Source organism: Bradyrhizobium sp. BRP19 (genome assembly GCF_020194195.1).
Lineage (GTDB): Bacteria > Pseudomonadota > Alphaproteobacteria > Rhizobiales > Xanthobacteraceae > Bradyrhizobium > Bradyrhizobium yuanmingense.
In genome coordinates, this window is sequence record NZ_JADYVZ010000003.1 from 224,952 (window position 1) to 336,692 (window position 111,741).

Annotated in this window: 111 protein-coding genes and 1 tRNA gene (2 of these 112 running past the window's edge); 56 read left to right on the top strand and 56 right to left on the bottom strand. The window is 64.7% G+C overall.

The window, feature by feature from the left end:
• The 3 genes from I6F36_RS11315 to I6F36_RS11325 all read right to left on the bottom strand — a co-directional run.
• Nucleotides 1-108, bottom strand: the beginning of a protein-coding gene (locus I6F36_RS11315; RefSeq protein WP_225171633.1) for a CMD domain protein. Its footprint begins 492 nt before the window's first position; the window shows 108 of its 600 coding nt (coding positions 1-108); the start codon lies at nt 106-108; the stop codon falls past the left edge of the window.
• A gap of 38 nt (nt 109-146) precedes the next feature.
• A complete protein-coding gene (locus tag I6F36_RS11320) occupies nt 147-1,184 on the bottom strand; it encodes a putative FMN-dependent luciferase-like monooxygenase (protein ID WP_225171441.1) in 1,038 nt (345 codons plus the stop codon).
• 160 nt (nt 1,185-1,344) lie between these two features.
• Entirely contained in the window at nt 1,345-2,127 is a 783-nt protein-coding gene (locus tag I6F36_RS11325) for a MetQ/NlpA family ABC transporter substrate-binding protein (RefSeq protein ID WP_036027487.1), read from the bottom strand.
• 333 nt (nt 2,128-2,460) lie between these two features.
• On the opposite strand from I6F36_RS11325, the gene I6F36_RS11330 reads away from it, so the two are divergent.
• Nucleotides 2,461-4,248, top strand: coding sequence for a peptide ABC transporter substrate-binding protein (locus I6F36_RS11330; RefSeq protein ID WP_057026455.1), 1,788 nt, complete (start codon nt 2,461-2,463; stop codon nt 4,246-4,248).
• A 279-nt stretch (nt 4,249-4,527) separates the two neighbouring features.
• On the opposite strand, the gene I6F36_RS39845 is transcribed toward I6F36_RS11330, so the two are convergent.
• The 11 genes from I6F36_RS39845 to I6F36_RS11385 form a co-directional block, all read right to left on the bottom strand.
• Complete coding sequence (locus I6F36_RS39845) at nt 4,528-4,806, bottom strand: DUF2934 domain-containing protein (protein ID WP_036006918.1); 279 nt, start codon at nt 4,804-4,806, stop codon at nt 4,528-4,530.
• Between the two features lie 129 nt (nt 4,807-4,935).
• Nucleotides 4,936-5,121 carry a hypothetical protein gene (locus I6F36_RS11340; protein ID WP_074447556.1) on the bottom strand — a complete coding sequence of 62 codons (186 nt, stop codon included), beginning with the start codon at nt 5,119-5,121 and terminating at the stop codon, nt 4,936-4,938.
• Complete coding sequence (locus I6F36_RS11345) at nt 5,118-5,279, bottom strand: DUF2934 domain-containing protein (RefSeq protein ID WP_074447557.1); 162 nt, start codon at nt 5,277-5,279, stop codon at nt 5,118-5,120. Before I6F36_RS11345 ends, I6F36_RS11340 begins: the two co-directional genes overlap by 4 nt.
• Nucleotides 5,280-5,571: 292 nt before the next feature.
• A complete protein-coding gene (locus I6F36_RS11350; RefSeq protein ID WP_225171442.1) occupies nt 5,572-7,593 on the bottom strand; it encodes a S8 family serine peptidase in 2,022 nt (673 codons plus the stop codon).
• A 47-nt stretch (nt 7,594-7,640) separates the two neighbouring features.
• On the bottom strand, nt 7,641-7,871 hold the full coding sequence (locus I6F36_RS11355) for a hypothetical protein (protein ID WP_036006916.1): 231 nt from the start codon (nt 7,869-7,871) through the stop codon (nt 7,641-7,643).
• Nucleotides 7,872-7,932: 61 nt separating this feature from the next.
• Nucleotides 7,933-9,081, bottom strand: coding sequence for a hypothetical protein (locus tag I6F36_RS11360; RefSeq protein ID WP_225171443.1), 1,149 nt, complete (start codon nt 9,079-9,081; stop codon nt 7,933-7,935).
• 97 nt (nt 9,082-9,178) lie between these two features.
• Nucleotides 9,179-10,003, bottom strand: coding sequence for a BTAD domain-containing putative transcriptional regulator (locus I6F36_RS11365; RefSeq protein ID WP_109144836.1), 825 nt, complete (start codon nt 10,001-10,003; stop codon nt 9,179-9,181).
• A 449-nt stretch (nt 10,004-10,452) separates the two neighbouring features.
• On the bottom strand, nt 10,453-11,628 hold the full coding sequence (locus tag I6F36_RS11370; RefSeq protein ID WP_225171444.1) for a Gfo/Idh/MocA family protein: 1,176 nt from the start codon (nt 11,626-11,628) through the stop codon (nt 10,453-10,455).
• 15 nt (nt 11,629-11,643) lie between these two features.
• Nucleotides 11,644-12,699, bottom strand: coding sequence for a sugar phosphate isomerase/epimerase (locus I6F36_RS11375; RefSeq protein ID WP_225134428.1), 1,056 nt, complete (start codon nt 12,697-12,699; stop codon nt 11,644-11,646).
• A gap of 142 nt (nt 12,700-12,841) precedes the next feature.
• The gene (mdoH, locus tag I6F36_RS11380; protein ID WP_225171634.1) at nt 12,842-14,962 is read right to left on the bottom strand and encodes a glucans biosynthesis glucosyltransferase MdoH; all 2,121 of its coding nucleotides are present in this window, start codon (nt 14,960-14,962) and stop codon (nt 12,842-12,844) included.
• The gene (locus I6F36_RS11385; RefSeq protein ID WP_225171445.1) at nt 14,950-16,455 is read right to left on the bottom strand and encodes a glucan biosynthesis protein G; all 1,506 of its coding nucleotides are present in this window, start codon (nt 16,453-16,455) and stop codon (nt 14,950-14,952) included. The genes mdoH and I6F36_RS11385 overlap by 13 nt, the downstream gene beginning before the upstream one ends.
• Before the next feature lie 219 nt (nt 16,456-16,674).
• Between I6F36_RS11385 and I6F36_RS11390 the strand changes: the two genes are divergently transcribed.
• Nucleotides 16,675-17,499: an SDR family NAD(P)-dependent oxidoreductase gene (locus I6F36_RS11390; RefSeq protein WP_225171446.1), complete on the top strand. Its 825-nt coding sequence runs from the start codon at nt 16,675-16,677 to the stop codon at nt 17,497-17,499.
• A 244-nt stretch (nt 17,500-17,743) separates the two neighbouring features.
• Here I6F36_RS11390 and I6F36_RS11395 read toward each other — a convergent pair whose 3' ends face one another.
• Nucleotides 17,744-19,363, bottom strand: a complete 1,620-nt coding sequence (locus tag I6F36_RS11395; protein ID WP_225171447.1) for a tetratricopeptide repeat protein — start codon at nt 19,361-19,363, stop codon at nt 17,744-17,746.
• 1,047 nt (nt 19,364-20,410) lie between these two features.
• Here I6F36_RS11395 and I6F36_RS11400 point away from each other — a divergent pair.
• Both I6F36_RS11400 and I6F36_RS11405 read left to right on the top strand, forming a co-directional pair.
• Nucleotides 20,411-20,923 (top strand): DUF4365 domain-containing protein, encoded by a 513-nt coding sequence (locus I6F36_RS11400; protein WP_225171448.1) that lies wholly within the window; start codon nt 20,411-20,413, stop codon nt 20,921-20,923.
• Nucleotide 20,924: 1 nt separating this feature from the next.
• On the top strand, nt 20,925-22,058 hold the full coding sequence (locus I6F36_RS11405; protein ID WP_225171449.1) for a hypothetical protein: 1,134 nt from the start codon (nt 20,925-20,927) through the stop codon (nt 22,056-22,058).
• On the opposite strand, the gene I6F36_RS11410 is transcribed toward I6F36_RS11405, so the two are convergent.
• From I6F36_RS11410 to mnmA, 5 genes are all read right to left on the bottom strand, one after another.
• On the bottom strand, nt 22,033-22,833 hold the full coding sequence (locus I6F36_RS11410; RefSeq protein WP_225171450.1) for a hypothetical protein: 801 nt from the start codon (nt 22,831-22,833) through the stop codon (nt 22,033-22,035). The genes I6F36_RS11405 and I6F36_RS11410 overlap by 26 nt on opposite strands.
• Nucleotides 22,834-22,923: 90 nt before the next feature.
• Nucleotides 22,924-23,000, bottom strand: a tRNA-Met gene (locus tag I6F36_RS11415).
• A gap of 245 nt (nt 23,001-23,245) precedes the next feature.
• Entirely contained in the window at nt 23,246-23,599 is a 354-nt protein-coding gene (locus tag I6F36_RS11420; RefSeq protein ID WP_057027990.1) for a hypothetical protein, read from the bottom strand.
• A 46-nt stretch (nt 23,600-23,645) separates the two neighbouring features.
• A complete protein-coding gene (locus tag I6F36_RS11425) occupies nt 23,646-24,284 on the bottom strand; it encodes a class I SAM-dependent methyltransferase (RefSeq protein ID WP_225141269.1) in 639 nt (212 codons plus the stop codon).
• 80 nt (nt 24,285-24,364) lie between these two features.
• The gene (gene mnmA, locus I6F36_RS11430; RefSeq protein WP_225171451.1) at nt 24,365-25,546 is read right to left on the bottom strand and encodes a tRNA 2-thiouridine(34) synthase MnmA; all 1,182 of its coding nucleotides are present in this window, start codon (nt 25,544-25,546) and stop codon (nt 24,365-24,367) included.
• A gap of 372 nt (nt 25,547-25,918) precedes the next feature.
• Here mnmA and I6F36_RS11435 point away from each other — a divergent pair, with 372 nt between their 5' ends.
• From I6F36_RS11435 to I6F36_RS11475, 9 genes are all read left to right on the top strand, one after another.
• Entirely contained in the window at nt 25,919-27,493 is a 1,575-nt protein-coding gene (locus I6F36_RS11435; RefSeq protein ID WP_346656649.1) for a flagellar hook-length control protein FliK, read from the top strand.
• 13 nt (nt 27,494-27,506) lie between these two features.
• The gene (locus I6F36_RS11440; protein WP_225146498.1) at nt 27,507-28,211 is read left to right on the top strand and encodes a flagellar hook assembly protein FlgD; all 705 of its coding nucleotides are present in this window, start codon (nt 27,507-27,509) and stop codon (nt 28,209-28,211) included.
• A 385-nt stretch (nt 28,212-28,596) separates the two neighbouring features.
• Complete coding sequence (locus I6F36_RS11445) at nt 28,597-28,872, top strand: DUF1153 domain-containing protein (RefSeq protein ID WP_002714638.1); 276 nt, start codon at nt 28,597-28,599, stop codon at nt 28,870-28,872.
• Between the two features lie 178 nt (nt 28,873-29,050).
• Nucleotides 29,051-30,661 (top strand): flagellar basal-body MS-ring/collar protein FliF, encoded by a 1,611-nt coding sequence (gene fliF, locus I6F36_RS11450; RefSeq protein ID WP_225171453.1) that lies wholly within the window; start codon nt 29,051-29,053, stop codon nt 30,659-30,661.
• Between the two features lie 32 nt (nt 30,662-30,693).
• A complete protein-coding gene (gene fliG / locus I6F36_RS11455) occupies nt 30,694-31,791 on the top strand; it encodes a flagellar motor switch protein FliG (RefSeq protein ID WP_225139219.1) in 1,098 nt (365 codons plus the stop codon).
• The gene (locus I6F36_RS11460) at nt 31,791-32,414 is read left to right on the top strand and encodes a FliH/SctL family protein (RefSeq protein WP_109142568.1); all 624 of its coding nucleotides are present in this window, start codon (nt 31,791-31,793) and stop codon (nt 32,412-32,414) included. Before fliG ends, I6F36_RS11460 begins: the two co-directional genes overlap by 1 nt.
• 3 nt (nt 32,415-32,417) lie before the next feature.
• Nucleotides 32,418-32,768, top strand: a complete 351-nt coding sequence (fliN, locus tag I6F36_RS11465; protein WP_035704875.1) for a flagellar motor switch protein FliN — start codon at nt 32,418-32,420, stop codon at nt 32,766-32,768.
• Nucleotides 32,769-32,819: 51 nt separating this feature from the next.
• The gene (locus I6F36_RS11470) at nt 32,820-34,205 is read left to right on the top strand and encodes a sigma-54-dependent Fis family transcriptional regulator (RefSeq protein WP_035999037.1); all 1,386 of its coding nucleotides are present in this window, start codon (nt 32,820-32,822) and stop codon (nt 34,203-34,205) included.
• A 257-nt stretch (nt 34,206-34,462) separates the two neighbouring features.
• Nucleotides 34,463-35,611 (top strand): M20 family metallopeptidase, encoded by a 1,149-nt coding sequence (locus I6F36_RS11475; RefSeq protein WP_225114784.1) that lies wholly within the window; start codon nt 34,463-34,465, stop codon nt 35,609-35,611.
• Nucleotides 35,612-35,729: 118 nt separating this feature from the next.
• On the opposite strand, the gene I6F36_RS11480 is transcribed toward I6F36_RS11475, so the two are convergent.
• From I6F36_RS11480 to I6F36_RS11515, 8 genes are all read right to left on the bottom strand, one after another.
• Nucleotides 35,730-35,885, bottom strand: a complete 156-nt coding sequence (locus I6F36_RS11480) for a hypothetical protein (RefSeq protein WP_225141261.1) — start codon at nt 35,883-35,885, stop codon at nt 35,730-35,732.
• 94 nt (nt 35,886-35,979) lie between these two features.
• Complete coding sequence (locus I6F36_RS11485) at nt 35,980-36,561, bottom strand: flavin reductase family protein (RefSeq protein WP_225146494.1); 582 nt, start codon at nt 36,559-36,561, stop codon at nt 35,980-35,982.
• A 33-nt stretch (nt 36,562-36,594) separates the two neighbouring features.
• Nucleotides 36,595-37,443, bottom strand: coding sequence for an ATP-binding cassette domain-containing protein (locus tag I6F36_RS11490; RefSeq protein WP_036022154.1), 849 nt, complete (start codon nt 37,441-37,443; stop codon nt 36,595-36,597).
• A 20-nt stretch (nt 37,444-37,463) separates the two neighbouring features.
• A complete protein-coding gene (gene ssuC / locus I6F36_RS11495; protein WP_225171454.1) occupies nt 37,464-38,270 on the bottom strand; it encodes an aliphatic sulfonate ABC transporter permease SsuC in 807 nt (268 codons plus the stop codon).
• Nucleotides 38,267-39,433, bottom strand: a complete 1,167-nt coding sequence (gene ssuD, locus I6F36_RS11500) for an FMNH2-dependent alkanesulfonate monooxygenase (protein WP_225126221.1) — start codon at nt 39,431-39,433, stop codon at nt 38,267-38,269. The genes ssuC and ssuD overlap by 4 nt, the downstream gene beginning before the upstream one ends.
• Nucleotides 39,434-39,441: 8 nt before the next feature.
• On the bottom strand, nt 39,442-40,395 hold the full coding sequence (locus I6F36_RS11505; RefSeq protein ID WP_225171455.1) for a sulfonate ABC transporter substrate-binding protein: 954 nt from the start codon (nt 40,393-40,395) through the stop codon (nt 39,442-39,444).
• A gap of 38 nt (nt 40,396-40,433) precedes the next feature.
• Nucleotides 40,434-41,384 (bottom strand): sulfonate ABC transporter substrate-binding protein, encoded by a 951-nt coding sequence (locus I6F36_RS11510; protein WP_225171456.1) that lies wholly within the window; start codon nt 41,382-41,384, stop codon nt 40,434-40,436.
• Between the two features lie 524 nt (nt 41,385-41,908).
• Nucleotides 41,909-43,075, bottom strand: coding sequence for a cytochrome P450 (locus I6F36_RS11515; protein ID WP_225171457.1), 1,167 nt, complete (start codon nt 43,073-43,075; stop codon nt 41,909-41,911).
• A gap of 161 nt (nt 43,076-43,236) precedes the next feature.
• Between I6F36_RS11515 and I6F36_RS11520 the strand changes: the two genes are divergently transcribed.
• From I6F36_RS11520 to I6F36_RS11530, 3 genes are all read left to right on the top strand, one after another.
• Nucleotides 43,237-43,632 carry a hypothetical protein gene (locus I6F36_RS11520; RefSeq protein ID WP_225171458.1) on the top strand — a complete coding sequence of 132 codons (396 nt, stop codon included), beginning with the start codon at nt 43,237-43,239 and terminating at the stop codon, nt 43,630-43,632.
• A gap of 278 nt (nt 43,633-43,910) precedes the next feature.
• On the top strand, nt 43,911-45,023 hold the full coding sequence (locus I6F36_RS11525) for a helix-turn-helix transcriptional regulator (RefSeq protein WP_036022142.1): 1,113 nt from the start codon (nt 43,911-43,913) through the stop codon (nt 45,021-45,023).
• 127 nt (nt 45,024-45,150) lie between these two features.
• On the top strand, nt 45,151-45,354 hold the full coding sequence (locus I6F36_RS11530; RefSeq protein ID WP_050995847.1) for a hypothetical protein: 204 nt from the start codon (nt 45,151-45,153) through the stop codon (nt 45,352-45,354).
• 38 nt (nt 45,355-45,392) lie between these two features.
• Here I6F36_RS11530 and I6F36_RS11535 read toward each other — a convergent pair whose 3' ends face one another.
• Nucleotides 45,393-46,163, bottom strand: coding sequence for a helix-turn-helix transcriptional regulator (locus I6F36_RS11535; protein WP_225171459.1), 771 nt, complete (start codon nt 46,161-46,163; stop codon nt 45,393-45,395).
• Nucleotides 46,164-46,358: 195 nt separating this feature from the next.
• Complete coding sequence (locus I6F36_RS11540; RefSeq protein WP_225171460.1) at nt 46,359-46,625, bottom strand: hypothetical protein; 267 nt, start codon at nt 46,623-46,625, stop codon at nt 46,359-46,361.
• Between the two features lie 101 nt (nt 46,626-46,726).
• On the opposite strand from I6F36_RS11540, the gene I6F36_RS11545 reads away from it, so the two are divergent.
• The 3 genes from I6F36_RS11545 (at nt 46,727) to I6F36_RS11555 (ending at nt 49,543) form a co-directional block, all read left to right on the top strand.
• Nucleotides 46,727-47,632, top strand: coding sequence for a LysR family transcriptional regulator (locus I6F36_RS11545; RefSeq protein ID WP_225171461.1), 906 nt, complete (start codon nt 46,727-46,729; stop codon nt 47,630-47,632).
• A 157-nt stretch (nt 47,633-47,789) separates the two neighbouring features.
• Nucleotides 47,790-49,064: an SDR family oxidoreductase gene (locus tag I6F36_RS11550; protein WP_225171462.1), complete on the top strand. Its 1,275-nt coding sequence runs from the start codon at nt 47,790-47,792 to the stop codon at nt 49,062-49,064.
• A complete protein-coding gene (locus I6F36_RS11555) occupies nt 49,064-49,543 on the top strand; it encodes a DUF2269 domain-containing protein (protein WP_225126236.1) in 480 nt (159 codons plus the stop codon). The genes I6F36_RS11550 and I6F36_RS11555 overlap by 1 nt, the downstream gene beginning before the upstream one ends.
• 80 nt (nt 49,544-49,623) lie before the next feature.
• Here I6F36_RS11555 and I6F36_RS11560 read toward each other — a convergent pair whose 3' ends face one another.
• The 5 genes from I6F36_RS11560 to I6F36_RS11580 form a co-directional block, all read right to left on the bottom strand.
• Nucleotides 49,624-50,361, bottom strand: a complete 738-nt coding sequence (locus I6F36_RS11560) for a hypothetical protein (protein ID WP_225171463.1) — start codon at nt 50,359-50,361, stop codon at nt 49,624-49,626.
• The gene (locus I6F36_RS11565) at nt 50,358-50,774 is read right to left on the bottom strand and encodes a phage holin family protein (RefSeq protein ID WP_225171464.1); all 417 of its coding nucleotides are present in this window, start codon (nt 50,772-50,774) and stop codon (nt 50,358-50,360) included. Before I6F36_RS11565 ends, I6F36_RS11560 begins: the two co-directional genes overlap by 4 nt.
• Nucleotides 50,771-51,448 carry a hypothetical protein gene (locus I6F36_RS11570; protein WP_225171465.1) on the bottom strand — a complete coding sequence of 226 codons (678 nt, stop codon included), beginning with the start codon at nt 51,446-51,448 and terminating at the stop codon, nt 50,771-50,773. The genes I6F36_RS11565 and I6F36_RS11570 overlap by 4 nt, the downstream gene beginning before the upstream one ends.
• 11 nt (nt 51,449-51,459) lie before the next feature.
• Nucleotides 51,460-52,407 carry a DUF3618 domain-containing protein gene (locus tag I6F36_RS11575; RefSeq protein ID WP_346656650.1) on the bottom strand — a complete coding sequence of 316 codons (948 nt, stop codon included), beginning with the start codon at nt 52,405-52,407 and terminating at the stop codon, nt 51,460-51,462.
• A 267-nt stretch (nt 52,408-52,674) separates the two neighbouring features.
• Nucleotides 52,675-53,880 carry an LLM class flavin-dependent oxidoreductase gene (locus I6F36_RS11580; RefSeq protein WP_225171467.1) on the bottom strand — a complete coding sequence of 402 codons (1,206 nt, stop codon included), beginning with the start codon at nt 53,878-53,880 and terminating at the stop codon, nt 52,675-52,677.
• Between the two features lie 230 nt (nt 53,881-54,110).
• Here I6F36_RS11580 and napE point away from each other — a divergent pair, with 230 nt between their 5' ends.
• From napE to I6F36_RS11615, 7 genes are all read left to right on the top strand, one after another.
• Nucleotides 54,111-54,296 carry a periplasmic nitrate reductase, NapE protein gene (gene napE, locus I6F36_RS11585; protein WP_018318384.1) on the top strand — a complete coding sequence of 62 codons (186 nt, stop codon included), beginning with the start codon at nt 54,111-54,113 and terminating at the stop codon, nt 54,294-54,296.
• Nucleotides 54,297-54,322: 26 nt separating this feature from the next.
• A complete protein-coding gene (locus tag I6F36_RS11590) occupies nt 54,323-54,637 on the top strand; it encodes a chaperone NapD (RefSeq protein ID WP_035998976.1) in 315 nt (104 codons plus the stop codon).
• Between the two features lie 16 nt (nt 54,638-54,653).
• Nucleotides 54,654-57,167 (top strand): nitrate reductase catalytic subunit NapA, encoded by a 2,514-nt coding sequence (gene napA, locus I6F36_RS11595; protein WP_225171468.1) that lies wholly within the window; start codon nt 54,654-54,656, stop codon nt 57,165-57,167.
• A complete protein-coding gene (locus I6F36_RS11600) occupies nt 57,164-57,634 on the top strand; it encodes a nitrate reductase cytochrome c-type subunit (protein ID WP_035998936.1) in 471 nt (156 codons plus the stop codon). The genes napA and I6F36_RS11600 overlap by 4 nt, the downstream gene beginning before the upstream one ends.
• The gene (locus I6F36_RS11605; protein ID WP_035998932.1) at nt 57,631-58,284 is read left to right on the top strand and encodes a NapC/NirT family cytochrome c; all 654 of its coding nucleotides are present in this window, start codon (nt 57,631-57,633) and stop codon (nt 58,282-58,284) included. The genes I6F36_RS11600 and I6F36_RS11605 overlap by 4 nt, the downstream gene beginning before the upstream one ends.
• 266 nt (nt 58,285-58,550) lie before the next feature.
• Nucleotides 58,551-59,666: an ATP-dependent RecD-like DNA helicase gene (locus tag I6F36_RS11610; RefSeq protein WP_035998929.1), complete on the top strand. Its 1,116-nt coding sequence runs from the start codon at nt 58,551-58,553 to the stop codon at nt 59,664-59,666.
• A 146-nt stretch (nt 59,667-59,812) separates the two neighbouring features.
• Nucleotides 59,813-61,147, top strand: coding sequence for a S9 family peptidase (locus I6F36_RS11615; RefSeq protein WP_225126248.1), 1,335 nt, complete (start codon nt 59,813-59,815; stop codon nt 61,145-61,147).
• 50 nt (nt 61,148-61,197) lie between these two features.
• Here the strand turns inward: I6F36_RS11615 and I6F36_RS11620 are convergent, their stop codons facing one another.
• The gene (locus tag I6F36_RS11620) at nt 61,198-62,886 is read right to left on the bottom strand and encodes a caspase family protein (RefSeq protein WP_225171469.1); all 1,689 of its coding nucleotides are present in this window, start codon (nt 62,884-62,886) and stop codon (nt 61,198-61,200) included.
• A gap of 247 nt (nt 62,887-63,133) precedes the next feature.
• On the opposite strand from I6F36_RS11620, the gene msrA reads away from it, so the two are divergent.
• From msrA to I6F36_RS11640, 4 genes are all read left to right on the top strand, one after another.
• On the top strand, nt 63,134-63,838 hold the full coding sequence (gene msrA, locus I6F36_RS11625; RefSeq protein ID WP_225171470.1) for a peptide-methionine (S)-S-oxide reductase MsrA: 705 nt from the start codon (nt 63,134-63,136) through the stop codon (nt 63,836-63,838).
• 30 nt (nt 63,839-63,868) lie between these two features.
• The gene (gene msrB / locus I6F36_RS11630) at nt 63,869-64,288 is read left to right on the top strand and encodes a peptide-methionine (R)-S-oxide reductase MsrB (protein ID WP_035998918.1); all 420 of its coding nucleotides are present in this window, start codon (nt 63,869-63,871) and stop codon (nt 64,286-64,288) included.
• Between the two features lie 108 nt (nt 64,289-64,396).
• Nucleotides 64,397-64,561 (top strand): DUF3309 family protein, encoded by a 165-nt coding sequence (locus I6F36_RS11635; RefSeq protein ID WP_035998916.1) that lies wholly within the window; start codon nt 64,397-64,399, stop codon nt 64,559-64,561.
• A gap of 212 nt (nt 64,562-64,773) precedes the next feature.
• On the top strand, nt 64,774-65,067 hold the full coding sequence (locus I6F36_RS11640) for a hypothetical protein (protein ID WP_024337713.1): 294 nt from the start codon (nt 64,774-64,776) through the stop codon (nt 65,065-65,067).
• Nucleotides 65,068-65,306: 239 nt separating this feature from the next.
• Here I6F36_RS11640 and I6F36_RS11645 read toward each other — a convergent pair whose 3' ends face one another.
• Complete coding sequence (locus tag I6F36_RS11645) at nt 65,307-65,849, bottom strand: DUF4112 domain-containing protein (protein WP_085972009.1); 543 nt, start codon at nt 65,847-65,849, stop codon at nt 65,307-65,309.
• 58 nt (nt 65,850-65,907) lie between these two features.
• Nucleotides 65,908-66,333, bottom strand: a complete 426-nt coding sequence (locus I6F36_RS11650; RefSeq protein WP_035998913.1) for a DUF5413 family protein — start codon at nt 66,331-66,333, stop codon at nt 65,908-65,910.
• A 142-nt stretch (nt 66,334-66,475) separates the two neighbouring features.
• Here I6F36_RS11650 and I6F36_RS11655 point away from each other — a divergent pair, with 142 nt between their 5' ends.
• From I6F36_RS11655 to I6F36_RS11665, 3 genes are all read left to right on the top strand, one after another.
• Complete coding sequence (locus tag I6F36_RS11655) at nt 66,476-66,718, top strand: hypothetical protein (RefSeq protein ID WP_225115171.1); 243 nt, start codon at nt 66,476-66,478, stop codon at nt 66,716-66,718.
• Nucleotides 66,719-66,753: 35 nt separating this feature from the next.
• Nucleotides 66,754-66,972, top strand: a complete 219-nt coding sequence (locus I6F36_RS11660; RefSeq protein WP_035998908.1) for a hypothetical protein — start codon at nt 66,754-66,756, stop codon at nt 66,970-66,972.
• A 252-nt stretch (nt 66,973-67,224) separates the two neighbouring features.
• Complete coding sequence (locus I6F36_RS11665) at nt 67,225-67,497, top strand: hypothetical protein (protein WP_036022099.1); 273 nt, start codon at nt 67,225-67,227, stop codon at nt 67,495-67,497.
• A 120-nt stretch (nt 67,498-67,617) separates the two neighbouring features.
• On the opposite strand, the gene I6F36_RS11670 is transcribed toward I6F36_RS11665, so the two are convergent.
• Nucleotides 67,618-69,207: a hypothetical protein gene (locus I6F36_RS11670; protein WP_225171471.1), complete on the bottom strand. Its 1,590-nt coding sequence runs from the start codon at nt 69,205-69,207 to the stop codon at nt 67,618-67,620.
• A 37-nt stretch (nt 69,208-69,244) separates the two neighbouring features.
• Entirely contained in the window at nt 69,245-70,537 is a 1,293-nt protein-coding gene (locus I6F36_RS11675; protein ID WP_057028019.1) for an adenylosuccinate synthase, read from the bottom strand.
• A 422-nt stretch (nt 70,538-70,959) separates the two neighbouring features.
• On the opposite strand from I6F36_RS11675, the gene I6F36_RS11680 reads away from it, so the two are divergent.
• The gene (locus I6F36_RS11680; protein ID WP_225171472.1) at nt 70,960-71,892 is read left to right on the top strand and encodes a DMT family transporter; all 933 of its coding nucleotides are present in this window, start codon (nt 70,960-70,962) and stop codon (nt 71,890-71,892) included.
• Nucleotides 71,893-72,086: 194 nt separating this feature from the next.
• On the opposite strand, the gene I6F36_RS11685 is transcribed toward I6F36_RS11680, so the two are convergent.
• Complete coding sequence (locus I6F36_RS11685) at nt 72,087-72,476, bottom strand: DUF1330 domain-containing protein (protein ID WP_225171473.1); 390 nt, start codon at nt 72,474-72,476, stop codon at nt 72,087-72,089.
• Between the two features lie 104 nt (nt 72,477-72,580).
• Between I6F36_RS11685 and I6F36_RS11690 the strand changes: the two genes are divergently transcribed.
• Both I6F36_RS11690 and I6F36_RS11695 read left to right on the top strand, forming a co-directional pair.
• The gene (locus I6F36_RS11690) at nt 72,581-73,516 is read left to right on the top strand and encodes a DMT family transporter (protein WP_036022066.1); all 936 of its coding nucleotides are present in this window, start codon (nt 72,581-72,583) and stop codon (nt 73,514-73,516) included.
• A gap of 97 nt (nt 73,517-73,613) precedes the next feature.
• Complete coding sequence (locus I6F36_RS11695; RefSeq protein WP_225171474.1) at nt 73,614-74,591, top strand: tripartite tricarboxylate transporter substrate binding protein; 978 nt, start codon at nt 73,614-73,616, stop codon at nt 74,589-74,591.
• 120 nt (nt 74,592-74,711) lie between these two features.
• Here the strand turns inward: I6F36_RS11695 and I6F36_RS11700 are convergent, their stop codons facing one another.
• The gene (locus I6F36_RS11700; protein ID WP_035998883.1) at nt 74,712-76,397 is read right to left on the bottom strand and encodes a methyl-accepting chemotaxis protein; all 1,686 of its coding nucleotides are present in this window, start codon (nt 76,395-76,397) and stop codon (nt 74,712-74,714) included.
• Between the two features lie 253 nt (nt 76,398-76,650).
• Here I6F36_RS11700 and I6F36_RS11705 point away from each other — a divergent pair, with 253 nt between their 5' ends.
• The 5 genes from I6F36_RS11705 to I6F36_RS11725 all read left to right on the top strand — a co-directional run bounded on the left by I6F36_RS11705 (nt 76,651) and on the right by I6F36_RS11725 (nt 82,609).
• On the top strand, nt 76,651-77,694 hold the full coding sequence (locus I6F36_RS11705; protein ID WP_057028021.1) for a C-terminal binding protein: 1,044 nt from the start codon (nt 76,651-76,653) through the stop codon (nt 77,692-77,694).
• A gap of 85 nt (nt 77,695-77,779) precedes the next feature.
• Entirely contained in the window at nt 77,780-79,120 is a 1,341-nt protein-coding gene (locus I6F36_RS11710; protein ID WP_225112909.1) for an ABC transporter substrate-binding protein, read from the top strand.
• 143 nt (nt 79,121-79,263) lie between these two features.
• Complete coding sequence (locus I6F36_RS11715) at nt 79,264-80,220, top strand: carbohydrate ABC transporter permease (RefSeq protein ID WP_035998865.1); 957 nt, start codon at nt 79,264-79,266, stop codon at nt 80,218-80,220.
• A gap of 49 nt (nt 80,221-80,269) precedes the next feature.
• Entirely contained in the window at nt 80,270-81,112 is an 843-nt protein-coding gene (locus I6F36_RS11720) for a carbohydrate ABC transporter permease (protein WP_225112986.1), read from the top strand.
• 141 nt (nt 81,113-81,253) lie between these two features.
• Nucleotides 81,254-82,609 (top strand): esterase-like activity of phytase family protein, encoded by a 1,356-nt coding sequence (locus tag I6F36_RS11725; RefSeq protein ID WP_225171475.1) that lies wholly within the window; start codon nt 81,254-81,256, stop codon nt 82,607-82,609.
• A 60-nt stretch (nt 82,610-82,669) separates the two neighbouring features.
• On the opposite strand, the gene I6F36_RS11730 is transcribed toward I6F36_RS11725, so the two are convergent.
• The 6 genes from I6F36_RS11730 to I6F36_RS11755 form a co-directional block, all read right to left on the bottom strand.
• Nucleotides 82,670-83,497, bottom strand: a complete 828-nt coding sequence (locus tag I6F36_RS11730) for an energy transducer TonB (RefSeq protein WP_225171476.1) — start codon at nt 83,495-83,497, stop codon at nt 82,670-82,672.
• The gene (exbD, locus tag I6F36_RS11735; RefSeq protein WP_225146472.1) at nt 83,497-83,937 is read right to left on the bottom strand and encodes a TonB system transport protein ExbD; all 441 of its coding nucleotides are present in this window, start codon (nt 83,935-83,937) and stop codon (nt 83,497-83,499) included. The genes I6F36_RS11730 and exbD overlap by 1 nt, the downstream gene beginning before the upstream one ends.
• 2 nt (nt 83,938-83,939) lie before the next feature.
• Nucleotides 83,940-84,716, bottom strand: a complete 777-nt coding sequence (exbB, locus tag I6F36_RS11740) for a tonB-system energizer ExbB (RefSeq protein ID WP_225171477.1) — start codon at nt 84,714-84,716, stop codon at nt 83,940-83,942.
• 23 nt (nt 84,717-84,739) lie between these two features.
• Complete coding sequence (gene hutX / locus I6F36_RS11745) at nt 84,740-85,255, bottom strand: heme utilization cystosolic carrier protein HutX (protein WP_035998840.1); 516 nt, start codon at nt 85,253-85,255, stop codon at nt 84,740-84,742.
• A 24-nt stretch (nt 85,256-85,279) separates the two neighbouring features.
• The gene (locus tag I6F36_RS11750; protein ID WP_225171478.1) at nt 85,280-85,615 is read right to left on the bottom strand and encodes an antibiotic biosynthesis monooxygenase; all 336 of its coding nucleotides are present in this window, start codon (nt 85,613-85,615) and stop codon (nt 85,280-85,282) included.
• Nucleotides 85,616-85,741: 126 nt separating this feature from the next.
• Nucleotides 85,742-88,135, bottom strand: a complete 2,394-nt coding sequence (locus I6F36_RS11755) for a TonB-dependent hemoglobin/transferrin/lactoferrin family receptor (protein ID WP_225171479.1) — start codon at nt 88,133-88,135, stop codon at nt 85,742-85,744.
• 262 nt (nt 88,136-88,397) lie between these two features.
• Here I6F36_RS11755 and I6F36_RS11760 point away from each other — a divergent pair, with 262 nt between their 5' ends.
• From I6F36_RS11760 to I6F36_RS11775, 4 genes are read left to right on the top strand one after another with little or no spacing between them, the layout of a single operon-like run.
• Nucleotides 88,398-88,604, top strand: coding sequence for a hemin uptake protein HemP (locus tag I6F36_RS11760; RefSeq protein WP_225171480.1), 207 nt, complete (start codon nt 88,398-88,400; stop codon nt 88,602-88,604).
• Nucleotides 88,605-88,609: 5 nt separating this feature from the next.
• On the top strand, nt 88,610-89,560 hold the full coding sequence (locus I6F36_RS11765) for a hemin ABC transporter substrate-binding protein (RefSeq protein ID WP_225171481.1): 951 nt from the start codon (nt 88,610-88,612) through the stop codon (nt 89,558-89,560).
• Nucleotides 89,557-90,642, top strand: coding sequence for an iron ABC transporter permease (locus I6F36_RS11770; protein WP_225171482.1), 1,086 nt, complete (start codon nt 89,557-89,559; stop codon nt 90,640-90,642). The genes I6F36_RS11765 and I6F36_RS11770 overlap by 4 nt, the downstream gene beginning before the upstream one ends.
• Nucleotides 90,639-91,451 (top strand): heme ABC transporter ATP-binding protein, encoded by an 813-nt coding sequence (locus I6F36_RS11775; RefSeq protein WP_074447706.1) that lies wholly within the window; start codon nt 90,639-90,641, stop codon nt 91,449-91,451. Before I6F36_RS11770 ends, I6F36_RS11775 begins: the two co-directional genes overlap by 4 nt.
• A gap of 172 nt (nt 91,452-91,623) precedes the next feature.
• Here I6F36_RS11775 and I6F36_RS11780 read toward each other — a convergent pair whose 3' ends face one another.
• Nucleotides 91,624-93,303: a mucoidy inhibitor MuiA family protein gene (locus tag I6F36_RS11780; protein WP_225171483.1), complete on the bottom strand. Its 1,680-nt coding sequence runs from the start codon at nt 93,301-93,303 to the stop codon at nt 91,624-91,626.
• A gap of 179 nt (nt 93,304-93,482) precedes the next feature.
• On the bottom strand, nt 93,483-94,091 hold the full coding sequence (locus tag I6F36_RS11785; RefSeq protein WP_225149222.1) for a response regulator transcription factor: 609 nt from the start codon (nt 94,089-94,091) through the stop codon (nt 93,483-93,485).
• Between the two features lie 200 nt (nt 94,092-94,291).
• Here I6F36_RS11785 and I6F36_RS11790 point away from each other — a divergent pair, with 200 nt between their 5' ends.
• Nucleotides 94,292-95,320, top strand: a complete 1,029-nt coding sequence (locus tag I6F36_RS11790; protein ID WP_225149223.1) for an AraC family transcriptional regulator — start codon at nt 94,292-94,294, stop codon at nt 95,318-95,320.
• Between the two features lie 2 nt (nt 95,321-95,322).
• Here the strand turns inward: I6F36_RS11790 and I6F36_RS11795 are convergent, their stop codons facing one another.
• Nucleotides 95,323-96,534 (bottom strand): NnrS family protein, encoded by a 1,212-nt coding sequence (locus I6F36_RS11795; RefSeq protein ID WP_225149224.1) that lies wholly within the window; start codon nt 96,532-96,534, stop codon nt 95,323-95,325.
• Between the two features lie 129 nt (nt 96,535-96,663).
• On the opposite strand from I6F36_RS11795, the gene I6F36_RS11800 reads away from it, so the two are divergent.
• Nucleotides 96,664-97,374: a Crp/Fnr family transcriptional regulator gene (locus I6F36_RS11800; RefSeq protein ID WP_036021991.1), complete on the top strand. Its 711-nt coding sequence runs from the start codon at nt 96,664-96,666 to the stop codon at nt 97,372-97,374.
• A 105-nt stretch (nt 97,375-97,479) separates the two neighbouring features.
• Here the strand turns inward: I6F36_RS11800 and I6F36_RS11805 are convergent, their stop codons facing one another.
• Both I6F36_RS11805 and hemN read right to left on the bottom strand, forming a co-directional pair.
• Nucleotides 97,480-97,677, bottom strand: a complete 198-nt coding sequence (locus I6F36_RS11805; RefSeq protein ID WP_035998817.1) for a DUF1858 domain-containing protein — start codon at nt 97,675-97,677, stop codon at nt 97,480-97,482.
• Between the two features lie 179 nt (nt 97,678-97,856).
• Entirely contained in the window at nt 97,857-99,209 is a 1,353-nt protein-coding gene (gene hemN / locus I6F36_RS11810; protein WP_035998790.1) for an oxygen-independent coproporphyrinogen III oxidase, read from the bottom strand.
• 165 nt (nt 99,210-99,374) lie between these two features.
• Here hemN and I6F36_RS11815 point away from each other — a divergent pair, with 165 nt between their 5' ends.
• The 5 genes from I6F36_RS11815 to I6F36_RS11835 all read left to right on the top strand — a co-directional run bounded on the left by I6F36_RS11815 (nt 99,375) and on the right by I6F36_RS11835 (nt 104,804).
• Nucleotides 99,375-99,575 carry a hypothetical protein gene (locus I6F36_RS11815; RefSeq protein WP_225171484.1) on the top strand — a complete coding sequence of 67 codons (201 nt, stop codon included), beginning with the start codon at nt 99,375-99,377 and terminating at the stop codon, nt 99,573-99,575.
• 302 nt (nt 99,576-99,877) lie between these two features.
• Nucleotides 99,878-100,975 (top strand): copper-containing nitrite reductase, encoded by a 1,098-nt coding sequence (nirK, locus tag I6F36_RS11820; protein ID WP_036022006.1) that lies wholly within the window; start codon nt 99,878-99,880, stop codon nt 100,973-100,975.
• A 58-nt stretch (nt 100,976-101,033) separates the two neighbouring features.
• On the top strand, nt 101,034-101,912 hold the full coding sequence (locus tag I6F36_RS11825; RefSeq protein WP_036022002.1) for an SUMF1/EgtB/PvdO family nonheme iron enzyme: 879 nt from the start codon (nt 101,034-101,036) through the stop codon (nt 101,910-101,912).
• Nucleotides 101,913-102,076: 164 nt separating this feature from the next.
• Complete coding sequence (locus I6F36_RS11830; RefSeq protein WP_035998784.1) at nt 102,077-103,102, top strand: Fe(3+) ABC transporter substrate-binding protein; 1,026 nt, start codon at nt 102,077-102,079, stop codon at nt 103,100-103,102.
• A 67-nt stretch (nt 103,103-103,169) separates the two neighbouring features.
• Nucleotides 103,170-104,804, top strand: coding sequence for an iron ABC transporter permease (locus I6F36_RS11835; RefSeq protein WP_035998781.1), 1,635 nt, complete (start codon nt 103,170-103,172; stop codon nt 104,802-104,804).
• An 81-nt stretch (nt 104,805-104,885) separates the two neighbouring features.
• Here I6F36_RS11835 and I6F36_RS11840 read toward each other — a convergent pair whose 3' ends face one another.
• From I6F36_RS11840 to I6F36_RS11850, 3 genes are read right to left on the bottom strand one after another with little or no spacing between them, the layout of a single operon-like run.
• Nucleotides 104,886-105,521, bottom strand: a complete 636-nt coding sequence (locus I6F36_RS11840) for a GNAT family N-acetyltransferase (protein ID WP_225171485.1) — start codon at nt 105,519-105,521, stop codon at nt 104,886-104,888.
• A 21-nt stretch (nt 105,522-105,542) separates the two neighbouring features.
• Entirely contained in the window at nt 105,543-106,193 is a 651-nt protein-coding gene (locus tag I6F36_RS11845; protein ID WP_035998776.1) for a CoA transferase subunit B, read from the bottom strand.
• A gap of 18 nt (nt 106,194-106,211) precedes the next feature.
• Nucleotides 106,212-106,919, bottom strand: a complete 708-nt coding sequence (locus I6F36_RS11850) for a CoA transferase subunit A (RefSeq protein ID WP_035998773.1) — start codon at nt 106,917-106,919, stop codon at nt 106,212-106,214.
• Nucleotides 106,920-107,206: 287 nt separating this feature from the next.
• On the opposite strand from I6F36_RS11850, the gene I6F36_RS11855 reads away from it, so the two are divergent.
• The 4 genes from I6F36_RS11855 to I6F36_RS11870 all read left to right on the top strand — a co-directional run.
• Entirely contained in the window at nt 107,207-109,090 is a 1,884-nt protein-coding gene (locus tag I6F36_RS11855; RefSeq protein ID WP_225126653.1) for an AsmA family protein, read from the top strand.
• A gap of 188 nt (nt 109,091-109,278) precedes the next feature.
• On the top strand, nt 109,279-110,664 hold the full coding sequence (locus I6F36_RS11860) for an ABC transporter substrate-binding protein (protein WP_109142529.1): 1,386 nt from the start codon (nt 109,279-109,281) through the stop codon (nt 110,662-110,664).
• Between the two features lie 96 nt (nt 110,665-110,760).
• Complete coding sequence (locus I6F36_RS11865; RefSeq protein ID WP_035998764.1) at nt 110,761-111,633, top strand: carbohydrate ABC transporter permease; 873 nt, start codon at nt 110,761-110,763, stop codon at nt 111,631-111,633.
• Nucleotides 111,630-111,741, top strand: the start of a protein-coding gene (locus I6F36_RS11870) for a carbohydrate ABC transporter permease (RefSeq protein ID WP_035998760.1). 740 nt of this gene lie beyond the right edge of the window; 112 of the gene's 852 nt are visible here — the first part of the coding sequence; the start codon lies at nt 111,630-111,632; its stop codon lies beyond the right edge, outside the window. Before I6F36_RS11865 ends, I6F36_RS11870 begins: the two co-directional genes overlap by 4 nt.

The following is a 111,741-nucleotide window of genomic DNA, read 5'->3' on the forward strand; positions in this document are numbered from 1 at the left end:
GCTCTTCTGCGCATTCTCGCGCGCCTGCAGGCGGCGCGCGCGGATGGCGTCGAGTGTGGAGCCGGGCTCGATGCCGGCGAGCGTGTCGATGATGTCTTGCGTTCCCATCATTCAGCCTCGTGCAACGCGTTTTTCGTTCATTCCGGCTAACCTGCGAGGGCAATGTCTTTGGCGGCCGTCCGGGTCCAGCCCAGCACTGGGGCGACCTTGTCGGCGACGAGCTCGATGGAGCGCAGGACGTCAGCATGCGGCGCATCGACCGAATGCACCTGGAAGACGAGATCGGTCACCCGTTCCAGCGTGGCGTCGGCGCGGAGCGAGGCAATGACGTGGTCGGCATCGCCGACATGGGTGTCGAACGCAGTGATCATCTCCTCCAGCGTCTCGCCCGGAGGGGGATGTCCGCCCTTCATGAATTGCGGCAACGCGCGGCGCAGTCCGATATCGGCGAGGCGCAGCGCCTCGCGATGGTCGTCGGCAACGAAGATGCTGCGCGAGGCCATGATGCGCGGCTCGCAGCCCGGCGGCAGCGCGGCGAGATAGGCATCGATGATCGGGTTCTGGATCTCGGCGAGCGTCGCGTTCGGCGCGTCCTTGGCCCGTGGCTGCGTGCGCGAGAGCAGGAGGCCGTCGCCGGCCTTGCCGGCGCGGGCGCCGCCGGCAACGGAGAACGTCGCCTGCCAGATGCGCTTATCCAGTTGCGGCCGCTGCGGATAGAGCGTGTCGCCGCCATTGAGCGGCTCGCCGGTCAGGGCCTTGCGGACGATGTTCAAATTGCGGGCAAAGATCTCGTTGCGCTGGGCGCTGTCGAGGCCGAAAGCGGCGAAGGCCGACGGATTGCCGCCGGTGCCGACGCCGAGCTCGAAGCGGCCGTTGCAAAGGAGATCGAGCACCGCGGCGTCCTCCGCCACCCGCACTGCGTTCTCCAGCGGCAGCGTGACGATGCCGGTGCCGAGGCGGATGCGCGAGGTCTGCGCGGCCGCATAACCCAGGAACGTGAAGGGCGACGGCAGGCCGCCCTCGCGCTCATGGAAATGATGCTGAGCGATCCACGCGGAATCGAGCCCGGCCTTCTCGGCGCGCACGATCTGCTCGGCGGCGAAGCGATAGCGGTCCGCCGCCGGCGCCTCGTCGAGCAGCCGCGTGAAGAAGCCCAGACGTTTCAGGTTGGCAAAGCGTTTCATACAATCCCTGTCGGGCGAGGATGGGCCCCGATGATGTCGGTTGCCGCAGTTCCCGACAAGCGGGCATTACGCAGGGCACATACGCAAGATTCCTGCGCAAGGCTGATCGCAAGGCTGCCCGCCGGATCGCCTTCATGTGGACTCTGGGCGGGCAGATTGCCTACCAGCTCGGCAGCACCGCGCCCTTGAACTTGGTCAGGACGAACTCCTTGACCTCAGGCGTGTGGTAGCTGTCCACGAGGATCTTGACCCAAGGCTTGTCCTTGTCGGCGCTGCGCACCGCGATCAGGTTGACATAGGGCCCCTTCGGGTCCTCGCGCAGGATCGGATCCTTGACCGGATCGAGGCCCGCCTGGGTTGCATAGTTGGTGTTGATCGCGGCGGCATCGACGTCGTCGAGCGCGCGCGGGGCCTGCGCCGCGTCGACCTCGATGAACTTCAGCTTCTTGGGATTGTCGGTGATGTCGAGCACGGTCGGCTTGAAGCCGGTGCCGTCCTTCAGCTTGATCACGCCCTTGTCGCGCAGCAGCAGCAGCACGCGGCCGCCATTGGTCGGATCGTTCGGGATCGAGACCTTGCCGCCCGCGGGGATATCGCCGAAGGCCTTGTGCTTCTTCGAATAGACGCCGATCGGGAAGTTCACGGTCAGGCCGACGGATTCGATCTTGTAGCCGCGGTCGGCCTTCTGGTTGTCCAGGTAAGGCTGGTTCTGAAACGAATTGGCCTGGATCTCGCCGGCATCGAGCGCGGCGTTCGGCACCACGTAATCGGAGAACTCCAGGAGCTGGATGTCGAGGCCCTGCTTGGCGGCGATCGGCTTCACCGCTTCGAGGATCTGCGCATGCGGCCCCGGCGTCACGCCGATCTTGATGGTCTCGGCCGCGGCTGCGGCGGACCATGCGGCCAGCACGGCAGAGAGAATCAGGGGAAGGCGAAACGGCATCTTGGTCTCCTTGGGTCTTGCGGCAACGGACCCGTATTCCCTTTTCTGCGGTGCGAAATCAATGAAATGGAAATCCATATTGTCCGCGGCTCGGGGCCAGCCTTTCTCCATTCGGCCGCAAACGGAAAACGAATGCAGAGTGCGACAAAGTGCGCGCGCGTAACCCGGATGAAGCGCCGCGCAAGCAGGGCTGCTGCCGCTCGTGGCAAGAATCCCGGATTACACTTTCGTTCCATCCGCAGCCGGGCCGGCGTCCTTCTCTTTGACTCCACCACGCCCGACGTGCTGAGTTAGCGCGCACTGAGCCGGTGGCGACGAAGTGGGGATCATCCAATGAACGAGAACGAAATCCGCAATCTGGTCGCAGAGGTGAAGCAAGGCACGCTGTCGCGGCGCTCATTCATCAGGACAATGGCCGCGGTCGGAATCGCGGCGCCGATCGCGAGCCAGATCCTGGTCTGGCACGACGTCGCGATGGCTGACGCCACGCTGCCGTACAAGCCGGCCAAGGCCGGCGGCGGCGGCACGCTCAAGATGCTGCTCTGGCAGGCGCCCACCCTGCTCAATCCGCATTTCGCGCTCGGCACCAAGGACCAGATCGCCTCGCGCATCTTCTTCGAGCCGCTCGCCGGCTGGGACAAGGAGGGCAACCTCATTCCCTGCCTCGCCGCCGAGGCGCCGACCAAGGCGAACGGCGGCCTTGCGGCCGACGGCATGAGCGTGATCTGGAAGCTGAAGCGGGGCGTGACCTGGCATGACGGCAAGCCCTTCACCGCCGACGACGTCGTCTTCACCTGGCAATACGCCGCGGATCTCGCCACCGCGGCCTACACCACGGGCTCCTACAAGGACATCAAGGTCGAGAAGATCGACGACCACGCTGTCAAGGTGATCTTCCGGGCGCCGACGCCGTTCTGGGCGGATCCGTTCGTCGGCTCGGTCGGGATGATCCTGCCGAAGCATCATTTCGGCGAGTATGTCGGGGCCAAGTCGCGCGAAGCGCCGGGCAATCTGAAGCCGGTCGGCACCGGCCCGTACAAATTCGTCGAGTTCAAGCCCGGCGATATGATCCGCGCCGAGCGCAATCCCGACTATCACATCAAGAACCAGCCGCATTTCGACATGGTCGAAATCAAGGGTGGCGGCGACGCGGTGTCCGCGGCGCGCGCCGTGCTGCAGACCGGCGAGTACGACTTCGCCTGGAACATGCAGGTGGAGGAGGAGGTCCTCAAGCGCATGGAGGCCGGCGGCAAGGGCAAGCTCGAGATCACGCCTTCAGGCAATGTCGAGTTCATCATCCTCAACACGACGGATCCCTGGACCGAGGTCGACGGCGAGCGCTCGAGCGTCAAGACCAAGCATCCGACGCTGTCCGATCCCGCCGTTCGCCGCGCGATCAACTTCCTGATCGACCGCGATTCGATCCAGAAGTTCATCTACGGACGCGGCGCCATCGCCACCGCGAGCTTCGTCAACGCGCCCAAGCAGTTCAAGTCGCCCAAGCTGAAATACGAGTTCGACATCGACAAGGCCAACAAGATCCTCGACGAGGCCGGCTGGACCAAGGGCGCGGACGGCATCCGGGAGAAGGACGGCAAGAAGCTCAAATACGTATTCCAGACCTCGACCAACGCGCCGCGGCAGAAGACGCAGGCCATCATCAAGCAGGCGTGCCAGAAGGCCGGCATCGACATCGAGATCAAGGCGGTCACCGCCTCCGTGTTCTTCTCATCCGACGTCGGCAATCCCGACACCTACTCGAAATTCTATGCCGACATGGAGATGTACAACACCACGCAGCCGCAGCCCGATCCGGAGCGCCTCTTGAACCAGTGCGTGTCCTGGGAGATCGCCACCAAAGACAACAAATGGCTCGGCCGCAACAATTCGCGCTATTCCGACCCCGAAGCCGACAAAGCCTACAAGGCCGCGCAGAACGAGCTCGATCCGGTCAAGCGCGCCGCGCTGCTGATGAAGGTCGACGAGATCTTCTGCGAGGCAAACGTGTTCCTGCCCCTGCTCTCGCGCCACGTCGTCAACGCCGGCGCCAACAATTTGATGATCGACATCTCCGGCTGGGACACCATCACGTGGAACCTGGCGGCGTGGTACCGGACCTGAGGGGCTCGTGAGCGCGCTGATGGTTGCAGCGCAGCGCGGCCGTCAGAACGTGACAGCGAATCCTCTCCACTGTGTGCTCCAGATCACAGCGGAATCGCGCACCATCGCCTACAAGGATCGGGCATGGCCGCAAACAAGGTAACGGCGGTACGCACGAGGCTGGGAAGACGATCAACAGCTACGGACTTTGTGACGCCGCCAGGGTGAACAACCCGGCGGCTTTTTCCTTGCTCGCGCGACCTGCGGTCCGCGCGCAGAGGACGGAGATACCGCCCGGCGCTATGAAGCGCCCGAGCTCTTTCGCTCCTCGCGTTCATCTTCGATCTGACGTTCGGCTTCCAGCCAGAACTCCAGCTCGCGATTGCTCGGCCGTCCCGCCTGCTCCCAGAGCTCATAGGCGCGTGTGCGCACCTTGCCACGGCGCATTATGCGAAGCAGCTTTCGTTTCAGTTCCTCCGCGAAGCTCCTGAAGCGTTGTCCGGTGGTTTCATCCCTGACGAGCGAGGCCGCTCGCGTTGCGAGTTCGATCTGGTGCTCTAGCTTCTTCTGCTCGTCCACCACCGAAACTGCCGCGGAAAGAATTGTTGTCGGAGCCGTGCGGACACTAAATTCCTTTCCGGGATGGTCCGTTCCCTGAGGTGCAGCGTTTCGGAAGTGACCAGCCGAGCAGGCATCGGTTGGGCGCCGCTAGTGCCACGTCGTGTCGGCTTCGACGATCACCACCCTGATTTCAGGGTCCTCAGTCGTGTTGCAGGAGCAGGGCATGCCCTCGCCACAGCGGCAGCCGCCGAGCTTCTCGCTCCAGACCCGGAGCGGATGGTTTTCGCAGACCCATCCAAGACCCTGGCAGAATGGGCAGGTCTTGTCGGTCACAGCGTATCCGGCGTCCGCAGCGTGCTCGACCTGTCCTCGTTGCGCAGCTCCTGCTCCGCCGCGTGCCAAAATTCCTCCTCGCGCCCTTCGGGCTTGCCCGCCTGCTCCCACAATTGGTGCGCGCGTTCTCTGATCTCTTGCTCGGTCGGCTCGGACAATTGCACCTCCTGCTTGGAAGCACGGCCCCACCCAGGGGGGTATGGGGGGCTTGGAGGCGGGGCCGTGCAGGCCAGCGATCGGCGGCGATGCTGACCCGCGGAGTCAAGTTTCGATCGGGCGCGAGAGTTCCAAGCTGCGCCTGTGCGGCACGACGCCGCGAAGGAAAATCCAGGACGCGGCAAACAATCCACCATGTTCCCAAGGCGAGCGGCCGCAGCAATTGCCTCAAGGCAGTCGGCACTCGGGGCACAGCTGCTGCTGTGCCCCTTTCTGAGATGCCAAGGACGCGCGTTAGAGCAATCCCACCCTGTGCATGATTTCCCGGATCTGCGCCGGATTCGGATCCACCATCATGGGCGCGACTGCCGCGCCTGCGGTCTGTGCGGGACCGTGAGCGACGGAGCTCGATCCGTTCTTGATCGGATCGACGGACTGCAGATTCATTGCGGCCGCCGTTTGTGCCGGACCGCGCGCCACGTGGATCGCACTGCCGTGCACGGGATCGGCGGACGGCGGCGACCCCACGGGAACCATGCTCGGCGCTTCGACCGACTGCAATCCAAGCAGACGCCGCAACGTTGCCAGCGCAGGGTCGGTTGCGGTAGCGGCGGCGATCACCGGGGCGACGCCGGTTTCCAGGCCGAGTGCCCGCATCACGTTCGGCAATCCCGCGCCGGTCCGATTTGGGTCGCCAAACTGCAGCGGCGTCGCGGTTTCCTTCAGAATTTGGAACAGCCGCTCGACACGGCGTGCGTCGCGATTCTGAAAGTTGCCTTTGGTGAAGTCCGGATGATGCGCCAGCACCAGCGCGGCCAGGCCCGTGACATGGGGAGTCGCCATCGAGGTGCCGTCCCATGCTCCGAAGCCATCGGCGGGAAGCGACGAGACGATCGCCACACCAGGCGCGCAGACGTCGACCTCCGGACCGAAGCAGGAGAACTTTGCCGGAAAATATCCGTCGCGGCTCTGGAAGCCGTCGAGGGCCTGCTGCGAATGATAGCTGTCGTTGGGGAATTCGCCCCACTTGCCGATCGCGGCAACCGCCAGGCAATGCGGCGTCGACGCAGGAAACTGCACCGGCCCCGAGGAATTGCCCGCGGCGATGATGCAGGCCATACCCATTTGCTTGGCCCGGATGATGCGTTCCTCGATAATGCGCGAAGGCTCGCCGCCGCCCAGGCTCATATTGGCAACATCGATGCCATGCTCCATGCAGTAATCGAGCGCGGAGACGAGATCGCTGAACCGGCCGCCGGGGAAGATGCGGCAGACGTGGATTTCCGCCGCGGGAGCGAAGCCGCGGATGCCGCCACCGGCGCCGACGGGTCCGCCAGCGATGATTCCAGCGCAATGCGATCCGTGGCCGATCGTATCGACGGTCCAGGCCGCCTTGTCGGTCCCGACGATACTGGTGCCTGCCGTGATGCCGTGCAGATTGCGATGGGTCGGCGCCAGGCCGGAATCGATGACTGCGATCTTCATGCCGGCGCCATCGAAGGACGGAGGCAGACGATCAAGGCCCATCGCGCGCTCACCCCATCCCATCAATTGCTGGCCGGGGAAATTCCGCAACACCGCGCCGAGCGCCCTGGCAACGATCCGGTTGACGCTGTTAGGAACGAGCTGCGGACGATCGAGCCAGAAGGTCCAGTAGTCGATCTTCGGTTTGACCAGGATCGAGCGGATGGTCTCGGGTCTTTCGCCTTGCAGGGTCACTGTGGCGCGGCCGGTGGCGTCGGTGATGCCTTGGGCCGGCCACATGCTGCCGAACACATAAACCTCGGCTTCAGGCAGCGGACCATCCTGGCCCAGCACTTCGATCGTGGTCGTGAAGCCGTCGGCCAGCGGTGTCAGCACCCCCGGATTGGGCAGCTGCGGCGTGGTCGGATCGAGCATGTAGCTCAGCCGCTCGTCGCGCTCCACCGCGCAACGCTGTCCCGCCTGGGTCTGCAGCAACTTGGCCTTGTCAGGAGTCATCTTGGCGAGGACCAGCGGGCTGAGCGGCACTTGTCCGAGCTCTGCGCTCTGAAATCCGAACAGGCGCGGCGGAGAGACCGTTTTCACCACTTCGATGTCGGGACTGTTGCTGAGCTGCTGAGTCAGGAAATCGACGCTGAAGGTCGCAAGCCCGGGCTGCTGCTGCGGCGCGATCATGAATTGCGCCGGGCGCGCTGCGATCGTTGCGGGCTCCTGCCCCCGTGACGATGATGGAGCGGTGCCCTGGTCCGGAACGGACCCGTTGCCGTTCATCGCGGCTTCGGTCGCGTCGTGCTCGCCCTGCGTGGAAGTTCCTGATTTGCCTTTCGTGGCCATCTGCGGCCTCCTTGATGTTTTGCGTGTCCAATGTTTGCCCACCGACGTCAGTCGGCATCGAATGGCTTCAGCGCTGAATCCGGTTCGACCACCAGCGTGGCAAACGTCGATTTCAGGCGATCGGCCTGTGTCGTCGTCATCGACAAGATGACGACATCGGGTGCGACTTGCGCGACTCGCTTCACGCCGGGTTCACGCTGCAAGTGTTCGTTGAGCTCACCGGATTGGACCGGGCCTCCCTGCACGATGAATTGCTGCGACGCGGTTGAATCGGCCATCTGGTTTCCATTCACGTCTAAGCGCAGAGGGCGGGCTTGCGCCCGCCCCCACGCGTTGGGTCTAGTGCATCGTGCCAGCGGGCTGGCCGGCGTTGAAGACTCCGAGCTGACGGCCGATATCGACGCCGGTCTGGGCGCCTTGGCCGATCTTCTTCAGCACGCTCCAGAAGCCCTGCAGCTCGATGTCGGAGACCTGCGCCGCCGCGGGCTGCAGGCCGGGCTGGGCGCTGAACACGCCGAGCTGCTTGCCGACATCCAAGCCGGTCTGCACGCCCTGGCCGATCTTCTTCAGCACGCTCCAGAAGCTCTGCAGCTCCATGTCGGAGACTTGCGCCGCCGCGGGTTGCAGGCCGGGCTGGGCGCTGAACACGCCGAGCTGCTTGCCGACGTCCAAGCCGGTCTGCACGCCCTGCCCGATCTTCTTCAGCACGCTCCAGAAGCCCTGCAGCTCCATGTCGGAGACCTCCGCCGCCGCGGGCTGCAGGCCGGGCTGGGCGCTGAACACGCCGAGCTGCTTGCCGACGTCCAAGCCGGTCTGCACGCCCTGGCCGATCTTCTTCAGCACGCTCCAGAAGCTCTGCAGCTCCATGTCGGAGACTTGCGCCGCGGCAGGCTGACCGCCGGGGCCGGCACTGAACACGCCGAGCTGGCGACCGATATCGAGGCCGGTCTGGGCACCCTGGCCGATCTTCTTCAGCACGCTCCAGAAGCTCTGCAGCTCGACGTCGGAAACCTGCGCCGCGGCGGGCTCCAAGCCGGGCTGGGCGCTGAACACGCCAAGCTGCTTGCCGACATTCACGCCGGTCTGCACGCCCTGACCGATCTTCTTCAGCACGCTCCAGAAGCTCTGCAGCTCCATGTCGGAAACCTGCGCCGCCGCGGGCTCCAGGCCAGGCTGGGCGCTGAACACGCCGAGCTGCTTGCCGACATTCACGCCGGTCTGCACGCCCTGGCCGATCTTCTTCAGCACGCTCCAGAAGCCCTGCAACTCCATGTCGGAGACCTGCACGGTATCTTGCATGTCCGGACCGGCCGAGAACGGCAGGAAGCCACCACCGATGTTGCCGATCGCGCCGCCGATCTGCTTCCCCTTCTTGCCGCCGAGCAGGTTGCCGATAACGCGTCCGGCCGCGCCGCCGAGGATCGAGCCGAAGATCCCCTGCGGGTCCAATTGGCCGTAGTCCTCAGTCTGTTGCTGAAATCCAGTCATGTTCAAAATCTCCTGATGAAGTGCTTGAGCCGTGAGCGACACGCGCTCCCCACAGGGAGGCGGGATCACTGCGCACGATTGTGCGAGCGGCTGAAGGCTACGACAGGGATCGTGATGCAGGCGTCACGTCGAGCGTGAAAGTTGCGTCAGAATTCTTATCACGAGGCAATTTGAGTGAAGTAGATCTCACAGCGGCTCGGAACGTGTGCCGGATTTCGAGCTGCAGCCGTTCCGTCTCTCGCTCCGGCGCTGCGCGAACCTCGCGCCACAGTACGGAGCGGCAGAGATCGTACTGACGGAGCGCATCGGTCCGGCGGCCTTGCTGCGCGTAACAGCGCATCAAGATGCGATGAATCTCTTCCTGCAACGGGTCGATTGCGAGGATCCGTAGCGCGAGTGCGATCGCGATATCCATGTGTTCGCGCCCGCCGGAGTCGAGCAGGCCCGCAAGCGCCCGCATCGCCTGGGTCCGCAGTCGCTGGCGCTCGGCAGACAGCCAGGCCTCGAATTGGCATGAAGTCGAGCCGATGCCCTCGAGAAGGTCGCCGCGATAAAGCACCGCCGCGCGGGCCAGACGTTCGGGATCCCCTCCCGTCAAAAGCCGCTCGAATTCCCCGACATCGGTGTTGATGCTGTTCGGACAGATGCGTATATCATCGCGATCGGCCAGGATCACATCCGAATATCGCGGCAGCTCACGCCGCAACGTGAGCAGGGCTTGTCGAAGACTGGCGCGCGCGCGATCGCCGAAATGACCGTCCCACAACAGCGTCGCGAGCTTGCCGCGCGAAATGGCGCGAGGAGAACTGAGCGCCACGTAGCCCAGGAGAGTTGCAGCCTTGCGACTGGGGATCAACACCGACTCGCCGGTCGCACACACGACCTCGACACCGCCGAAGAGATTGATCTGGAGCAGCGACATTGTCCTTTTCCTTCGGTCATTGTCTTCTGTCCCTCATTCTATCCGGGGGCGAACATTCTTCTTATGATCATGATCACTAGGACACGGACAGCGCCGATTGGCCGCACATCGTCGATCAGACCGGATGCTCTTACGGGCACCATACAATCTAGGTTAGACAAAGCAATGGAACTCGCCTTGGCTCCGCGTCAGCAATTTGTGAGAGCGGAAATTTCAGATGTGTGAGGTAGCCCATAGTCAGCATGCAAATTGCAGGCGCCACAATTGCTCGCATTTGATGCATCTTTCGTGCGGACGTCGGACGCCGCAAGCTGTCGCATGACGTGACGCACCGAAGGCCGTGCAAGTTGTCTCACTCGGCGGTACTCGACAAAGCGAAGTCATCGGTCATGATTGCATCCATATAGAGCAGATCCGTCGACAACGGGTTCCGCGGCTTCGCGACCGCCTTACGTCATCCGAACCCAGACGCCATTACCCGCGGACGACTTCACCGCAGCATCGATCAACTTCACGCCGGCGAGGCCATCCTCGACCGTCGGGAAGACGACATCGGGATGCGGCTTTTCACCGGCCGCTGCCGCGCGGATGGCGCGCGCCGCCTCGGCATAGATCGTTGCGAAGCCTTCAAGGTAGCCCTCAGGGTGGCCTGATGGGATGCGGCTAACGCGGGCGGCCTCGCCCATTGCGCCGGCTCCGCCGCGGGTCAGGAGCTGCCTGGGCTTGCCGTAGGGTGTGAACCAGAGATGGTTCGGATTCTCCTGCGCCCATTCGAGGCCGCCTTTGCTGCCGTAGACGCGCAGCGTGAGCCCGTTCTCGTTGCCGACGGCAACCTGACTCGCCCACAGCATGCCCTTGGCGCCGCCCTTCCACTTCAGGAGGATCTGGACATCATCGTCGAGCCGCCGCCCCTCGACGAAGGTCGACAATTGGGCGAGCAATTCGTCGAGCTCGAGCCCGCTGACGAAGCAGGCAAGATTGTAAGCATGGGTGCCGATGTCGCCGATGCACCCGCCGGCGCCGGACCGGGACGGGTCGGTGCGCCACGCCGCCTGCTTCTGGCCGGTGGTTTCCAATGGCTCAGTCAGCCAATCCTGCAGATACTCGGCCTTGACGAGACGGATCTCGCCGAGATCGCCATTCGCGACCATGGCGCGCGCTTGCCGGATCATGGGATAGCCGGTGTAATTGTGCGTGACGACGAAGATCCTGCCGGTCTTCCTGACCAGCGCCACCAGTTCCTCGGCCTCGGCCACGGTCGTCGTCAGCGGCTTGTCGCAGATGACGTGGATGCCGGCTTCAAGGAAAGCTTTCGCGACCGGGCTGTGCAGGTGATTGGGTGTCACGATCGAGACCGCCTCGATGCCATCCGCCCTCGCCGCTTCAGCCCGCGCCATCTCCTCGAACGAGCCATAGGCCCGGCCGTCAGCGATACCGAGCTCCTTTGCGGTCGTCTTGGCGCGAACCGGATCCGACGCGAGCGCGCCGGCGACCAGCTCGAACTGGTCGTCGATGCGCGCGGCAATGCGGTGGACGGCACCGATGAAGGCGCCCTGGCCCCCGCCGACCATGCCGAGGCGGATACGGCGATGGCCGCCGGTTTCATTGCTTGCTTCGATCGCCATGTTGCACCCTCTCTTTTACGAGATGCCGAGCATCTTGCGGTTGGCAGCCGCGTCAGCGCCGCCGCCTGCGAAATCGTCGAAGGCTTTCTCCGTCACCCGGATGATATGGTTTCGGATGAACTCGGCGCCTTCGGCCGCGCCTTGCTCGGGATGTTTCAGGGCACACTCCCACTCGAGCACCGCCCAGCTGTCGTAATCGTATTGCGTGAGCTTGGAAAAAATGGCGCCGAAATCGACCTGACCGTCGCCGAGTGAGCGGAAGCGGCCGGCACGGTCGACCCAGCTCTGGAAACCGCCATAGACGCCCTGGCGACCGGTCGGATTGAATTCGGCGTCCTTGACGTGAAACGCCTTAATGCGCTGGTGGTAGATGTCGATGTAGTCGAGATAGTCGAGCTGTTGCAGCACGAAGTGCGAGGGATCGTAGAGCAGGTTCGCGCGCGGATGATTGTTCACCCGCTCGAGAAACATTTCGTAGGAGACACCGTCGTGGAGGTCCTCGCCAGGGTGGATCTCATAGGCGAGATCGACACCGTGCTCGTCGGCATAGTCGAGGATCGGCCGCCAGCGCCTGGCGAGTTCGTCGAAGGCGGTCTCGATCAGGCCGGCGGGGCGCTGCGGCCAGGGATAGACATAGGGCCAGGCAAGCGCGCCGGAAAACGTTGCCTGGGCCGTCAGCCCGAGCCGCCGGGACGCCAGGATGGCGCGCTTGACCTGATCGACGGCCCATTCCGTGCGGGCCTTGGAATTGCCACGCACGTCCGGCGCGGCGAAGCCGTCGAACGCCGCATCATAGGCCGGGTGAACGGCGACGAGCTGGCCTTGCAGATGGGTCGAAAGCTCGGTGATGGAAAGCCCGTGCCGAGCCGCAACACCCTTCACCTCGTCGGCATAGGTCTGAGACTCCGAGGCTTTGTTCAGGTCGAAGAGCCGCCCATCCCAACTCGGAATCTGAATTCCCTTGTAGCCAAGCGAGGCGGCCCATCCGCATATGGCATCGAGCGAATTGAACGGCGCCGCATCGCCAGCGAACTGAGCGAGGAATATCGCAGGCCCTTTGATCATCTTCATCGCGTGCTTCCTTCCTTGGACGTTTTTGGGCGCTTTTCCGCGCACTTGGTTCGAGGATGCCGGCCATCAAGGGAGAGAGCAATACCGGACTATGCAACGAGAAAAGCTTCAAACGGCCGCAGGACAGATCCAGGCCGCAGCTTCATCGCTTCTGCAACACGCTGGAAAGCGCCGAACCATCATTCAAGATCGAGAAGATTTCCCGCGAGGATAGATGCTCTGCGGCCTCCTCGAAAGTTTCGCTTGCATCGACCTTGGCACGGCCGACCGCCAGGTTGGCGTCGACCGTGTCGGGCCTGGTGGCGCGAGGAGGCAGCAACTGCGCGAGGTGGAAGGCCAGGAGCGCGGGGTCTTGGCGCAGCTCCACCAAGGCGGGGCTGCCCCCTACGTCTGCCGACGCGCTGAGTTCGTTCGCTCGCCGCAGCACGGAAGGCGGCTCTCGTTCTTCGGGAGTAACAAACAATCTTCCGGAGGCGGGCATGGCGGTCAGCGCGCCTATAGGAACGGCGAACAGCAGCCCAACGATGACCGGCGACATCCAAAGCAGAAGGGGCACCGAAACCGCGTACGCGCTTGCGGCCATCGCAACGCCGCACAGGGTTGGAATGCCGTACTTCCGATAGAGTTCGCGGCGCTCCACTGTGCCGTCGTCGCGCCTCTGCGTCTGCCAGCCGGCATCGCGGCCGGCCAGAATCTCGACGACGGCGATCGACTGAAAGATCATCATCACCGGCGCCATCAGCGCGGACACGATGATCTCTGCGAGAACTCCGGCCGAAGCACGCAACGCGCCGCCGAACTGGCGTCTCACCGAGCCCCGTATCCAAACGAGGACCAGGCTGAGCAGCTTCGGCAACAGCAGCAGACCCATGGTGGCGACGAACACCCAGATGGCGAGCACGGGATCCTGGGCCGGCCAGGTCGGAAACAACGAGAACCCCTTCGGAAAATACTCTGGCCGCACGAAGCGGGCCTGCAGCGAGATCAGCATTCCCAGCAGCAGGAACAGCAGCCACAGCGGCGCCGTCAGATACGCTCCTATGCCCACCATGAAATGCACGCGCGATACCCAGTGGAGACCCCGCGCTGGCACGACAGCCAGATGCTGAAGATTGCCCTGACACCAGCGTCGGTCGCGCGCCGCAAAATCGAGCAGCGAAGGCGGCACCTCTTCGTAGCTCCCGCCGAGCGTCGGCAGCATGTAAATGCCCCACCCGGCCCGCCGCATCAAGGCAGCCTCGACGAAATCGTGGCTCAGGATGTGCCCGCCGAATGGCTTGCGTCCGCGCAACTGCGGCAGCGCGGCCGATTCCGCGAACGCCTTCACCCGGATGATCGCGTTGTGGCCCCAGTAATTGCCTTCCGAGCCGTGCCACCAGGCGACGCCGGCGGCGATCATCGGTCCGTACAGGCGGCCCGCGAATTGCTGGACTCGGCTGAACAGGCTTCGCGCGTTGACGACCATGGGGAGCGTCTGGACGAGGCCGGCGCTCGGATTGCTCTCCATGGCATGGACCAGTCGGAGGATGGTCTGCCCGCTCATGAGACTGTCGGCGTCGAGCACGATCATGAAGTCGTAGGCGCCGCCGAACCGCGTGATCCACTCGGAGATGTTGCCGGCTTTCCGAGCCGTGTTGTCGGCTCGATGGCGATAGTACAGCCTTGGCGTTCCGACGGCTTGTCGCAGCACGAGGAGCGCTTTTTCCTCGGCGACCCAGATGTCGGGATCGGTGCTGTCGCTCAGAACGTACCAGTCGAACAGCCTTCCTTGGGAGGTCGTCTCCAAGGATTCGATGATCGCGCGAAGCCGCGCCGTCAATCGGTGCGGATCTTCATTGTAGGTGGGAAGCAGCATGGCGGTGCGGCTTGCGATCGCAGGCAACTCCGCCTCTGGCGCGAGGGCGCCTGGACGATGGGCCAGCAGCACGAAGAAGCCGGCCAGCGCGGAGGCGAACGAGAAGGCGACCCAGGCGAGCAAGACCAGGAAGAGCGCCAGCACCATGGCTTCAAGGACGGTGACGCCGCCGACCTGCAGCACGCGATACATCTCATATCCGCCGGCCCCCGTGAGCGCCGCCGTCGAGAGCAGGATGAGGCCGCGCCGCCAGGCCATTGCGGGGGCAACCGGCGCAGGAATACGGTCGGGTACCAGGCTTTTTCCGAGGTCGCCAGGAGCCATCGGAAGGGGGGCCTCCGTCGGCAGCAGGCGCTGGGTCGCGATATCGCCGGCAATCGGCCGCGGTGCCGTGCTCAGGGTGCCCATCGGTAGACCCAGACTTCCGACAAGGGCTTGTCGCCTTCTGCCAGAAATGCCCGCAGCTCGATCGGCTCGCTTTTCACCTGGCACTGGAAGCTGAGCCGCCACCCACCGGTGTAGGGATTAGGCTGCGTGACGATGTTCTTCACCTCAGACTTCCCCGCCGACACCACGCCTTTGACAGCGGCAGGATCGACGCCCTTGAGGTTGTCGCCATGCAGATCGAGCACGAACAGGCGCGCATCTCCGCCCCTCGCCCCTATCCCGCTTCGCGTAAATCTGGCCAGCGAATGCGGCTTCGGGCTATCTGGCCCCCAATGCAGCCGATAGGTGTAGTTGTGTTCGCCCTTGGCCTGGAGCGGGCTTTTCGGGCGCCAGAATGCGGCAATGTTGTCGTGGATCTCCTCCTTGGTCGGGATCTCGAACAACACGACGCCGCCCTCGCCCCAATCCCCGATCGGCTCCATCCAGAGACTTGGACGTTTTTCGAAGCTGGATTCGATGTCCTGGTAGGCGAAGAAGTTTTTTTCCCGCTGCATCAGCCCGAAGCCACGCGGATTGAGATCCTGGAAGGTGCTGATCTGGAGATCGCGAGGATTGCTGAGCGGCCGCCAGAGGCTTTCGCCCTTCCCGTTGAAGATCGCAAGGCCATCGGAATCGTGGACGGAGGGGCGGAAATCGTCGATGTCGTTGCGGTCGTTCGGACCATAAAAGAACATGCTGGTCATGGGCGCGAGACCGGCGCGCGGCATCTCGACGCGCGGGTAGACCGACATCTCGACGTCGAAGACCGTCGTCTCCCCGGGGCGCACGGTGAATCGGTAGCTCGCGGAGCAGCTCCTGCTGTCGAGCAGAGCATGAATCACCAACGAGGTCGCACCCGGCGCCGGCCGTTCGAGCCAGAAGGCCTTGAACAGCGGAAATTCCTCGCCCTTGGCTTCGCCCGTATCGATCGACAGCCCCCTCGCGGAAAGCCCGTAGGTCTGCCCCTTGGCCACGGCGCGGAAATAGCTCGCACCTAGGAAGACGCAGACCTCGTCGTAATAGTCGGGACGGTTCATCGGCGCATGGATGCGGAAGCCCGCGAACCCGAGATCGCTGTCCTCGAACGGCGGGACCTTCTCGCCGAAGGAGAAGTCCGCCTTGCGGTACTTGAGCTCGGATGCCTTTCCGTCCGCGACCTCGAAGATGTTCACTCTGTTCTTGTAGAAGAAGCCGCGGTGGAAAAACTGCGCTTCGAACGGAAGATTCTTGCCGCGCCAGAGCGCCCGCTCGGGCAAAAAGCGGATCGAACGATACTGATCGTAGTCCAGGTCCTTCAATCCGCCCGGGAGCTTCTCGTCGGGCGCCTCGTAGGGCTTGCCCGCCAGCCTCCGCGCCAGGTCCCTCACGGTGGACGGCCCGAACATGTCATCCGAAGGGGCGGCCAGACTGCATCGGGAAGCAAGCAGCAAGGCCGGCAGCACTGCCGACCCTTGAACAAGCTGGCGTCGGTTCACGTGCTCTCCCCGATCGTTACTGCTGCCCCGGCCAAGCAAACGACCATCACGCCCACGAGTTCCAGCCCGTCCGGCGCCCAACTCGAGGAGCGGCCAAATAGAGGTAAGCTAAATGCCCAAACCGGATGAAATTCGCCGTCCGGCAGTGTGCCTGGTGCAAGCGCTGGCGATCGGCTTCAATGTCGCAGCGGAGTGACATTTCATAGCAGGAAGAGGATCATGGCATCGCCTGACGGGACGAGGATTTTGGCTGGGCAGGTGGCCCTGGTGACCGGCGCAGGGCGAGGGCTCGGCCGCGCCTTTGCGGAAAAGCTCGCCGCGCTCGGTGCCAGCGTCGCGATACACGGCATGCGCGAGAACGGACCGGCCGAATATGGCGAGGGCACCACGCTCACTGCCGTTGCCGCGGAGATCAGCCGAGAATTCGGCGTGCGCACCCTGCGCGTGCTGGGTGATCTCACCGGCAGCGACGTAATTTCGCGGGTGATTGCCGAAACCGAGGCCGCTCTGGGTCCGATCGACATCCTCGTGCACAATGCGGGCGGCGATATCGCGGCTGCGGGTGGCAAGCCCGATCCGAACGATGCCGTGAACATCAAGGAAGCCGACATACGGGCCGTGCTGGAGCGGAACCTGCTCTCGACCATCCTGACCTGCCAGGCGGTCGCGAAGGGCATGATGGAGCGGCGGCGCGGCCGCATCGTCACGCTCGGCTCGGTCGCCGCCTTCAAGGGCCGCACCAACGGCTCGATCTATGCGGTGGCGAAGGCCGGCGTGACGCATTACACGCGTTGTCTTGCCGACCAGCTCCGTGCCTACGACATCGCCGTCAACTGCATCGCGCCCGGTGACACCCGCACCGGCCGATTTCTTGGCACCCGAGCGGTCGACCCCAACCGGATGGTCGAGACCGGGACGCTCGACCGCATCGCCACCGTCGACGAGGTCGCGCGCGTGGTCGAGTTTTTTGCAGGACCCATGGGTGCCTTCGTCTCGGGCCAGGTGTTGCGGATCGACGGCGGTGGACAGGCGTGGCCGGCGTGAGCGGCCGAAAATGTCACCATGTCGCAAGTCCGATTGTCGGGCACGATGCGTGACCCGCGGACAGGGCCCTTGCGCCGATGGACCAGGGGGCAACATGCCTCCGACAGGCGCCACTCATTGCAGGCGACCTAGCAGCGCCGTTCGTCCGCGCAAGGATGAGCCGGGATGGGCGGGGTGTACGATATTCCGAAATTCGGCTCAATACCGTGAATTTTGGCCGGCGCGACAGCCAAAGCCTTGCGTCTCATTTCCCGGCAACGAAGTAAAAATCCTGCCGGCCCGAGACCGATCCGTAGCTGAACGGCTTTTGTGCACGATTGGTCGCCTCCATGACGTCGTCACGCACGACGTCGAACAGCCGGCGCACCTCGAGACCGGGCTTGCGCATATTATTGACGAACGCCGTGGCGAACGGGCTGTTCCTGCCCTCTCCGTCGAGCGCCATCTCTCCGTCCTTTGCGGCATACACCACCAGCGTGCCCGCCTCGGGCTCGATCGCCGCAAGGCCGCGCGACACCGAACGCGACGCCAGCGTCATGGTGCGCTTCATCTGGTTGGCGAAGGGATTGTCGCGGCAGGCATCGAGGACGATGAGGCGCAGCCGCTTGGCGCGTTCCGCCGCGTTCAACACCTGGTCCAGCGCCACGGCTTCGAAGCTGACGTCGCGGTCGGAGGCGATCTTCGCGTCGATCGGGATCAGGTAGTTGACGCCGCCGACCTCCATGCCGTGACCGGCGTAATACACCATCGCCCAGTCGGCGATTTCCGCCTGCCTTGCAAAGTCGCGCAGCGCCGCGGTCAACGCATCCTTGCGCAGATCGGTCAGCAGCGTGACGGATTCGAATCCGGTGAGCCTGAGCGTTTCGGCGACGAGCGCCGCATCACGCGCCGGATTGGCGAGCGCTGCGACATTCTCATAAGCGGAGTTTCCGACCACGAGCGCGATGCGCCTGTCATTTCTGCTTGACGGTCCCGGCAACGCGATGACCGACGTGGTGGTGGCGGGAACGGTCTTGATGGACGTATCGTCCAGCGCGGCGAGGCGTTCGCGCGCCTTGTCCATCGCCCATTTCGCGCTGTCGTACTTCTGCGGCGCAGCCAGAGCTGCGTTGAAGTCGGCGCGGGCCTTTGCGACCTCGCCCAGCTTCTCGAACACCATTCCGCGGTTTACCAGCGCGCTCTGATGTTGCGGATCATTGCGCAGCGACTCATTGAAATCGGCGAGGGCTTGATCGTACCTGCCCTGAAGGAGATAGATGTCGCCGCGGTTGTTGTAGGCCAGCGTCGTCCTCGGCAAAAGCCGGATCGCCTCGCTGAAATCGGCCACGGCACGCTCGGACTGGCCGGTGTCCCGATAGGACAGTCCGCGATTGTTGAACGCATAACCGTAGGTCGGGTCAATGCGAATGACCTCGGAGTATTCGGCGATCGCCCGGGTGTGGTCGCCCTTGCCGGCATAGAGCCGCCCTCGATTGAAGTAGGCGAACTTGAACCTCGGATTGATGCGGATCGCTGCGTTGTAATCCGAAAGCGCGCGCTCGGAATCACCTGCAGCGGCATAGGCCATGCCGCGGTCGTTCAAGGCGTTCAGATTGTTTGCATCGAGCCGGATCGACACGGTCAGGTCGGCGATGGCCCGATCCACCTCGTTCCGGCGAAGCAGGGCGGCGCCGCGATGCTGCCAGGCAAGCGCGTATTTCGGATCGATGCGGATGGCCTCGCTGAAATCGGAGATGGCGCGATCGTAGTCGCCCTTGTCGCCATATTCGGCACCGCGATTGTCGTACGCCACGGCGTCGCGCCCGCCGCTCTTTGCGATCAGCCGCGAGCACGCGGCGATGCGGTCTTCATGGCCGCGCTGCACGCAGATTGTCCGGTCGTCTGCGGCCGCAAGATCAGCAGCTGCCAGAGAAGCGAAAAAAACGAAACTGAAAACCAGTGCAATCCGATTCCGCATGGTCGCCACCCTGCCTCCGAGCCGCAGTATAGACAGGAAAGGCGGCCGTGCCTGTGATGGTGATCACAGAACCGTCGGTTGCCAAAGCTCGGAGCGGGGCATCAACATCACGCAGCTGCGGCGCCGCGCCGCGGTCACCCCAGCCACACGTGCCATTCGCCACTCAGCCTCGATTCCAAATGCCGGACGCAGCTCCGCATTCTCGCGGCGCATGTCTCCCGAGCTTTGCCTGGTCACTCCACCCTCTTGAGCCAAGAGGGCACAGGGAAGGCCGGGTGCTGACAACGCACCCGCGGTCCGCTGCGCAAAATGCACACGCAGAAAACCGCACAGCAGCATACAGGTGGTGCCGATCACTCGGCCTTCCCTGCGCGATGGTCGGACGGCTTATGCCGCGCTCTCCCGGGAGCCGAGTTCCTTCTGGCCTCCCTCGCCCTCACGGAATTCACCGGCCTCCGCGCCGGTTGACGCGAGATGCCGCCTCCGCAAGAGCTTGACCGTAGCAACGACGGCCAGGACCACACGGTTTTGCCGTACGCACGGCCCGCCATTTCGCCGCAGTTTTCCCTGACACCGTCGACAGCGCCGGAAACTTACAGACGAGACGAAACCTAGCAGCGCCGTTCGTCCGCGCGCGGCCGCGAGCTCACCGGGGACTACCCTCCCTGCCCGCACCATCTCGCGCCCAACGCTGCCGCGTCCACCGCAAGCCCGGCTCGCGATCAAGACGACGACGCGATCGCCCCTCAAGATGAGCCGGGATGGGCGACAGATACGATAATTCCGAATTTCGGTAAATAGGAATATTTTTGTGGGGAGGGGTTGACGGGGTGCGAAACACTCCAAGTCCGCGGCGCCGCGCTCCAACAAACCAACGACTTATTGACAACTCTAATCCAGATTTGCAATCAAAAGTGTTTCCGATCACCGCACAACAACTCGGACACGGTTGCCTTGATCACTTTGCAGCATACCGAAGAATGCCTGAGCCTTGCGTTCGTATATGCCTTAGCCGGTAGGGCGGGCGTGAGCTTGGCGGCGCAACGAGTCCACGACTACGGAATTGATGGTACTTTCCGTTCAGTGAAGATCATTGGCAAGCGGCGAGTCGAAACCGGATACGCTGTAGATTTCCAGATGAAAGCCACCACGACTTGGGAGCATAAGGGTTCTGACGTGGTGTACGATCTGGAGGTGAAAAACTACAACGATATGGTTCAACGCGACGGCGAAGCGACTCCGTGCATATTGATTTTGCTTTGCCTCCCCAGCGATCATCACGAGTGGATTGAAGCCGATGAAAATCGACTCGTTCTTCAGCGCTGTTGTTACTGGATGCAGTTAGAGGGCGATCCTTCATCAAATTCGTACACGCAGCGGATATTCATTCCGCGAAAGAATGCTCTTACTCCGCAGGCAATCGCTTCTATCATGGCTAACGAGCAGAAGCGACGGGTGGGTATCTGATATGGCGGATGCACGCACCAATCCTAGATCCGCTTCGATTGCCGCGATACGAAGATATCTACAATTGCGGGACTGGAAAGAGACCGCCACCAAGAACGATGCGATCACCCTTTTCTACTCGACGATCGAGGGAGAGCAATTGGAGATACCATTACCCACTCATCGGGATTTCGAAGGAGCGGAACGTCTAATTTCAGATGCTCTGCGCACCTTGAGCCAACTGGCTGACCGAGACGCAGCCGAATTGGCGGATGACATCAACGCTCTCGGCTTTGATCGAATTCGTTCAATAATCCCCGACGAGCAAGTACGGGCGGATTCGATAGATTTGAACGTCGCGACCAATTTCATTCTCAACGCTAGGCGGCTAGTCACGGCTACCGCGACAAATGAACTCGAACCATCCACATTCTATGGCCGCATCACTAAAGATGCCGTCGCTTACACGGATAGATGCAGGTTTGGCCACACATTCCGGGGCAGCTTCGGCTTTACGATTGAATCGCCTGTCATTCAGAATGATGAGCCGCCGTTGCCCGGGATGGCACAGACGCCGCCCTTCGAAAGGCGCGTGATACAGCGATTAGTTCGCGGTCTTCACGACGTGCAAAAGGCCGAAGCGTCCGAGAATCCTGGAATCATTGCGGAGAATTATGAGAGAGGCTTCAACGCGAACATGTGTGAAGCATTGGTGGATCTAATAAGTGGCACGAGCGACCGCTTGGCCATCCAAGTGGCATGGTCACCAGAGTGGCGTCCTTCGCCTGATGTCTCGTCAGCACCGGTCTTTCATATCAAGCCGGTTACAGTCGAGATTGTTAGAGACGCTGCGAGTTCGCTAAGGCGCGCGGAAACAGCTCAAGAACGCGAGATTCTGGGGAAGGTCATCCGCCTAAAATCAGAACACAACCCCGCAGACTTGCTCGACTTAACGAGTCCACGCGAGATAGTCATTCAATGGATGAGCGACGAGTTTGGACCGTTGAACGTGAGGGTCAATTTGTCACCGACCGATTACATAGCAGCGCTGGAGGCACACAGGACCGGCCATATGATTTCTGTCACTGGCATGCTTGAGCGCATCAACCGGACATGGATTCTGTCTTCCCCTAAGAATGTCCAGATTCAATTTTGAGCGATGACTTGGGTTGGACAGATAACCGCTTCTTGCGAGCTTCTGCTTCGAGCTTGTCGATAAGATCGACCAACTCGCTTCCCGTGTCGTTCATTAGCTTGACTCGTTGCATTGTTTTGTCCGAGTGCCAATCTTCGTCGTGCCAATACGGCTGACACCAGTCGGAGCCTGTGCGCGTCGTATATTTCGCCATCAGTTTCAATAGCTCGCGGTTCTTCGGAAAGAGCGCGTTCCAGATTGCCGCCAAATCCGGATCATCGAAGCCATACCGTGATCCAACCCAAACAGCGCTGATGTCATTGAGTACTGTGAAGTATCTGACCGGAAATCCGCCCCCGAAGTCGTGCGTCCGCAGGAAATACAACACGTCATCGTCGAAGAGGTCTTTGAACTTTGCGTAGAGTTCGACATCATGAGGATTTGGCGCTGCGGTCGAACGAATGTCGGGCAACCAACGATCGGTGATTAGTAGCACAACTGCGAGGGCAACAAAGCTAACGCTTACCCAATGCGGAGTATCCGGCACTGGCAAGTCAATGCCTGCAAGTTTGAATGCGCCCTGGATCAGCATCTGGGGCATGCTCGCTTCTAGCGCCACCGCTGCAAGGATCAGGTAAGCAGCATTCCGGGCCATCGCGCGGCCTTTGAAGCGATGCCACAGATCTATGGTTGCCTCTACGTTTGCTCGACTAAACCACGGGGGCATTTTCATTTCGGTACTCGGTTTATCGGGCCGAGGAAAGCGGCGGCGGTAATCGCGCGCGCCGACGAACATCGAAGCGCTTATAGCGAGATACAAAGGCTGCCTTGAGAAATTGATCGGCGTACCGAGGGCGTGCTCGTGCCGTTCTAGGGGGGAGTTTGTTGGTAGCGGGGGAGGGACTCGAACCCCCGACCCCAGGATTATGATTCCCGTGCTCTAACCAGCTGAGCTACCCCGCCACAGGGATCGCGGCGGCGATTTGAGGCCGATCTCGCGAACGCGCGGCATATAAGGAAGGGGGCGGGGGTAAGTCAATCCGCCTTCGCTAAAGCTTCGGCGCGACAAGTCCGCTTCGGCCCGATTTCTCACCAGAATTTGCGATTTTTTACGGCGCCGAACTCGCGGATGGTCCCCCTCACCCGGAATCCGCGCGTTGCGCGGATTCCGGCCTCTCCCCGGCGGGGAGAGGCGAAGGGAAGCGCCCTTATTTCGGCCTCACATTGGGGTCGCCGCCGGGGCTGCCGGGGGGCGGGATCACCGGGGTGTTGCTGTCGGTGCTGGGCGCGGGGGCGTGCATGTCGGGATCGACGCCCGCGGGCGGGCAGAGCACGCCGTCCGTCTTGGCCAGCTTGTCGCCGAGCGGTTCCCGGGACTGGCCGGTGGTGGTGCCTTCCGGGGTGGTCGCCAGCCGATCGGATGGGGCACAGCCGGCTGCGCGTTGCGGGGATGGCGGCGCGGTCGCTTGCGGCGGCGTCGCCGGGGCGGGTGGGGCCTGCGCGATCGCTGGTGCAGAGGCGGCGATCAGGAGGCCCGCAAGAATGAGGTTTGTCGTGCGCATTGGAAGGAAACGCGCGCGCGAGGCCCCCTGTTCCCGCAGGTGGCAATCACGATTTGCGGTAGCGGATCAGCGAGAAATGGCCCATCGGCGGCATGGGACGGCGCTCGGTGAGCGCGACGCCGCCGTGCCGTGCGGCCCAGCCCTCGAGGCGGGCCCACGGGAATTCCGGGCGCCAGCCGAGACGGCGGGCGATGGGCGCGAAAGCGAGCTCGAACAGCTTGCGAGGGCCGCTCTCCGCACCGATGTGGTTGACGAGGATCAGCTCGCCGCCTGACTTGAGCACGCGCATGAACTCGTCGAGCGTGCCTTCGGGATCGGGCACGGCGGTGATGACATATTGCGCCACCACCGCGTCGAAGAAATCATCGGGGAAGGCGAGGTTCTTCGCATCCATCACCGAGAGCACTTCGACGTTGGAGAGGCGGAGCGCGCGCACGCGCGCCTGCGCCTTGCGCAGCATCGGCTCGGAGATGTCGACGCCGCAGACCTTGGTGGTGCGCGCGTATTCGGAGAGCGAAAGACCGGTGCCGACGCCGACGTCGAGGACGCGGCCGCCGATGCGGTCGGCCTCGGCGATGGTCGACTGCCGGCCGGCGTCGAACACCTTGCCGAATACGAGATCATAGACCGGCGCCCAGCGGCCATAGGCCTTCTCGACCCCGGCCCGCGAGATGTCTGCTGCCATGCCCCCTGCCCTTACTTCACCTCTCCCCAACAGGAGAGGTGAACCCAGCCCAATGAGTTGTGCTTGATGTCGTCATTCCCTCAGCCGCGCACGGCTTCCGCGAGCGGGCGCGATGTGCCCGTGCTGGCCTTGGCCGCGGCGCTCTGGATGAAGCCGCCGCCGAGCACGCGGGCCTGGCCGCCGGCTGCGTCGTAGAACACGCAGGCTTGTCCCGGCGAGACGCCCTCCTCGCCGGCGACGAGCTCGACCTCGTAACGGCCATTGCTGCCGCGCAGCCAGGCCGGCTGCGGGCTGCGGGTGGAGCGCACGCGCACGAACATCTCAAGGCCGCTTCCGATGGCGCGGTCGATGTTGCCGTCGCCGATCCAGTTGACGTCGCGAAGTGCGATGCGGTGCATCTTCAGCGCATCGCGCGGGCCGACAACGACGCGGCGGGTCGCCGCGTCCAGCCGCACCACGAACAGCGGCGCATGGGCTGCGATGCCGAGGCCGCGGCGCTGGCCGACGGTGAAGTTGGCGATGCCGTTGTGCCGGCCGAGCACGCGGCCCTCGAGATCGACGATGTCGCCGGGGTCCATCGCATTGGGGCGCAGGCGCGTGATGATGTCGGTGTAGCGGCCGGTCGGCACGAAGCAGATGTCCTGGCTGTCGTGCTTGTCGGCGACCGCAAGCCCAAAGCGACGCGCGAGCTCGCGCGTCTCGGGCTTGGTCATGTCGCCGAGCGGAAAGCGCAGGAAGTCGAGCTGTTCCTGCGTGGTCGCGAACAGGAAATAGCTCTGGTCGCGATCGGCGTCGGCGGCGCAGACCAGCGCGCGCGAGCCGTCGCTCCGGCGGCGCGAGGCGACGTAGTGGCCGGTGGCGAGCGCCTGGGCGCCGAGCTCGCGGGCGGTCTTCAAGAGGTCGCGGAATTTGACGCTGCGGTTGCACTCGATGCAGGGCACCGGCGTCTCGCCGAGCGCGTAAGAGTCGGCAAAGTTGTCGATGACGGACTCGCGAAAGCGGTCCTCGTAGTCGAGCACGTAATGGGGAATGCCGAGCTTGGCCGCGACGTCGCGGGCGTCGTGGATGTCCTGGCCGGCGCAGCAGGCGCCCTTGCGGTGGGTGGCCGCGCCATGGTCGTAGAGCTGCAGCGTGATGCCGACGACGTCGTAGCCCTCAGCCTTCAAGAGCGCAGCCGTCGTCGAGGAATCGACGCCGCCCGACATGGCAACGACGACCCTGGTGTCCTCGGGACGGCCTTCGAGATCCAGACTGTTGAGCATGGGCCCTGGAGCGTTGTGACGGCGGCGACGCGCGATCCGCGATTTGCTTTCTCGGGGGGACGGCGGCGATCCCCCGGAACCTTTGTTCCCGAAGAGCACGACTGCCCAAGTCGAAAGCGGCTGAGAGTAACCTCTTTAATATAGGGGGCATTCCGGTGAAGCAATCACGCGAGCCCCCGCTTAGGGCAATTCTTGCCGGGGCGGCAGAAATGACGGGGTCGCAGCCGGCTGGCCGGCGATGGACCCACATCATCAAGGCTTTGATTATATTGATGAAATCGACGCCTTAGGTGGCTGGCCCGCTCCTTGCTCCCGTCTTGATGCGAAGTTGCTTGCAAGGGGTTGCCTGTGGTCGGTCGGATGTCAGATGTCGTGGCAAGCGTGCAAATCCAGAGCGCGCAGCAGAAGCCTGCCCGGTCGCAAGCTCCGAAGGACACGCCCGCGAGCGAGGCTTTCGGCTCGCTGGTCGACAGCAACACGCAGGCGATCGGCAACAACGCGCCGGCGCAGGACACCGCACCGCGCCGGAACGAGCAGACCTCGTCCTCCCCGGCGGCCGAGCGGCCGTCGCGCGACACCTCGTCCACGGACCAGGCTTCGCAGAGCAAGGCGAGCGACGACACCGCCCCGTCTGCGCCGGCGGAGAATGACAGCGAGGCGCCCAGCGATCCGGCCAAGGACGCCGGCAAGGTCAAGGACAAGTCCGAGACGGCGGAGGCCAAATCGGCGGACAAATCCGACGAGCCCGAGAGCGACGCGACTGATGGCACCGAGGTCCTCACCGCCGCCGTCGAGGCGGCTGCCGCCGCGCCGTCCGCGACGACGCAGACCGCCCTGCCCGATCTTGGAATCATCGTTGCCGCGCCGGTCGTCCCGGTCGACCCGAATGCAACTGCGAACCAGGCTGGCGATGCCGCCGCCGCGCCGCTCGCGATCGCCGCGGCAGGTCTTGCCGCCAGCGCCTCCATCGCGGCCCAGATCGCCGGCGCCAAGACCGATACCGCCACGGCGAGCGCCAAGGCCGCAGGCGCCGAGGTCGATGCCGAGACCACGACGACGCTCGGCGAGGCCGCCGCCGGCACGACCGAGACCGCCTCGACCGATGCAAAAGCTGGTGGCGGGCTGATCGCCGCGGTCAGCCAGGGCACGCCCAAGACCGCGTTCAAAGAGGCCGCCACGGCGCAAGCCCAGACCGACATCTCCAATATCGGCCAGGACACCGGCAAGGCGAACGTCGCTGCGCAGGCACCGGCCGCCAACGCCGCCCATGCGCAAGGCTTGAAGCCGCAGGCCGATCACGTCGCGACCGACGCCAAGGCGGGTCCCGCCGACCGCGCCGCCGATCAGGCCCAGGGCACGTCGGCCGCGCCGGCGCATGCCGGCCCGCAAGCCACGATCGCTCCGACGGATACCAGCGCGCAGGCCGCTTCTACCGTGCAGGCGCCGCTGACCAATACGACCTCGGCCGCAACAGCATCAACCGCGACGCTCACCGCGACCGCGGCGACCCACACTACGGCGGTGCCGATCAGCGGCATCCCGATCGAGATCGCAGCCGCCATTCGCACCGGCAAGTCGCGGTTCGACATCAGCCTCGATCCGGCCGAGCTCGGCAAGATCGACGTCCGCATCAATATCGACCGCGCCGGCAACGTCACCTCGCATCTCACCGTGGAGAAGCCGGAGACGCTGCAGATGCTGCGTCAGGACGCGCCGCAATTGCAGCGCGCGCTCGACGATGCCGGCTTCAAGACCGGCAGCAACGGCCTGTCCTTCAGCCTGCGCGACCAGAATTCATCGGGCCAGCACTCAGGCCAGAACAACGACAATGGCGGCAATGCCCGCCGCCTGATCATCAGCGAGGACGACAGCGTTTCCACGGCGCCCATCGGGCGCGGCTATGGCCGCATGCTCGGATCGAGCAGCGGCGTCGACATCAGAGTGTGAGGAGTATCTGGCAATGACCACCACGAATGCCGCCACTTCGCCCCCGGTCGTCTCCGGGACGACCGATCTGCCGAAATCCTCGTCGAATTCGTCGATGAGCTCGACCACGGGGTCGACGCTCGCCGGCAATTTCCAGACCTTCCTGACCCTGCTGACGACGCAGCTGCAGAACCAGAACCCGCTCGATCCTCTCGACACCAACCAGTTCACCCAGCAACTGGTGCAGTTCGCCGGCGTCGAGCAGCAGCTCAAGACCAACGAATCGCTGGCTCAGCTCGTCACCCTGCAGCAGACCACGCAGGCGACCCAAGCGCTGGGCTTCGTCGGCAAGACCGCGCTGGTCGACGGCTCGACCGCGACGATGACCAACTCGACGGCTGTCTGGCATCTCAACGTGCCGACCGACTCCACCGTCGAGATCTCCATCGCCAATTCGAGCGGCCAGACCGTGTTCAACGGTAAATATACCGCGGCCGCCGGCAACGACATTCCCTTCACCTGGAACGGGATGGGCAATGACGGCACGCAATGGCCCGACGGCAAGTACACGATCTCGGCCACGGGCAAGGACGTCGCGAACAACAATGTCGGCATCGCCGCGCAGGTGCAGGGCCTGGTGTCGTCGGTCGATCTGACCCAGTCGCCGCCGCTGCTCACCATCGACGGCGCCAGCTACACGCTGAGCCAGGTCAAGAGCATCATTGCGACGAGCAATTGAGGGCGGGCAAGCGAACCACATACGAGATGTCATCCCCGCGAAGGCGGGGATCCATAACCCCAGGAAGTCGTTTTCGCATTAGGTCGTAACCCCGAGTCGTCGTCAAACTGCTCCCTGGGGTTATGGGTCCCGGGCTCGCGCTACGCGCGCCCCGGGATGACAAGAGAGGGCCTCCGCGGCACCTCGGCAGACCCTCTTTGTTAGTAAAGTATTTACCTTCTGCCCCGCTCAGCCGGCCGAGATTGCATCTCCCGCCCGCCGAGTCGGCCGCGTTCCCGCAAGATTCAACGAGAATTGTATTGAACCCTTAGGCTTAGCGGATTTTTAAGCCGCGGGGGTTACGGTTACGGCGTGAGTTCAGTGGTTGAGAGTTTGTGAGTACGCCATGACAGAACCCCATCGCCCGAGGGTAAAATACGTCATCGGGCCGGACGGCAGTCCGTTGACGATCGCGGATCTGCCTGCACCCGGCACCAAACGCTGGGTCATCCGCCGCAAGGCCGAAGTCGTCGCCGCTGTCCGTGGCGGACTTCTCTCCCTCGAGGAGGCCTGCAGCCGTTATACCCTGACGGTCGACGAATTCCTCTCCTGGCAGTTTTCCATCGACCAGCACGGTCTGGCGGGTCTTCGCACCACCCGCATCCAGCAATATCGCCAGTAGGCGATCCGGAATTCTGCGGTCTTTGACGAAAATCGGCCTCGCTTCGCGAGGCCGATTTTTTTCATGATGCACTTTTGTCCGACCTCTTAACCTTCGTTAACCATATCGAAACCATCACCTAGGCAATAATTGCCCAGTCGACCGCTCGGTTGCGGGTCGGATTGGTCGGGGCGGTTGCTTGCAAGGTCTTGCGGACTTCTTAAAAAGTATCGGTGCCGCCCGGTTCGGGGCGATGATCGCGGTCACCGCCGCGCTCATCGGCTTCTTTGCCTTCGTCATCATGCGTGTCACCACGCCGCAGATGACGACGCTGTTCACGGACCTGTCAGTCGAAGACTCCTCCAGCATCATCAAGGACCTGGAACGCCAGGGCATCCAGTTCGAGATCCGCAATGAGGGCTCCATCATCATGGTGCCCAAGGACAAGGTCACCCGGCTGCGGATGAAGCTCGCCGAGGGCGGCCTGCCCAAGGGCGGCGGCGTCGGCTACGAGGTGTTCGACAAGTCGGACGCGCTCGGCACCACCTCCTTCGTCCAGAACATCAATCATCTGCGCGCGCTCGAGGGCGAGCTCGCCCGCACCATCCGGGCCATCGACCGCATCCAGGCCGCCCGCGTCCATCTGGTGCTGCCCGAGCGGCCGCTGTTCGCCCGCGAGGCGCCGGAGCCGTCGGCCTCGATCGTGGTGCGCGTCCGCGGCGCGCTGGAAGCCCAGCAGATCCGCGCCATCCGCCACCTCGTCGCCTCCGCCGTCAACGGCCTGAAGCCGCAGCGGGTCTCGATCGTCGACGAGGCCGGTCAGCTGCTCGCCGACGGAGCTCAGACCGATCCGGAACAGGCGGTCGGCGAGGAGCGCCGCATCGCCTTCGAGAAGCGGATGCGCAAGCAGGTCGAGGACATCGTCTCCTCCGTGGTCGGCTCGGGCCGCGCCCGCGTGCAGCTCTCCGCCGATTTCGACTTCAACAAGGTCACCCAGACCTCGGACAAGTTCGATCCCGAGGGCCGCGTGCTGCGCTCCAGCCAGACCCGCGAAGAGCAGAGCATGACCGCCGACAACAACGGCCAGGTCACCGTCAACAACGAGCTGCCCGGCAACCAGCAGAACAACGGCGTCGCGCCCAAGGACCAGAGCAAGAAGACCGAGGAGACCAACAATTACGAGATCTCCCGCACCACCAAGACCGAGGTGACCGAGGCCGGCCGGGTCAACCGCATCTCGGTCGCGGTGCTGGTCGACGGCATCTACAGCAAGAACGACAAGGGCGAGCTGGCCTACCAGGACCGCACCAAGGAGCAGCTCGACCGCATCGCCACGCTGGTGCGCTCGGCAATCGGCTTCGACCAGAAGCGCGGCGACCAGGTCGAGGTCGTCAATCTGCGCTTCGCCGACGCCCCCTCCTCGGCCCCGATCGGCGAGCCCAGCGGCTTCCTCGGCATGCTGCAGTTCACCAAGGACGACGTCATGTACTTCGTCGAGCTCGGCGTGATGATGCTGCTCGGCCTCGTCGTGCTGTTCCTGGTGATCCGCCCGCTGGTCAAGCGCATTCTCGCCTCCGACGAGGTCGCCGCCGCCATCTCCGGCGTGCTGACGGGCCCAGCCGCCTCGGAAGAGGCCGCGCCGGCCGGCCAGCCGCTGCTGCCGAGCGGCGGCACCAGCGCCATCGACGTCGCCACCATTCAGGGCCAGGTCCACGCCCAGTCCGTTCACCGCGTCGGCGAGCTCGCCGAACGCAATCCCAACGAAACCGTCGCAATCATCCGCCAGTGGCTGACTGAGCCGACGAAATAACCGAAGCCAAGTGCATCAAGAAGTGATCTGACATGGCCGCCACCTTGCAAAACGCCAACTCGAACGACATCACCAGCGTGATCTCCACGCTGGGTCAGCGCGCCGGCAATCGCGCCGCCGACGGCAAGGGCCTCGAGCAGCTGCCCGGGCCGAAGCGTGCCGCGATCCTGATGCTGGCGCTCGGCGAGCAATATGGCGGCAAGATCTGGGGCCTGCTCGACGACGACGAGGTGCGCCAGCTCTCGCTGGAGATGTCGACGCTCGGCACCGTCGAAGTCGACACCGTCGAGGACATGCTGCTCGAATTCGTCTCGCGCATGTCGGCCTCGGGCGCGCTGATGGGCAATTTCGACGCCACCGAGCGGCTGCTCCAGCAATACCTGCCGCCGGAACGCGTCAACGGCATCATGGACGAGATCCGCGGTCCCGCCGGGCGCAACATGTGGGAGAAGCTCTCCAACGTGCAGGAAGAGGTGCTCGCCAACTACCTCAAGAACGAATACCCGCAGACCATCGCCGTGGTGCTGTCGAAGCTGAAGCCGGAGCACGCCGCGCGCGTGCTCGGCATCCTGCCCGAGGAGCTCGCGCTCGACGTCGTCAACCGCATGCTGAAGATGGAGGCGGTGCAGAAGGAGGTGATCGAGAGTGTCGAGAAGACGCTGCGCACCGAATTCATGTCCAACCTGTCGCAGACCCGCCGCCGCGACGCCCACGAGGTCATGGCGGAAATCTTCAACAATTTCGACCGCCAGACCGAAACCCGCTTCATCACCTCTCTGGAAGAGGACAACCGCGAATCCGCCGAGCGCATCAAGGCGCTGATGTTCACCTTCGACGACCTGGTGAAGCTCGATTCCGGCTCCGCCCAGACCTTGATGCGCAACGTCGACAAGGACAAGCTCGGCGTCGCGCTCAAGAGCGCCAACGAGGACGTCCGCAACTTCTTCTTCGGCAACATGTCCTCGCGCGCGGCCAAGATGCTCCAGGACGACATGGCGGCGATGGGCCCCGTGCGCCTGCGCGACGTCGACGAAGCCCAGGCGCTGCTGGTCAATCTCGCCAAGGACCTCGCCGCCAAGGGTGAGATCATGCTGACCAAGAACCGCGCCGACGACGAGCTGGTGTACTGATGGCCGCTCCGGCAAAATTCCTGTTCGATACCGACTTCGCGGCGCCCGAGCGCGCGACGCGCGAGAAGGCCGCGACCGCGGCAGAGATCGCGCAGAAGGTCGCGGAAGCCGAGGCGCGCGCCTATCAGGACGGCTTTGCCGCCGGCCAACGCGAGGCCAAGGCCGAGAGCGACCGCCGCGTCGCGCTCGCGATGGAGGAGATCAACATCGCCATCCGCGGCGTCGCCGCCGGCATCGGCAACATCGAGACCAGGATGGAGACCGAGGCGGTCGAGGTCGCAATCGCGGTGGCTCGCAAGTTGTGTGCCGACCTCGTCGCCGCCGAGCCGCTCGGCGAGGTCATCGCGCTGGTCAAGGACTGCTTCTCGCATCTGGTCGCGACGCCGCATCTCGTCGTCCGCATCAACGATTCGCTCTACGACAGCGCGCGCGAGAAGATCGAGCGGCTCGCCAAGCAGAGCGGCTTCGAGGGCCGGCTGGTGATCCTGGCCGAGCCGGAAATTGCTACCGGCGACTGCCGGATCGAATGGGCCGATGGCGGCGTCGTGCTGGAGCGCGGCGCCATCGCGGCCAAGATCGACGAAATGGTCGGACGCTATATCGCGTCCCGCAGGGGGAGCTAAACCATGAGCGACACCGACGGACAGGTCCCGCTGCCCGATCTCAACGGCCCGATGCCGCCTGCCGGCACCGACGTCGGCTACAACGAGGACGAATATGCGGCGCGTGCCGCCGCCGACCTCGAGGCGGTGTTCGACGTGCCGGTGCAGGTCTCGGCCGTGCTGGGCCGCTCCAAGATGGACGTCGGCGAGCTCCTGAAGCTCGGACCGGGCACCGTGCTCGAGCTCGACCGGCGCGTCGGCGAGGCCATCGACATCTACGTCAACAACAAGCTGGTCGCCCGCGGCGAGGTCGTCCTGGTCGAGGACAAGCTCGGCGTGACGATGACGGAAATCATCAAGGCCGAACGCGGCTGACACGCAAGGACATGACGCGCGACGGCGCGAGCAGACGGACAGGAGACTGACATGCGGCTTCTCATCGTTGGCACATTGAAGGGCCAGCTCACCACCGCCACCAAGATCGCGATGGAGAACGGCGCCACCGTGACCCATGCCGAGGATCACGAGCAGGCGATGCGCGTGCTGCGCGGGGGCAAGGGCGCCGACCTCCTGCTGGTCGACGTCGCGCTCGACATCCGCGACCTCGTGCTGCGGCTGGAAGCCGAGCACATCCACGCCCCGATCGTCGCCTGCGGCATCACCAACGACGCCCGCGCCGCGGTCGCTGCGATCCATGCCGGGGCCAAGGAATACATCCCGCTGCCGCCAGATCCGGAGCTGATCGCCGCGGTGCTGGCTGCCGTCGCCAACGATTCCCGCGAGCTGGTCTACCGTGACGATGCGATGGCAAAGGTGATCAAGCTCGCCCAGCAGATCGCCGGCTCGGACGCCTCGGTGATGATCACCGGCGAATCCGGCACGGGCAAGGAAGTGCTGGCCCGCTACGTTCACTCCCGTTCGGCCCGGGCCAAGCGTCCGTTCATCTCGATCAACTGCGCCGCCATCCCGGAGCACCTGCTGGAATCCGAGCTGTTCGGCCACGAGAAGGGCGCCTTCACCGGCGCGGTCGCCCGCCGCATCGGCAAGTTCGAGGAGGCGACCGGCGGCACGCTGCTGCTCGACGAAATCTCGGAGATGGACGTTCGCCTGCAATCGAAACTGCTGCGCGCCATCCAGGAGCGTGTGATCGACCGCGTCGGCGGCACCAAGCCGGTTCCGGTCGACATCCGCATCATCGCGACCTCGAACCGCAATCTCGCCGAGGCCGTGCGAGAGGGCACGTTCCGCGAGGACTTGCTGTTCCGCCTCAACGTCGTGAATTTGAAGATCCCGCCGCTGCGCGAGCGTCCCGCCGACATCCTCGAGCTCGCCCAGCACTTCGTGAAGAAATATGCCGACGCCAACGGCGTGCCGCTGCGTCCGCTCTCGGCCGAGGCGCGGCGCGTGCTCTCCGCCAACCGCTGGCAGGGCAACGTCCGCGAGCTCGAAAACACCATGCACCGCGCGGTGCTGATGGCCCAGGGCGACGAGATCGGGCCCGACGCCATCATCACCCCGGACGGCGACCGCCTCGACCTCGCCAAGACCGCCCCGGCCGTGGCGCATGCCACTATGGCCGCCGAGCAGGTGACGCGCGCGCTGGTGGGGCGCACCGTGGCCGACGTCGAACGCGACCTGATCCTGGAGACGCTGAAGCACTGCCTCGGCAACCGCACCCATGCCGCCAACATCCTCGGCATCTCGATCCGCACGCTGCGCAACAAGCTCAACGAATATGCCGACGGCGGCATCCCGATCCCGCCCGCAGGCACGCCCGGGGAATATCCGCGGATGCCGATGATGGGGGCGTAGACGCCCGCGACCATCGAGCGGACGCGAATGCCCGGGCCAAGTCGGGGCATTTTTCGTTTGGCGCAGGCCGCCACCCCGTCATTGCGAGCGCAGCGAAGCAATCCAGAATCCCTCGGCGGCGACAGACCGGATTGCTTCGCTGCGCTCGCAATGACGAACCTCAAGAGCATCCTTCGCATGACCGAACCGCGCCACGTGACTATGCCATCCGCGCGGCACGCCCTATAACCCCGCCCGAAAACCACGCGAGGGACCACATGTCTGAAGCTCAAATCACGGATTGGCTGGCGTCGCAGAAGCAGGCGATGATCGACCTGCTCCGCGACGTCGTGAACATCGATTCCGGCTCCTACGACAAGGAAGGCGTCGATGCGGTCGGTGCGCGGTTCGAGCGGTACTTTGCCGAGCATGGCATTCCGTTCCGGCGCGAAAGCCACGGCACGTTCGGCGACGCGATCCATGCCGAGGTGGCAAAGCCCGGCAGCAACGAGAAGCCGGTGCTGTTGATGGGACACCGCGACACGGTGTTCGGCAAGGGCGAGGCTGCGCGGCGGCCGTTCACGATCCGGGATGGCCGCGCCTATGGACCCGGTGTCGCCGACATGAAGTCCGGCCTCGTCATGAACGTGTTCGTGGCCGCCGCCTTCCACAAGTTCGGCGGCGCACCGCACCCGATTAAGGTGCTCATCACCTCCGACGAGGAGATCGGCTCGCCCTCCTCGCGCCCGGTGATCGAGCGCGAGGGACGCGCGGCCCGCGCGGTGTTCAATTCCGAGCCGGGCCGGCCCACGGGCAACGTCGTCACCGGGCGCAAGGGCGGCATCTTCATGCACATGGCCATCACCGGCAAGGCCGCGCATTCCGGCGCCAACTTCGCCGCCGGCGTCAGCGCCATTGGCGAGCTCGCGCACAAGATCGTCCAAATCCACGCGCTCACTGATCTCGACAAGGGCATCACGCTCAATGTCGGCCTCGTGTCGGGCGGGCAGTCCGTCAACACGACCGCGCCTTACGCGGAAGGGCAGATCGACCTGCGCTATGTCGATCCGGCCGATCGCGCGCGGATCATGGGTGCGATCGAAAAGATCGTCGCGACCTCCTACGTGCCGGGCACCAGCGCGACGCTGTCGATCAAGGGCGAGTTCGTGCCGGTGGTGCAGAGCGCGGGCTCGAAGGCGCTGTTCGAAAACTATCAGGCGGCCGCAAGGCAGGTGGGCCTCACCACGCTGCAGGGCGAGTTCTCCGGCGGCTGCGCCGATTCCGGCTTCACCGCCGCGGTCGGCACGCCGACCATTTGCGGTCTCGGTCCGGTCGGCGGGCTCGCGCACACGCCGGAGGAATATTTGGAGATCGACAGCATCGTGCCGCGCGCGCAGGCGCTGGCGCTGGCGATTCTGCGGGGGTGAACACAGGTGCCGTAGGGTGGGCAAAGCGAAGCGTGCCCACCGTTCCGTTGCTGCCTTGGAGAGATGGTGGGCACGGCGCAAGGGCGCCTTTTGCCCACCCTACGAGACCGACCAAGTTCTACGAATAGCTCGGCGCATCCGGCTTGCGGAAGATGTGGATGGGATCGCCCGGCACGATCGGAGAGCCAGAGAACATCGCGTAGGCGTAGAGCGCGAGATAGGCGATCGCGAGCGCACCGACGGTGTAGAAGATCAAGGTTGCCACGCGCTTCATCGTTCCGCTCCATGCGTCCGGCGGGACAGCTCAGGGCGCTTCTAGAGCGATGAGGCGGAAAAGGCCAGCCTTGCGCGAGGCTCGCCGACGGCGATCAAATGCCGCGCCGGCCGCGCGCGGGAAGGCTGACATCGGCGAGCCGGGCCGCGTCTTCGTCCTGGTCGACCGCCACGTACTGGCCATGCCAATAGGCCAGCGCGGCGGTGCGGGTCGAGCTCCTGATGTCCCGGACACGGCCGATGACGATGCCGTGCGAGTGGCGCTCGACGATCTCCTCGACTTCGCAATCGAAGGCCGAGAGCGCGCCGACCAGCAGCGGGACACCAGAGACTGCCGTCACCCACTGGCTGCCTGCAAAGCGATCCGCACCCTTCAGCCCGCCCTTGCCGGCAAAGCGTTCGGCAATGTCGAGTTGGTCAGCATTGAGGATATTCACGCCGAAGGCGCCGTGGCGGCGGATCAGCGGAAAAGACGAGGCGTCGCGGTTGATGCTGACCAGCAGCGTCGGCGGCTCGACCGACAGCGAGGTGACCGAGGTCACCGTCATGCCGGAGATGTCCTTGCCCCGCCCGGCCGTGATGACGCTGACGCCGCCGGTGAGGTGGCGCATGGCGCCGCGGAAATCGGCGGACGAGACGGGAATTTCGGTCATGAGCTCGCGGGGCACTACATTCATGGCGCTACTCCCCGCAAGCGGGGTTCCCTCTATTTAGGTACGATCGTCCGCCGACAACAGGTGGCTCAGGATCGAGCCTTCGAGCCCGGCAAGCTCGGCCGAGCCGCGCTGGCGCGGCCGGGCGGCGTTAACCGTGACGTCATGGGCGATGCGGCCCTCCTCGATGACGAGCACGCGGTCGGCCAGCGCCACGGCTTCCGAGACATCGTGGGTCACCAGGATCGCGGTAAAGCCCTGATCGCGCCAGACCCGCTCGAGGAGCCGCTGCATCGAGATGCGGGTCAACGCGTCCAGCGCGCCGAGCGGCTCGTCGAAGGCGAGCACGCGCGGGCGCGAGACCAGCGCGCGGCCGAGCGCGACGCGCTGCTTCTGGCCGCCCGAGAGCACCGAAGGCCATTGGTCGCGCTTGTCAGCGAGGCCGACCTCGATCAGTGCCTTCTCGGCGCGGGCATGCGCATCGCTCGAGGCACGATCGCGGCCGAGGCCGACCTCGACATTGGCGAGCACGCGGGCCCAGGGCAGCAGCCGCGGCTCCTGGAACATCACGCGGATGTCCTCGGGCTGGATCTCCTGACCGAAGCTGATGCTGCCCGCATCGATCTTGTCGAGGCCGGCGATCAGGCGCAGCAGGGTGCTCTTGCCGCAGCCGCTCTTGCCGACGATCGCGACGAACTGGCCGGCGGGAATGTGCAGGTCGATGCCGCGCAGCACCTCGTTGTCACCGAAGGATTTGCGCAAGCCGCGGATGCTGAGCGGCAGGCCGCTGGCCTGAACTCGGTGTTCTTCTTGCCGCTCCTCGCGCACCACGCGGGCGTGAGGGGCGAAAGTGGCGCGGCCGGCGAGCTCGGTCTCGGGAAGAGAGGTACGAAGCGCTGTCTGCATGTGATTCCCAGTATTTTCGTTCAACGTTTCTGGAAGGCGGGGTGCCAGGAGAGCGTCAGACGCTCCAGCACGCGGGAGGCGCTGTCGGCGAGCTTGCCGAGCAGGGCGTAGATCAGGATCGAGAGCACGACGACGTCGATCAGCATGAACTCGCGCGCTTGCATCGCCATGTAGCCGAGGCCGGAAGAGGCCGCGATGGTCTCGGCGACGATTAGCGTCAGCCACATGATGCCGAGCGCAAAGCGGATGCCGACGAAGATCGAGGGCAGCGCGCCCGGGAAGATGACGCGGCGGAACAACTCACCGTCCGTCATGCCGTAGATGCGGCCCATCTCGATCAGCTGCGGATCGACGGTGCGGATGCCGTGCAGCGTGTTGAGATAGATCGGGAAGAACACCCCGAGCGCCACCAGGAAGAGCTTTGCGCTTTCGTCGATGCCGAACCAGAGGATGACCAGCGGGATCAGCGCCAGATGCGGCACGTTGCGCACCATCTGCAGGGTGGTATCGGTGAGCCTGGCCGAAAGCTGCGACAGGCCGTTGGCGAGGCCGAAGGCGAAGCCGATGCTGCCGCCGATCAAAAAGCCGATCGAGGCGCGCCAGAACGACACCCAGATGTTGCGGACGAGCTCACCGGAGACCAGCAGCTTCCAGCCCGCGAGCACGACGTCGCTCGGGGCCGGCAGTACCCGCGTCGGCACGAAGCCGGTGACGCTCGCGACCTGCCAGACCGCGACGATGGCGAGCGGCACGATCCACTGGATCAGGCCGTCGGCCCGCGGCAGGCGGATGCTGCGCGGAAGCGAAATGCTGTCGATCAGGCTCATGACTGCGACACCCGGTGCTGCGGACGGAAATCGCTGCCGACGGTCTCGCCGAACGGACCGCCGTTGAAATGCAGCTTCGTCACGTTGCTCGGCTGCTCCAGCGCGAGCAGCGGGAACACCAGCTCGGCGAAGCGATAGGCTTCCTCCAGATGCGGATAGCCCGACATGATGAAGGTATCGATGCCGAGATCCTGATACTCCTTGATGCGGGCCGCAACCGTCTGGGCGTCGCCGACCAGAGCCGTGCCGGCGCCGCCGCGGACGAGGCCGACGCCGGCCCACAGGTTCGGCGCGATCTCGAGCTTGTCGCGCTTGCCGCCGTGGAGCTGCGCCATGCGCTGCTGACCGACCGAGTCCATACGGGCAAAGTTCTTCTGGGCCAGCGCGATGGTGTCGTCGCTGACGTGCCTGATCAGCTCGTTTGCGGCGTGCCAGGCTTCTTCGTTGGTCTCGCGGACAATGACGTGTAGACGGATGCCGAAGGAGAGTTTGCGGCCACGAGCTGCGGCAACCTCCCTCACCTTCGCGATCTTCTCGGCGACCAGCGCCGGCGGCTCGCCCCAGGTGAGATATTTGTCGACGGTGTCCGCCGCGACGTCGATGCCGGCATCGGAGGAGCCGCCGAAATAGAGCGGGGGCCGCGGCGACTGCACGGGGGGAAACAGCAGCTTGCCGCCCTCGATGCGGATGTGCTTGCCCTCGGCGTTCACCGTCTTGCCGGCGAGCAGGTCGCTGTAGACGTTGAGGAACTCGCGGGTGACCTCGTAGCGCTCGTCGTGGCCGAGGAAGATGCCGTCGCCCTTGTTCTCGACGGGATCGCCGCCGGTGACGACGTTGACGAGAAGCCGGCCGTTCGAGACGCGATCGAGCGTCGCGGTCATGCGCGCGGCCACGCTCGGCGATTGCAGGCCGGGACGAACGGCGACGAGATAGCGCAGCCGCTCCGTGAACGGCGCAACCGAAGACGCGACGATCCAGGAATCCTCGCAGGACCGGCCGGTCGGCAACAGCACGCCGAAATAGCCGAGCTGATCGGCGGCCTGCGCGACCTGGCGCAGATAGTTGAAATTGACCTCGCGGCCGCCGATGCCGGTGCCGAGATAGCGGCCGTCGCCATGCGTCGGCAGGAACCAGAGGATGTTGGCGTTTGATTGCTTGCTCATGAGTGTGCTCACGTTCCCGGCTTCCGCGCCACGTCGGAAATCTTGATGGATTTGGGGATCAGGCCGAGCGCGAAGAACGCGTCGGCCACCTGCTGCTGGTCGGCGATGACGGCATCGGTGATCGGCTTGATGCCGTAGGACTGGCGCTTCAGGGCCACCTCGACCACGGGGACCGGGAGACCGATCGAGGGAGCCAGCTGCTCGGCTACGGCGCGGATGTCGCCCTTGGCCCAATCATCGACCGCGCTGAGTTCGGCGAGCACGGCATCGACGATCTTCGGGTTGGCTTCGAGGAATTTCTTGGAGGCGAAGTAGAACTGGTAGTTGGCCACGATGCCGCTGCCATCGGCCAGCGTGCGTGCGCCGGTGGCCGCTTCCGCCGCGGCCTGGAACGGATCCCAGATCACCCAGGCATCGACTGCGCCGCGTTCGAAGGCGGCCCGCGCGTCGGCTGGTGCCAGGAACACGGTCTCGATCTCCGAGTATTTGACGCCGGCTTTCTCAAGCGCCTTGACGAGGAGATAGTGGACGTTGGAGCCCTTGTTGAGCGCGACCTTCTTGCCCTTGAGGTCGGCAACGGATTTCAGCGGACTTTCCTTCGGGACCAGGATCGCCTCGCCCTTCGGCGCCGGCGGCTCGTAGGCCACATACTGGATCGGCGCGCCGGCGGCCTGCGCGAAGATCGGCGGAGCTTCGCCGGTGTTGCCGAAATCGATCGCGCCGACGTTAAGCGCTTCGAGCAGCGGCGGACCGGACGGAAATTCGGTCCACACCACCTTGTAGCCGTCAGCGGCGAGCTTCGGCTCCAGCGTGCCCTTGCTCTTGAGCAGCACCAGCTTGCCGTACTTCTGGTAGCCGATGCGGACCACCTTATCCTGACCGTAGGAGGTGCCGACGGCGGCCGCGACGATGCCGATCGACAGCACGATGGCTGCGATCACGCGTCGAACGATGCGCTTCATGTTCAGACCTTTTTGAACGGGAAGAGTTGTCGGCACGGTCAGGCTGCCGGGTTGCGCCAGACGATGTCGCGAATATGAATCGGCTTCGGGATCAGGCCGAGCTTGTAGAAGCGGTCGGCGACGCCCTGCTGCGTCGCGATGATCTCGTCGGTGACGGGGCCGACCACGAAGTTCGCGCGATTGGCGGCGACGGTCTGGATATCCAAGGGGACGCCGGTGATCGCAGCGAGCGATCTTGCGACCTCCTCGCGGTGCTGCTCGGCCCATTGGCCTGCCGCGGTCGTCACGTCAACGATCTGCTGCAGGATCGCCCCATGGTTCTTCGCGAACTCCCGGTTGGCGATGTAGAAGGAATTGGTCTTGGTGACCTCGCGCGCATTGATCAGGATGCGGCCGTTCTGCTTGGTCTCGCCGATCGCGAAATACGGATCCCAGATCGCCCAGGCCTCGATGCTGCCATTGGCGAAGGCGGGGCCGGCATCCGGCGGCGTCAGGTAGACCGGTGTGATGTCGGCATAGGTGAGGCCGGCCTTCTCCAGCGTCTGCACCACGACGTTGTGGGCGCTGGAGCCCTTGGTGAAGCCGATGCGCTTGCCCTTGAGATGGGTGATGTCGCGGATCGGCGAATCCTTGGGCACCAGGATGCCCTGGCCGTTGGTGATGGGCTGACCGGCGGCGTAGACGATCGCCGCGCCCGCGGCCTGGGCGAACACAGGCGGGGAATCTCCGACCGCGCCGAAATCGACGCTGCCGACGTTCATCGCCTCCATCATCGGCGGGCCCGAGGAGAACTCGATCCACTTCACCTCGATGCCTGAGGCTGCGAAATGTCTTTCCAGGGCAGCCTGCTGGCGCGTGATGACCAGCACGCCGGTCTTCTGGTAGCCGATACGAATTTCCTTCACCGCCCCTTGCGCAATCGCAGGCGATGCGAACGCGGCGGCGGCCGCAGTTCCAACCGAAAGTTTCAGAAAGTCTCGACGCTGCATTCCACACTCCCGGCCGCGTGCGGCCGTCATCATTCACGTTTGCCGAATGATGGTGCGCGTCATCGGAAGTGTCGAGACGTCCGCGAAAATAGCGATGCGAGCACTGCGCTGCATGCCGCGCGCGTGACTAATCTTTCAAGCGGCGAAGCGAATGAGGATGGAATTTTTCTGCACGCGAATGTGAGGGCTCCACGGATTTGGTCGGGCCCGGACCGGCGGAACATAAAAGTCGCAAAACAACCCCATGCACAGTAGCCGGGCGTGCGAAAACAACGACTTACGTATTATCCGAAGTGCGTTTGACTCGTCGGGCAAAACAGCGACAGAATGGCATGATTTCGTAGTGGGTGCCGAGGCGCGGAGCTCCCTCCACCCGCTCGCCGTCATTTCCCGCGAAGGCGGGGAATCCAGTACGCCGCGGCCCGGCGATTCAACCACAACTGTCTCGGAGTACTGGATCGCCCGGTCAAGCCGGGCGATGACACCGAACGTGTGACGGGCGGCGTGCCACGAGCACCACCGGCCTATTGCTCCCACCTCACCGGCAGATTCTGCAGCCCGCGGAAGGCCCAGCCGCCGATCCGCACCTCTTCGTCCTCGGCGAGCTCGATGCGCGAGGCCCGCGCGAACAATGTCGGCAGCGCGACGTCGGCGATCATGGCGCGCGAGGCGAAGGCGCCGGCGCAGAAATGCGGGCCGGCGCCGAAGGCGACGCTCTTGGAGGTGTCGCGCCGCACGTCGAACTGGTCCGCGCGCTCGAAATGCTTCTCGTCGCGGTTGGCGGAGCCGAACATCAGGAATACGCGTTCGTCGAGCTCGAACGCCACATCGCGAATGGTCCAGGGTTTTGCGATGCGGCGCGGCGACATGCCGATCGGCGAGATCCAGCGGGCATATTCCTCGAAGGCTTGCAGCCACGACACCTCGCCGCGCAGGAACAGATCGAGCTGGTCGGGATGGGTCAGCAGCGCCCAGACCGTGCCGGCGATCGCCTTGCGCGGCTCGTTCTGGCCGCCGGAGATGGCAAGCTTGACGTTGGCGCGTACGCTCTCCATCGGCATGTCCGAGGCGAGCAGCACGCCCAAAATGCTCTGGTCGGGATGCTTGCGCATCACCGGCAGGATGTCGTCGATCGCGGCGTCGATGCCCGCGGTCGCCGCATGACAGCGCGCCTCGACCTCAGGGTCGCCTGCATAATTGGCGATGCCTTCGATCATGCCTTGCGACCACGCGTCCATGTCCTGAAAGCCGATATTGGTGAGGCCGGTGATCGACTTCAGGCATTCGCCGGAGAACGGCAGCGCGAAGTCGTGCATCAGATCGATCCGGCCCGGTTCAAGCGAAGCGATGATGCGATCCGCATGGGACTGGAACTGTGCGGTCCAGTAGCCCTTCACCGTCTTCGGTGAGACCGTCGGAAACATCGCCCGGCGCTCGACGAGATGCGCCTCGCCATCCTTGCGCATCATGTTGTGGCCCATCAGCCGGTTCATCAGGCCGGCGGGCTGGTGCGAGGAGAACACGTCGATCTGCTTCTCCGAGATCGAGATGTCGTCGCGGCTCGTCAGCAGCGTCGAGCCGAGCTGCGGCACGAACGCGATCGGCGCCTCTTTCCGCATCCTGGCGAGCATCGGATAGGGGTCGGCCCAGAAGGCAGCCGGGTCGATCTCGATGCGCGGCGCGGTGCTCAAGCTTCGCTCCCTTGTCGTCTCCTCGATGCCGAGGCTAGCGCCTTTCAGTTGCCGCCGTCTGTCCCCATGGATTGGGACAGGCGGGCCAAAAAGCTGCCGCTCGCGTCAACCATGCCAGCGTCGAACTGCTGTGACGTCAACTCGGCAAAGGTGCGACGGGGTTGCGCATCATTCACCTCTGGAAGAAAATTCCAGCTCAGCACGATATCCAGGGCCTGCACTGCCTTCTGAACTGGCGCAGCTCGACGGGTTCGGCCATCCTGTATCTTCTCAGGCCTTTGTCTGCTTTCAACTCAGATGGCAGCTCCGGCCAGCAAGAAAGCGCCGCCAAGCGCGACCATCACAAGTCCAGGCCAGTTCGATTTGACGCCGAAGCCGCTACCGGGCCTTTCAGGCTCCAGCGTGTCACGTCCGGAGCGAAGCCACTTCCCACCACTGAATCGACCTCGCCAAATGGGCTGAAACGCCATTTGGAGTACGCCGCCGAAAACAAGGAGCACTCCAAGCCATATGAGGATCATGCTCGCCTCCTCTATCCGCAAACGCCGATAGGTTGATGCGCCGAGAACAGTGGTCCATCAGCGCTGCCCCCGGCTTACGGAATCAGACCGACCTTGGAAAGCCGCCGGGATAACCTCTGACCTCTCAAATAGTTGATATTTGGACATGATTTCTGCTAGGCGTCCATCCGGGCCAGCTTGGGAAATAGTAGCAATTGGTTCCGCCGAAGCGGATTGGTATCAAGAGCCTTGGGCGGGCGAAGCATGAAGGCTGCTGCAGAAATGCACGCCGCGCGTCTGAAAGATCGGTCGAATCTGATGGGTCCAGCGCAGCAATGACGGGCATCGATTTCGAGCAGATCGTGGACCGCATCCACGAGGCAGCGACCGTTCCGGAGCTCTGGCCGGACGTCCTGGAGAACATCGCTCATGCCGCGGGCGCGCATGGCATGGTCATGATCACCTCGGACTCCGATCAATGGTCCGGTGTCTGGAATGGTGTCGTGACGTCGCCGTCGATCCGCGAGGCTTTCTCGGCGTTCCTGCGTGGCGACCTCTCCAGCCGGACGGAGACGACCCCGCGACTCCTGGCGCTTGATCACCCCGGCTTCGTCGGCGAGCACGAGGCATTTTCGCCGGAGGAATGGGAGCGCGATCCATATCGGGTGGAATGGAACAAGAAGTGGGGCTTCGAACACGCCTGCGCGACGGCGGTCCGCAGCCCGTCCGGTGAGATCATCGTCTTCCACATGGAAAGACTGGCCGGCCGCCCCGCCTTTTCGCGGCAGGATCTCGATTTTCTCGACCGCTTTCGCCCCCATCTCGCGCGGGCGGCTTTGCTGTCGACACGCTGGCGCCTCACCCGGATGCGGGCGGCAACCGAGGCGCTGTCGCTGGTCGGCTTGCCGGCCCTCGCGATCACGCGCTCCGGGCGGGTTCTGACCGCCAACGCCTTGATCGAAGCCATGACCGACCTTCTGCAATGGTTGCCGAAGGACCGGATCGCGATCAAGGACCGCGCCGCCGACACCCTGCTGCGCGCCGGCCTCGCCCAACTCGATGCGCCGGACAAGGCCGTGTGCTCCTTCGCCGCGCGTCGCGCCAGCGATCTCGATCGGGTGGTGCTTCATCTGGTTTCGATGCCGGGCGAGGCCCGCGATCTCTTCGATGGAGCGGTTGGCCTCCTCATCGCGACGCCGGTCACCGCCTCGCAGGCCCCGAGCCTCGCCCTCATTCGCGGCCTGTTCGACCTCACCCCGAGCGAGGCGCGCGTTGCGCGCGGAATCGCGCAAGGACAGACGATCGGCGACATCGCCGCGCATCACGGGCTCAGCCGCGAAACCATCCGCACGCAGGTCAAGGCCGTCCTCGCCAAGACGGGAACGCGCAACCAGAAGAGCGCAGCTGCCCTCTTCGGCGCGATCCCCAAATTACCGCTGAGAGATTGACGCCAGACTTGTTTGATGGCGTGCGTCGGCAGGGACAAGCTTCGCTTCACCCAAATGGGTGAAGACACAGGCCGGCGCTCCGGGTTCAACTTCGCCCAAATTGGATGTCTGGCGAGAAGCGGCGGCAATGGCGGGACCGGAATTTCCGATCTTCGAAGTGACCCTGGCGCAGCGCAGGCGCAGGACATGGAGCTGGAGCGTCTGCACCATTCAAGGGGCGGTGGTGATGCAGGGCCGGGAAGCCAGTCGACCCGCAGCAAAGTACCAGGCCGAGAGAGCGCTGTTCATGCTGCTGCTCACCGCGCCCTATCGTTCCCGACTTTCCGCATAGCAAGGGGGCTCCTCGAGCGCTGCAGGGTTGCCGACGCCTTAGTTCAGCTGGCGCGTCAGCAGGCGCAGCACGATCGCAAACAATTCGCTCTGCGAGGAGATGCCCAGCCGCTCATAGGCGCGCTTGCGGTAGGTCAGGATCGAATGCAGGCTGATGCCGAGCGCCTGCGAAATCGCCTCCGAGCTGAAGCCTCCGAGGATATGGCGGCAGACCTCCTGCTCGCGCAGGGTGAGCGCGGAGAGCGGCTTGCGCGTCGCGAACAGGGACGCAAGATCGGCCGTCGGCTTCTCCTGGAAATGGCGGGCGACGCTGGCTGCGATCGCCGGTGCGATCGCCCCGAGCCGCTCGCGCTGGGCGGCGCTGAAGCGGCCCTGCGCGGCGATCCGATAGAAGTTGACGTAGAAGCAGGTGTCACCGGTCCAGATCGCGGTCGCACATTTGTCGACGATTCCGGAATCCTGGAAGAAGATCTTGCGGTAGCGCGCGCCGTACATGCGCGGCGCGAAGCGAGGCAGCATGATCGGCGCGCCGCCCTCGCCTTCGAACAGCGCATCGCGGTTGGGATCCGTTTCGTGGAACTGGCCGGCATAGGCGGCGCCGAGATCGGCACCGATCGGGATGTTGCCGGCATCGAGCAGGCAGCTTGCCGCGCCTGCCCGGCTCAGCGCGAACACCATGCAATGGCCGACATCGGCCTGCCGGCGCAGCGTGTCGATGAGCACATCGGGAAAATCGGAGCGGCCGATGGCGAGCACCGCGGGCGTGACATCGCCGGCCGACGGATGAAAGGTTGTCCCGTTGGGTCGCACCGTATTCCTCCGCAAGACGCTCTTTTGCGAGAGGATAGCAGCAACGGAATCTTACCGGAAGCGCTCACGAGCACCGCCGCCCAGGGCCGCTCGGCTGTTGCAGACACCATTGGCGGGTCTCACGCTGCGCCTCCCCCTTCGAGACGGCATCGTCGCGATTTTCTCAGATGAGGCTGATCCGATGGCCCCACCGAGTCACTTCACCCTGTGCCTGAAAGCAATCTCGCGCAGATGACTGAAAAGCTTTGAGAGCCGCTTCAAGCGCTCACTGACCAGCGCGCAAAGAAGCATCAGCCACGTTGCGAGCGCGACACACCACAACAGAAATTCCAATGCTGCGGGCATGAGGGCACCTTTCGAAACGAGTTGCGAAACAAAGGCGGGGCACTGATGCTCGTTGAAAAACGCGAGCGCTGCGTCTGCGTTATCAGCCTTTATGGCCTCTCGCGCTGCCGCGATCATGATCGCCTCCGCTGCCGACCGCATTCGAAGGCTATTACGACCTCCTGAATTGCACTAGAATTAATGCTGAAAGTCACAATTCCATTTCGGGGAATGATCCGATGGACAGGCTCGATGAACTTGCGACATTCGTCGCGATAGTTGAGGTTGGAAGTCTGGTAGGCGCAGCAAAGCGATTGAAGCGTTCGCCTCCCGCGGTCACTCGCGCGCTTGCGGCCCTCGAGGAAAGGGTCGGAAGACGATTGGTGGAGCGAACAACCCGCCGTCTTGCACCGACGGATGCCGGACGCCACTTTGCTGAGCGCGCCCGCGAGCTGGTCAACGGCTACTCGACCGTCATGAGCAGGCTTGTCGAGACGGAAGGGGCTCCGCTGCACGGTATCCTGCGAATAGCCGCTCCCACCATCTTCGGACGCCGTCATGTCGCTCCGATCGTATCGAGCTTCCTTGACGCTCATCCGGCGATCCGTATCGAGCTCATCATGGGTGAAAGATCGCTCGACCTGATCAGTGAAGGCATCGATGTTGCGGTCAGGATAGGTCAGCCGCGCGACTCGCGCCTCGTCGTCAGATCAGTGGGGTCGGTCCGTCGCGTCCTGGTGGCCAGCCCTTCCTACTTGCGCAGGCAACGTGAGCTTCGACATCCGCGAGACATACCGAAGCACGATGTCGTGTTCTTTTCCGGATTTGCGGGGCCGACCGAACTGCGTTTTCAGAATCGAGGTCGCTTGCACACGGTTCGCATGATGCCGCGCCTCATGACGACAGATCTCGACACGGTCATTGCCGCCGTGACATCGGGCCAAGGCATCGCTCGACTGTTATCCTATCAGGTCGAAGCCGAGATTTCGTCAGGCAAGCTCGTGCGTCTTCTTCCGGCCTATGAGCCGCCGGCCGTACCGGTTCAAGTCGTGATTCCCGGTTCCCGGCGCACCGCACCGGCTGTGAGGGCATTCGCGGATCACGCCGCTGCGTCGCTCCGTACCCTTTCTATCATCCGCCATTGACTTCAAGGGAGCTGCGCGGGGCGGGGTGTCCGGTTCTCTGCCTGCAGCCAAACCCATCAGTTCCCCCGCGAGGAACGATTGCAGCCCCGCTTTATTGGTCCGTATCTTCAAGGCTTGATCAGGGCGTTGCCCAGGCCGCTCATCGAAGGATCAGTCGATGCGCATCCTTCTCGTCGGGGCTACAGGACTTATCGGATCGGCGATCCACGCCAGGCTGTCCGCCGAAGGACATGACTGCATCTTGGTGTCGCGTCATCCCGCGGCGGCGCACGATCCTCGCCACGTCGCGCTCGACGTCGCCCGGACCACCGATGTGTCGAAATGGAAGGGCCTTCTCGCCGGCGTCGATGCCGTGATCAATGCAGCGGGTGCGCTGCAGGGACAGGACATGCAAGGCGTTCATGTCGCCGGCAGCGCGGCACTCTATGCGGCCTGCGAGACCGCCGGGGTCCGCAGGGTCATCCTGTTCTCGGCAATCGGCAGCAATGTCGATGCGCTCAGCGATTTTTCCCGCACCAAGCGCGAGGGCGAAGCCGCCTTGATGGCGCGGGAGCTCGATTGGGTGGTGCTGCGGCCTTCTGTCGTGGTCGGCCGGCCCGCCTATGGTGGCAGCGCGCTGCTGCGCGGGCTGGCGGCGCTGCCGGTTCTGCCGGTCATGCCGGACACGGCGGCGATTCAACCGGTGCATCTCGACGACGTCGTTGAGACCGTGCTGTTCTTCCTGCAGCCCGGCGCGCCTTCACGGGTCGCGGTCGATCTGGCCGGCCCGCGGCGGATCGCCTTCAGCGATGCGGTCGCGCTGTTTCGCGCCTGGCTGCGCTGGCGCCCGGCCTATCGCCTGCAGCTGCCGCGCTGGGCGGCTTCAATTGCCTATCGTGCGGGCGACGTTGCGCAGATGCTGGGATGGCCAACGCCCATCAACACGACGGCACAGGCGGAAATGCGCCGCGGTGCGACCGGCGATCCCGAGCCCTGGCGTCGATTGACCGGCACTCCACCGCGCGATCTCGAAGTCGTGCTCGCACGCGAGCCTGCGTCGGTGCAGGAACGCTGGTTTGCACAGCTGTATGCGCTCAAGCCGCTGATCTTTGGCGTCTTCGGCGCGTTCTGGATCGCCACCGGCATCATCTCGCTGAGCGCGGGCTGGAATATCGGCATGTCGTTGCTGCTTGAAGGCGGGCTGCAAGGGAACGTCGCGGCGCTCGTCGTCACCGCGGGCGCGCTCGCCGACATCGTCATCGGCATCGCCATTCTCTGGCGGCCTCTGAGCCGCTACGGACTCTGGGCCGCACTGATCATCTCGCTCACCTATGCCGTGATCGGCACCGTCCTGGTGCCGCGACTGTGGGCCGATCCGCTGGGACCGATGCTGAAGATCTGGCCGGTGATCATGCTCAACCTGGTCGCCATGGCCATCCGCGAGGATCGCTGATGCTCTACTTCCTCGTGAAGATGGCGCACATCATCGGCGCTGCCGTGCTGCTCGGCACCGGGGCCGGCATCGCCTTCTTCATGCTGGTGGCGCATCTGCGCGGCGACCCGCGCGAGATCGCGGGCGTCGCGCGGACGGTGGTGCTGGCCGACTTCCTGTTCACGGCGAGTGCCGTGATCCTGCAGCCGATCACCGGGACATGGCTCGCCTGGTCGAGCGGGTATTCCCTCGGCGACGGCTGGGTGGCGGCGTCGATTGCACTGTATCTCGTGATCGGCGCCTTCTGGCTGCCGGTGGTGTGGATGCAGATGCAGATGCGCGATCTCGCCGTCGCAGCGGTCGCGAGCAACGGCAAGCTGCCCGCCCGCTATCACCGTCTGTTCTGGTGGTGGTTCGCCTTCGGCTTTCCGGCTTTCGCGGCCGTGCTGATGATCTTCTGGCTGATGATCGCCCGTCCGGCCATTCCATACTGGGATTAGGTTCGCCTTCAGGACAACCCACCTGCCTGATCACCCAACCAGAGCGGGGCGCGTGGCCAGCGCACCCGCTCTCCCTCGCCTCATTGCGGAGACTTCACCTCGGCACGGGCAGCTGCCGCGGCGTCCATCCCGGCCTGCTTGACTCGGTCCACAATTTCGGCGCCGGTATCGCTGATTTCCGAGACAACCGTGTCCGAGGCTTCGCGCATGGCCTGCGAGACCGCACCGGCGCGCCGGTTCAGGTCAGCCTTCACGTCGTCGCTGACGTCTCCGATATACTGGTTCTCGATCTCGGAGGCGCGGAACGCGCCCGCCACGGCAGCACCAATTGCGATGCCCACGACCCCCAGCACGAGCGGTTGCCGCTCCAGCATGTCTGCCAGTGACGACTTCGCACTCGTCATGGTGTCCTTGTTCGGAAGCGCATTGCTCAGCTTGCTGAATTGCTCCTGCGCGAAGGCGACGCCCTCGTCGAAACGATCCCGGACGCCCTCGGCGGCCTGCGAGACAGTATCGGAAGTGGCGGCGGTCGCGCCACGCAGGGTCTCCCCGAACCCTTGCGAGCCGTCGTTGTCCATTTCGGGGGCGGTCGGCGGCGCCACGGTCCGCTTGATCGCGGATGCTGCCGACCTGAAACCACTCGTCCCGATATCGGCAACAGGTTCGACGGCCTCGGCAGCGGAACGCGCCACAGTCTTCAGCCTCTGGTCGCCGGCCAACAGCCAAAGTGCGCCGCCTCCGATGAGGGCCGCGGCAAGCGGGTTGTCCCTGGCGGCGGTTACCAGATTGTCGATAAAGCCGGTCTTTGTGCTGCTCATCGCACCATTCCCTTCACGGTGTCCTTGTCTTTTTCCAGCTGGCCGATCGTTTCGCGGGGAGCCAGCTGACGCATATCAAGCCGGTTCATGCCCATGGCGACCAGCGCGGCGGCGACGGCCGCAGCGATGACTGCCGATGTCAGATATGACAGCGGCTGCGACCATCCTGCGGAGATCAATGCGGCGGATAGAGCGAATAAGGCCATGACGATGGCCGGGATCACCAGAACGGCGCCGCCTACGATCAAGCCGACGGCGCCGCCGATCTTCTGGAGCTTCTCGCCAAGTTCTGCCTTTGCCAGGTCGATCTCGTTCTGGAACAGCTTGGCGAACTGCGACATGGCATCGCCGAGCAGCGTCGAGATTTCCCTGAACTCGCTTTTGCTGGTTTTGATATCGCGCTCGATGCTCATGGTAACGTGCTGCCCTGGAAGGATGAGGATTGTTGCGTATGGGGGTTACGGGTCCCGGACTCCTGATTCCAGTTTTGCTCTCCCGCCGAAAACGGGGTCCCACCCGACGTTTGCCCGCTCCCCGACCTGCTGCCGGGGGTGTTGCGCTGCCGTTGGGATGACGACTGTCCGCCCGATGCCTTCAGGAAGCGAACGGCCGCGAAGCCAGCCAGCACCGATATGCCAAGAAAGGCGGCCGGCTGACGTTTGGCGAAATCGGTCGCGCCTGCGACAAGATCTCGGAAACTTCCGTCCCGGATCTTCCGAGCGGCATCCTCGACATAGTCCGCCGCCGAACCGATGCCGCGTGCGGCGAACGGTACGTCGCTCTCGAAAGCCCGGCCGGCCTCGCGGATGTTGTCCGCGAGGCGCTCGACGAAATCGGCGCCCGATCGCTGCTGTTCGCGCGCCTGGCTCTGGATCTGGTCCATGGTTCCGTCCGCGACGCCCTTTGCTGCATCCGCGGCCTCGCCGAACTTGTCTCGCGCGACGTCGGCCGATGCCCGGAACGCATCGCCGGCGCGCTGCTTCATCTCCGCTCCGGCATCGCCGATCTGCTCTTTCATGTCCTTCGCGGTGCCCTTGTCCTGGTTCTTTGCGAACTGCTTCACGTTGTGCGGGTCCAAATCGCTCATGATGGTTTCCTTCAGGTGTTGGTTTGAGAGGGGCTAAAGGCAGCTTTGACCACGTCGTCCGCAGCCTCCTTCAGAGTGTCCGCCATGTTCTGCGTCATGCGGCTGGCATGGGTGCCGAGATCAGCATCGGCGACCCTTTGCGCCGCAGCATCGGCCGCCGACGTGGTGGCGTCTTTCGCGGCCTCGAACCCGGATTGCGCCGCGGCGGCAGCAGCCTGCTTCACCCCGTCGCTCGTCCGGCCCATCACCTTAGCTTCGACCTTGGTCTCGGGAAGAGCAGCCGCAATGATGGCGCCGATCGCGATGCCCAGGCCGCCGATGAGCGCAGCATTGTCGCCAATGGCCTGCCGGGCCTGGTCAGGCGCGCTCGCGGCGGCATCCCTGGTTGCATTCATGCCACTCTTGAGCTTTTCACTCGCAAAACTGGCAGCACGCACCGCGCTCTCCCGCAGATCCGAGGCAATGCCGGCGGCCTTCTCCTGCGCGTCATCAGCCATGCCAGCGGTTCGGCTTTGCGCGGAGGACAGCGTCTCCTTGGCATCACCCTGCATCGCCCGTGCGCCCTCGGCCACCCCCTCAAGCATGTGCCCGGCTTTGTCCAAGACCGGGCCGGTGACGTCTGCAGCACGATCGCGCACCGTCTTCGAGGTCAGGGCGAGTCCTGCGCCGATCATGAGAAGTGGCAACGGCGTACCTCGCACCAACCGAAGCAACGGAACGCCCACTGCGGCGCCCGCGGCCACTGCGCCCATCGGGTTGTCCATGATCTGTTGCTTGAGCCCTTCGACCCAGCTCTGGGTCTTGTGGCTGACGTATTCGGTGACTTCGGATTTGATGTGCTGCGGCGAGACTTTGTGGCGAATGTCCTCGGCGGTGTCCGATATCTGCTCCTTCAACCGTCCGACCGTTGCCGCCAGCTCGGCGCGGCTACGCTCGGACTCCCGTCTCAACTCCTCCACGGATCGTGTCATCGCGTTACCCTCTTGCTTTGTTTCTTGGATTTGAGGTCGAACTCACGCTGTGTTGAATCGTTCCTCGCGCCGCTTGGGCGCTTGCTGGGACGACGATATGCGTGAAGCAGCGCAAGGGAGAGCGACGTCGAGCGCCCAGCCATTGCTGGATGCAGAGAGTTCGAAAGGTCTGCTCCGGGTCAAAACGCCGCACTCCTGCGCGGCTCACCGCACCGGCTTCAGCGCCAGGAAGCAGGACCTGTCGTTGCTTACACGCTACCCCGCCGCCGCCTTCGCGGGGGCCACGTTGATCGCCAGCTTGCCGTAGCGATCGATGAAGGCCTCGGTATCGATCTCTTCCAGCTCGATCTCGCCGCTCATCACGCCCTGCTTCCAGGCCGCCTGCGCCGGATCGTTCTGGAACTCCGGCATCACCTCGCGGCCGAACAGCTCCAGCGACTCGCAGATATGCTCGTGGCTGTTCTTGCCGGCCTGGTTGAGCAGGATGACCTGATCGATGTGCGAGGACTGGAAGCGCTTCAGCTTCTTGCGGATCGTGTCGGGTGAGCCGATCAGGCCGCCACGCAGCGCCGCCTCCTGGGCTTGCGGATTGTCGCGCTTCCACTTGTTGTACTCGTCCCACATGTTGACGGTGTAGGGCGCGGGGCGCTGGCGGCTCTGCGAAGCGCCGTAGAAGCGCAGCGCAAACTGGAAGAAGGTGGCGCCGTCGGCGCGGGCGCGCGCCTCTTCATCCGTCTTCGCGCACATGAAGAACGAGACCAGCGCCATGTTCGGATTGATCTCGTAGTCGGCGAGCTTGTGCAGCCGCTTGGTGATGGCGTTGTAATAGGCGTGCACCCAGGCATGCGCGGCATCGGCGCTGACGAACTGGAAGCCGAGCGCACCGAAGCCGTGGCGGCCGGCACGTTCGATGGTCGGCAGCTGCGAGCAGGCCATCCACAGCGGCGGGTGCGGCTTCTGCACCGGCTTGGGCACGACGTTGCGCAAGGGGATGTCGAAATATTTGCCGTGATGCTCTGAGCCTGCGTCCTTGAACATCGGGAAGATGGCCGCGACCGCCTCCTCGAACACCTCCTTCTTGGTCTCCATGTCGCGGCCGAACGGCTCGAGCTCGGTGATCGAGGCGCTCTCGCCCATGCCGAACTCGCAGCGGCCGTTGCTGAGCAAATCCAGCACTGCGACGCGCTCGGCAACCCGCGCCGGATGATTGGTGGTGAGCTGGAGGATGCCGTGGCCGAGCCGGATGTTCTTGGTGCGCTGGCTTGCGGCAGCCAGGAAGGATTCCGGCGAGGGCGAGTGCGAATATTCTTCGAGGAAGTGATGCTCGACCACCCAGGCATGGTCGTAGCCGAGCCTGTCGGCGAGCTCCATCTGGGACAGCGCGTTCTGGTAGAGGGCGAGCTCATCGCCGGCCGCCCAGGGCCGCGGCAGCTGCAGCTCGTAGAAGATGCCGAACTTCATGGCGTCGCTCTCCCGCTTGTTGTTGTTGACGGCATCTTAATGCGCGAGGCGACGCTGTCTACGGATGCGCAATTCCGCCGCGTGGGAGACGATCCATCCTCCGGCGCAGCGAGAAGCAGCCAACCGACATTGATCCAAATCAACGCGCTGTCGGGTGGAACGTATCTAAAGTGCAGCAAGGCGACGGCCCGGATGCCGTCACGATTCCCCACAGCTTCAAGAGACCGAATATGTCGGCCCCTGACGACACGACGTCGCGCGTGCGCCGTAAGCGCATGGAGATTTTCGCCTTCCTGTTCCTGACCGCGATCGTGATGCCCGTGCTCGCGGTCGGGACCGTCGGCAGTTACGGCCTTGGCGTCTGGATCTACCAGATGTTCGCCGGCCCTCCCGGCCCGCCGCCCTCCCCGCATTGATCGGCAACCAGCGAAAGACAGGCATCATGGCTCACGCCACACTCAACCGCCGCGCCTTGATCACCGGCCGGATGCTCAGCGCCGACCGCGTCATCGCGCCGCCGGGCGCCGAGATCGCCAGCATCATCGTGCAGGCGCGGCCCGAGCGCCTTGCCGAACTGGAAGCGGAGATCGCAGCGCTTCCCGGCTGCGAGATTCATGCCCGCGACGCGCGCGGAAAGCTCGTCGTCGTGGCTGAAGCGGCGGATGCCGGCAGCCTTGGCACCATGCTCAACACCATCCAGTCGCTGCCGAACGTCTATTCCGCAGCGCTCGTCTTCCACGCCATTGAAACCGCCTGAGTCAGGAAGAGCCATCATGACATCGCCGAAGCTCGACCGCCGCCAGATGCTCAAGCTCGAGGCCGCCGCGATCGCCGCGGCCGCCGCCGGCCTGCCGGCACCGGCGCTCGCCGCCAACCTCGCCGCCGAGCGGAAGGAGAGCGAATTGAAATGGGACAAGGCCGCCTGCCGCTTCTGCGGCACAGGCTGCTCGGTGATGGTCGCGACCAAGGACAACCGCGTCGTCGCCACCCACGGCGACATCAAGGCCGAGGTCAATCGCGGCCTCAACTGCGTCAAGGGCTACTTCCTCTCCAAGATCATGTACGGCCATGACCGGCTGACGCAGCCGATGCTGCGCAAGACGGGCGGCAAGTACGACAAGAACGGCGAGTTCACGCCCGTCACCTGGACCGAAGCCTTCGACATCATGGAGCTGAAGTGGAAGGAAGCGATCAAGAAGCGCGGCCCCAACGGCGTCGCCATGTTCGGCTCCGGCCAGTGGACGATCTGGGAAGGCTATGCCGCCGTCAAGCTGTTCAAGGCCGGCTTCCGCACCAACAACATCGATCCCAATGCGCGGCACTGCATGGCCTCGGCGGTCGCCGGCATGATGCGCACCTTCGGCATCGACGAGCCGGCCGGCTGCTACGACGACATCGAGGCCACCGATGCCTTCGTGCTGTGGGGCTCCAACATGGCGGAGATGCATCCGATCCTGTGGACGCGCATCGCCGACCGTCGGCTGTCCGCACCGCATGTCCGCGTCGCCGTGCTCTCCACCTTCGAGCACCGCTCGTTCGACCTCGCCGACATCGGCATGGTGTTCAAGCCGCACACCGACCTGTACATCCTCAACGCCATCGCCAACCACATCATCAAGACCGGTCGCGTCAACAAGGACTTCGTTGCCGCACATACCGTGTTCAAGCGCGGCCAGACCGACATCGGCTACGGCCTGCGGCCCGAGCATCCGCTGCAGAAGAAGGCGACGGGCGCGGCGAAACCCAACGACGCCACCGACATGAGCTATGACGAATTCGCCAAGTTCGTGTCGGAGTACACGCTGGAGAAAGCCGCCCAAATGTCGGGCGTGCCGCTGAACCGGCTCGAGGCGCTGGCCGAGTTGTATGCCGACCCGAAGACAAAAGTGGTCTCGTTCTGGACCATGGGCTTCAACCAGCACACCCGCGGCGTCTGGTGCAACAACCTCGTCTACAACATCCACCTTTTGACCGGAAAGATCTCCGCGCCCGGCAACAGCCCGTTCTCGCTGACCGGCCAGCCCTCGGCCTGCGGCACCGCGCGCGAGGTCGGCACCTTCTCGCACCGTCTGCCCGCGGACATGGTGGTGACCAACAAGAAGCATCGCGACCACACGGAGCAGATCTGGCAGCTGCCCGAAGGCACCATTCCGGACAAGCCGGGCGCGCACGCCGTGCTGCAAAGCCGGATGCTGAAGGACGGCCTGATCAACGCCTATTGGGTGCAGGTCAACAACAACCTGCAGGCCGGTCCCAACGTCAACGAGGAGATCTATCCAGGCTTCCGCAACCCCGACAATTTCATCGTGGTCTCCGATGCCTATCCAACCGTGACGGCGCTCGCCGCCGATCTGATCCTGCCCACCGCGATGTGGGTGGAGAAGGAAGGCGCCTACGGCAATGCCGAGCGGCGCACCCAGTTCTGGCACCAGCTCGTCCCCGCGCCGGGCGATTCGAAGTCGGATCTCTGGCAACTCATGGAGTTCTCCAAGCGCTTTAGAATCGAGGAGGTCTGGCCCGCGGAGCTGATCGCCAAGAAGCCGGAATATCGCGGCAAGACCCTGTTCGACGTGCTCTACAAGAATGGCCAGGTCGACAAATTCCCGGTCACCGATATCGAGCCGGGCTATGCCAACGACGAAACCAAGGCGTTCGGCTTCTACGTCCACAAGGGCCTGTTCGAGGAATATGCCCAGTTCGGCCGCGGCCATGGCCACGACCTCGCGCCGTTCGACACCTATCACCGGGAGCGCGGCCTGCGCTGGCCCGTCGTCAACGGCCAGGAGACCAAGTGGCGCTTCCGCGAAGGCAGCGACCCCTACGTCAAGCAGGGCACCAACGTGCAGTTCTACGGCCATGCCGACGGCAAGGCCCGCATCTTCGCGCTGCCCTACGAGCCGCCGGCGGAATCGCCCGATAACGAATATCCCTACTGGCTCTCCACCGGCCGCGTGCTGGAGCACTGGCATTCCGGCACCATGACGCGCCGCGTGCCCGAACTGTTCAAGGCTTTTCCAGAAGCGGTCTGCTTCATGCATCCGGACGATGCGCAGGAGGCGAAGCTGCGCCGCGGCGACGAGGTGAAGGTGGTCTCCCGCCGCGGCTTCATCCGCGCCCGCGTCGAGACGCGCGGCCGCGACCGGCCGCCGCGCGGCCTCGTCTTCGTGCCTTGGTTCGACGAATCCAAGCTGATCAACAAGGTGACGCTCGACGCCACCGATCCGATCTCGCTGCAGACCGACTTCAAAAAATGCGCCGTGCGCATCGAGCGGGTGAACATGTCATGATGAAACGATCCGCAATCATCCTGCTCGCCTTCGCGATCGCAGCGGGCACGAGCTCGCTGACGGCGCAGACGGTGACCTCCGGCCTGCGCGGCCCGACCCCGCTCAACGACGAGGGCCCGGCGCCGCCGATGCTGCCGAACCGCAACACCTCCGAGAAGGAGGTGCGCAACTATCCGGAGCAGCCGCCCGTCATCCCGCACAATATCGACGGCTACCAGGTCGACCTCAACGGCAACAAATGCCTGTCCTGCCATGCACGGGCGCGCACGGCGGAGTCGCAGGCGCCGATGGTGTCGATCACGCACTTCATGGATCGCGACGGCCAGTTCCTGGCCTCGGTCTCGCCGCGCCGCTTCTTCTGCACCGAATGCCACGTGCCGCAGAACACCGCCAATCCTCCGGTCAGCAACGATTTCACCGACATCGACACGCTGCTGTCACGCGCAAGCCCGGGTGGCCGCAGATGACGACGACTGCCGACGATCCCAACGCCGAGCTGAATGCCAAGCGCGGCGTCATCGCGCGCAGCCGGGCGTTCCTGCTCGAGCTGTGGCAGGTGCTGACCCGGCCGAGCTCGGTGTTCGCGCTCGGCACCCTGGTGCTGGCCGGTTTCGTCGCCGGCGTGATCTTCTGGGGCGGCTTCAACACCGCGCTGGAAATCACCAACACCGAGAAGTTCTGCACCGGCTGCCACGAGATGAAGGACAATGTCTACGCCGAGCTGAAGTCGACCGTCCACTTCACCAACCGCTCCGGCGTGCGCGCGACCTGCCCGGACTGCCACGTGCCGCACAACTGGACCGACAAGATCGCGCGAAAGATGCAGGCCTCCAAGGAGGTCTGGGGCAAGATCTTCGGCACGATCGACACCCGCGAGAAATTCCAGGATCACCGGCTCGAGCTCGCCGCGCACGAATGGGCGCGCTTCAAGGCCAACGACTCGCTGGAATGCCGCAACTGCCACAGCGCTGATTCCATGGACATCACCAAGCAATCGCCGCGGGCCTCGGTGGCGCACCAGCGCTTCCTCTTCACCAAGGAAAAGACCTGCATCGACTGCCACAAGGGCATCGCCCACCAGCTGCCCGACATGCGCGGCGTTCCCGGCTGGCAGTAGGGTTTGGCGACGCCTCAGTGAACGCCTCGTCCTTCGAGACGGCTGCTTCGCAGCCTCCTCAGGATGAGGCTCAACGGCATCTTGCCCGCCAAAAATGCCGCCGCGCACTCAGCCCTCATCCTGAGGGCCCGCCAAAGGCGGGCGTCTCGAAGGATGGCGGCCGAGAACGGACTTCAAATGCGACGGGCCCGCGCTTGAACCAGCGGGGCGAATGGTTAGTTTGGGGGAAGGCGAATCGCCTCATTCGCCGCTCCCTCAAGACAGACATGGCCACTTTCACCCCGCATCAGGATGCTGCGCTCAAGGCCGTCGGCGACTGGCTCAAGGCCAAGCCGGGACGGGGCGGCACGCCGCCGGTGTTCCGCCTGTTCGGCTTTGCCGGCACCGGCAAGACCACGCTGGCGCGGCACATTGCCGAGGGTGTCGACGGCGAGGTGAAGTTCGCCGCCTTCACCGGCAAGGCGGCCCTCGTCATGCGCAACAAGGGCTGCGACGGCGCCTCCACCATTCATTCGTTGATCTACCGCGCCCGCGAATCCGGCGAGGAGCAGCCGAGCTTCGAGCTGTGGGACGACGCGCCCGCCTCCAAGGCCAAGCTGATCGTGATCGACGAATGCTCGATGGTCGACGCCGAACTGGGGCGCGACCTGATGTCGTTCGACTGTCCCCTCCTCGTGCTGGGCGATCCCGCGCAGTTGCCGCCGATCCAGGGCGGCGGCTTCTTCACCAATTCCGAGCCGGACGCGATGCTGACAGAGGTGCATCGCCAGGCCCAGGACGATCCGATCGTGCGGATGTCGATGGACGTCCGCGAGGGACGCGAACTCGACATTGGCCGTTACGGCGAGAGCGAGGTCGTCTCGCGCAAGGAGCTCGATCCCGATCGCGTCATGGGCGCCGACCAGATCCTGGTCGGCCGCAACAACACGCGCCGCGCCTACAACATGCGGGTGCGCCAGCGCCAGAACATCGAGGACCAGTTCCCGGTCGCCGGCGACAAGCTGGTGTGCCTGCGCAACAACCGCAAGAAGGGCCTGTTCAATGGCGGCCTGTGGCGCGTCAAGTCGCGCAACACCTCGCGATCGAAATCGCGCATCCTCTCAATGCGGTTGTCGCCGGATGAGGATTTCGGTCACAAGGTGACCAAGGTCTCAGTGCGCGCCGATTGCTTCGAGGGCGGCGTCGAGCAGATCGCTTGGGAGCAGCGCAAGCCCTATGACGAGTTCGACTACGGCTACGTCCTGACCGTGCACAAATCGCAGGGCTCGCAATGGGACGACGTCGTGCTGTTCGACGAGAGCTTTGCGTTCCAGGATTCGCGGGCGCGGTGGCTCTATACCGGCATCACGCGTGCCGCGAAACGGCTGAGCGTGGTGGTATGAAGCTGCCGTAGCGCGGATGAGCGTAGCGATATCCGCCGCTTGTAGCTGCGCTCATCCGGGCCACGGACCCGCACAATGAGCAGCCACGACGAGGTGCGTTCACCGCCCGCTAGGCTTTGTGCTGTATCAGCCTCGGAGTGGAACGCATGACCTCTCGCGCGACAAAGCCTGACGACCTCGATCGCCGGCTCGATGATGTTGCAGTGAGCCGCCGGAGCTTCCTCAAGTCCGGAAGCGCGGCAGCGGGCCTTGCGCTCTCGACCACAATTCCGGAAACCGCTTTTGGCTTGCCGGCGCAGGTACGACGCACGGATGCGGGCAAGCCTGTGCGCGTCTCCAAGGAACGGCTCAATACGCTGGCCGCAAAGTTCTACGCCGTCTTCAACGAAGGCAATATCCTGCCAGCTGCCTTTCCCGAAAGATATGCGGCACGAAACGACGTGGAGCTGCGGCGCATCGTCACCTTCACGCGCATCCCGGATACCGGAGAACGCGTCAAGGTCAGCGGCCTGCTTGCGGTTCCGGTCGGCGCGCGCGGCACCTTGCCGCTCCTGTCATGGCAGCACGGCACGATCCTCTCCTTCGACCAGGTCCCGTCGAACCTGCTGCGGCTGAAGGACGAAAATTACGAGCTGCGCGACAAAGTCGATTCGATCGAGACCCTGTTCAATATCCAGCGCTTCGCCGGCAACGGCTATGCGGTCGTCGCGGCCGATTATGTCGGCAAGGGCCCTTATCGCAACGGTCGGAGCGAAGCCTATGCCGTGAAGGGCGCGACGGTGCAATGCTGCCTCGACATCCTGACGGCAGGGTTGCACGAATTGCGGACACTGAGCCTGCGCCAATCAAACCTGTTCCTGAACGGTTGGTCGCAAGGCGCCTTGAACACGCAGTGGCTGAAACAGGAGCTGCAGCGCCGCGGCATCAAGGTGCGGGCGACCGCCACACAGAGTCCGTTCAATGATCTCGCCGAGAGCTTTCACTATTGGACGAACCCCACGGCCTATATTCCGGCCTCGGAAACCTCCTACCCGATGCCGCCGGCCTGGATCACACCCTGCCTGATCGTCCTGCTCGGCAGCTATCGCCGCTACTACGGGCTGACCGACTTGTTCAAGACGGCGGTCAAGCCCCAATATCAAGCCTTCGCGGAGAAATACTGGTCCGATTACAGCCTCGAGGGCGAGATCGCGAAGAGCATTCCGCCCGCCGGCGATTTCCTGGTCGAAGGCTTCTTCGATCGCTTCACCAACGAGACCAACAGCGCATTGGGCGCCGCCTTGGTGGCAATGGTGCGACGTACTGGCAGTACGATTCCCCGATCAGATTTTACTACGGGCTGGCCGATGAGGCGCTGCATCCCCGGCTGGTGCGGCCCGCAATCGCCGCCGGCGGGCATTTCGCCGCGGGCGTCGCGGTCAATGGCGCAAGCCATCGCGGCACGTTCCTGTCGAGCCTCTATGGCGAAGCGGCCGTTCTGAACGGACACGCGACGGCGTTCGACTGGTTCAATTCGCTGGCGTGAGCGCGGCTATTTCCCCGCGACGAAGTAAAAATCTTCCCGCCCGGGCGGCGACCCATAGGTGAACGGCTGCTGCTCGTGCCTGGTCGCGGCCCAGACGTCGTCGCGGACGATGTCGAACAATTTTCGGATCTCGACCTTCGGCTGCTTGATCTCGCGCGCGAGCGCGGTGGCGAACGGGCTGTTGGGGCTACCATCGCCATCCATCGCGGTCTGGCCGTGCTTAGCGGCGTAGACGACCATGAAGCCCGCACCGGGCTCGATGTTGGAAAAGCCCTTCTCGACCAGCTTCAGCGACAGCGTGCGCTGCATGGCCGGCGCGAACGGATTGTCGCGGCAGGCATCGAGGACCACGAGGCGCACTTTTCGCGCCGCGCCGACCGCGGCGATCACCTGCTCGAGCGCGACGGCCTCGGTCTCGGCGTCCTTGTCGGCGGTGAGCTTGGCGTCGACCGGAACGAGATAGTTCACCCCGCCGATCTCGAAACCATGGCCGGCATAATAGACCATGGCCCAATCGGCCTTTTCCGCTTCCTCGGCGAAGGCCTTCAGCGTCTGGAAGAGCGCATCGCGGGTGAGGTCCCTGGTGTCCATCACGGTCTGGAAGCCGAGGTCGCGCAGCACGCCGGCGATCAGCTTCGAGTCGCGCGGCGGATTTGGCAACGCATGGACGTTCTTGTAGGCGCCGTTGCCGACCACCAGCGCGACGCGACGGCCGGTCGTCGCGCTCGCCGCCTCCTTCGGCGTCAGGGCGGCGAGCCGCTCCTGCGCCATGGCGCGGGCGCGCGCAACCTCGGTCTCGTCGAACCTCGTCAGCGAATAGGCGGCGGCGCGATAATCGGCGCGGGCCTGCGCGAGATCCTTCCTGCGCTCGTAGATCTGGCCGCGGCCGGAATGGGCGCGGACATTGTTCGGGTTGATCTGGATGACCGTGTTGTAATCCTTCAGCGCGGCGTCGAGATCGCCCTTCATCATGTTGAGGTCGGCGCGGTTGTTGATCGCGAACGCGTTCCTGGGCTGCTTTTCGATCAGGCCATTGCAATCGGCCAGGGCGTGGTCGAACTTGCCCATCATGCCGTAAGTGACGCAGCGGTTGCCGGCGATCTGCGGCGCAGCCGCATCAATCTTCTCGGCCTCGGCGAAATCGGCGATGGCGCCGTCGAAATCCTTCAACAGCGTGCGCGCGCGGGCGCGATTGGTCCAGGCGAGCAGGAATTTCGGGGTGTACTTGATCGACAGGCTGAAATCGTCGATCGCGCTCTGCAGCGCGCCGCGGCGCGCGTGGATGACGCCGCGGTTGTTGTAGGGAACGCCATAGGCCGGGCGTTTCCGGAGCGCGAGATTGTAGTCGGCCATCGCGAGATCCTCCTGCCCGCTCCGCTCATAGGCGAGGCCGCGCAGGTGGAGCGCGACGACGTTGTCGGGATCGAGGTCGATGGCCATGGACAGCGTCTCGATCGCGTGGACATGGTCGCGCTTGTTGAGCAGGACATTGCCACGCGCGGACAGGGCGATCGCCATGTCCTTGGCGGTGAGGCGATCGGCGCTCAGCAGATTCTCGCAGGCGGCGGCGCGGGCCTGCAGCTCGGCCTGGCGGTCGCGGCACAAAGCGAGATCGTCGCCGGCTCGGAGATCGGCCGCGGCAAAGCAAGTGCCGGCGGCGAGGACGGCCAGGATCAGGAGTACGACGCGCAGCATGTTGTCAGGCCAGCTCCAGCCACCATTTGGTCGATCATCGATCGCGCCGGTTCATCTAGCGCGGAGTTCCGCATCCCGCCAAGCCGGCCCGTCGCCGCGTCAGCCGCGTCCTCACGGTCTCGTGTCCGCCCCGGCGTAACAATCTGCGGTACGGCCCGTATCTCGGATGATGCGAAAACGCGGCCGGGCAGGCTGTTCGCCCGGTCCCGACCGCCCTAGACTGTCAGCCCTTCCGAAAGAGGATGCCATGCGCCGAACCGCCCTCGCCACCCTGCTCGCCGCAACCACCGCCCTGACGCTGACTTTCGTGATGCCGTCGCGGGCCGCGGAGGAGGCGGTCGTGATCCCAGCCCCTACATTGGACGCGGCGCCCGCGAGCGGCGTCCAGACCGCCGTGCTCGCCGGCGGCTGCTTCTGGGGCGTGCAAGGCGTCTTCCAGCACACCGCAGGCGTCGTCAACGCGGTCTCCGGCTATGCCGGCGGCACCAAGGCGACCGCCGACTACAAGACCGTGTCGAGCGGCCGCTCCGGCCATGCCGAGGTGGTCGAGATCAAGTACGACCCGAAGAAGATCTCCTACGGCAAGATCCTCCAGATCTACTTCTCGGTGGTGCACGACCCGACCCAGCTCAACCGCCAGGGTCCCGACGTCGGCCCGCAATATCGCTCGGCCATCTTCACCACGTCGGACGAGCAGAAGAAGGTCGCGGAGGCCTATATCGCCCAGCTCAACGGCGCCAAGGTGTTCAACAAGCCGATCGTGACCAAGATCGGCGCGCTGGAGGCGTTCTATCCGGCGGAGGCCTATCACCAGGATTATCTGACGCTGCACCCGAACCAGCCCTACATCGTCTATAACGACATCCCGAAGGTCGAGAACCTGAAAAAGCTGTTCGCGGATAACTACATCGAGAAGCCGACGCTGGTGAATGCCGGCAAGGCCACCAACTGATCGCGAGATCCCCAAAGCAACGGGAGACCCATGCCCGACACCAAGACGAAAGCGACCGACGACAAGGTCATCAAGAGTGAAGAGCAGTGGCGGCGCGAGCTGACGCCGATGCAATACGCCGTGCTGCGCGAGAAGGCGACCGAGCGTCCCTTCTCGGGCGAATATGAGCACGACCACCGTGCCGGCACCTATGTCTGTGCCGGCTGCGGCAATGTGCTGTTCGAGTCGGATGCCAAGTTCGATTCCGGCTGCGGCTGGCCGAGCTTCACCCAGCCCGCGGTCGAGAGCCACATCGACGAGGAGCGGGACACCAGCCACGGCATGATCCGCACCGAGGTGCTCTGCTCCAAATGCAGCGGCCATCTCGGCCACGTCTTCCCCGACGGCCCCGGGCCGACCGGCCTGCGCTACTGCATCAATTCCGCGGCCCTGAAGCTCGAGCCCAAATAACCCAAGCCCGCCGCCGGGTTCCCCCGTGGAACCCGGCGGCGCGATGTGCTTTTCTGCTCTGGCGGTGCGGCCGATCATCGCATTTCGGTGGCCGCCAGGGAGGATGCCATGGCGCTTGGGACCATCCTAATCATCCTGGTGATCATCTATCTCGTCGGCGGCCTGTCCGGCCGGTTCGGCGGCTACGGCTATGGCCTTGGCCATTCCGGCATCGGGATCGGCGGGGTCGTGCTGGTGATCCTGGTCGTGCTGCTGCTTCTTGGCAAAGTTTAAGCCATATAAGTCATTGAAACATTGATAGGTTTCGTCTCCGCGGGGCTGCCATGCGCTGATTCATCATCTCGCATCGCGGGGGTCGCATTTTTGTCAAATCGGCCTATATTAGAGGGCGACAACGACATGCGGCGGGCCCGCTCGATTGCGGCCCCTGCCCTCCCCAACCCCACGCGCTTAAAGCCCCAGAGAAGATCACGAGGTCTTTGACCATGCGTCCACTGCGTCCGTTCAACTTCAACACCTCCGCCGAACTTTTCCCCGCCGCCATCCGCAAGAAGAAGCGCGCGGGCTTCACCTATCGGCGGTTCGGCACTGCGGCCGAAGCCGTGCAGTTCGCGATGGAGCAGTTGCCGACGGACTCGCTGAACGGCGCCTATCTCCAGGTCGAGGAAGCGCGCTTCGACCAGAACGGCATCCGCTCGCTGTACGAGAGCGATGCCTTCCCGCTGCCCCGCCGGCCCAAGCCGGCCCCGGCCGCGGAGACCGACGCCGACGCGGCGTAAGCTTTCGCAACAAAGTTCGATGTGCGCAGAAGGCGCGATGGCCGAAAGGTCGTCGCGCCTTTTGTGTTTGGGGGCTTTCTCACCCGCTATCTTTCATCCGTCATTGCGAGCGCAGCGAAGCAATCCAGCGTCCCTCCGCGGAAAGATTCTGGATTGCTTCGCTGCGCTCGCAATGACGACTCTGGGAGATGGAGCGCATTGTCGACCAGTCGGACTCGCGGCGAGCGCTCTCAGCCAGGCTACATCCGCGGCTGCTTTTCCAGCCAGCGCTGGAGCAGGCGGACGTTGCGCGTGTTGGCGCGGAACATGACGTCGAAGGCGTCGCCCGCGAACGGGACGAGGCCGACCACGCCGTCAACCGCGACATTGCCGAGCATGCGCGCCGTGATGTGCCAGGGCGCGCCCAGCGCGCGGGCTTCGCGCACCAGCCACAGCGAGATCGCGGTGGTGATGACGTCGCCGACGACGGGAATCAATCCGATCAGCCCGTCGATGCCGTAGCGGATGTTGGTGCCGGGCAGGATGAAGGCGACGTCGAGCAGCTTGGCGATCGCCTCGAGCCGCGCGATCCGCTGCTCGCGCGTCAGATTGCCGAACGGGCTGCCTTGACCGAACTCGAAACGAAACTCGCGAAATCCCTGCTCCAGGCTTTCCGGCCTGATCTCGTGGCCGTCCTGGTCGATGATCGGGCCGCGCGCCTCGTCGCGCGAAAAGCGCGCATGCGAGCCGCTCCCGGAACGGGATTTGCGCGGAGCGAGGATGTCGTCGTCTTGCATGGCCATGGCCTTCAGTGAACGCGCCAGCGCGGCGGAGGTTGCGGCCGCGCCCGAACGCCGCGCGTCAGGTCGGCACCGGCGCGGCTTGCGGCTCCTCGACGTAGCGATGCACCAGCCAGGATGAAATCACCGCCGGCACGAAACCGACGAGCCCGTACAGGATGAACTGCACCGCGCCCGAATCCGGCCCGCGCGAGCTGTGGGTGAGCGAGGCCAGAGCGAAGGCGAACAGGCCGACCAGGAGCATCCGCAAGACCGGCCCGATCCGGCGGATGTGAATCAGGATGTCATCGACTGCGCCGATCATCAGCGCAGGCAAGAACCCGAACAGGTAGCTGTATTGGAGCGTCTTGAAGAACACCGCGAACAGCTTGCCGACCTCGCCGAGGTTGGTCTGAGCCCAATAGCCGGACTGGTAGGTCGTCGTCAGCAGCAGCAGGAACCCGCCGATGAATGGGACGACCAGCGCAAATACCAGATAGCGTTTCATCAAGCACCTCACACTCTGCAGGCGTTATAGCAGCGCAGCGGGAACCTTGAACAGCGGGCGCCGGGCTCCTTAAGGGGAACAAGTGGCAAGGCGATGAGTTCATGCTGGACCTGAATTGACCCCTGGCAGACTGGAGCCGCCGATGGCCCGCAAATTTCTCCTGGCGACGATCGCGCTGGCGGCCCTGAGCAGCCTGCCGACGGCACCCGCGCTGGCCCAAGGCCAGATGGGCACGCCGCAGGAGCGGCAGGCTTGCACGCGCGATGCGCAGCGCTTCTGCCGCAAGGACCTCGGCAATGACGGCGCGGTGCAGAGCTGCCTGCAAGCCAACCGGGCCAAGCTGTCGAAGTCCTGCAGCAAGGTGTTTCAGAGCCACGGCATGTGAGGACGTACCCATACCCGCGAACGGAGAGTGACGCCATGTTGCACGACGAAGAGCTCTCGATCCTGCGGGACATCAGCCAATCCGTTGCCTTTGCCGACGACCCGCAGGGCAAGATGGGGCAATTGATCGCCGACGGCTACGTGATGAAAGACGGCGATCTGTTCGAACTGACGCCCAAGGGCGTTACCGCTGTCGAGGAGCACGCCGCCGCTCTCGGCGCGAGCGATGAGGAACAAGCGTCTCCAATCGGCTGATCCGATCGCGCGACGTGACTGGCGTGCAACAATTGCGAATTCCTTTGTGCCGGCCATTGCGGGCGCGTGACAATGGCGCATACTTCGCTCGGGCGGCGCAGCACTTTCGATTCGAGCATCAAGAAGTCGAGCGACCACACGCGGGATCGAAGCTCCCGACGTGAAGGCTGCGACATGCGGCAGATCAAGCCGCGTGCGGCGCCCCAAAACCAAGCGGCTCAAGCCTTAAGGGAACTCGGGGATCCATTCCACATGACACGCCTTCAGACCATCGCTTCGCTCTTCGCAGTCGCCACCACCTTCGCTCTCCAGACCTCACCCAGTTTCGCCTTCACGCAAGAAGCCCAGCAGATGTGCTCGGGTGACGCCATGCGGCTGTGCTCCAGCGAGATTCCCGACATCCCGCGGATCACCGCCTGCATGGTGCGGAACAAGGCGCAGGTCAGCCCCGGCTGCCGCGCCGTGATGGACCGCCAGCACGCCGCCGCCGCGGCATCGCGCAAGCGGGAAGCCGCGGCGCAGTAGTCCTCTCGGACGTCATTCCGGGGCGTGCGAAGCACGAGCCCGGAATCCATCGGGCGGCATGTACGCGGTGAAATGGATTCCGGGTTCGCGCTACGCGCGCCCCGGAATGACAGAAGAGCCTCAATCGCCCCACTGCGCGAAGGCGTCGTTGAAGGCGCGCTCGCCGGGGGCGCCCTTCTCGATGGCGATGATGGCGCGGCGCTGGTTGGCGTAGACCAGCGGCACGTCGAACCAGGAGCGCTCCTTCAGGAGCTGGACGTTGCGGGCGCGGTCGGCGTCGACATTGGAGAGGCCGACCAGGAAGAAGCCGTCGGTGACCTTGACCGCGAGGCCGGCGAGCGGCGTGCCGCGGGCCTGCTCGTTCGACTTCATCAAGATGCCCGGCACGTTGGAGACGCTGCCGCCGGGGAAATCCTGCGGCAGGATGAAGGTCAGCTCCGCCGTGTGGCTCGCCGGCAACGAGGAATCGGTGTTGCGGCGGAACGACATCGTCATCTTGAACTTGCGGTCGGGAATCTCGATGTCGGCGCGCACGGCGACGTCGGCCTTCTGGTTGCCCGAGGCCTTGATCGGCTCGAGCCGCCACACCACCGAGCCGACATATTGCTTGCCCTTCGGATCGGACGGATCCTCGTCGTAGAGCACGACCTTCTGCGCCACCGGCGCGACCGGCTGGTCCGCCGAGGGCTGACCGACGCGATCGGGAATCTTGGGCTTGCTCTGCGGCTGCGCCCGCGTCGTCGGCGTGTCAGCAACTTGCGTCGCGGACGGCTTGAGAAAGCCGTTGACGATCTGGACCAGTTGCTTGCCCCAGAGAATGCCGGCGCCGACCAGGATGAGCACGATGCCGACGGCAATCGCGCTCTTGAACGGAAAGGCGGAGCCGGTGCGGGCGCGCTTCTTGACGTCGCGATCGGGGGCGATGCGCGGACGCGGCGACGGCGGCTGCGGCGCGTAGCGCTCGGCCTCCTCGATCGACTCGTCGTAGGAATAGGGCGCTTCGGTCTCGCCGGCGCGGTTTTCCAGGCTCGGCTCCAGCCGGTCGAATTCCGGCGAGGGCGAGGGCACGTTGGCGTAGGTGCGGCGCGCGGCGCGGCTGGCCTGCGCGGCGGCACCGCCGAGATCGTTGGCGTCGGCCGTGATGTCGCGGAAGCCGCGCACGCCGGGTGAGGACGGCAGCGGCGGCGGGGGGCCGACGTCGGGCGGACGCCGCCCACCCTGGCGATCGCGGCCGGCCGGCGGCTCCGGCGGCGGGGCGGCGGGGCCAGGTGGGCGCGGGGCGTCGAAACGGGGCGCGCGCGGCGGCCGCGGGGCCTCGCCCTGGTCGTCGACGTTGAAGGACGGGCGGTCGGCGCGCGGCGGCGTCGGGGCCGGACGCGTGCGCGGCGGCACTGCTGCAGGGTTGGCCTCGGTGGCACGGGTGCTGGCGCGGCGGAAGGCATCGCCACTCGAGCCGGAGCGGGCGGCGCCACCGGGACGCGAGGCCTCGCGGGCCCGCTGGGCGGCCTCCGATTCGACCTTGCGGACGGCCTCCTCCAGCGACAGCCGTTCCCGGGTGATCTCGGATTCGGAGAGCGGCGGCTGCACGCTGCGCAGCTGCGCGATCAGGGCCGTGCGCGCCCGTTCATAGAGCGCGCGACGGCTTTCGCCGGGAGCGTTGGGGTCCAGGGCGGCAATAGCGCGGGCGATCAGCGGATAGTAATCAGCCATTTCTACTCAACTATACGCGCGTCCCGGTAAGATATCGTTAAGCCTCAAACGGATTTTGCACCAGGATAGTATCTTCGCGTTCCGGGCTGGTGGAAAGCAGCGCGACCGGACATCCCACCAATTCCTCGATCCGCCGGACATATTTGATGGCCTGCGCCGGCAGGTCGGCCCAGGACCGCGCATTGGCGGTCGGCTCCTTCCAGCCCTCGATGGTCTCGTAGATCGGCTCGACCCGGCTTTGCGCGCCCTCGCCGGCCGGGAAATGGTCGATCTCCTTGCCGTCGAGCTTGTAGCCGGTGCAGACCTCGATTGAATCGAAGCCGTCGAGGATGTCGAGCTTGGTCAGCGCCAGGCCGTTGATGCCGCAGGTCCGGACCGCCTGGCGGACCAGCACGGCGTCGAACCAGCCGCAGCGGCGCGGACGGCCGGTATTGGTGCCGAACTCGCGGCCGCGCTCGCCGATCTTGCGGCCGATCTCGTTGTCCTGCTCGGTCGGGAACGGGCCCTGGCCGACGCGGGTCGTGTAGGCCTTGCACAGGCCGAGCACGTAGCCGACCGCGCCCGGCCCGAGGCCGGCGCCGGTCGCGGCCTGCGCCGCCACCGTGTTGGACGAGGTGACGTAGGGATAGGTGCCGTGGTCGACGTCGAGCAGCGCGCCTTGCGCGCCCTCGAACAACATGCGCTTGCCGGCGCGCCGCTCGATATCGAGCAGCCGCCAGACCGTCTCGGCATAGGGCAGCAGCTGCGGCGCCATCGCCATCAGCTCCTTCAGGATCACCGCGCCGTCGAATTCCGGCAGGTTGAGGCCGCGGCGCAGCGCGTTGTGGTGCGCCAGCAGGCGGTCGATCTTGTGTGGCAGCGTCTGATGATCGGCCAGATCCATCAGGCGGATGGCACGGCGGCCGACCTTGTCTTCATAGGCCGGCCCGATGCCGCGGCGGGTGGTGCCGATCGCGGTGGCGGCGCTGGCGGATTCGCGGTGCGCGTCGAGCTCGCGGTGCAGCGGCAGGATCAACGTGACGTTTTCCGCGACACGCAGGTTGTCGGGGCCGACATCGACGCCCTGCGACCTGAGCCTGGCGACCTCGTCGAGAAAGGCGGCGGGATCGAACACCACGCCGTTGCCGATCACCGACAGCTTGCCCTCGCGCAGCACGCCGGAGGGCAGGAGCGCGAGCTTGTAGGTCTTGCCGTTGATCACCAGCGTGTGGCCGGCATTGTGGCCGCCCTGGAAGCGGACGACGATATCCGCCTGCTCCGACAACCAGTCGACGATCTTGCCCTTCCCTTCGTCGCCCCACTGGGCGCCGACGACGACAACATTGGCCATTCGCGGGTAATCCTGTTCAATCTGTCTCTAGAAGGCATGATCCTCGCGGAAAACCGGTGCCCACTCTTCCGGGATCACGCCTGCGCCCAGCCCAATCGGCAGCCGGAGCCGCCCGCACGCAAGGCAGCCAACCGGATAAAGGAAGCAGCCCTTCTAGGCAAGCAAGAACGGGGCTTTTTCGGGGTCCAACGTCCGGTCCAAGCCCTTGATATCCGCGGAAAATCCCGAACCCTGGCGGGCCGGCGCAACAGCTTCGACCAAAGCGGGAGAGGCCGCCTTCGCCGCCAGCATGGTCGCGATGCGCCCGTCCCCGTTGATGCAACCTCGATTTCCGTGTCTTTGGACCTGCCGGGTGATCAGCTGGCCCGGACCTCGCCGGGCCGCAGGGCTCGGCGTACTCGACGCGGGGCTCAACCATCACAATGTCCGCCACCGGCCAGACCACGCCCGCGGAAACATCCGGCCACAGCTGGATCGCCAACCAGCCTTACCTGCTGCTCAGCATCACCGCGCTGTGCTGGGCCGGCAACGCCATCGTCGGTAGGCTCGCTGCCGGCCACATTCCGCCGGTGACGCTGTCGTTCCTGCGCTGGTTCTTCGCCTTCCTGCTGGTGCTGCCGTTCGCCTTCAAGCACCTCGTGCAGGACTGGCCGGCGATCCGCGGCAAGCTCGGCCTGATGGTCACGCTCTCGGTCACCGGCATCGGCGCCTTCAACACGCTGCAATATTGGGCCCTGGAGCACACCCAGGCGCTCAACACGCTGCTGCTGCAGTCGGCCGCGCCGCTGCTGGTGGCGCTGTGGTCGCTGGTCATCCTCGGCATTCGTCTCACCGCCGCGCAGGCCTTCGGCGTGCTGCTGTCGATGTGCGGCGTGCTGACCATCCTGCTGCATGGCGATTTCACCACGCTGTCGAGCATCGACTTCAACAAGGGCGACCTGATCTTCCTGCTCGCGCTCCTGATCTTCGCGCTCTATTCGGTGCTGTCACTGAGGCGGCCGCCGATGCACGACCTCTCGTTCCTCGCCTTCACCTTCGGCTGCGGCGCCGCCTGTCTCATTCCGCTGGAGATCTGGGAACTGTCCGCTCGCCCGGTGATGAAGCTCGACGGGCCGAATCTCCTGACCCTGTTCTACGTCGCCGTCTTCCCTTCGACGCTCGCCTATCTCTGCTTCAATCGCGGCGTGCGCCTGATCGGCGCCAACCGCGCCGCACCGTTCTTCCACGTCGTGCCGGTGTTCGGCTCGATCATGGCGATGGCGTTTCTGGGCGAGCACCCGCAGGCGTTCCACTTCATCGGTTTCGCATTGGTGCTGGCGGGCGTGTTCGCGGCGTCGCGAAAGCAGGCAAGTTAGGCGGCTTCATCGAAGCGCTCGCTGCACTTCCCTTCTCCCCTTGTGGGAGGAGGTGGCGCGAAGCGCCGGATGAGGGGTTGTCTCCGCGCATTCAATTGGGAGTGGACTCGCGGAGAGAGACCCCTCACCCGTCTCGCCGCTACGCGGCGAGCCACCCTCTCCCACAAGGGGAGAGGGGAAAAGTGCACGCGCTGCTACTTCGTCTTGAACTTGCTGTAGGCCTCGCTCGTCGCAATGATCACGTGCTCGGCGCAGCCGTTGACGCGATGCGGATCGGCTTCGCGCTCGTAGGCTTGCGAGGTCATCATGTCGAGAAAGGCCGAGACGGACGGGTAATGGACCAGCGCGACGAAGTCCCAATCGTTGCCCGCGTGCGGACCGAGTGCGACTGTCTTGGCTTCACCGGTCCAGAGCAGCGTGCCGCCGCGCGCCTTGATCATCGGCACCGTGATCGCGCTGTAGCGCAAGTATGCGTCCCAGCCCGACCCGTCGCCATCGAGCGAGCGCGCGTGGAAGCGCATCAGGTTCAGCATCACCACCGGCGCATTCGGATCGAGCCGCTCCAGGCCCTCAATGTTCAACATATTGACCGCCAATGGCACCTCCTCAAGGCTCGGCTGCATTGTAGCATTGCGGCGCTGTGACTTGTGCCATCGCGGCAATCGGGCGCAAGTTGTATCCAACGCCCATGACGACCGCTTCGCCCGCGCCACCGGCCGCCAATCCGGCCAGCTGGCTCAACAACCAGCCTTATCTGCTGCTCAGCCTGAGCTCGCTGTTCTGGGCCGGCAACATCGTGCTCGCGCGCCATGTCGGGGCGCATGTGCCGCCGCTGACGATCACCACGATCCGCTGGTTCGGCGTGTTCCTGATCCTGTTGCCGTTCGCCTGGCCGCATCTGAAGCGCGACTGGCCTGCGTTGCGCAAGAGCATGCCCCTGATGCTGTTCCTGTCGCTGGTCGGCTTTGCCTTCAACAACGCGATCTCGTACTGGGCGCTGCAATACACCGAGGCGCTGAATGCGCTGCTGATCCAGTCGGCGGGTCCGCTGTTCGTGGCTCTGTGGTCGCTGGTGCTGTTCGGCGTGCGGCTGACCGGCGCGCAACTCGGCGGCATCGCGATCTCGCTGCTCGGCGTGCTGATCATCATCCTGCGCGGCGACCTCGCGGCGCTGGCAAGCATCAGCTTCAACAGGGGCGACATCATGTTCGCCTCCTCGCTGGTGGCGTTCGGGCTCTACTCGGCCTTCATCCCGCGCCGGCCGAAGATCCACCAGCTCTCCTTCCTGTCCTTCACCACCTGCTGCGGCGCGACGATGCTGCTGCCGACGGCGATCTGGGAGGCGGCGAGCGGCCGCGTGCTGCAATTCGACGCGACCACGCTGGCGACACTGGGCTACATCCTGATCTTCCCCTCCACACTCGCCTATCTCTTCTTCAACCGCGGCGTGGCGCTGATCGGGCCGAACCGGGCGGCGCCGTTCTTCCATCTGGTGCCGGTGTTCGGCTCGGCGCTGGCGATAGTGCTGCTGGGCGAGAAGCTGCAGCCGTTCCACCTGATCGGCTACGCGCTGGTGCTCGCCGGAGTCGTGCTTGCATCGCGGCGGGGCTCGGCGATGACATAATTCCGCGCGACGGACGCGGTCACGACCTATAGCCATCTTCCGATTCCCCTTTGGACAAGCTAGGTTCCCCGCCAACCAAAAAGAGGGAACGACCGACATGATTTCAGGGCTGATTCGAAACCTGCGGACCGTCGCCGCGGCCGCGCTATGCCTCACGGCAGCATCCACCGCTCACGCCGACACCTATCCCAGCCGCAACATCACGCTGGTGCTGCCCTTCGCGGCCGGCAGCGGCACCGACACCACGACGCGGCTGATTTCGCAGCATCTGTCGCAGGCGCTCGGCGCTCCCATCGTGATCGAGAACAAGGCGGGGGCCAACGGTATGCTTGCCGCGACCTATGTCGCGAAGGCTGCTCCCGACGGCTACACGCTGCTGGTGACGACCAACACGACGCATTCGGCCAATCCCTATCTGCTCAAGAGCCTCACTTACGATCCGGTCAAGGATTTCACCCCGATTGCCCGCACCGGCGATCTGCCCTTCATGCTGGTCATCAATCCCGAGGTGCCGGCCAAGACGGTCGGAGAGCTGGTGGCCTATGGCAAGGCCAATCCGGGCAAGCTGAGCTACGCCTCGGGCTCCTCGGCGGCGATCGTGTCGGGCGCGACCTTCGCGCACAATGCCGGGCTCGACCTGCTGCACGTGCCCTACAAGAGTTCGCCGCCGGCGCTCAACGACGTCATGGGCGGCCGCGTGTCGATGATGTTCGTCGACATCCTGACCGGCCTGCCCCATGTCAACGGCAACGCGCTGCGCGCGCTCGCCGTCACCACCAAGAACCGCACGCCGCTGGTGCCACACCTGCCCTCGATGCAGGAGGCCGGCGTGCCGGACTTCGACATCACGTCCTGGCAGGGCTATTTCGGCCCGGCCGGCATGCCGAAGGAGATCGTGACCCGGCTCAACACCGAGATCCGCAAGATCATCGAGAACCCGGAGATCAAGGCCAAGCTCGCCACGCTCGGCATGGACGCTTTTTCCGGCACGCCGGAGCAGCTCGGCACCTTCGTGAACGAGCAGCTGGTGCTGTGGGAAAAGCTGATCGCCAACGCGAAGATCGAGAAGCAGTAGAACGGTCTCGTAGGGTGGGCAAAGCGCAGCGTGCTCACGAAGAGTCGCACCGTACTCAAAAAGAAAAGGTGGGCACGACGCTTCGCGTCTTTGCCCACCCTACGAATTCAGCGTAAGAATTTACGCCGCGCGGACCTTGGCGAGGAAGCCATCGACGGCATCGCGCAGCGCGCCGGACTGGGTGTCCAGCTCGCGGGCGTTGGTGAGCACATCGCTGGCCGCGCTGCCGGTCGCTTCGGCGGCCGAGGTGACGCTGCCGATATGGGCGTTGATTTCACTCGAGCCGGCCGCGACCGACTGGATGTTGCGGGCGATCTCCCGCGTCGCCTCGCCCTGCTGCTCGATCGATGCGGAAATGCCGGCGGTGATCTCGCTCATCTCGGCGATCGTCTGGGTGATGCCGGAGATGGCCGACACCGCGTCGCTGGTCGAGGTCTGCATCGCCGCGACCTGGGCGGAGATCTCCTCGGTCGCCTTCGCGGTCTGGTTGGCGAGCGCCTTGACCTCGGAGGCGACGACGGCGAAGCCGCGGCCGGACTCGCCGGCACGCGCCGCCTCGATGGTGGCGTTGAGCGCGAGCAGGTTGGTCTGCGCCGCGATCGAGTGAATGAGCTTGACCACCTCGCCGATCTTCTCGGCACCGGTGGAGAGTTCCTGCACCGTGGCGTTGGTGCGCTCGGCATCGCTGACGGCACGGCTCGCAACTTCAGTCGAGCGTGTCACCTGGCGGGAGATTTCCGCAACCGAGCTCGACAGCTCTTCGGCGGCGGCCGCAACGGTGCCAACATTGCCGGACGCCTTCTGCGAGGCGGCCCCGACGGTCGCCGCGCGCGAGGAGGCATCGCTGGCGGTCGCGGTCATCGATTGCGCCGTGGTCTGCATGCCGGCTGCGGCCGAGGAGACCGAGCGGACGATGCCGTTGACGCTGCGCTCGAAATCGTTGGCAATCTCCTCCATGGCGCTGCGGCGATCCGCCGCGGCGCGTTCCTTGGCGTCCGCGTCGGTCTTCTCGAGGTCGCGGATGCGGATCGCGTTGTCCTTGAAGATCTGCACGGTCGATGCCATCGCGCCGATCTCGTCGCCGCGACCGACGCCGGGGATGTCGCCTTCGAGCTTGCCGTCGGCCAGCTCCCGCATCCGGGTGCCGAGCAGCCCGAGCGGAGCACTGATGCTGCGGCCGATCATCCAGGCGACGCTGCCGGCAACGATGACGATGCCGAGCACCGCCAGGCCGAGCAGCCAGTAGACCGGACCCATCTTGGCGTCGATGTCATCCAGATAGGCGCCGGTGCCGAGATACATATCGAAGCCGGGGACCGCGACGGCGTAACCGATCTTGCGGATCGGCGTTTCCTGGCCGGGCTTCATATATTCATAGTGAAGCAGGATCTCGCCGTTGGCCTTGACGCCGTTCATCAATTCCAGCGACAGCTTGCGGCCGTTGGTCACGACGTCCATTCGGTTGGTGCCGATCACCTTCGGATCGGGCGCAAGCTGGGTGAGACCGTCATAGGACGTGCCGAACAGGTAGCCGGCACCCTTGTCATAGGTCATCGCGTTGCCGTAGCGGCGAAGCTCGGCCATCGCGGCGTCCTTCGTCATCTCGCCGGCATCGACGCGCTTCTTCAACGCGGCGGCATAGTTGCGCGCCAGCTCGACGATCGCCTTGGCCTGGTCGATGCGCGCATTTACCATCTCGCGCTTCATCAGATAGCCGGCGAGAACTCCGGAGATGCAGAGGCCGAACAGCGTGACGCCGACGAGAATGCCAAGCTTCGGGGCGATCTTCAGATTGCTCAACTTCACAGGTTAGCTCCGGCAATGATGGGGTACAGGCGCACGACGAGATCGATCAAATTCGAATCAAGTCTTAGTGGCGGAGCCCTTAGCAAGTTACTTACGCACCTCCGTAGAAGCCCGGGGCTTGCACGGAAAAACGGAAATATACCTCGCCCGCAACAACCGTGAATTGTACGCACTTGCCCGAATTTCGCGTAAAAGACGCAAAGGCCCGCTCGTCGAGGCGGACCACGACAAGAAACCAAATCGGGAGCAGATAATGCCGAAATACAGGGTGGTGACGCCGAAGGGTGCGAGCTTCACGGTCGCCGGCAGCGATTATTCCTATGAGCGCGAGGCGCTCGATCCGATCGATGCCGAGATCGTCGAGGCGCCCGCCGACGAGGCCGGGTTCATCGCCGCCGCGAAGAACGCCGACGCGATCTACGCCAAGGGCATCCCGATCACCAAGTCGATCATCGACGCGCTCGAGAGCTGCAAGGTGATCACGCTCGGCTCGGTCGGCGTCGACAGTGTCGACGTCAAGGCCGCCACGGCCCGCGGCATTCCGGTCACCAACATTCCTGACACCTTCATCGAGGAGGTCGCCGACCACGCCATGATGCTGCTGCTCGCCGGCTTCCGCCGCCTGGTCGAGCAGGACCGCATGGTGCGCGACGGCCGCTGGGCCGAGGGCCGGCCGGCCCTGCTGAAAATCCCGAGGCTGATGGGCCAGACGCTCGGCTTCATCTCGTTCGGCCGGGTTGCGCGTGCGGTCGCGAGACGCGCCGCGCCTTTCGGCCTGCGCATGATGGCCTACGATCCCTTCATCCAGGAAACGCTGATGTACGAACACGGCGTGATCCCGGCGACGCTGAACGAGGTACTGTCGCAATCCGACTTCGTCTCGATGCATGCCCCGGCGCGGCCCGAGGTGCATCACATGCTGACCGAGAAGCACTTCCGACAGATGAAGAAAGGCTCGATCTTCATCAACACCGGCCGCGGTGCCACCGTGGACGAGGAGAGCCTGATCAAGGCGCTGCAGGAGGGCTGGATCGCGCACGCCGCTCTCGACGTGCTGGAAAAGGAGCCGCCCTCGCACAACAATCCCCTGCTCGGCATGGAGAACGTGACCCTGACCGCCCATGTCGCCTCGGCCTCGGCACGGTTCGACGAGGCGCGCAAGCGCCGGGTGGGCTACGAATTGTCACTGGTGCTCCAGGGCATGTGGCCGGTAAGCTGCGTCAATCCGTCGGTGCTGCAGAACACCGCGCTCCGCCGCTGGCAGCCCGTCAGCATGGACCGCGGGCCGAACAGCTAGGCGGGCGGCGCGAAGGCGCCAAGGACCAAACGGCCCCTTCACCGGCGATCAACGCCGGGAAGGGAGACATCATAGGGAGGTACTGATGAGGAACGACATCACACGTCGTGATGCCTTGGCGCTGGGCCTGTCCGCTGCAACGCTCGCGGCCACCGGTGCTGCAGCGCAAACATCCGCTATCAAGGCTGCCGACGTCCCGGCACCCAAGCGCGAGATCGAAAAGGGCGCGTCCTTGCGCATGCTGCGCCCGGTGCGCTTCGTCCAGGCGGACGAGGACGTGTTCCGCGCCAATGCGGCAAAGTTCACCAAGGACACCGGGGTCGAGGTCAAGGTCGACTTCGTCGGCTGGGAGGACATCAACCAGCAGACCGCGGTGACCTCGAATTCCGGCGCCGGCCCCGACATCATCATCGGCTTCTCCGACGCGCCTCACATCTACATCGACAAGCTGATCGAGCTCACCGACGTCGCCGACTATCTCGGCAAGAAGTACGGCGGCTGGCTGCCGCTGGCGCAACGCTACGGCAAGAAGAACAAGAGCGAGTCCTGGATCGGACTGCCGTTCGGCGCCACCGCAGGTCCCCTGATCTACCGCAAGTCGGTCCTGCAATCGGTCGGCTTCGACAAGGTTCCGGAAGATCATGCCGGCGTGCTCGACCTCTGCCGCAAGCTGCAAAAGGCCGGCAAGCCGGCCGGCTTCGCACTCGGCAACGCCAAGGGCGACGGCAACGGCTTCGCCAACTGGGCGCTGTGGTCGCACAACGCCTCGCTGCTCGACGAGGAGGGCAACGTCACCATCAACAGCAAGGAGACGATCGCCGCACTCAACTGGGTCAAGGAGCTGTATCCGACCTTCATCGCCGGCACGCCGTCCTGGAATGACGTCAGCAACAACCGCGCCTATTCCTCGCAGGAGATCGCGCTGACGGCCAACGGCGTCTCACTGTACTTCTCGCTGAAGAACGACCCGGCCACCAAGTCCATCGCCGAGGACAGCGAGCATCAGCTGCTGCCCAAGGGCCTCGCCAAGGTCTCGCCGATGGCGGGCCTGACATTGAACGCCATGGTGTTCAAGCACAGCCCGTACCCCAATGCCGCCAAGGCCTTCCTGCAGTACATGCTGGAGAAGGACCAATACGAGCCGTGGCTCAATGCCAATTCGGGCTACTGGTCGCAGCCGCTGGCCGCCTATGCCGAGGCTGCCGTGTGGTCGCAGGATCCGAAGGTGAGCCTGTTCAAGAACACGATGAACAGCACTTACTATGACGGCTACAAGGGGCCGATCTCGACGGCCACCGGCGCAGTCAGCGCCGATTACGTGCTGATTCAGATGTGCGCGTCCGTCGCCACCGGAGCCGCCACGCCGGAAGCCGCGGCTGCGGAAGCCGAGCAGCGCTGCAAACGCTACTTCCGGCGGCAGCGGTAGAGCGCGACGACGACAGAGCCGCCGTCATTGCGAGGAGCACTTGCGATGAAGCAATCCAGACGATCACTGCGGAGACAGACTGGATTGCTTCGCTTCGCTCGCAATGACGGTGTCGTGACACTTCAGACGGGACAAACCAATCTATGTCCGTGACCACCCTCTCCTCCCACGCACTGGCGCAACGACAGCCGAACTGGATCGTGCGCCTGTTCGACTACAAGCCGTTCCTGATCGTGATGTGCCTCGCGCCCGCGCTCGGGCTGCTCACGGTATTCCTGACCTACCCGCTCGGCCTCGGCGTCTGGCTCGCCTTCACCGACACCACGATCGGCCGTCGCGGCATCTATGTCGGGATCGAGAATTTCCAGTACCTGCTCACGGACCCCTTGTGGTGGAACGCGGTGTTCTACAGCGTGTTCTACACGGCCGTGGCGACCTTCGGAAAATTCGCGCTCGGCTTCTGGCTCGCGCTGCTGCTCAACAACCATTTCCCGTTCAAGAGCCTGCTGCGCGCCATCGTGCTGCTGCCCTGGATCGTCCCGACGGTGCTGTCGGCGCTGGCGTTCTGGTGGATCTACGATCCGCAGTTCTCGATCATCTCGTACCTCTTGGTCGACGTTCTGCATTGGCGCGACAGCAATATCGACTTCCTCGGCTCGCCCTGGCCGGCGCGCTTCTCGCTGATCGCCGCCAACATCTGGCGCGGCATTCCCTTCGTCGCGATCTCGCTGCTGGCGGGCTTGCAGACCATCTCGCCCTCGCTCTACGAGGCCGCGATGCTGGACGGCGCCAGCGCCTGGCAGCGCTTCCGCTACATCACCTTCCCGATGATGCTGCCGATCCTCGCCATCGTCATGACGTTCTCGATCATCTTCACCTTCACTGACTTCCAGCTGGTCTACGCCATTACCCGCGGCGGTCCGGTGAACTCGACGCATTTGCTGGCGACGCTGGCGTTCCAGCGCGGCATCGCCGGCGGCGAGCTCGGCGAAGGCGCGGCGATCGCGGTGTCGATGATCCCGTTCCTGGTGTTCGCGACGCTGTTCTCCTATTTCGGCCTAGCACGCCGCAAATGGCAGCAGGGAGAGGCCAATGACTGAAACCGTCGCGCAATCGACCGTCGCGGACGCAAAAGCGCCGCCCGACACCATGGCCTGGGATTCCGGGCTGCGGCGGCTGATGATGATCTACCTGCCGCTCGGCTGCTTCGTTCTGATCCTGCTGTTTCCGTTCTATTGGATGGCGATCACCTCGTTCAAGCCGAACGCGGAGCTGATGAACTACCGGGACAACAACCCGTTCTGGATCTCCTCGCCGACCCTGGCGCACATCAAGCATCTGTTGTTCAACACCGCCTATCCGCAATGGCTGAAGACGACGATGCTGGTCGCGATCGGCTCGACCACGCTGTCGCTGATCGCGTCGACGCTGGCTGCCTACGCGATCGAGCGCCTGCGCTTCCGCGGCAGCCCCTATGTCGGCCTCGGCATCTATCTCGCCTATCTGGTGCCGCCGTCGATCCTGTTCATTCCGCTCGCGACAGTCGTCGTGCAGTTCGGCCTGTTCGACTCGCCGCTGGCCCTGATCCTGGTCTATCCGACCTTCCTGGTGCCGTTCTGCACCTGGCTCCTGATCGGCTATTTCAAGTCGATTCCTTACGAGCTCGAGGAATGCGCGCTGGTCGATGGCGCCACGCGGCTGCAGATCCTGCGCCGGATCACGCTGCCGCTCGCGGTGCCCGGGCTGATCTCGGCCGGCATCTTCTCCTTCACGCTGTCCTGGAACGAGTTCATCTACGCGCTCGCCTTCATCCAGAGCGGCGCCAACAAGACGGTGCCGGTCGCGATCCTGACCGAGCTCGTCACCGGCGACGTCTATCAATGGGGTGCGCTGATGGCGGGATCGCTGCTCGGCTCGCTCCCGGTCGCGATCTTCTACTCGCTGTTCGTGGATTACTACGTCTCTTCGCTGACGGGTGCGGTGAAGGAGTAGCCCCGCTCTCTCGTCCCCCTCTCCCCGTTCTCACGGTCTGCAGGCGGGGAGAGGCGAAGAGCGCTACGGCCTTTGGCCCGGCTTCACAATACTGCAACATGCGATCCGCATAAGCGTTGCGTCCGCCAACAGGAGACGCACATGCGCGCGACTTTTCTTTGCACCGTCGCCACGATCATCCTCACCGCGAGCACAGCGCTCGCGCAGAGCGAGGGCGAATTCCCCGCCAAGCTCGCCGGCCACGCGGTGATGCCGGCCGAAACCTTCATCGAGGCGCCGGCTGATGCCCCCGCCGATCTCAAGGCGGCGGGCAAATATACCACCGGCAAGCGGGTCGACGCGCTCGGCACCGTGATGGGCAAGTCCTTCGAGCGTCCGACCGGCGTGTCGCTGCCGTTCAAGGGCCAGCCGCTGCAGGGCCATTCCGGCATCAAGACCCTGCCCGACGGCACGTTCTGGGTCCTCACCGACAACGGCATGGGCGCGCGCGCCAACTCGCCGGATTCGATGCTGTACCTCAACCGCTACAAGATGGACTGGGCCAGCAGCAAGATGGAGCGGCTGGAGACCATCTTCCTGCACGACCCCGACAGACGCGTCCCCTTCCGCATCGTGCACGAGGACACCCAGAAGCGCTATCTCACCGGCTCCGATTTCGACACCGAAGGTTTCCAGATCGTCGGCGACACCTTCTGGATCGGCGACGAGTTCGGCCCCTATGTCCTGAAGGCGGACAAGTCAGGCAAAATCCTCGGCGTGTTCGATACGGTCGCCGACGGCAAGCCGGTGCGCTCGCCCGACAATTGGGCGGTGGGGACGCCGGCCGCGCCGGGCGCGACCTACACCAATGTCAATCTCCGCCGCTCCAAGGGCTATGAGGGCTTCGCCGCGTCCAAGGACGGCAAGTTCCTCTACGGCCTGCTCGAGGGACCGCTGTGGGACGCGGAGAAGAAGGAGTGGGAGAAGGTCGACGGCAAGGAAGCCGCCCGCATCCTCGAATTCGACGTCGCCGCCGAGAAATTCACCGGCCGGTACTGGCACTATGTGTTCGAGCAGAACGGCAACGCCATCGGCGACTTCAACATGATCGACCAGGCTTCCGGCCTCGTCATCGAGCGCGACAATGGCGAGGGCACCGCCGACAAGGCCTGCCCGCAAGGCCAGCGCGGCGAGAACTGCTTCCCCGACCTCGCCAAGTTCAAGCGCGTCTACAAGATCGAGCTGACCGACGCCAATGTCGGCAAGCCCGTGCGCAAGATCGGCTATATCGACCTGATGAAGATCAGGGATCCCGACAAGAAGGCGCGGAAGCCGCTCAACGACGGCGTCTACACCTTCCCGTTCTTCACCATCGAGAACGTCGATCGCGTCGACGACACCCACATCATCGTCGGCAACGACAACAACCTGCCGTTCTCCTCCAGTCGCGATCCCAACAAGGCCGACGACAACGAGTTCGTGCTGCTCGAGGTCGCGGATTTCCTGAAGGCGAAGTGAGGCGAGGCTCGCTCACTCTCCCTCCCGCTTTTCCGCGGGAGGGAGAGTCATTGCCCATGGCTACTTCCCGAAAATCACCGGGACGTTGATGGGTATGGTTGCATAACTGATCTCGGCCGGCACCGGCGGGAATGGTTGGGCCTGGCGCACCATGGCCATCGCCTGGGCATCGAGCGCTGCGACGCCCGAGGAGCCGCCGAGGCGGCTGGACAATACCTGACCGTTACGGCCGAGCGTGAAGCTCACCTTGACCACGCCCCTCTGGCCATTCGCGCTCGTCGGATACTGGTGGAAGCGCATGAGATGCGCGCGGACGCGCTGATAATAAGTCGCCATGGTCGATGCCAACGAGCCTGCACTCACCGCGGAGGCCAGCGGAGCCTGCCGCTCCGCGCGCGGCGGTGCGCTGGTGCGCGGCGCCGGAAGGGCATCCGACGGCTTCCGGGCGTCGAGGCGGACCGCCTTGGGCTTCGCCGGGGCGGGCTTCTCCACGGGTGTAACTTTCGCAGGCTCGGGCTCCGACGGGCTCGGCTTGAGGCTCTGTTCCGGTGGAGCCACCACATCCGGCTGCTCCTGCGGCGGTGTCGGCGGAATCATTTCCTCGACAGCCTGCTGCTGCACCGGCTCGGGCGGTGACGCATCCGCCTGCTGCATCATCGGTCCCGGCGCGATGTCCAGCGGCGTCGACTGCGGTGCCGAAGTCTCCGGCGTCATGTCGATCAGGATGGCCGGCATGTTGACGCCCTCGTCCGGCACCTGCTTCAGCCAGCTCGTTGCAAGCAACGCGGCGCCGAGATGCAACGCCACGATCATCGCCGCCGAGGCCCCCCAGCGCGCACCCTCCCGCTCGTCGACCGGCTGGTGCAGGGCAAAGGCGTTCGCGGTCATCAGCTGCGTCCGTCGAGGCCGACCAGTGCGACCTTGAGATAGCCGGCATTGCGCAAGGTATTCATCACCTCCATCAGGTCGCCATAGGAGACGGCCTTGTCCGCGCGCAGATAGATGCGCTCGTCCTTGCGGCCCCTGGTGGCCGCATCGAGCGAGGTGCTGAGCCCGTCGCGAGCGACGATATCCTCACCCACGGCGATCGAAAGATCCGGCTTGACGGTGACGAAGACCGGCTTGTCGGGCCGCGGTGCCGGCTCGGCGGCGGTCGCCGGGAGATCGACGCCGATGTCGACGGTGGCGAGCGGTGCGGCCACCATGAAGATGATCAGGAGCACCAGCATCACGTCGATGAACGGCGTGACGTTGATCTCGTGGGTGACGTCGAAATCCCTCGTCTCGCCGCGCGAGCCGAGCTTCGATGTTCCGAGCTTGACGGCCATGGCTACTCCGCTGCCCGCGCCAGACGGAAATGGCCGTGGTCGCGCTGGCGGCTCACCAGCAGCATGAGCTGCGCCGAGGCGTCGCCGAGCAAAGCGCGGTAATTGGCAATGCCGCGGACGAGATGATTGTAGATCACCACCGCCGGAATCGCGGCGACGAGACCGAGCGCGGTCGCGAGCAACGCTTCGGCAATGCCGGGCGCGACCACCGCCAGACTGGTGGTGTGGCTCTCGGAGATGCCGATGAAGGAATTCATGATGCCCCAGACGGTGCCGAACAGACCGACGAACGGCGCGATGGCGCCGATGGTCGCGAGCACGCCGGTGCCGCGCGCGATCTGCCTGGACATCGCCGCCTCGACCCGCTCCAGCCGCAACGCGACGCGCTCCTGCAGGCCGTCGTCGAGAATGCCGCCGGAGAGCTCGGCCTCCCTGGCGCAGGACTGAATCAGCTGCGCGACTGCGTCGCGGGCGTCGCCGGTCCGCGCGGATGCCTCGGCCAGCGTCATGTTGCCTTCGAGGGTGCGCGTCCGCTGCAAGGCGAGCGAGCCCTTGCGACGCAGCTCGATGGTCTTGGCGAGCCAGACCGTCCATGTCGCCAGCGAGGCAACGGCAAGCCCGACCATCACGACCTTCACGACGATGTCGGCACCGAGGAACATGCCCCAGGGCGACAGATTGCGCGGCAACAGCGCCGCGTCGCTCGCAAAGGCCGGCGCCGGCACGAGCGCCAGTGCGATTGTGAGGATCACGTGCCCTAGCGTGGAATTGCTCTGCATCCTGATCTCCCGACAAATGGAAGTTACGCCGAAAGCTTCGCCGCGATCCGGTCCGCGAGCCGCCGGAACCGCGCCAGCTGATCCGCCCGCAGCGCCCTCGTCTCGTCGCGGCCGACGAAGACCTTGAACATGATGCCGCCGTCGGCGTTCACGAAGGCGACGAAGGCCGAGGACTTGCCCATGAAGGGCCGCTCGACGAAGGCAATTCCCGCGCAGCGCTCGTGGCGGAGATGGCCGTGCAGGCCCTTTGGCTGCATCAGGTTGAAATAGCCGCGGCCGATCTCGCCCGCGGGAATGGTCCCGGTGAACTCGAAGATCGCATCATCGGTGTGGACGATCAGCGTGACCTCGCCCCATTCCGCGATGTCCTGCATGGCGGCGGCAAAATGTTCGCCGCTCCCGATGCGCACCATTGACGGCGGCAACGCCTCGATCACCGCGCGCGGCGTGGCGCTGCGCTCGCGCGCGACGTCCTCGATCACGGCACCCGGATTGTCCGCCATATGCGCCTTGAGGTCGGCGAGATCGGTGCTCAGCATATCTGGCTCCTCAACCCCGGCGCCTCAAGCGGCCGCGCTCGCCTTGCGCTCGGTCATGATGACCTCGAAACCTTCGAACTTGGGGTGACCGAGATAGAGGCTCTCGCCGGTCTTGTTGTCGGCGCGCGCATGAGCGCGGCGGAATTCCTCCGAGCGCGTCCAGGCCTCGAAAGCCGCTTTGTCGACCCACACGGTATGCGAGGAATACAGCGTGTGGTCCTCGGCGACCGGCCCCTTGAGCAGATGGAATTCGACGAACCCCGCCATGTTGCCGAGATAGGACTCACGGGTCCGCCAGACGGTTTCGAACGCGGCTTCCGAGCCGGGCTTCACCTGGAAGCGATTCATGGCGATGAACATTCGACTTTTCTCCTGTGACTTGTAGATCGGCAATTGCCGACCGGATATTTCAGAACGGGTCGAAAGCCACGCTGACGCATCAGCGTGGCTTTCGAGATCAGCAAGGCATAACCTGCGGTGTCTTCCTCAGGTGCCGCCAAAGTGGTATTTGAGACCACCCTTGATCACGAGCCCAGCACCGGCGCTCGCCCACTTCACGTCGTTTTGCGTGTCGCCCGTGCTACCGACCGGAATGGCGTACGGACGATAGTAGCGATTGAAGAGGTTCTCGACGGAGAAGTTGAGCGTGAGAGCGGGCGTCGGGTGATACTGCGCGTAAAGATTGACGAGATCGTACGACGTCGCGGGCGTGTAGGTCCTGGGGATGTCGTAGTTGGCGATTGCCGACGTCCACATCATCGAAAGGATGAGGGTGCGGTCGAGCAGACGCAGGCCGGCCGTCGTCGTGATCTTCTGCGGCGGAATGCTGTAGAGGCCGAAGCCGGTCTGCAGATTCTTTCCGCTCTGATAGGTCCCGGAGAGGCCGAAGAACCACAGGTTCGCGTCATACATCGCCTCGGCCTCGACGCCTTGAATAAGCGCGGACGCCACGTTCTGATACTGCAGGAACGGGAGCACCGTGATCGACGGCGCCGGTGGCGGCCCGGTCGGGACCACGAGCGGGTTTCCGTAAGCGACCTGATCGATGAAGTCGCTGATGTCGTTGCGGAACACGTTGATCTTGCCGCGCAGCGTGTCGCCCGCCGTGAACAGATCGTTCTTCTTGATATTGAAACCGATCTCCTTGTTCTTGCCGACCTCGGGGCGCAGGTTTGGATTGGGCACGAAGCAGAAGGTCGAGTCCGCGCCCGGTCCCGGCGTGCCCGACGGACAGCGGAAGAACGAGTCGTTGACCGTCGCGCCGGCATGTGGCCCGCTCACCAGCGTCTCCGTGATCGAGGGCGCCCGATAGCCTTCCGCGTAGCTGGCATAGGGGGTCACGACCGCGGTCGGAACGAGAGCAATGGTGATCTTCGGCGAGAGGCGATCGCCGCCCGACGATGAGGACGCCGACGAAAGCTGATAATTGTCGTAACGGAGCGCACCGATCACCTCGAGCATCGAGGTGTAGTTCGCCCTCCACTGCACGAAGCCGCCAGACACCGTGCGCTGGCCGCCCGGCGTAGTCACTTCGCCGGTACCCGTCCTATCCTGGGTAGATACTTTGTCCTGGAACGCATCCAGACCGTAAGTCACCGCGTGGCGCCAGCTTCCCGTTTCGAAGCGTGTCGTGTTGTGCACGTCGATACCGATCGTATCGAGCAGATATCCGCGGTTGCTCCCGATGCACCCCGAAACGGCATTGCCCGGCACGCCACCGCAATACACTGACGGCGTCGTGGTGGTGTGCCTGGTCTTAGTCTGGTCGTTCTCGGTGCGATTCCAGTAGATCTTCGCATCCCAGTCGAACCACTGATCATCCGGCTGCGAATATTTCCAGCCGAGCGTCGTGGTGTAATTCTTCACGTTGGAGGCGTAGATCGACGTGCCGTTCAGATTGTTCGTGCCGTTCGCATTGGTCGAATTGGGATCGCCGGCGCGTCGCGGCGGCTGGCCCAGGCTGTAGATGTCTTCCTGAAAGATGGCGCCGAGCTTGACCTCGTGGCCGTCCGCCGGCCGCACCGTCAGCTTGGCGATGCCGCTGCTGAGCCGATTGCCGGTATTGGCGACCTCGAAGCCGGTGCCGTCCTTGTAGCTCTCCTGCGTCGAATAGGTGCCGCCTGCGAACACGTCGACATTCGGATTGACGTGAACACCGCCAAACGCGGATCCGAGTGCACGTCCGTAGTTGCTGCCGAGGATGGTTTTTACGTCGACACCCCAGCGCTCTCCCGCGCGGACAACGTCCTCGATGTCCTTGGTGCGGAACGAGGCCACGCCGCCGATCGCGCCGGAGCCGTAGATGTTCGCGGTCGGGCCGCGCACGATGTCGATGCCGCTGATCAGCTCCGGATTGAGGAAGAAGGAGCCGTTGGCGAAGTGGCCTGTGCGCTGATAGTTCTGCCGCGCGCCATCGACGACGACAGCAACGCGACCGAAATCCTGCAGGCCGCGAATGTTGATCGAGGTCGACGGCTCGTCGCCGCGATTCTGAACCCATACGCCCGGCACATTATAGATGAGGTCACCAACCGTGCTGGCCTGACGTCCCTCGATCTGCGCCGAGGTCACGACGCTGACCGGTGCCAGCGCATCCACGGCACGCTCCTCGGTCTTCGTTGCCGCGACCGTAATCGCATCGAGCGTTTGCACCGGCGCTGCGCCGCCGGCCTGGGCGCGGGCGTTCATCACCTCCGGCGCGGCCTGCTGCGCAACCTGCGGCGCCTGCTTGCGCTTGGCCTGCTTCGGCCTATCCGACGACGCGTTTTCACTCTGTGGCGATGCGGTCTGCGCGAGACTGCCCTCCGCCGTCATTGCCGCAATTGAAACCACCGACGCGCCCAAAATCAGGGCGCGCGAATACCTAGCCCCGTCCGCCATATCAGCCCCAGCCTGCACTTCACTTTAGTTTTTGATGCCGTCTGGCTGGCGCGCGCCCGCAACGCGAGCGACTGGCTGGCTGATTGTCCCAAGAGGCGGGCGAGTTCCCCGCCGTCAGAAATGGTTACGTGGCAACACTCTGACGGTCAATGACATCGGGTTACAGTTTATATCGATTGTAAACTGCGATGGTTGGAATGCGCTTGGCGCCACCTGTACAAACGGGCGGTACTCCAGCTTTCGAAAGCGCACCAGACCGACAATGTCAGCCACATCAGGAGACAGCAGCGGCAGCGCGGCAGGACCGGCACGAAGCCCTTCTGCAGCAACGCGAACTCTCACCATGCGCGGCAGCCGCATCGACAGCCGCGAGCTGTTTGCCGCCGAGCGCGAGATCATCATTGCGCATGGCGAGGACAGCTATCGTCTGCGCCTGACCTCGCAGAACAAGCTGATCCTGACGAAGTAACTGCAATGACCTGTTGCCGCACCCTCGCCCGTCTCCTGCTCTCCGGCGGACTCGCGTTCGCGTCTGCTGCGCACGCCGCGGGCATCACCGTGCATGACGCGCGCAATCGCGACGTCACTGTTACCGATTTTGCCCGCACGGTGTCGATCGGCGGCGCCATCACCGAGATCCTCTATGCGCTGGGATTGGAAAGCCGGCTGGTCGGCGTCGACACAACGAGCCTCTATCCGGCGGCGGCACTGCAAGACAAGCCGAATGTCGGCTATGTGCGCCAGATCTCGGCCGAAGGCGTGCTCGGTCTCAACCCGACGCTGATCCTGGCGATCCAGGGCTCGGGCCCACGCGAGACCATGGACATCCTGGAGACGGCGAAGGTGCCGCTGGTGCTGGTGCCCGAGACCTTTTCCGAGGAAGGCCTGATCGAGAAGATTAAGCTGGTCGGCCACGCCATGGGGGTCGATGCGCGTGCCGAATGTCTCAGCGCCGCGGTCGGCGCCGATCTTGCACAGCTCCGTGCCCTGCGCGCCAAGGTGACGAAGCCGGTGCGGGTGATGTTCGTGATGTCGCTCCAGAACGGGCGGGCGATGGTGGCGGGCCACAAGACCGCGGCGGATGAGATCATCCAGCTCGCGGGCGCGGCCAACGCGGTCGAGGATTACGACGGCTACAAGGTCATCACCGACGAGGCGATCGTGGCCGCAAAGCCCGATGTCGTGCTGTCGATCGAGCGCGGCAAGGATTCGCTGCAGGCCGATGCAGTCTATACGCACCCCGGCTTTGCGCTGACGCCGGTCGCGGCCAACAAGAGCTTCATCACCATGGATGGGCTTTATCTGCTCGGCTTCGGGCCGCGCACCGCGGCAGCGGCGCGCGATCTCTCAGTCAAGCTCAATCCGGCCTTGGCCGAGGGCGGCGCGTTCGCGTCGGCGCTGTCGACGGCGAATTGCCGGCAATGAGCGTGGCCGCCGGGATCGAAGCACGGACCCCGCGACACAGCGCGGGACAGCGGGCAGCATCGTTCGCGATTCCCCTCCTGCTCGTGGTGCTCCTGGTCACCGCGATCGCCGCTCTGACGGTCGGCGCCGCCGGCATCCCGCTCTCCCGGCTGCCAGCCGCGCTGGGCTTAACCGGCGAAAGCACGGCCATGACGGCCCGCGACCAGCTCGTGCTGTGGTCGATCCGCATTCCCCGGATCGCGGCGGCCGTGATGATCGGCGGCCTGCTTGCCGCGGCCGGCGCGATCATGCAGGGGCTGTTTCGCAACCCGCTCGCCGATCCCGCCCTGGTCGGCGTCTCCAGTGGCGGCGCGCTCGCAGCCGCGAGCGCGATCGTCTTCACCGATTCCCGCTTCGGCGAGGCGCTGCGCTTTCTCCAGACCGAGCTGTTGCCCCTCGCGGCCTTCGCGGGTTCGCTGGCGACCACCACAATCCTCTACGGCATCTCCAGCCGCTCGGGACGCACCTCGATCGCGATCTTCCTGCTCGCCGGCGTCGCCATCACCGCGATCGCCAATGCGGGCATCGGCCTTCTGGTATTCATCGCCGATGACCGTCAGCTGCGCGACATCACGTTCTGGATGCTGGGCTCGATGAGCGGCGCGACCTGGACCAAGGCCGCCGTGCTCGCGCCGGTGCTCATTGCCGGACTCGCAGGCTGCGCCTTCATCGCGCGCGGCCTCGACCTGCTGGTGCTGGGCGAGGCCGACGCCTTTCACGGCGGCGTCGACGTCGAGCGCCTGAAGCGGATCTCGATCGTGATGATCTCGGCCATGACCGGCGTCGCGGTGTCGATCAGCGGCGTGATCGGCTTCGTCGGCATCGTCGTGCCGCATCTGCTCCGTCTCGTGATCGGCCCGGCGCATCGCCTGCTGTTGCCGGCCTCGGTGCTATCAGGCGCGATCCTGATGGTCGGGGCCGACACGCTGGCGCGCACCATCGTGGCGCCCGCGGAGATGCCGATCGGCATCCTGACGGCGGCCGTCGGCGCACCCGTCTTTCTCTTCATCCTGCTGCGGCAGCGCGGGCTCGCCGCGCTATGACCGCAGTGCTCGAAGCACGACACTTGGGCAAGCGCGCCGGCCGCGCGACATTGCTTGACGGCGTCGGCCTAACGGTTGCGGCCGGCGAGATGATCGCCATCATCGGCCCGAACGGCGCCGGCAAGTCGACGCTGCTGCGGCTGCTCTCCGGCGATCTCCGCCCGAGCGCCGGCGAGGTGCGGCTCAAGCAGCGCGACATCGGCAGCTTCGCGCCGCGCGAGCTCGCCGCGCGCCGTGCAATGCTGTCCCAGCACATCAACGTCACCTTCCCCTTCACCGTCGAGGAGATCGTGCTGATGGGCGCGGGCGAGCGCAGCTTGCGCGAGGCCGGCCCGCTCGTCGACGCCGCGCTGGACGAGGTCGGACTGTCGCATTTCCGCGAGCGGCAATTGCCGACGCTGTCGGGCGGCGAGCAGCAGCGCGCTCATTTCGCCCGCGTGCTGGTGCAGCTCGCCTGCGGCGAGGCCAAGCACGGCCCCGGGCTCTTGCTGCTGGACGAGCCGACATCGAGCCTCGATCTGCGTCACCAGATCGACCTCGTCGAGGCGGCCCGCCGCCGCGCGGCTGCCGGCACCGCCGTGATCGCGATCCTGCACGATCTCAACCTCGCGATCCGCTTTGCCGACCGCCTGGTCGTGCTGGCCGGCGGCAGGCTCGCCGCGGACGGTCCGCGCGCCGAGGTCGTCACGCGGGAGAGGATCCGGGATATTTTCGAGATCGACGCGGACGTGCATCAGGTTGACGGCGTGCCGTATGTGCTGCCGCAGTCGATGCGGGCTGCGGGGCAAGCTGAACTGCCGCCACGGTGAAGGTGCGCTCCCTCGCCCCGTTCTTTCGGGGAGAGGGTTGGGGTGAGGGGCCTCTCTCCACACGCGAGATGGTCGAGAGACCTGTACCCCCTCACCCGGATTGCATCTTCGATGCAATCCGACCTCTCCCCGCAAGCGGGGCGAGGTGAAGCTGCGCCACCTGTGCAGGAAATCAGCCCGCCGGGACGATCACCATGCTCTTGTCCTTCGGCCAGCGGATGCGCCAGGCGAAGTTGATGTCGCGGGCCTCGCCGGGCTTGGCGTCGAACGACCATTCCAGCACGCCGCGCTTGTCGCGGATGTTGTTGGCGGTCGGCTGGGTGCTCGAGGGCAGCATCTCGACGACGATGTCCTCGTTCTCGCTGACCGGCAGCTGATCCTCGATCGCGACGCGAATCGGAAAATCATGCCCGTTGCGGATCGTGGTCTTGAACGAACGCTCGTCGGTCTTCGACGTCGTGACCAGGAGGCCTGCCGAGCCTTCGTTGCGCTTGAGCACGGCGCGTTCGATCTTGACCTTGTCGTCGGCGCCGAACCCGAGCCGCACGATGTCGTCCTTGGTGGACGCCGTGATCTTGCCGCGGCCGACGAAGGTGCCGTCGCGATAGATCGCGACCTTGCCCGGCAGCAGGGTCGTGTCGTCGGTCTGCTTGAAGCTGGCTTCCAGGAATGCGGTCGGATCCAGCACCGGCGCGGCGCGCACCGCGAGATCGGCGGGCACATTCACCGAAGCGATACGTAGGCTCTTGGCACCGTCGGCGGCGCCGAGGCTGACGCGGCCGGGAATCCTGAAGGTGGCCTGGAAGTCGCCGATCTCGGCGACGGCCTGTTGCTCGTCGGCGCGCTCGCGCAACTCGGTCGCTTCGGCAGCCTTGGACATGGGCTCGTACGAGCGCTGGCGAACAGTTGGCGCAGGCCGCGCTAGATCCGAGGCCGTGCCAAGGGCCATGGGCTTCGGCACTTGCGGATATTGCGCGACCAGCGAATGCAGCTCCGGAGCACTGCCGCCGCGGCTGATGCGCACGGTGGAGACGCCGAGCGTCACGTTCGACCAGTCCTCGCCGGTGGCCTGCGTCACCTCGGCGCGACGAACCAGTTCGAGCTGCGGCTTGCGATCCTTGGCGCCGGTATCGAGCCGCGCATCGTAGAGCGGCACCCAGCGCGCGTTGCGCACAGCATAGGTCACGCGCAGCGTCGCCTTGGTCGCGGCGGCCGAGGCGACGTCGATCCGCACTTCCAGCTTGCTCGGCGGCTTGGCCGAGCGCTCGGCTTCCAGTTGCGCGATCTGGCGGTCGAGCTCGCGCTGTTTTCGCGTGGAATCGCGAATTGCGCTGTCGGCGGTCGCGATCTCCTCGGCGACCGCGGCAAAGGCCGCGCGCCATTCAGCAATCGGGCGCGCCTCGCCCTTCTCGCCGAGGCCGGCCGGCGACGCCTCGGCAAAATGCTGCGCGAACTTGCGCCGGGCATTGGCCGAGTCGATCGCACCCTGCAGGTCGGCCCGTTGATCCTTCAGCGCTTCGATGCGCTTGTCGAGCTCGGGCAGGTTGACCGGCGGCGCGGCCTTCGGTGGGCGTGCATCGATCGTGCCGATGGTGAGCTTGGCGCCCGCCTCGCCTTCGACGCGGAGGGAAGATGGATCGAGCGAGAGCGGAAAATCCTTGGCCACCAATGTCGAATCGCCGGAGGCGAGATCCAGCGAAATGACGCGGGTGACGGTGGCACCGTCGGGATAGACGGTGACCGTGTCGATCGTCGAATTGGCGTCCACATTGGCCGCCCATAACGGCGATGCGAGCGCCGTGGTCACCAGGACCAGGCCCGTGGTTGCCAAATATCTTGCGGTGATGCGCATAAAGTCCCTCCTGCCGGTATCGCCGCGCCGCCAGCCGGACGCGCGCGATGAGATGCCTCGCCATCGTGGTTGGACGCGGCAGGGAAGGAACCGGTTCGATTGAGACTTCCGTGGGGCGCCGCCGCGGCGGCACCATGTCTGTGGAAGGCTCGGTGGTCCGGGCGGCTTCAGGCCTGGGCCTAAGAGCCCTGGCCGAAAATGCGCCGGAGCAGATCGGTCACGTTCTTGGCGCCGGCCTTCTTCAGGACGCTGGCACGGTAACCTTCGACCGTCCGCGCGCTCAGATGCATCCGCCGGGCGATCCCCTTGTTAGTGAGGCCGGCGGCAAGATGCTCGAGCACGTCGGCTTCGCGCGCGGTCAGAGGCTCACAGCCCGGCAGCCAGCGTTGCCCGATCGCCCCGGGTTGCGCGAATTGATCGATGGCGGCATCGATCCGGTTGACAATGTCGTGGGTGCGGAACGGCTTTTCGATGAAGTCGGTCGCGCCGCTCTTGATGGCGTCGACCGCCATGGCGATGCTGCCATTCGCCGACGTCACCAGCACCGGCGCCATGCAATTCTCCTCGCGCAGCTGCCTGAGCACCTCGAGAGCGGAGCGATCCGGCGGCATCTCCAGCAGCACACAGGCCGGCATCCGCGTCTTGGCTTCCGAGAGCAGAGAGGCACCATCGGCAAAGCAGATCACGTCATAGGCGCTCTGTTCGAGCGCGGCGGAAAGTTGTTCGCGGGAGGCGGCGTCAGTGTCGATGACGAATACCTCGCCCTTGGAAAGCATGTTTCCCGGCATAGTCCCGATCCAGCAATGTCTTGGTCAAATGGCCCGAGACGGCCGGGGGCTCCGTCGCGCCCCGCCGTCATGCGCACGGCATTCACGCCAGTGCTTCGGTTTTCCTTATGTATGTTCCATCCGGTTCCTAGATTTGACGGATCGGGACAGAAACTTTACATTTCGGGACATCTGCGGGAATGCTGGCAGGAACGGTTTGCATGACCGACCTCATTCGCAGCGCAGGATTGAGCTGTTACCCCGAGGTCGCCCGGTCGGTTGGGCTCGACCCCAGCCAGATGATGCGCAAGGTCAGGCTGCCGCTGGCCTGCCTCGACCAGCCGGACATTCCCATCGCCGTCACCGGCCTGCGCCGCCTGCTCGAACTGTCGGCAAAGGCCTCCGGCGCCGAGGATTTCGGCCTGCGTCTCGCCGAGCGTGGCGGCCTCACCAATTTCGGCGCGGTCGGCCTGATCGTGCGCGAACAGGCGACCGTCGGCGAAGCGATCGAGGCGTTTTCGCGCTTCATCCATATCCATCACGACGGCATGCGGCTCGACGTCACGCGTGACGAGCGGACCGTGACCATCACGCTGCATTTGCGCGGCCGGCAGCCGCGCGCGCCGCGGCAGTCGATCGACATGGCGCTCGGCAGCGTTCACCGCATCATCCAGTCGCTGTTCGGCAGCGATTGGCGGCCGCTGGAGGTGCATCTGCACTACCCGCCGCCGCTCGACCGCAAGCGTTACCGCGACTTCTTCGGCTGCCGGGTGATCTTCAATGCGGACGACGATGCGATCCTGTTGTCGGCGCACGACATGCAGCGCCGGATCCCAAGCGCGCATCCCTTGATCGCGAGTTACTTGCGCAAGCGGATCGAGGCGATCGAGAGCAGGCCGGCAAGCTGGGAGGCGAAGGTCGACGAGGTGGTGCGGACCCTGCTCGCCAGCGGCGATTGCACGGTCGAGCGCGTCGCCGAGCATCTGGCCTGCACCCGCCGCACCATCCACCGCCGCCTCGCCGCATCGGGCACCAGCTTCTCGGCCATCCTGGACGCGCAGCGCGCCGATCTCGTGGTGCAGCTGATCGAGGATCACACCCGGCCGCTGGCCGACATCGCGGTGCAGCTCGGCTTCTCCGCGCAGAGCGCCATGGCGCGCTGGTTTCGCGGCCGCTTCGGCTGCACCATCACCGATTGGCGCAAGGGCGTGCGGCCTCGCTCCGCACCGCCCTCGGCAAGTGCAGCCTGACTTCAGCGCGCGGGGGCGGGCACGCCCATCGTGGCGAGCGCCCGCCGCCCGCTGCCGGCGAGCAGCGGACCGAACGCGACGGCAAATCCGAGGAAGGCGAGGATCCAGCCGCAGGCAGCGACGTACAGCAGCACGTCGCCATACGCGGGCAACACGACGGCACCGATTCGGGCCAGAGCCGCGATGACGATTGCAGCATAGATTGCCTGGACCGCCGGCGAAGCCGTCAGCGCCTGTCCGGTATGGCCGAGGCTGGCGCGGGTCATCACCGCGAGCGTCATCGTTCCCGCAGCACCCGCCATCCAGGCATGGATGCCGGCGCTCGGCGGCAGCTCGCCGAAGGCGGCCACAGCGTTCAGGATGAAGCCGAGCGGCACGAAGACATAACCGACATGCAGGATCAGCAGCAGCCGCTCCCGCGTGGTGCGGTCGCCGGCCCAGCGTGCAAGCCGAACCAGATGCAGCACGCCGACTGCCGCCATCGCGACGCCGGTGATCATGTTCAGCGGTGCCGCGATCCATGCGATCAGCGCCAGCGCGCTCAAGCCGATCACCGCGCCATCGAATCGTCCGAACGGCACCGGCAGGCGGCCGGGATTGAACTTGACCAGCCAGTTGCGGGTGAAGCTCGGAATGATGCGGCCGCCGATCAAGCCGATCAGCAGGACGACCACGCCGATGCCGACGCGGATGCTGACGTCGGCCGCGCCTGCGTAATGCGTCTCGACATGGAAGGCGACGTTGCCGGCGAGCAGAACCAGCACCAGCCCCACCACCGGCAGGTTGCGCCAGTTGCCGCCCGCGATGATCTCGCGCGTTGCGGCGGCAACGACCAATGCCAGGAACGCGGCATCGACGACCAGTGCAAACGTCCAACCGGTATTCGCCGACAGCGTCACCGCGACGCGTCCGGCAAGCCAGACCGTCACCAAGCCTGCGAGCGGCGCGCCCTGGATCGGCAGGCGCCCCGTCCAGTTCGGGATGGCGGTGAAGAGGAAGCCGGTGATGACGGCCGGCAGGAAGCCATAGAGCATCTCGTGGATGTGCCAATCGCGCGGCGCGAATGCGGAACTCACCGACAATTCGCCGTAGAACATCGGCAGCCAGACCAGGATCGACAACGCCGCCTGGATTGCGGCGAGCAGGAAAAAGGGGCGAAAGCTGTTCGCAAACAGCGGCCAGCCCGCAAAGTTGCGGGATCGGGCGCCAGCCATGGGTCAACTCCAATCAAATCAGACTGTTGCTTGGAAAAATACTGCCACCGGGCGGCCTCGTTTTGCGCTAACGCAAACTACCTGACGATTGCAGGTGCCATCACACTCCCTGATGCCAGGGGGGGCAGAATGGCCAAGGTCGACACATCGCTGGTTGCGCATTTGCCGCTGTTTGCGGGGATGACGCCGGAAGCTCTCGACGAGATCCTGCGTGAGGCCCGCTCGGCGCGCTATCCCAAGAACAGTGCGATTTTCGAGCAGGGGGCGGACGCGCAGTCCTTCTTCCTGCTGCTGCACGGCCATGTCCGCGCGGCCAAGACCACACCTGCCGGCGAGCAGATCGTGGTGCGCTATGTCACGCCCGGCGAGACGTTCGGGCTCGCGATGGCGATCGGAGCCGCGCGGTATCCGGCGACGGCCATGGCGGTCGACGACAGCGTCGTGCTGATCTGGCCGACTTCGGCCTGGCCGCGGCTGGTCGAGCGGTTTCCGGCGCTTGCCGCCAACACGCTCCAGACCGTCGGCACGCGGCTGCAGGAAAGTCACACCCGCATCCTGGAAATGTCGACCCAGCAGGTCGAGCAACGCGTCGCGCACGCGCTGCTTCGCCTCGCCAAGCAATCCGGCAAGAAGCTCGACCACGGCATCGAGATCGACTTCCCGATCAGCCGCCAGGACATCGCGCAGATGACGGGCACCACGCTGCACACCGTCAGCCGCATCCTGAGCGGCTGGGAGAGCCAGGGCCTGGTCGAGAGCGGCCGCCAGCGCATCATTCTGCGCGAGCCGCACAAGATTGTGGTTCTGGCGGAGCGGAGCGTCGACAGCGGCACGGCGTGAGAGACACCTCTCTGCTCAAGTGAGGGATGAGGCGCGCTTCCGCTTACGGCGAAAGCGCGCTCATCATCCGGGAACCCACGCACACCTGCGCGATTCCTGATCGTTTCACGCCGGCACGCACTCGATCAGCGCGGCGAGGAACTTGTCGCGGTCAATGCCATGCTCGCGGCAGGCGTCATCGACCGTGTGGAAGGTCGCGATCGGACAGCCGACGCAAGCCATCCTGAAGGCGAGAAACACGCGGATCGTGTGCGGCGCCGAATGCATGATGTCATCGACCAGATCGTCGGATCGGAAGGACATGGACAACTCCATTCCGATCGACGATAGCGACGCGGGACCGAGTTTCTTTGTTGGAGCGCAAGCTGGCTCGTCATTGCGGGGCGCGCGTAGCGCGAACCCGGAATCCATCGAGCAGCAACCAGTGCAGTGAAATGGATTCCGGGTTCGCGCCAAGAGGCGCGCCCCGGAATGACGGGGGGCTACACCGCCCGACTGTGCAACTGCTTGCCTGGATCCAGATGCGCATCGAACGCAGCGGCGACGCTGCGGACCAGGAAGCGCGAGTCCTTGGCGACAGCGAGTCGATCGCCCTCCACCCTCACGACGCCGTCGGAAATCAGCGGCTTCAGACGCGAGGCAGATTTCAGCATGGCGCCGGCCTCCACGCCATGGCGCGCGCAGATGTCACCGAGATCGGCACCGAACTCGCACATGATGCGTTCGATAATGTCGGCGCGCAGCCGGTCGTCATCGGTGAGGCCATAACCCTTCGCGGTGGCGAGGCGGCCGGCAGCGATGCTCTGCGAATAGGCGCCGATCTGCACCTCGTTCTGGACATAGCCCTGCGGCAGGTGCCCAATCGCGCTGGCGCCGAAGCCGAGCAGGACTTCGCTCCGGTCGGTGGTGTAGCCCTGGAAGTTGCGCCGCAGCGTGCCCTGCTCGAACGCCACGGCCATGGCATCGTCGGGCCGCGCGAAATGATCGAGCCCGATCTGCACGTAGCCGGCCTCTTTCAAGGCATTGGCGATGGCGCAGGCCTGGTCGTGGCGCGCAAGGCCGTCGGGCAACACGCCTTCATTGATCATGCGCTGGTGCTTCTTGAAGGCTGGCACGTGAGCATAGCCGAACACCGAGAAGCGGCTGGGTGAAAGCGCGAGGCTGCGTCGCACCGTCTCCAGGCACGAAGCCACTGTCTGGTGCGGCAGTCCGTAGATCAGGTCGAAGTTGACACCCTCGATCCCGGCGCCGCGGAGCATCTCGACCACGGAGGCCGTCTGCGCGAAGCTCTGCACACGGTTGATCGCCCGCTGCACCACCGGGTCGAAGCTCTGCACGCCGAGGCTCGCGCGGTTGACGCCGGAGAGCCGCATCGCCTCGACCATGTCCGCGCTCAATGTACGGGGATCGATCTCGACCGCGATTTCCGCCGAGGGCAGCACGAAGAATTCCTGGCGCATCGTCGCCATCAGCTCGGCAAAGGCGTCCGGCGCCATGATCGTCGGCGTACCGCCGCCGAAATGAATGTGCTCGACCTTGATGCGGTGGCCGATGGTTTCGGCCGTCAGCGCGATCTCTCTGCGTAGCGTCCGCTGGTAGCCGGCGATCAGTTCGTCGCGGCGGACGATCTGGGTATGGCAGCCGCAGTACCAGCACATCTCGCGGCAGAACGGCACGTGCAGATAGAGCGAGGCGCTGGCGGCCACGGGCAGCTCCGCCAGCCAGCGGGCATAGGCGTCCGGACCGATCGCCGGCGTGAAATGCGGTGCGGTCGGATAGCTGGTATAGCGTGGCAGGCGTTCCTCGCCGTAGATCGCCGCAAGATCAGCTCTCATAAGTTACCCATTCGTAAATGCCCGCCGCGCGCGAGACATCGCGGCAAATCACGGAATGAATTCAAATAACCCGGATCGGCGGACGCGGCTTTGCGCTCGCGCAAAGCGCGGATACCGGTTCCCGGCCATGGTGAGAAAAAATCGCGGCCATCCGGAGCGTTCGCCATGAGGCTTTTCGCACTCGAACTCATTCTCTCCCTGCTCGACGTCCGCGGCCATATCCCGCGTTTCGACGACTTCCGACCGGCCCCGGCCGCGCCGGCCCCCGCCGGCGCGGTGCGCGCCCTGGCGGCCGCGATCGCCGTCTTCGTCGCGCTGTCATTGGCGATCTGGGGATTTGTCTGGCTCGCCGTGAACCTGCTCTGAACGGACGCGCCTTCGCCAAGGCCTGTCTTGCGATCTCGTCCACGCGCATGAGCGGGGCAACCGAGATCGTCATCCAGCTTGAACATGCAAACGAGTTGCCGCTGAGTTGACGCTCGGCCTCGATCGGCATCGCGCCTGCGGACGCGGTGAGTTGCCATCGCCGATCCCGCTCCTTCGAGAAATCTAGGTCATGTTGCCGAACGCGAATCCGGCGGAAGCTTGTCGCAGCACAAACACGCTTGCCGCAATCGGCGCACACTGCACTCCGTCATCAAAACCATTTCAGATGAAGGATGCTTCCGATGTTCACCCGCAGAGCCGCATTGATCAGCGCCGCCGCGACCGCCCTGATGTTGGCGATCCCGGCTTTCGCCGCCGGCGATCTCAAGCTGCCGCGTCAGAAGGTAGAGCTGGTCGCTCCGCCCTTCGTGCACGCGCACGAGCAGGCCACGACACAGGGCCCCAAGATCGTCGAGTTCAGGATGACGATCGAGGAGAAGAAATTCGTCATCGACGACAAGGGCACCACCTTCCAGGCGATGACGTTCAACGGCTCGATGCCGGGCCCGCTCATGGTCGTGCACGAGGGTGACTATGTCGAGCTGACACTAGTCAATCCCGCGACGAACACCATGCCGCACAACATCGACTTCCATTCCGCGACCGGCGCGCTCGGCGGCGGCGAGCTCACGCTCATCAATCCCGGCGAGCAGGTCGTGCTGCGCTGGAAGGCGACCAAGACCGGCGTGTTCGTGTATCACTGCGCACCGGGCGGCCCGATGACCCCCTGGCACGTCGTCTCGGGCATGAACGGTGCCGTGATGGTGCTGCCGCGTGAGGGGCTGAACGACGGCAAGGGCCGCGCGCTGAAATACGACAAGGTCTACTATATCGGCGAGCAGGACATGTACGTGCCGCGCGACGAGAAGGGCAACTTCAAGTCCTACGAATCGCCGGGCGAAGCCTTCACCGAGACCGAAGAGGTGATGAAGAAGCTGACCCCGACCCATGTCGTGTTCAACGGCAAGGTTGGCGCGCTCACCGGCAAGAACGCGCTCACCGCGAAGGTCGGCGAGAACGTGCTGATCGTGCACTCGCAGGCCAATCGCGACAGCCGTCCGCATCTGATCGGTGGCCACGGCGACTATGTCTGGGAGACCGGCAAGTTCGGCAACGCGCCCGAGGTCGGGCTCGAGACCTGGTTCATCCGCGGCGGCTCGGCGGGAGCTGCGCTGTACAAGTTCCAGCAGCCCGGCATCTACGCCTATGTCACGCATAACCTGATCGAGGCGGCCAGTCTCGGCGCCACCGCGCACTTCAAGGTCGAAGGCAAGTGGAACGACGATCTGATGATGCAAGTGAAGGCGCCTGCCGAAATACCTCCTGCCAGCACCAACTAGATGCGACGAAGGGGCCGGTCATCGCCAGCCCCTTCTTTCCTTCTGCGGAGGAATGATTGTGCTGATCGCATTCAAGCTCAAGCTGGCACTTGCCTGCGCGGCCGGGCTTGCGGGGCCGCTGGCCGTTGCGCCTCTGGTCTCGGAGCTGACGATGCGCCATGCCGTCGGCGAGCCGGCCTTGGTCGAGGTCGCCCCGGGCAGCTTCGCCTATCGCGAGGCCGGCGATTTCACCCGCGGCGGACAGCAGGCGGAAGCGCCGATGCGCACCATCCGGATCAACCGGCCGCTGCGCATCATGCGGAATCAGGTCGCTTCATCCGACTATCAGCATTGCGTGCAGGATGGCGCCTGCCGCGCACTCGATCGCGACGTGGCAATCGCCCCCGATCGCCCAGCAGTGCAGGTGAGCTGGCACGACGCCGAGGCCTATGCAGGCTGGCTGTCGCGCAAGACCGGCCATCAATACCGCCTGCCGAGCGACGAGGAATGGGCCTTTGCCGCCGGCTCCAGATTCCGGGATGACGGGGTACCGGTCGATGCAAGCGACCCTTCGAAGCGCTGGATCAGCCGCTATGAGCGCGAATCCGAACGCGACCTCTCCGACACCACGGCTCATCGCTTCGGCAAGTTCGGCCCGAACGAGCATGGCGTCGAAGACCTCGCCGGCAATATCTGGGAGTGGACCGCGACGTGCTTCGTGCGCTCGCGTGTCGATGATTCCGGCAATCCCGGCCGCGCGACCGTGAATTGCGGCGTGCGCGTCGCCGAGGGTGCGCACCGCGCCTATGTCACCGACTTCATCCGCGACGCCCGTGCCGGCGGCTGCGCCCAGGGCGTGCCGCCCGCCAATCTCGGCTTCCGCCTGGTGCGCGAGGAGACGTCGTGGCTGGCCAGCGTCTCGCAGCGCCTGAGCAAGATGAGGCCGGCAGGATCATAGGGCGTCAATTATTTCCCATGACCGTCGCTTCAGTATTAGAATGAGTCTAAAAGATACTTTGGAATTGCTCTAAGCTTATGCTCTCGCGACATCGCGTCGCTAACGTTGGCCCCCCGCCTGCGCTACTCAATCGGCGTTCAATCTCGCGCCTGGGAGCAGCCCTTATGATCTATCTTCGCGTCCTCGCCGCGTCTGCGGCGGTGTTGAGCCTGACCACGTCTTTCGTGTCGGAGGCAGCCGCCAACGGCGAGGTCAACGTCTATACCTACCGCGAGACCAAGCTGATCCAGCCGCTGTTCGATGCGTTCACCAAGGACACGGGCATCAAGGTCAACGTCGTCTCCGCAAGCTCCGGTCTGGAGCAGCGCATGAAGGCGGAAGGGGCCAACAGTCCGGCCGACGTGCTGCTGACGGTGGACATCGGCCGCATCGACGAGGCCGTGCAGGCCGGCGTCACCCAGCCGATCAAGTCGGAGGCGGTCGACAAGGTCGTGCCGGCGCAATATCGCGATCCGGACGGACACTGGGCCGGCATCTCCATGCGCGCGCGCGTGATCTATGCCTCGAAGGATCGCGTCAAGCAGGACAAGATCACCTATGAGGAGCTCGCCGATCCCAAGTGGAAGGGCAAGATCTGCATTCGCTCGGGCCAGCACATCTATAACAACGCGCTGTTCGCGGCCTACGCGGCCAAGTACGGCGAAGCCAAGGCCGAGGAATGGCTGCGCGGCCTGAAGGCCAATCTCGCGCAGAAGCCGTCGGGCGGCGATCGCGAAGCCGCGCGTGACGTCGCCGCCGGCAAATGCGATATCGGCATCGGCAACACCTATTACTGGGCGTTGATGATGAACAACGATCCCGAGAAGAAGCCGTGGGCGGAGGCGACCCGCGTCATCCTGCCGACCTTCGAGGGCGGCGGCACCCACGTCAACCTCTCCGGCGTGCTGCTCGCCAAGAACGCGCCCAACAAGGCCAACGGTACCAAGCTGATCGAGTGGCTCGTCAGCGAGCAGGCGCAGCAGATGTATGCCGACCAGAACTACGAATATCCGGTTCGGAGCGGTGTCGCCGTCAATGCGACCATCGCCGGCTACGGCAAGCTCGTCCCGGATCCGTTGCCGATCGCAAAGATCGCCGCCAACCGCAAGGCTGCGGCCTCGCTGGTGGACAAGGTCGGCTTTGACAACTGATCTCTGGCGGCCCACGTCTATCGAACTGCTGGAAGCTACGAGCACACGGCCTCGATCGAGGGGCCGTGTGCGGGCCGGTCGCGCCGCAACCGCCATCGCGATCGCAACCGCGGTCCTGGTCGCGGCGCCCGTGATCTCGATCGTTTCGCTGGCTTTGCAGCCGGCATCCGATGTGTGGCACGACCTGATCAACTACGTGCTGCCGGCCGCCCTTCTCGACACTGCCCTTCTGCTCGTCGGGGTCGGCGCGGTCACACTTTTGATCGGCGCCGGCACTGCATGGGTGATGTCGCGCCACGATTTTGCCGGCCGGGGCATGCTGCTGTGGCTGATGCCGCTGCCGCTGGCGATTCCGACCTATCTTGCGGCGTACGTCTATGCCGATCTGTTCGAACCGCTAGGCCTGGTGCATCGCACCCTGGCGACCTGGCTGCCGCTGGGCGATGCCCTCGGCCTTCTGCCCAACCTCCGCTCGCTGCCGGGCGCCATCTTCGTGATCGGGCTCGTGCTCTACCCTTACGTCTATCTCTCGGCGCGTGCGACGTTCCAGGTTCAGTCTGCCGAATTCGCGGAAGCGGCCACGACGCTGGGCGCCGGCCGATGGACCATCTTGTGGCGCGTTTCACTGCCGATGGCGCGGCCGGCGCTGGCGGTCGGCGTGGCGCTGGTCGCGCTGGAAACGCTCAACGACATCGGAGCCAGCGAATATCTCGGCATCCGCACGCTGACGGTCTCGATCTTCACCACCTGGCTCAACCGCGGCAGCCTTGCCGGTGCAGCGCAGCTCGCATGCCTGATGCTTGCGATCGTTGCCGGCCTGATCGCGATGGAGCGTTACGGCCGTCGCAACGCCAGCATCGAATTCTCGGCCGAAAGCCCGCATGTGAGGCGGCGAACCCCGCTGTCGGGCGCAAGAGCGTCGATCGCGTTCGCGGTCTGCGTGCTGCCGGTGCTGATCGGCTTCGTGGTCCCGCTGCTCTATCTGGCGCATCAGGCTCTCGGCCGCGGCCTGCTTGCAAATTTCGACCCGCTGCTGTGGCGCCACACCTTCCATTCGTTTGCCTTTGCAGGGCTCGCAACGCTCATGGCCTTGATGCTTGCGCTCGCCACCACGATCGCGCATCGCTTGCGGCCGGATCCTCTGCGATATGTCGCGCTGAGCATCGCGCAGGCCGGATACGCGCTGCCGGGTCTCGTCATCGCTCTCGGCCTGCTCACCCCGGTGCTGGCGGTCGACAATGCGCTGAGCGCGGTCGCGACCTGGACCGGACGTTCGCTTCCGGGGCTGGTCCTGGTCGGCTCCGGGATGGCCGTCGTGATCGCCTACACGATTCGTTTTCTGGCTGTGCCGGTCGGCATGATCAAGGCCGGGTTCGACAGCATTCCGAGCGACTATGACGAGAGCGCACGCGCGGTCGGCGCCGGCCAGGGGGTCATGTTGAGGCAGATCTATCTGCCGTTGCTCCGGCCCGCGATGCTTGGCGCCGTCATCATCATGTTCGTCGACTGCCTGAAGGAGCTGCCGGCAACGCTGCTCCTGCGGCCCCTCAACGTCGAAACGCTGTCCACGTCAATCTACCAGTACGCAAGCCGCGGCAATTTCGAGGACGGCGCGCTCGCGGCCCTCCTGATCATCGCGGCCAGCATCGGCCCGGTTGCCTGGCTAACCCGGTTCTCCGAGGTGCCGAGCGGCCCCGCTTGAAGGGGCACATCGTCCGCACATTCATGGCGCTTCGACCAATTGATAGCAAACGCTTGGTTGTCGCCGGCGCCTGCAACCTGCTCAAATCTTTCGCGCGAACATGCGAAAACCGGGCGCGCCGATGATTGCCTCGAAATTCGGTTCGCGCTTCTCTTCCGCGAAGACAAAACCCGCCTTCGCGTAGGCGCGCTCGGCCGGCTCGTTGCCGATCAGGAACGATATCGTCGCCCGGGCAAATCCAGCTGCCCGCCCTTTGTCCAGCGCATGCGCGATCAACGCCTGCATCAAGCCACGACCACGATAGGCAGGGTCGGTCGCGACATGCTCGATCATCCAGTCGCCCTCGCCGCCCTGGACCCAGCAAGCTCGCGAATAGGCACCGCGCTGGCGGATGGCGTCGAGCTCTGACGCCGTCAGCCCAATCGACAGACCGACCTCTTCGACCGCGCGCCATGCCGCCGGTCCGGTGCCGGCTGCCGGCACGGCGCAAAGTGCAGCAGCGGGCTTGCCATCAATCTCGGCGACCAGGAACTGCGAAAAATGCCACATCGACACCGCCCGTGCGACGGCGACGCGCGCGACGAAAGCGAGGCACTCCGCTTCCGGCCAGCCGAGCGCCACGTCGAACCAGCCGCGCGGCCGGTGGCCGCGCATCGAATTCAGGATGGTTTGTGCGATGAATTCGGCATCTTCGGGACGCGCGGACCGTATCGTCATGCGCGCCCCTTTACGACGACCCTACGTGTTCTTCAGCGCGACGCGGAATTCGGCTTCGGTCTTGGACTTGATCTCGTCGAGCGTGACGCCGTCGGCGAGCTCGATCAGCGCCATGCCGCCATCGCCGTGCTTGTCGATGGTGAAGACGGCAAGATCAGTGACGACCATGTCGACGACGCGCTCACCGGTCAGCGGCAGATTGCACCTCTTCAGGAGCTTCGGGCCGTCCTTGGCCGAATGCTCCATCACCACCACGACGCGCTTGACGCCGGCGACGAGATCCATCGCGCCGCCCATGCCCTTGACCATCTTGCCGGGGATCATCCAGTTGGCGAGATCGCCGTTCTGGGCCACCTGCATGGCGCCGAGGATCGAGAGATCCATGTGGCCGCCGCGGATCATGCCGAAGGAATCCGCGCTCGAGAAATACGAGGTCGACGGCAGCTCGCTCACCGTCTGCTTGCCGGCGTTGATGAGATCGGCGTCTTCCTCGCCCTCATAGGGGAACGGCCCCATGCCGAGCATGCCGTTCTCGCTCTGCAAGGAGACGTCCATGCCATCGGGGATGTAGTTCGAGACCAGCGTCGGGATGCCGATGCCGAGATTGACGTAGTAGCCGTCGCGCAATTCCTTCGCGGCGCGCGCGGCCATCTGTTCACGGGTCCAGGCCATGTGAGTCTCCTGTTGCGCTTAAGCGGCGGTACGCGGGCGGGTGTTGCGGAATTCGATGCGCTTCTTCGCCGTGCCGACCTCGACGATGCGCTTCACGAAGATGCCGGGCGTGTGGATGTGGTCGGGATTGAGTTCACCGGCGGGAACCAGATGCTCGACCTCGGCCACCGTGATCTTCGCGGCGGTCGCCATCATCGGGTTAAAGTTGCGCGCAGTCTTGCGGTAGATCAGGTTGCCGGCGGTGTCGCCCTTCCAGGCGTGCACAATGGCGAGGTCGGCGAACAGGCCGCGCTCCATCAGGTACTTCTCGCCGTCGAATTCCTTCACTTCCTTGCCTTCGGCGATTAGCGTGCCGACGCCGGTCTTGGTGTAGAAGGCCGGGATGCCGGCGCCGCCGGCGCGGATGCGCTCGGCCAGCGTACCCTGCGGATTGAATTCGAGTTCCAGCTCGCCGGCGAGGTATTGCTGGGCGAACAGCTTGTTCTCGCCGACATAGGACGAGATCATCTTCTTGATCTGGCGGGTTTCGAGCAGGCGGCTGAGGCCGATGCCGTCGACGCCGGCATTGTTCGAGACCACGGTCAGGCCCTTGACGCCGGAATCCCGGATCGCGTCCGACAGCTCCTCGGCAATGCCGCAGAGGCCGAAGCCGCCCGACATGATCATCATATTGTCTTTTAGAATGCCTGACAGCGCCGACTTGGCGTCGGGATAGACCTTGTTCATGCAAAAAACCTCGACTGAACCTTGGGCTGGCGGGCGTCGCGCCTCATTGGCGGCGATTATTAGGCGAAATCGTCCGAAGCCGTCAATGATACGGGGTTCTCCGCTCCGCCCCCGGGTGATAGAAGCTGCCCATGCCGTGGGCATAACCGCGCAGCGGCCTTGAAAGCGTCAAGAAAACCCATCAAGTTGCGGTACTTAACACCATAGGATCTGGGCGTCGGCACACACGTTTCGCGGCCCGCCCTTCTGGCTCCAACGACCAACCCGATCAGGACATGCCATTGACCATGGCCCAAGGAATGAAGCGCCTCGGGACGCCGATCGCGGCGCTGCTTGGCGTCGCGCTGATCGCCCTGATCGCGACCTCCTGGCTCATCAACCGCGACGCGCTGCGCAAGGCGGTCGAAGCGCAGATCCGCGACGTCACCGGGCTCGAGCTCAACGTCGCAGGCAGCATCGAGATCTCGGTGCTTCCGGCGAGCTACATCTCCTTCCGCGACGTCGGCCTCAAGGGCGGCGGCACCAGCGCTCCCGCGCTCCAGGTCGACGTGCTTACCGCGAATTTGCGGCTGCTGCCGCTCCTGCTGCAGCGTTTCGAGATCGCCGACCTGACGCTGCTGCGGCCGCGCATCCACGTCAGCCTGAAGCCGGACGGCGAGAGCAACTGGACGCCCTTCATCCAGACCATCGCACGCACCATGAAGCCCGGGGCCGAGAACCAGGTCTCGTTCTCCGAAATCCGCATCCAGGACGGCGTGCTCGATTACGAGGACGTTGCCACGCGTGCCACCGAGAAGCTCGAGGACATCGACCTGTCGCTGGCCTGGCCTTCGATCTCGCGCTCTTTTGCCGCGACCGGGCAGTTCGACTGGCGCGGCGAGCGCGTCGACGGCTCGATCAGCTTTTCCGATTTCGTCGCCGCCCTCTCCGGCGACCGCTCCGGCCTGAAGGCGCGCATCGCCAGCGCGCCGCTCAAGCTCGCCTTCGACGGCAGCGTCGCCAATCGCACCAGCGCGATGATGGAGGGCACGCTCACAGTGGACAGCCCGTCCTTGCGCAACGCGCTGCGCTGGACCGGACAGCCGCAGCCCGGCAGCGGCGGCTTCGGCCGCTTCGTGCTGAAGGCGCGCGCCAACGTCGTCGGCGCCTCGATCGCGCTCACCAATGTCAACGTCGAGCTCGACGGCAATGCCGCCGAAGGCGTCATGACCTACGCCAATAACGGCCGGCAGACGCTGCAGGCCACGCTCGCCGCCGACGCGCTCGACTTCACACCTTATATCTCGACGTTCCGCCTGCTCGCGAGCGGCGCGCGCGACTGGAACAGGCAGCTGTTCGACCTCCAGGGATTGTCGACCACCGATCTCGACATGCGCCTGTCGGCGGCCAAGCTGACGGTCGGGCCCACGCGGCTCGGCCGCACCGCGATCGGCGCCAATTTGCGGAATGGCACGCTGGCCCTCTCGGTCGGCGAGGCGCAGGTCTATGGCGGTATCGCGAAAGGCTCGTTCGGCATCGCGCGGTCCGATACGGTCGCCGACATCAAGGCGCAATTCCAGTTCACCGACGTGGATCTGCAGGCCTGCGCCACCGAGCTGTTCGGCCTCAACAAGCTATCCGGCCGCGGCAACATCAACGTCTCGCTGTTCGCCTCGGGCTCGAGCCCGTTCGGCCTCGTGCAGTCGCTCGACGGCAGCGCCACCGTGACCGGGCATAACGGCGCGATCGCGGGCTTCAATGCCGAGCAGCTGCTGAAGCGGCTGGAGCGGCGGCCGCTGTCGGGCGGCGGCAATTTCCGCAGCGGCTCGACGCCATACGACAAGCTCACGATCGCCGTGAAATTCTCCGACGGCATCGCAACCGCCGAAGACATCCGCATCGAGGGCCCGGCGGCCAAGATCACGCTGACCGGCACCGCCTCGGTGCCGACCCGCGAATACGACATGAAGGGCGTGGCGAGCCTCAACACGGCGTCCGGCTTTCAATTGCCCTTCATGGTGCAGGGCCCCTGGGACGATCCCCTGATCTTCCCCGATCCCGAAAGCCTGATCCGGCAGTCGCCGGCGGCGTCTCCCTTCCTCGATCTCCTCAAGCAGCGCATCACGGGGGGAAAGCGCCCGGAGGGATCGCCGACCGCCGAAAATGCGAAAGAGGGCGCGAAGTCGAACTGACGATTGTGCGCCGTGGAGCGCGCGCGAATTGATCCCGGTGAATTGATGCGGCGATTGGATCGATGCGCGCATGATGCATCTCCGACGCGCTACGACCTTGGTCCGACAAGATGCGTTGATTGCGCTACCACCATGCGCTAGTGTTTTATACGACCGGTTAAAACACCGGCCGTTTGAGGGAGAAAAACGTGAAATCCAAGGTTATTGGCGCAGTTTCATTGGCGGTCGCTGCGGTTGGGCTGTTTGCCGCCACTGCGCCCGCATTTGCACAACAGAAGACGATCACGGTCTGGTGGGTCAAAGGCTTTTACAAGTCCGAGGACGAAGCGCTCGCCGAGACGATCAAGAAGTTTGAAGCCAAGACCGGCATCAAGGTCGAATTGTCGCAATACGCGATCCAGGACATGATTCCGAAGACCGTCGCAGCGCTCGATGCGGGCACCGTGCCCGACGTCGCCTATTCCGACAGCTACGACGTGCAGGTACAGGGCAAGTGGGCCTATGAGGGCAAGCTCGAGGACCTCACCGACGTCATGGAGCCGATCAAGGGCCGGTTCGTGCAGAACACGCTGGACGCCTCGATCCTCTACAACGACGTCGCCAAGAAGAAGGCCTATTACGGCTTCCCGCTGAAGCAGCAGAGCATGCACGTCCAGATCTGGAACGACATGCTGGAGAAAGCCGGCTTCAAGCAGAGTGACATCCCGAACGACTGGACCGGCTACTGGAGCTTCTGGTGCGACAAGGTGCAGCCGGCGATCCGTAAGGCCACAGGCCAGCGCATCTATGCCGTCGGCCAGCCGATGGGCGTGGAATCCACCGACTCGTTCCAATCGTTCTACACCTTCATGGACGCCTACCACGTCAAGCTGGTCGACGACGACGGCAAGCTGCTGGTCGACGACCCCAAGGTCCGCGACGGCCTGATCAAGGCGCTGAAGGACTACACCGACACCTACACCAAGGGCTGCGCCCCGCCCTCCGCGACCACCTGGAAGGACCCGGACAACAATGTCGCCTTCCACAACAAGACGATCGTGATGACCCACAACTTCACGATCTCGATCGCAGCAAAATGGTACGAGGAGTCACAGAACCAGAACCTCACGCCGGAACAGCGCGAGGCCGGCAAGAAGGCTTATGAGCAGGACATCGTCACGGCGTCCTTCCCCAAGGCTCCCGATGGCTCGACCATCAAGTATCGCTCCGACGTCAAGACGGGTCTGATCTTCACCGCGGCCAAGAACAAGGCCGAGGGCAAGCAGTTCCTCAACTTCCTGCTGCAGGAAGAGAACATCCGTCCCTACATCGAGGGCGCGCTCGGCCGCTGGTTCCCGGTGACGAAAGAAAGCCAGGAAAGCCCGTTCTGGCAGGCCGACAAGCACCGCAAGGCCGTCTACACCCAGTTCAAGGGCGGCACCTCTCAGTTCGACTTTACCAGGAACTGGAAGTTCACGATCTTGAACAATGAGAACGTGTGGGCGAAGGCGATGAACCGCGTCGTCAGCGAGAAGGTTCCGGTCGACAAGGCCGTCGACGAACTCATCGCCCGCATCAAGCAGGTCGCGGGCTGAGTCGTCCGCCCATCTCTCCGCGTTGCGGGGGAGAGTGCAACAACAACAACACCGGCCGCGTCTCGCGGCCGGCTTCTCTTTGAAGAGTCCGAAAGAATGGCGATCACGCTCTCTGGCGATCAGGCAATACCCGGCCCGCCCCTGTCGTCGCGGCTGACCCCGGCGCAGGTCTGGGGCATCCTCCTGCTAACACCTTATCTGCTCGTCTTCCTTGCCTTTGTCGTCTATCCCGTCTGCTACGGGCTCTGGCTGGCACGCGATCCGGCGAACTATGTGGCGCTGTATCACGACCCGATCTTCGCGCGCGCTGCAATCAACACGCTGATCTTCCTGGTCGTCGGCATCAACATCAAGATGATGATTGCGCTGTTCCTGTCCGGCTTCTTCGCGCAGCAGCGCACCTGGATCAGATGGCTGTCGGTGATCTTCATCCTGCCCTGGGCGGTGCCGTCGATCCCGACCATCCTGTCGGTGCGCTTCATGCTCAATCCCGAATGGGGCATGGTCAACCACTTCATCTTCTCCCTGACCGGCGATGACGGCCCGAACTGGCTGAACGACCCGACCGTCGCGCTGTGCATGGCGATCGCCGTGCACATCTGGAAGTCGCTGCCGTTCTGGACGCTGATCCTGATCACCGGGCGCCTTGCGATCTCGCACGATCTGTTCGAGGCCGCCGAGGTCGACGGTGCCAGCTGGTGGCAGAAATTCCGCTACATCACCTGGCCGTCGATGCAGACGCTCTACGTCACCTGCACGCTGCTCTCGATGATCTGGACGCTGGGCGATTTCAACAGCGTCTACCTGCTCACCGGCGGCGGACCTGCCGACCTCACGCACGTGCTGGCGACGCTCGGCATCCGCTATCTTCGGCTCGACCAGCTCTCGCTCGCGATGGCATCCATCGTCTGCGCGATGCCGTTCGTCCTGCCACTGGTTTACTTCATGATGAAACGGTTGTCGCGATGAAGCTTCCCTCCCTCCGTGACGTCGCGACGGAAGCGCGGCTGCTGCTGATCGGCATTCCCGTCTTCCTGTGGACGATGATCCCGATCTACCACATGTTCCTGTTCGCGA

What these genes read in the sequence shown, in the direction of transcription:
- hemN (WP_035998790.1), bottom strand. Translation starts at nt 99,209, where the DNA reads ATGAGAGCTGATCTTGCGGCGATCTACGGCGAGGAACGCCTGCCACGC.
- I6F36_RS11785 (WP_225149222.1), bottom strand. Translation starts at nt 94,091, where the DNA reads ATGCCGGGAAACATGCTTTCCAAGGGCGAGGTATTCGTCATCGACACT.
- I6F36_RS11845 (WP_035998776.1), bottom strand. Translation starts at nt 106,193, where the DNA reads ATGGCCTGGACCCGTGAACAGATGGCCGCGCGCGCCGCGAAGGAATTG.
- exbD (WP_225146472.1), bottom strand. Translation starts at nt 83,937, where the DNA reads ATGGCCGTCAAGCTCGGAACATCGAAGCTCGGCTCGCGCGGCGAGACG.
- msrA (WP_225171470.1), top strand. Translation starts at nt 63,134, where the DNA reads ATGCGCCGAACCGCCCTCGCCACCCTGCTCGCCGCAACCACCGCCCTG.
- hutX (WP_035998840.1), bottom strand. Translation starts at nt 85,255, where the DNA reads ATGCTGAGCACCGATCTCGCCGACCTCAAGGCGCATATGGCGGACAAT.
- I6F36_RS11475 (WP_225114784.1), top strand. Translation starts at nt 34,463, where the DNA reads ATGTCTGAAGCTCAAATCACGGATTGGCTGGCGTCGCAGAAGCAGGCG.
- I6F36_RS11755 (WP_225171479.1), bottom strand. Translation starts at nt 88,135, where the DNA reads ATGGCGGACGGGGCTAGGTATTCGCGCGCCCTGATTTTGGGCGCGTCG.
- ssuD (WP_225126221.1), bottom strand. Translation starts at nt 39,433, where the DNA reads ATGAGCAAGCAATCAAACGCCAACATCCTCTGGTTCCTGCCGACGCAT.
- I6F36_RS11615 (WP_225126248.1), top strand. Translation starts at nt 59,813, where the DNA reads ATGACCTCTCGCGCGACAAAGCCTGACGACCTCGATCGCCGGCTCGAT.
- I6F36_RS11815 (WP_225171484.1), top strand. Translation starts at nt 99,375, where the DNA reads ATGAGGCTTTTCGCACTCGAACTCATTCTCTCCCTGCTCGACGTCCGC.
- mnmA (WP_225171451.1), bottom strand. Translation starts at nt 25,546, where the DNA reads ATGCTCAACAGTCTGGATCTCGAAGGCCGTCCCGAGGACACCAGGGTC.
- I6F36_RS11440 (WP_225146498.1), top strand. Translation starts at nt 27,507, where the DNA reads ATGACCACCACGAATGCCGCCACTTCGCCCCCGGTCGTCTCCGGGACG.
- I6F36_RS11605 (WP_035998932.1), top strand. Translation starts at nt 57,631, where the DNA reads ATGACGACGACTGCCGACGATCCCAACGCCGAGCTGAATGCCAAGCGC.
- I6F36_RS11555 (WP_225126236.1), top strand. Translation starts at nt 49,064, where the DNA reads ATGCTCTACTTCCTCGTGAAGATGGCGCACATCATCGGCGCTGCCGTG.
- I6F36_RS11330 (WP_057026455.1), top strand. Translation starts at nt 2,461, where the DNA reads ATGAACGAGAACGAAATCCGCAATCTGGTCGCAGAGGTGAAGCAAGGC.
- fliN (WP_035704875.1), top strand. Translation starts at nt 32,418, where the DNA reads ATGAGCGACACCGACGGACAGGTCCCGCTGCCCGATCTCAACGGCCCG.
- I6F36_RS11840 (WP_225171485.1), bottom strand. Translation starts at nt 105,521, where the DNA reads ATGACGATACGGTCCGCGCGTCCCGAAGATGCCGAATTCATCGCACAA.
- I6F36_RS11770 (WP_225171482.1), top strand. Translation starts at nt 89,557, where the DNA reads ATGAGCGTGGCCGCCGGGATCGAAGCACGGACCCCGCGACACAGCGCG.
- I6F36_RS11505 (WP_225171455.1), bottom strand. Translation starts at nt 40,395, where the DNA reads ATGAAGCGCATCGTTCGACGCGTGATCGCAGCCATCGTGCTGTCGATC.
- I6F36_RS11750 (WP_225171478.1), bottom strand. Translation starts at nt 85,615, where the DNA reads ATGTTCATCGCCATGAATCGCTTCCAGGTGAAGCCCGGCTCGGAAGCC.
- I6F36_RS11620 (WP_225171469.1), bottom strand. Translation starts at nt 62,886, where the DNA reads ATGCTGCGCGTCGTACTCCTGATCCTGGCCGTCCTCGCCGCCGGCACT.
- I6F36_RS11660 (WP_035998908.1), top strand. Translation starts at nt 66,754, where the DNA reads ATGTTGCACGACGAAGAGCTCTCGATCCTGCGGGACATCAGCCAATCC.
- I6F36_RS11370 (WP_225171444.1), bottom strand. Translation starts at nt 11,628, where the DNA reads ATGGCGATCGAAGCAAGCAATGAAACCGGCGGCCATCGCCGTATCCGC.
- I6F36_RS11410 (WP_225171450.1), bottom strand. Translation starts at nt 22,833, where the DNA reads ATGTTCGTCGGCGCGCGCGATTACCGCCGCCGCTTTCCTCGGCCCGAT.
- I6F36_RS11320 (WP_225171441.1), bottom strand. Translation starts at nt 1,184, where the DNA reads ATGAAACGCTTTGCCAACCTGAAACGTCTGGGCTTCTTCACGCGGCTG.
- I6F36_RS11725 (WP_225171475.1), top strand. Translation starts at nt 81,254, where the DNA reads ATGCGCGCGACTTTTCTTTGCACCGTCGCCACGATCATCCTCACCGCG.
- I6F36_RS11540 (WP_225171460.1), bottom strand. Translation starts at nt 46,625, where the DNA reads ATGATCGCGGCAGCGCGAGAGGCCATAAAGGCTGATAACGCAGACGCA.
- I6F36_RS11850 (WP_035998773.1), bottom strand. Translation starts at nt 106,919, where the DNA reads ATGAACAAGGTCTATCCCGACGCCAAGTCGGCGCTGTCAGGCATTCTA.
- napE (WP_018318384.1), top strand. Translation starts at nt 54,111, where the DNA reads ATGTCGGCCCCTGACGACACGACGTCGCGCGTGCGCCGTAAGCGCATG.
- I6F36_RS11730 (WP_225171476.1), bottom strand. Translation starts at nt 83,497, where the DNA reads ATGACCGCGAACGCCTTTGCCCTGCACCAGCCGGTCGACGAGCGGGAG.
- I6F36_RS11635 (WP_035998916.1), top strand. Translation starts at nt 64,397, where the DNA reads ATGGCGCTTGGGACCATCCTAATCATCCTGGTGATCATCTATCTCGTC.
- I6F36_RS11780 (WP_225171483.1), bottom strand. Translation starts at nt 93,303, where the DNA reads ATGCGCATCACCGCAAGATATTTGGCAACCACGGGCCTGGTCCTGGTG.
- I6F36_RS11710 (WP_225112909.1), top strand. Translation starts at nt 77,780, where the DNA reads ATGAGGAACGACATCACACGTCGTGATGCCTTGGCGCTGGGCCTGTCC.
- I6F36_RS11715 (WP_035998865.1), top strand. Translation starts at nt 79,264, where the DNA reads ATGTCCGTGACCACCCTCTCCTCCCACGCACTGGCGCAACGACAGCCG.
- I6F36_RS11600 (WP_035998936.1), top strand. Translation starts at nt 57,164, where the DNA reads ATGATGAAACGATCCGCAATCATCCTGCTCGCCTTCGCGATCGCAGCG.
- I6F36_RS11685 (WP_225171473.1), bottom strand. Translation starts at nt 72,476, where the DNA reads ATGTTGAACATTGAGGGCCTGGAGCGGCTCGATCCGAATGCGCCGGTG.
- I6F36_RS11560 (WP_225171463.1), bottom strand. Translation starts at nt 50,361, where the DNA reads ATGAGCAGCACAAAGACCGGCTTTATCGACAATCTGGTAACCGCCGCC.
- I6F36_RS11805 (WP_035998817.1), bottom strand. Translation starts at nt 97,677, where the DNA reads ATGTCCTTCCGATCCGACGATCTGGTCGATGACATCATGCATTCGGCG.
- I6F36_RS11480 (WP_225141261.1), bottom strand. Translation starts at nt 35,885, where the DNA reads ATGAAGCGCGTGGCAACCTTGATCTTCTACACCGTCGGTGCGCTCGCG.
- I6F36_RS11775 (WP_074447706.1), top strand. Translation starts at nt 90,639, where the DNA reads ATGACCGCAGTGCTCGAAGCACGACACTTGGGCAAGCGCGCCGGCCGC.
- I6F36_RS11640 (WP_024337713.1), top strand. Translation starts at nt 64,774, where the DNA reads ATGCGTCCACTGCGTCCGTTCAACTTCAACACCTCCGCCGAACTTTTC.
- I6F36_RS11445 (WP_002714638.1), top strand. Translation starts at nt 28,597, where the DNA reads ATGACAGAACCCCATCGCCCGAGGGTAAAATACGTCATCGGGCCGGAC.
- I6F36_RS11665 (WP_036022099.1), top strand. Translation starts at nt 67,225, where the DNA reads ATGACACGCCTTCAGACCATCGCTTCGCTCTTCGCAGTCGCCACCACC.
- ssuC (WP_225171454.1), bottom strand. Translation starts at nt 38,270, where the DNA reads ATGAGCCTGATCGACAGCATTTCGCTTCCGCGCAGCATCCGCCTGCCG.
- I6F36_RS11510 (WP_225171456.1), bottom strand. Translation starts at nt 41,384, where the DNA reads ATGCAGCGTCGAGACTTTCTGAAACTTTCGGTTGGAACTGCGGCCGCC.
- I6F36_RS11550 (WP_225171462.1), top strand. Translation starts at nt 47,790, where the DNA reads ATGCGCATCCTTCTCGTCGGGGCTACAGGACTTATCGGATCGGCGATC.
- mdoH (WP_225171634.1), bottom strand. Translation starts at nt 14,962, where the DNA reads ATGGGCACCCTGAGCACGGCACCGCGGCCGATTGCCGGCGATATCGCG.
- I6F36_RS11800 (WP_036021991.1), top strand. Translation starts at nt 96,664, where the DNA reads ATGGCCAAGGTCGACACATCGCTGGTTGCGCATTTGCCGCTGTTTGCG.
- I6F36_RS11590 (WP_035998976.1), top strand. Translation starts at nt 54,323, where the DNA reads ATGGCTCACGCCACACTCAACCGCCGCGCCTTGATCACCGGCCGGATG.
- I6F36_RS11350 (WP_225171442.1), bottom strand. Translation starts at nt 7,593, where the DNA reads ATGGCCACGAAAGGCAAATCAGGAACTTCCACGCAGGGCGAGCACGAC.
- napA (WP_225171468.1), top strand. Translation starts at nt 54,654, where the DNA reads ATGACATCGCCGAAGCTCGACCGCCGCCAGATGCTCAAGCTCGAGGCC.
- fliG (WP_225139219.1), top strand. Translation starts at nt 30,694, where the DNA reads ATGGCCGCCACCTTGCAAAACGCCAACTCGAACGACATCACCAGCGTG.
- I6F36_RS11670 (WP_225171471.1), bottom strand. Translation starts at nt 69,207, where the DNA reads ATGGCTGATTACTATCCGCTGATCGCCCGCGCTATTGCCGCCCTGGAC.
- I6F36_RS11570 (WP_225171465.1), bottom strand. Translation starts at nt 51,448, where the DNA reads ATGAGCGATTTGGACCCGCACAACGTGAAGCAGTTCGCAAAGAACCAG.
- I6F36_RS11580 (WP_225171467.1), bottom strand. Translation starts at nt 53,880, where the DNA reads ATGAAGTTCGGCATCTTCTACGAGCTGCAGCTGCCGCGGCCCTGGGCG.
- I6F36_RS11720 (WP_225112986.1), top strand. Translation starts at nt 80,270, where the DNA reads ATGGCCTGGGATTCCGGGCTGCGGCGGCTGATGATGATCTACCTGCCG.
- I6F36_RS11690 (WP_036022066.1), top strand. Translation starts at nt 72,581, where the DNA reads ATGACGACCGCTTCGCCCGCGCCACCGGCCGCCAATCCGGCCAGCTGG.
- I6F36_RS11525 (WP_036022142.1), top strand. Translation starts at nt 43,911, where the DNA reads ATGACGGGCATCGATTTCGAGCAGATCGTGGACCGCATCCACGAGGCA.
- I6F36_RS11830 (WP_035998784.1), top strand. Translation starts at nt 102,077, where the DNA reads ATGATCTATCTTCGCGTCCTCGCCGCGTCTGCGGCGGTGTTGAGCCTG.
- I6F36_RS11545 (WP_225171461.1), top strand. Translation starts at nt 46,727, where the DNA reads ATGGACAGGCTCGATGAACTTGCGACATTCGTCGCGATAGTTGAGGTT.
- I6F36_RS11565 (WP_225171464.1), bottom strand. Translation starts at nt 50,774, where the DNA reads ATGAGCATCGAGCGCGATATCAAAACCAGCAAAAGCGAGTTCAGGGAA.
- I6F36_RS11795 (WP_225149224.1), bottom strand. Translation starts at nt 96,534, where the DNA reads ATGGCTGGCGCCCGATCCCGCAACTTTGCGGGCTGGCCGCTGTTTGCG.
- I6F36_RS11650 (WP_035998913.1), bottom strand. Translation starts at nt 66,333, where the DNA reads ATGAAACGCTATCTGGTATTTGCGCTGGTCGTCCCATTCATCGGCGGG.
- I6F36_RS11645 (WP_085972009.1), bottom strand. Translation starts at nt 65,849, where the DNA reads ATGGCCATGCAAGACGACGACATCCTCGCTCCGCGCAAATCCCGTTCC.
- I6F36_RS11420 (WP_057027990.1), bottom strand. Translation starts at nt 23,599, where the DNA reads ATGCGCACGACAAACCTCATTCTTGCGGGCCTCCTGATCGCCGCCTCT.
- I6F36_RS11695 (WP_225171474.1), top strand. Translation starts at nt 73,614, where the DNA reads ATGATTTCAGGGCTGATTCGAAACCTGCGGACCGTCGCCGCGGCCGCG.
- I6F36_RS11390 (WP_225171446.1), top strand. Translation starts at nt 16,675, where the DNA reads ATGGCATCGCCTGACGGGACGAGGATTTTGGCTGGGCAGGTGGCCCTG.
- I6F36_RS11355 (WP_036006916.1), bottom strand. Translation starts at nt 7,871, where the DNA reads ATGGCCGATTCAACCGCGTCGCAGCAATTCATCGTGCAGGGAGGCCCG.
- I6F36_RS11485 (WP_225146494.1), bottom strand. Translation starts at nt 36,561, where the DNA reads ATGAATGTAGTGCCCCGCGAGCTCATGACCGAAATTCCCGTCTCGTCC.
- I6F36_RS11610 (WP_035998929.1), top strand. Translation starts at nt 58,551, where the DNA reads ATGGCCACTTTCACCCCGCATCAGGATGCTGCGCTCAAGGCCGTCGGC.
- exbB (WP_225171477.1), bottom strand. Translation starts at nt 84,716, where the DNA reads ATGCAGAGCAATTCCACGCTAGGGCACGTGATCCTCACAATCGCACTG.
- I6F36_RS11655 (WP_225115171.1), top strand. Translation starts at nt 66,476, where the DNA reads ATGGCCCGCAAATTTCTCCTGGCGACGATCGCGCTGGCGGCCCTGAGC.
- I6F36_RS11405 (WP_225171449.1), top strand. Translation starts at nt 20,925, where the DNA reads ATGGCGGATGCACGCACCAATCCTAGATCCGCTTCGATTGCCGCGATA.
- I6F36_RS11865 (WP_035998764.1), top strand. Translation starts at nt 110,761, where the DNA reads ATGGCGATCACGCTCTCTGGCGATCAGGCAATACCCGGCCCGCCCCTG.
- I6F36_RS11760 (WP_225171480.1), top strand. Translation starts at nt 88,398, where the DNA reads ATGTCAGCCACATCAGGAGACAGCAGCGGCAGCGCGGCAGGACCGGCA.
- I6F36_RS11365 (WP_109144836.1), bottom strand. Translation starts at nt 10,003, where the DNA reads ATGTCGCTGCTCCAGATCAATCTCTTCGGCGGTGTCGAGGTCGTGTGT.
- I6F36_RS11680 (WP_225171472.1), top strand. Translation starts at nt 70,960, where the DNA reads ATGTCCGCCACCGGCCAGACCACGCCCGCGGAAACATCCGGCCACAGC.
- I6F36_RS11360 (WP_225171443.1), bottom strand. Translation starts at nt 9,081, where the DNA reads ATGACTGGATTTCAGCAACAGACTGAGGACTACGGCCAATTGGACCCG.
- msrB (WP_035998918.1), top strand. Translation starts at nt 63,869, where the DNA reads ATGCCCGACACCAAGACGAAAGCGACCGACGACAAGGTCATCAAGAGT.
- I6F36_RS11790 (WP_225149223.1), top strand. Translation starts at nt 94,292, where the DNA reads ATGACCGACCTCATTCGCAGCGCAGGATTGAGCTGTTACCCCGAGGTC.
- I6F36_RS11460 (WP_109142568.1), top strand. Translation starts at nt 31,791, where the DNA reads ATGGCCGCTCCGGCAAAATTCCTGTTCGATACCGACTTCGCGGCGCCC.
- I6F36_RS11375 (WP_225134428.1), bottom strand. Translation starts at nt 12,699, where the DNA reads ATGAAGATGATCAAAGGGCCTGCGATATTCCTCGCTCAGTTCGCTGGC.
- I6F36_RS11765 (WP_225171481.1), top strand. Translation starts at nt 88,610, where the DNA reads ATGACCTGTTGCCGCACCCTCGCCCGTCTCCTGCTCTCCGGCGGACTC.
- I6F36_RS11705 (WP_057028021.1), top strand. Translation starts at nt 76,651, where the DNA reads ATGCCGAAATACAGGGTGGTGACGCCGAAGGGTGCGAGCTTCACGGTC.
- I6F36_RS11325 (WP_036027487.1), bottom strand. Translation starts at nt 2,127, where the DNA reads ATGCCGTTTCGCCTTCCCCTGATTCTCTCTGCCGTGCTGGCCGCATGG.
- I6F36_RS11675 (WP_057028019.1), bottom strand. Translation starts at nt 70,537, where the DNA reads ATGGCCAATGTTGTCGTCGTCGGCGCCCAGTGGGGCGACGAAGGGAAG.
- I6F36_RS11470 (WP_035999037.1), top strand. Translation starts at nt 32,820, where the DNA reads ATGCGGCTTCTCATCGTTGGCACATTGAAGGGCCAGCTCACCACCGCC.
- I6F36_RS11490 (WP_036022154.1), bottom strand. Translation starts at nt 37,443, where the DNA reads ATGCAGACAGCGCTTCGTACCTCTCTTCCCGAGACCGAGCTCGCCGGC.
- nirK (WP_036022006.1), top strand. Translation starts at nt 99,878, where the DNA reads ATGTTCACCCGCAGAGCCGCATTGATCAGCGCCGCCGCGACCGCCCTG.
- I6F36_RS11425 (WP_225141269.1), bottom strand. Translation starts at nt 24,284, where the DNA reads ATGGCAGCAGACATCTCGCGGGCCGGGGTCGAGAAGGCCTATGGCCGC.
- I6F36_RS11530 (WP_050995847.1), top strand. Translation starts at nt 45,151, where the DNA reads ATGGCGGGACCGGAATTTCCGATCTTCGAAGTGACCCTGGCGCAGCGC.
- I6F36_RS11855 (WP_225126653.1), top strand. Translation starts at nt 107,207, where the DNA reads ATGGCCCAAGGAATGAAGCGCCTCGGGACGCCGATCGCGGCGCTGCTT.